At 50.1% G+C, this 115343-nt stretch carries 90 protein-coding genes and 2 pseudogenes (1 of these 92 running past the window's edge); 40 read left to right on the top strand and 52 right to left on the bottom strand.

Annotation, left to right across the window (positions count from 1 at the left end):
- A protein-coding gene (locus AC6I6S_RS19315) for a phosphotriesterase family protein (RefSeq protein ID WP_497952473.1) crosses the window boundary here: on the bottom strand, positions 1-364 show its 5' end (the start). It extends 734 nt beyond the left edge of the window; the window shows 364 of its 1098 coding nt (coding positions 1-364); the start codon lies at positions 362-364; the stop codon falls past the left edge of the window.
- A 144-nt stretch (positions 365-508) separates the two neighbouring features.
- Here AC6I6S_RS19315 and AC6I6S_RS19310 point away from each other — a divergent pair, with 144 nt between their 5' ends.
- The 3 genes from AC6I6S_RS19310 to AC6I6S_RS19300 all read left to right on the top strand — a co-directional run bounded on the left by AC6I6S_RS19310 (position 509) and on the right by AC6I6S_RS19300 (position 3010).
- Positions 509-1369 carry a VOC family protein gene (locus tag AC6I6S_RS19310; RefSeq protein ID WP_497952471.1) on the top strand — a complete coding sequence of 287 codons (861 nt, stop codon included), beginning with the start codon at positions 509-511 and terminating at the stop codon, positions 1367-1369.
- Positions 1370-1425: 56 nt separating this feature from the next.
- Complete coding sequence (locus tag AC6I6S_RS19305; protein ID WP_497952470.1) at positions 1426-2544, top strand: NAD(P)/FAD-dependent oxidoreductase; 1119 nt, start codon at positions 1426-1428, stop codon at positions 2542-2544.
- 286 nt (positions 2545-2830) lie between these two features.
- Positions 2831-3010: a hypothetical protein gene (locus AC6I6S_RS19300; protein ID WP_497952468.1), complete on the top strand. Its 180-nt coding sequence runs from the start codon at positions 2831-2833 to the stop codon at positions 3008-3010.
- A 90-nt stretch (positions 3011-3100) separates the two neighbouring features.
- Here AC6I6S_RS19300 and AC6I6S_RS19295 read toward each other — a convergent pair whose 3' ends face one another.
- On the bottom strand, positions 3101-5383 hold the full coding sequence (locus AC6I6S_RS19295) for an MEDS domain-containing protein (protein WP_497952466.1): 2283 nt from the start codon (positions 5381-5383) through the stop codon (positions 3101-3103).
- Positions 5384-6184: 801 nt separating this feature from the next.
- Here AC6I6S_RS19295 and AC6I6S_RS19290 point away from each other — a divergent pair.
- Complete coding sequence (locus AC6I6S_RS19290; RefSeq protein ID WP_497952464.1) at positions 6185-6976, top strand: DUF7344 domain-containing protein; 792 nt, start codon at positions 6185-6187, stop codon at positions 6974-6976.
- 1096 nt (positions 6977-8072) lie between these two features.
- On the opposite strand, the gene AC6I6S_RS19285 is transcribed toward AC6I6S_RS19290, so the two are convergent.
- Positions 8073-9197 (bottom strand): hypothetical protein, encoded by a 1125-nt coding sequence (locus AC6I6S_RS19285; RefSeq protein WP_497952462.1) that lies wholly within the window; start codon positions 9195-9197, stop codon positions 8073-8075.
- 1 nt (position 9198) lies between these two features.
- Positions 9199-10296 carry a hypothetical protein gene (locus AC6I6S_RS19280; protein ID WP_497952460.1) on the bottom strand — a complete coding sequence of 366 codons (1098 nt, stop codon included), beginning with the start codon at positions 10294-10296 and terminating at the stop codon, positions 9199-9201.
- A 416-nt stretch (positions 10297-10712) separates the two neighbouring features.
- Between AC6I6S_RS19280 and AC6I6S_RS19275 the strand changes: the two genes are divergently transcribed.
- Entirely contained in the window at positions 10713-11213 is a 501-nt protein-coding gene (locus AC6I6S_RS19275; protein WP_497952459.1) for a hypothetical protein, read from the top strand.
- 760 nt (positions 11214-11973) lie between these two features.
- On the opposite strand, the gene AC6I6S_RS19270 is transcribed toward AC6I6S_RS19275, so the two are convergent.
- Positions 11974-13353 (bottom strand): GIY-YIG nuclease family protein, encoded by a 1380-nt coding sequence (locus tag AC6I6S_RS19270; RefSeq protein ID WP_497952457.1) that lies wholly within the window; start codon positions 13351-13353, stop codon positions 11974-11976.
- Between the two features lie 632 nt (positions 13354-13985).
- On the opposite strand from AC6I6S_RS19270, the gene AC6I6S_RS19265 reads away from it, so the two are divergent.
- On the top strand, positions 13986-14744 hold the full coding sequence (locus AC6I6S_RS19265) for a hypothetical protein (RefSeq protein ID WP_497952456.1): 759 nt from the start codon (positions 13986-13988) through the stop codon (positions 14742-14744).
- Positions 14745-14813: 69 nt separating this feature from the next.
- Here the strand turns inward: AC6I6S_RS19265 and AC6I6S_RS19260 are convergent, their stop codons facing one another.
- The 7 genes from AC6I6S_RS19260 to AC6I6S_RS19230 all read right to left on the bottom strand — a co-directional run bounded on the left by AC6I6S_RS19260 (position 14814) and on the right by AC6I6S_RS19230 (position 31257).
- Positions 14814-15839 carry an HNH endonuclease gene (locus AC6I6S_RS19260; RefSeq protein WP_497952455.1) on the bottom strand — a complete coding sequence of 342 codons (1026 nt, stop codon included), beginning with the start codon at positions 15837-15839 and terminating at the stop codon, positions 14814-14816.
- Positions 15840-15923: 84 nt separating this feature from the next.
- Entirely contained in the window at positions 15924-19637 is a 3714-nt protein-coding gene (locus tag AC6I6S_RS19255) for an SNF2-related protein (protein WP_497952454.1), read from the bottom strand.
- A 565-nt stretch (positions 19638-20202) separates the two neighbouring features.
- A complete protein-coding gene (locus AC6I6S_RS19250) occupies positions 20203-21105 on the bottom strand; it encodes a hypothetical protein (RefSeq protein ID WP_497952452.1) in 903 nt (300 codons plus the stop codon).
- 79 nt (positions 21106-21184) lie between these two features.
- Positions 21185-24067 carry a DUF1156 domain-containing protein gene (locus tag AC6I6S_RS19245; RefSeq protein ID WP_497952451.1) on the bottom strand — a complete coding sequence of 961 codons (2883 nt, stop codon included), beginning with the start codon at positions 24065-24067 and terminating at the stop codon, positions 21185-21187.
- A gap of 466 nt (positions 24068-24533) precedes the next feature.
- Positions 24534-27386, bottom strand: a complete 2853-nt coding sequence (locus AC6I6S_RS19240; protein ID WP_497952450.1) for a DUF1156 domain-containing protein — start codon at positions 27384-27386, stop codon at positions 24534-24536.
- 2 nt (positions 27387-27388) lie between these two features.
- Positions 27389-28012: a DUF7680 family protein gene (locus AC6I6S_RS19235; protein WP_497952449.1), complete on the bottom strand. Its 624-nt coding sequence runs from the start codon at positions 28010-28012 to the stop codon at positions 27389-27391.
- Entirely contained in the window at positions 28009-31257 is a 3249-nt protein-coding gene (locus AC6I6S_RS19230; RefSeq protein WP_497952447.1) for an ATP-binding protein, read from the bottom strand. The genes AC6I6S_RS19235 and AC6I6S_RS19230 overlap by 4 nt, the downstream gene beginning before the upstream one ends.
- 316 nt (positions 31258-31573) lie before the next feature.
- Here AC6I6S_RS19230 and AC6I6S_RS19225 point away from each other — a divergent pair, with 316 nt between their 5' ends.
- The gene (locus tag AC6I6S_RS19225; RefSeq protein WP_497952446.1) at positions 31574-33097 is read left to right on the top strand and encodes an AlbA family DNA-binding domain-containing protein; all 1524 of its coding nucleotides are present in this window, start codon (positions 31574-31576) and stop codon (positions 33095-33097) included.
- A gap of 258 nt (positions 33098-33355) precedes the next feature.
- Here AC6I6S_RS19225 and AC6I6S_RS19220 read toward each other — a convergent pair whose 3' ends face one another.
- The 4 genes from AC6I6S_RS19220 to AC6I6S_RS19205 form a co-directional block, all read right to left on the bottom strand.
- Positions 33356-34222 carry a DUF8008 family protein gene (locus tag AC6I6S_RS19220; protein WP_497952445.1) on the bottom strand — a complete coding sequence of 289 codons (867 nt, stop codon included), beginning with the start codon at positions 34220-34222 and terminating at the stop codon, positions 33356-33358.
- A 181-nt stretch (positions 34223-34403) separates the two neighbouring features.
- Positions 34404-35135: a zinc ribbon domain-containing protein gene (locus tag AC6I6S_RS19215; protein ID WP_497952444.1), complete on the bottom strand. Its 732-nt coding sequence runs from the start codon at positions 35133-35135 to the stop codon at positions 34404-34406.
- Positions 35132-35974 carry an FmdB family zinc ribbon protein gene (locus AC6I6S_RS19210; RefSeq protein ID WP_497952442.1) on the bottom strand — a complete coding sequence of 281 codons (843 nt, stop codon included), beginning with the start codon at positions 35972-35974 and terminating at the stop codon, positions 35132-35134. Before AC6I6S_RS19210 ends, AC6I6S_RS19215 begins: the two co-directional genes overlap by 4 nt.
- Entirely contained in the window at positions 35974-36543 is a 570-nt protein-coding gene (locus AC6I6S_RS19205) for a PadR family transcriptional regulator (protein WP_497952441.1), read from the bottom strand. The genes AC6I6S_RS19210 and AC6I6S_RS19205 overlap by 1 nt, the downstream gene beginning before the upstream one ends.
- Positions 36544-36750: 207 nt before the next feature.
- Here AC6I6S_RS19205 and AC6I6S_RS19200 point away from each other — a divergent pair, with 207 nt between their 5' ends.
- From AC6I6S_RS19200 to AC6I6S_RS19180, 5 genes are all read left to right on the top strand, one after another.
- Entirely contained in the window at positions 36751-37056 is a 306-nt protein-coding gene (locus tag AC6I6S_RS19200) for a winged helix-turn-helix domain-containing protein (RefSeq protein WP_497952440.1), read from the top strand.
- Positions 37057-37151: 95 nt separating this feature from the next.
- Positions 37152-38258 (top strand): type I restriction enzyme HsdR N-terminal domain-containing protein, encoded by a 1107-nt coding sequence (locus AC6I6S_RS19195; RefSeq protein ID WP_497952438.1) that lies wholly within the window; start codon positions 37152-37154, stop codon positions 38256-38258.
- A 116-nt stretch (positions 38259-38374) separates the two neighbouring features.
- The gene (locus AC6I6S_RS19190) at positions 38375-38926 is read left to right on the top strand and encodes a hypothetical protein (RefSeq protein ID WP_497952437.1); all 552 of its coding nucleotides are present in this window, start codon (positions 38375-38377) and stop codon (positions 38924-38926) included.
- Entirely contained in the window at positions 38927-39244 is a 318-nt protein-coding gene (locus AC6I6S_RS19185) for a DUF2085 domain-containing protein (protein WP_497952436.1), read from the top strand.
- A 346-nt stretch (positions 39245-39590) separates the two neighbouring features.
- The gene (locus AC6I6S_RS19180) at positions 39591-39881 is read left to right on the top strand and encodes a winged helix-turn-helix domain-containing protein (RefSeq protein ID WP_497952579.1); all 291 of its coding nucleotides are present in this window, start codon (positions 39591-39593) and stop codon (positions 39879-39881) included.
- 445 nt (positions 39882-40326) lie between these two features.
- Here the strand turns inward: AC6I6S_RS19180 and AC6I6S_RS19175 are convergent, their stop codons facing one another.
- The 4 genes and pseudogenes from AC6I6S_RS19175 to AC6I6S_RS19160 form a co-directional block, all read right to left on the bottom strand.
- Positions 40327-41730 carry a hypothetical protein gene (locus AC6I6S_RS19175; RefSeq protein ID WP_497952435.1) on the bottom strand — a complete coding sequence of 468 codons (1404 nt, stop codon included), beginning with the start codon at positions 41728-41730 and terminating at the stop codon, positions 40327-40329.
- The gene (locus AC6I6S_RS19170; RefSeq protein WP_497952433.1) at positions 41730-42284 is read right to left on the bottom strand and encodes a winged helix-turn-helix domain-containing protein; all 555 of its coding nucleotides are present in this window, start codon (positions 42282-42284) and stop codon (positions 41730-41732) included. The genes AC6I6S_RS19175 and AC6I6S_RS19170 overlap by 1 nt, the downstream gene beginning before the upstream one ends.
- A gap of 634 nt (positions 42285-42918) precedes the next feature.
- On the bottom strand, positions 42919-43971 hold the full coding sequence (locus tag AC6I6S_RS19165) for an HNH endonuclease (protein ID WP_497952432.1): 1053 nt from the start codon (positions 43969-43971) through the stop codon (positions 42919-42921).
- A gap of 281 nt (positions 43972-44252) precedes the next feature.
- Positions 44253-44384: pseudogene (locus AC6I6S_RS19160) on the bottom strand (IS6 family transposase); the annotation flags it as partial.
- 133 nt (positions 44385-44517) lie between these two features.
- Between AC6I6S_RS19160 and AC6I6S_RS19155 the strand changes: the two are divergent.
- From AC6I6S_RS19155 to AC6I6S_RS19130, 6 genes are all read left to right on the top strand, one after another.
- Complete coding sequence (locus AC6I6S_RS19155; RefSeq protein ID WP_497952431.1) at positions 44518-47706, top strand: Eco57I restriction-modification methylase domain-containing protein; 3189 nt, start codon at positions 44518-44520, stop codon at positions 47704-47706.
- Positions 47684-49252, top strand: coding sequence for a hypothetical protein (locus tag AC6I6S_RS19150; RefSeq protein WP_497952430.1), 1569 nt, complete (start codon positions 47684-47686; stop codon positions 49250-49252). The genes AC6I6S_RS19155 and AC6I6S_RS19150 overlap by 23 nt, the downstream gene beginning before the upstream one ends.
- A 740-nt stretch (positions 49253-49992) precedes the next feature.
- Positions 49993-53277 carry an SRA domain-containing endonuclease gene (locus tag AC6I6S_RS19145; protein ID WP_497952429.1) on the top strand — a complete coding sequence of 1095 codons (3285 nt, stop codon included), beginning with the start codon at positions 49993-49995 and terminating at the stop codon, positions 53275-53277.
- Positions 53270-54625 carry a hypothetical protein gene (locus AC6I6S_RS19140; protein WP_497952427.1) on the top strand — a complete coding sequence of 452 codons (1356 nt, stop codon included), beginning with the start codon at positions 53270-53272 and terminating at the stop codon, positions 54623-54625. The genes AC6I6S_RS19145 and AC6I6S_RS19140 overlap by 8 nt, the downstream gene beginning before the upstream one ends.
- A 362-nt stretch (positions 54626-54987) precedes the next feature.
- Positions 54988-55530, top strand: a complete 543-nt coding sequence (locus AC6I6S_RS19135) for a helix-turn-helix transcriptional regulator (protein WP_497952425.1) — start codon at positions 54988-54990, stop codon at positions 55528-55530.
- A gap of 5 nt (positions 55531-55535) precedes the next feature.
- Positions 55536-56297: a hypothetical protein gene (locus tag AC6I6S_RS19130; RefSeq protein WP_497952424.1), complete on the top strand. Its 762-nt coding sequence runs from the start codon at positions 55536-55538 to the stop codon at positions 56295-56297.
- A gap of 759 nt (positions 56298-57056) precedes the next feature.
- Here AC6I6S_RS19130 and AC6I6S_RS19125 read toward each other — a convergent pair.
- From AC6I6S_RS19125 to AC6I6S_RS19075, 11 genes are all read right to left on the bottom strand, one after another.
- Entirely contained in the window at positions 57057-57446 is a 390-nt protein-coding gene (locus tag AC6I6S_RS19125) for a DUF7521 family protein (RefSeq protein ID WP_497952422.1), read from the bottom strand.
- A complete protein-coding gene (locus AC6I6S_RS19120; protein WP_497952421.1) occupies positions 57439-58197 on the bottom strand; it encodes a DUF7344 domain-containing protein in 759 nt (252 codons plus the stop codon). The genes AC6I6S_RS19125 and AC6I6S_RS19120 overlap by 8 nt, the downstream gene beginning before the upstream one ends.
- A gap of 1257 nt (positions 58198-59454) precedes the next feature.
- Positions 59455-60246, bottom strand: a complete 792-nt coding sequence (locus AC6I6S_RS19115; protein WP_497952420.1) for an ABC transporter ATP-binding protein — start codon at positions 60244-60246, stop codon at positions 59455-59457.
- 151 nt (positions 60247-60397) lie between these two features.
- A complete protein-coding gene (locus tag AC6I6S_RS19110; RefSeq protein WP_497952419.1) occupies positions 60398-61441 on the bottom strand; it encodes a zinc-binding dehydrogenase in 1044 nt (347 codons plus the stop codon).
- 58 nt (positions 61442-61499) lie between these two features.
- Complete coding sequence (locus AC6I6S_RS19105) at positions 61500-62330, bottom strand: ABC transporter permease (protein ID WP_497952417.1); 831 nt, start codon at positions 62328-62330, stop codon at positions 61500-61502.
- Complete coding sequence (locus tag AC6I6S_RS19100) at positions 62318-62938, bottom strand: ABC transporter permease (RefSeq protein ID WP_497952416.1); 621 nt, start codon at positions 62936-62938, stop codon at positions 62318-62320. The genes AC6I6S_RS19105 and AC6I6S_RS19100 overlap by 13 nt, the downstream gene beginning before the upstream one ends.
- Before the next feature lie 151 nt (positions 62939-63089).
- Entirely contained in the window at positions 63090-64073 is a 984-nt protein-coding gene (locus AC6I6S_RS19095) for an ABC transporter substrate-binding protein (RefSeq protein WP_497952414.1), read from the bottom strand.
- Between the two features lie 152 nt (positions 64074-64225).
- Positions 64226-66214 (bottom strand): AMP-binding protein, encoded by a 1989-nt coding sequence (locus AC6I6S_RS19090; RefSeq protein ID WP_497952413.1) that lies wholly within the window; start codon positions 66212-66214, stop codon positions 64226-64228.
- 160 nt (positions 66215-66374) lie between these two features.
- On the bottom strand, positions 66375-67244 hold the full coding sequence (locus AC6I6S_RS19085) for an amidohydrolase family protein (RefSeq protein WP_497952412.1): 870 nt from the start codon (positions 67242-67244) through the stop codon (positions 66375-66377).
- A 64-nt stretch (positions 67245-67308) separates the two neighbouring features.
- On the bottom strand, positions 67309-68205 hold the full coding sequence (locus AC6I6S_RS19080; RefSeq protein WP_497952410.1) for an EamA family transporter: 897 nt from the start codon (positions 68203-68205) through the stop codon (positions 67309-67311).
- Positions 68206-68288: 83 nt separating this feature from the next.
- The gene (locus AC6I6S_RS19075; RefSeq protein ID WP_497952409.1) at positions 68289-69041 is read right to left on the bottom strand and encodes an IclR family transcriptional regulator; all 753 of its coding nucleotides are present in this window, start codon (positions 69039-69041) and stop codon (positions 68289-68291) included.
- Positions 69042-69464: 423 nt separating this feature from the next.
- Here AC6I6S_RS19075 and AC6I6S_RS19070 point away from each other — a divergent pair, with 423 nt between their 5' ends.
- Together AC6I6S_RS19070 and AC6I6S_RS19065 are read left to right on the top strand one after the other, a co-directional pair.
- The gene (locus tag AC6I6S_RS19070) at positions 69465-70355 is read left to right on the top strand and encodes a 3-hydroxyacyl-CoA dehydrogenase family protein (RefSeq protein WP_497952408.1); all 891 of its coding nucleotides are present in this window, start codon (positions 69465-69467) and stop codon (positions 70353-70355) included.
- Between the two features lie 23 nt (positions 70356-70378).
- The gene (locus AC6I6S_RS19065; RefSeq protein WP_497952578.1) at positions 70379-71197 is read left to right on the top strand and encodes an enoyl-CoA hydratase/isomerase family protein; all 819 of its coding nucleotides are present in this window, start codon (positions 70379-70381) and stop codon (positions 71195-71197) included.
- 95 nt (positions 71198-71292) lie between these two features.
- Here the strand turns inward: AC6I6S_RS19065 and AC6I6S_RS19060 are convergent, their stop codons facing one another.
- Both AC6I6S_RS19060 and AC6I6S_RS19055 read right to left on the bottom strand, forming a co-directional pair.
- Positions 71293-71730, bottom strand: coding sequence for a DUF7970 domain-containing protein (locus AC6I6S_RS19060; protein ID WP_497952407.1), 438 nt, complete (start codon positions 71728-71730; stop codon positions 71293-71295).
- Positions 71727-72596, bottom strand: coding sequence for a ParA family protein (locus AC6I6S_RS19055; protein WP_497952405.1), 870 nt, complete (start codon positions 72594-72596; stop codon positions 71727-71729). The genes AC6I6S_RS19060 and AC6I6S_RS19055 overlap by 4 nt, the downstream gene beginning before the upstream one ends.
- Positions 72597-72861: 265 nt before the next feature.
- On the opposite strand from AC6I6S_RS19055, the gene AC6I6S_RS19050 reads away from it, so the two are divergent.
- Positions 72862-73374 (top strand): nitroreductase family protein, encoded by a 513-nt coding sequence (locus tag AC6I6S_RS19050; RefSeq protein WP_497952404.1) that lies wholly within the window; start codon positions 72862-72864, stop codon positions 73372-73374.
- Positions 73375-73621: 247 nt separating this feature from the next.
- Here AC6I6S_RS19050 and AC6I6S_RS19045 read toward each other — a convergent pair whose 3' ends face one another.
- Positions 73622-73900, bottom strand: a complete 279-nt coding sequence (locus AC6I6S_RS19045) for a HalOD1 output domain-containing protein (protein ID WP_497952403.1) — start codon at positions 73898-73900, stop codon at positions 73622-73624.
- A gap of 34 nt (positions 73901-73934) precedes the next feature.
- The gene (locus AC6I6S_RS19040) at positions 73935-74792 is read right to left on the bottom strand and encodes a DUF7344 domain-containing protein (RefSeq protein ID WP_497952401.1); all 858 of its coding nucleotides are present in this window, start codon (positions 74790-74792) and stop codon (positions 73935-73937) included.
- A gap of 502 nt (positions 74793-75294) precedes the next feature.
- On the opposite strand from AC6I6S_RS19040, the gene AC6I6S_RS19035 reads away from it, so the two are divergent.
- Entirely contained in the window at positions 75295-75756 is a 462-nt protein-coding gene (locus AC6I6S_RS19035; RefSeq protein ID WP_497952399.1) for an SPW repeat domain-containing protein, read from the top strand.
- Between the two features lie 320 nt (positions 75757-76076).
- Positions 76077-76343 (top strand): hypothetical protein, encoded by a 267-nt coding sequence (locus tag AC6I6S_RS19030; protein WP_497952397.1) that lies wholly within the window; start codon positions 76077-76079, stop codon positions 76341-76343.
- A 585-nt stretch (positions 76344-76928) separates the two neighbouring features.
- On the opposite strand, the gene AC6I6S_RS19025 is transcribed toward AC6I6S_RS19030, so the two are convergent.
- The 4 genes from AC6I6S_RS19025 to AC6I6S_RS19010 all read right to left on the bottom strand — a co-directional run bounded on the left by AC6I6S_RS19025 (position 76929) and on the right by AC6I6S_RS19010 (position 81158).
- Complete coding sequence (locus tag AC6I6S_RS19025; RefSeq protein ID WP_497952395.1) at positions 76929-77144, bottom strand: DUF7563 family protein; 216 nt, start codon at positions 77142-77144, stop codon at positions 76929-76931.
- A 1083-nt stretch (positions 77145-78227) separates the two neighbouring features.
- On the bottom strand, positions 78228-79373 hold the full coding sequence (locus tag AC6I6S_RS19020; RefSeq protein WP_497952393.1) for a pentapeptide repeat-containing protein: 1146 nt from the start codon (positions 79371-79373) through the stop codon (positions 78228-78230).
- A 269-nt stretch (positions 79374-79642) separates the two neighbouring features.
- The gene (locus tag AC6I6S_RS19015) at positions 79643-80524 is read right to left on the bottom strand and encodes a hypothetical protein (RefSeq protein ID WP_497952392.1); all 882 of its coding nucleotides are present in this window, start codon (positions 80522-80524) and stop codon (positions 79643-79645) included.
- 331 nt (positions 80525-80855) lie between these two features.
- Positions 80856-81158 carry a hypothetical protein gene (locus tag AC6I6S_RS19010; RefSeq protein ID WP_497952391.1) on the bottom strand — a complete coding sequence of 101 codons (303 nt, stop codon included), beginning with the start codon at positions 81156-81158 and terminating at the stop codon, positions 80856-80858.
- A 338-nt stretch (positions 81159-81496) separates the two neighbouring features.
- Between AC6I6S_RS19010 and AC6I6S_RS19005 the strand changes: the two genes are divergently transcribed.
- Positions 81497-81781 (top strand): winged helix-turn-helix domain-containing protein, encoded by a 285-nt coding sequence (locus AC6I6S_RS19005; protein WP_497952389.1) that lies wholly within the window; start codon positions 81497-81499, stop codon positions 81779-81781.
- Between the two features lie 826 nt (positions 81782-82607).
- A complete protein-coding gene (locus AC6I6S_RS19000; RefSeq protein ID WP_497952388.1) occupies positions 82608-83690 on the top strand; it encodes a hypothetical protein in 1083 nt (360 codons plus the stop codon).
- Between the two features lie 965 nt (positions 83691-84655).
- On the opposite strand, the gene AC6I6S_RS18995 is transcribed toward AC6I6S_RS19000, so the two are convergent.
- Positions 84656-85228 carry a hypothetical protein gene (locus AC6I6S_RS18995; protein ID WP_497952387.1) on the bottom strand — a complete coding sequence of 191 codons (573 nt, stop codon included), beginning with the start codon at positions 85226-85228 and terminating at the stop codon, positions 84656-84658.
- A 481-nt stretch (positions 85229-85709) separates the two neighbouring features.
- On the opposite strand from AC6I6S_RS18995, the gene AC6I6S_RS18990 reads away from it, so the two are divergent.
- From AC6I6S_RS18990 to AC6I6S_RS18975, 4 genes are all read left to right on the top strand, one after another.
- Positions 85710-86096 carry a hypothetical protein gene (locus tag AC6I6S_RS18990; protein WP_497952581.1) on the top strand — a complete coding sequence of 129 codons (387 nt, stop codon included), beginning with the start codon at positions 85710-85712 and terminating at the stop codon, positions 86094-86096.
- Complete coding sequence (locus AC6I6S_RS18985; protein ID WP_497952576.1) at positions 86011-86511, top strand: DUF8112 family protein; 501 nt, start codon at positions 86011-86013, stop codon at positions 86509-86511. Before AC6I6S_RS18990 ends, AC6I6S_RS18985 begins: the two co-directional genes overlap by 86 nt.
- A 232-nt stretch (positions 86512-86743) precedes the next feature.
- Entirely contained in the window at positions 86744-87514 is a 771-nt protein-coding gene (locus tag AC6I6S_RS18980; protein ID WP_497952386.1) for a DUF7342 family protein, read from the top strand.
- Positions 87515-87627: 113 nt separating this feature from the next.
- A complete protein-coding gene (locus AC6I6S_RS18975; protein WP_497952384.1) occupies positions 87628-88062 on the top strand; it encodes a toxin-antitoxin system TumE family protein in 435 nt (144 codons plus the stop codon).
- A 150-nt stretch (positions 88063-88212) separates the two neighbouring features.
- On the opposite strand, the gene AC6I6S_RS18970 is transcribed toward AC6I6S_RS18975, so the two are convergent.
- A complete protein-coding gene (locus tag AC6I6S_RS18970) occupies positions 88213-88794 on the bottom strand; it encodes a VOC family protein (RefSeq protein ID WP_497952383.1) in 582 nt (193 codons plus the stop codon).
- A gap of 245 nt (positions 88795-89039) precedes the next feature.
- Here AC6I6S_RS18970 and AC6I6S_RS18965 point away from each other — a divergent pair, with 245 nt between their 5' ends.
- The 3 genes from AC6I6S_RS18965 (at position 89040) to AC6I6S_RS18955 (ending at position 95193) form a co-directional block, all read left to right on the top strand.
- A complete protein-coding gene (locus tag AC6I6S_RS18965) occupies positions 89040-89480 on the top strand; it encodes a DUF6653 family protein (protein WP_497952382.1) in 441 nt (146 codons plus the stop codon).
- 212 nt (positions 89481-89692) lie between these two features.
- Entirely contained in the window at positions 89693-92272 is a 2580-nt protein-coding gene (locus tag AC6I6S_RS18960; RefSeq protein WP_497952380.1) for a PD-(D/E)XK nuclease family protein, read from the top strand.
- Positions 92269-95193, top strand: a complete 2925-nt coding sequence (locus tag AC6I6S_RS18955) for a UvrD-helicase domain-containing protein (RefSeq protein WP_497952379.1) — start codon at positions 92269-92271, stop codon at positions 95191-95193. Before AC6I6S_RS18960 ends, AC6I6S_RS18955 begins: the two co-directional genes overlap by 4 nt.
- Positions 95194-95352: 159 nt before the next feature.
- Here AC6I6S_RS18955 and AC6I6S_RS18950 read toward each other — a convergent pair whose 3' ends face one another.
- From AC6I6S_RS18950 to AC6I6S_RS18930, 5 genes are all read right to left on the bottom strand, one after another.
- Positions 95353-96225, bottom strand: a complete 873-nt coding sequence (locus AC6I6S_RS18950; protein ID WP_497952378.1) for a hypothetical protein — start codon at positions 96223-96225, stop codon at positions 95353-95355.
- Between the two features lie 323 nt (positions 96226-96548).
- Positions 96549-96854, bottom strand: a complete 306-nt coding sequence (locus AC6I6S_RS18945; protein WP_497952377.1) for a hypothetical protein — start codon at positions 96852-96854, stop codon at positions 96549-96551.
- A 42-nt stretch (positions 96855-96896) separates the two neighbouring features.
- Positions 96897-97082, bottom strand: a complete 186-nt coding sequence (locus AC6I6S_RS18940; RefSeq protein ID WP_497952376.1) for a hypothetical protein — start codon at positions 97080-97082, stop codon at positions 96897-96899.
- Complete coding sequence (locus tag AC6I6S_RS18935) at positions 97079-97432, bottom strand: HalOD1 output domain-containing protein (protein WP_497952375.1); 354 nt, start codon at positions 97430-97432, stop codon at positions 97079-97081. Before AC6I6S_RS18935 ends, AC6I6S_RS18940 begins: the two co-directional genes overlap by 4 nt.
- Before the next feature lie 81 nt (positions 97433-97513).
- Positions 97514-98158, bottom strand: coding sequence for a helix-turn-helix domain-containing protein (locus AC6I6S_RS18930; RefSeq protein ID WP_497952373.1), 645 nt, complete (start codon positions 98156-98158; stop codon positions 97514-97516).
- A gap of 194 nt (positions 98159-98352) precedes the next feature.
- On the opposite strand from AC6I6S_RS18930, the gene AC6I6S_RS18925 reads away from it, so the two are divergent.
- From AC6I6S_RS18925 to AC6I6S_RS18915, 3 genes are all read left to right on the top strand, one after another.
- Positions 98353-99009, top strand: coding sequence for a helix-turn-helix domain-containing protein (locus tag AC6I6S_RS18925; RefSeq protein WP_497952372.1), 657 nt, complete (start codon positions 98353-98355; stop codon positions 99007-99009).
- 67 nt (positions 99010-99076) lie between these two features.
- Positions 99077-99484 carry a DUF7344 domain-containing protein gene (locus tag AC6I6S_RS18920; RefSeq protein ID WP_497952371.1) on the top strand — a complete coding sequence of 136 codons (408 nt, stop codon included), beginning with the start codon at positions 99077-99079 and terminating at the stop codon, positions 99482-99484.
- A gap of 682 nt (positions 99485-100166) precedes the next feature.
- Entirely contained in the window at positions 100167-100325 is a 159-nt protein-coding gene (locus AC6I6S_RS18915) for a hypothetical protein (protein ID WP_497952369.1), read from the top strand.
- A 216-nt stretch (positions 100326-100541) separates the two neighbouring features.
- On the opposite strand, the gene AC6I6S_RS18910 is transcribed toward AC6I6S_RS18915, so the two are convergent.
- On the bottom strand, positions 100542-100973 hold the full coding sequence (locus tag AC6I6S_RS18910) for an ester cyclase (protein WP_497952367.1): 432 nt from the start codon (positions 100971-100973) through the stop codon (positions 100542-100544).
- A 345-nt stretch (positions 100974-101318) separates the two neighbouring features.
- Between AC6I6S_RS18910 and AC6I6S_RS18905 the strand changes: the two genes are divergently transcribed.
- The 3 genes from AC6I6S_RS18905 (at position 101319) to AC6I6S_RS18895 (ending at position 103279) form a co-directional block, all read left to right on the top strand.
- On the top strand, positions 101319-101765 hold the full coding sequence (locus AC6I6S_RS18905) for an iron chaperone (RefSeq protein WP_497952366.1): 447 nt from the start codon (positions 101319-101321) through the stop codon (positions 101763-101765).
- Positions 101766-101831: 66 nt separating this feature from the next.
- Positions 101832-102788 carry a transcription initiation factor IIB gene (locus AC6I6S_RS18900; RefSeq protein ID WP_497952365.1) on the top strand — a complete coding sequence of 319 codons (957 nt, stop codon included), beginning with the start codon at positions 101832-101834 and terminating at the stop codon, positions 102786-102788.
- 215 nt (positions 102789-103003) lie between these two features.
- Complete coding sequence (locus AC6I6S_RS18895) at positions 103004-103279, top strand: PadR family transcriptional regulator (RefSeq protein WP_497952574.1); 276 nt, start codon at positions 103004-103006, stop codon at positions 103277-103279.
- Positions 103280-103342: 63 nt separating this feature from the next.
- Here the strand turns inward: AC6I6S_RS18895 and AC6I6S_RS18890 are convergent, their stop codons facing one another.
- The 3 genes from AC6I6S_RS18890 to AC6I6S_RS18880 all read right to left on the bottom strand — a co-directional run bounded on the left by AC6I6S_RS18890 (position 103343) and on the right by AC6I6S_RS18880 (position 106708).
- Positions 103343-104545, bottom strand: a complete 1203-nt coding sequence (locus AC6I6S_RS18890; protein WP_497952364.1) for an orc1/cdc6 family replication initiation protein — start codon at positions 104543-104545, stop codon at positions 103343-103345.
- A 728-nt stretch (positions 104546-105273) separates the two neighbouring features.
- Positions 105274-106293, bottom strand: a complete 1020-nt coding sequence (locus AC6I6S_RS18885; protein ID WP_497952362.1) for a Cdc6/Cdc18 family protein — start codon at positions 106291-106293, stop codon at positions 105274-105276.
- Between the two features lie 118 nt (positions 106294-106411).
- A complete protein-coding gene (locus AC6I6S_RS18880) occupies positions 106412-106708 on the bottom strand; it encodes a PadR family transcriptional regulator (protein WP_497952361.1) in 297 nt (98 codons plus the stop codon).
- A 188-nt stretch (positions 106709-106896) separates the two neighbouring features.
- On the opposite strand from AC6I6S_RS18880, the gene AC6I6S_RS18875 reads away from it, so the two are divergent.
- Complete coding sequence (locus AC6I6S_RS18875; RefSeq protein ID WP_497952360.1) at positions 106897-108117, top strand: RNA-guided endonuclease InsQ/TnpB family protein; 1221 nt, start codon at positions 106897-106899, stop codon at positions 108115-108117.
- A gap of 110 nt (positions 108118-108227) precedes the next feature.
- Here the strand turns inward: AC6I6S_RS18875 and AC6I6S_RS18870 are convergent, their stop codons facing one another.
- Positions 108228-110129 carry a ComEC/Rec2 family competence protein gene (locus AC6I6S_RS18870; protein WP_497952358.1) on the bottom strand — a complete coding sequence of 634 codons (1902 nt, stop codon included), beginning with the start codon at positions 110127-110129 and terminating at the stop codon, positions 108228-108230.
- Positions 110130-111332: 1203 nt separating this feature from the next.
- Positions 111333-111911, bottom strand: a pseudogene (locus AC6I6S_RS18865) (transposase domain-containing protein); the annotation flags it as partial.
- 1249 nt (positions 111912-113160) lie between these two features.
- On the opposite strand from AC6I6S_RS18865, the gene AC6I6S_RS18860 reads away from it, so the two are divergent.
- A partial coding sequence (locus tag AC6I6S_RS18860; protein ID WP_497952357.1) for a hypothetical protein occupies positions 113161-115343 on the top strand: 2183 nt, incomplete at its 3' end.

The following is a 115343-nucleotide window of genomic DNA, read 5'->3' as shown; positions in this document are numbered from 1 at the left end:
TGAGGCCGGTTTCACGAGCAACTCCTCGAACGCGTTCAGGATCTTCGCCTACGTTTTTCGGTGTGACATCGACAACCGTATCGCCACCAGCACGAGCGAACTCGCGCAACTCACTGACTGCTTCCTCGACAGAGTCTGCTCGCATGTTGTCTTTGTGCATAAACGGGTTCTGGCGAATCCAGGCCAGGTTCTCCATTGATACAGGTTCTCGAGCAATTGCGCGTTCATAAGCAGACGTGGGCTGGCTAAACAGTGCCTCAGTGCCATCAAAGAATACGTGCTCATGTGGAAGTGTAACTCCGAGAGTACTCGGGTCGGTCGTACCAGTGACTGTGACGACACTTCCTTCGTCTTGTGTTGACATACCGCCTACCACGTTCTAAGTCAATGTATACGTACGGTTACCGGAGATGGCGTTGTCAGTCGGGTGGTGCTGCTTTCGTTTTTAGATCCAGGCATTCGCTGCACAAATAGCGCAACTTAACGTGTGCTGTGATAATGTGTCTATATGAGCCGTGGATTCGGCAACTATTCTCTTGACCACGTTATCGTTACAGACCGGACCCTCGAGGCGATGACCGATCAGTTCTCCAAATTGGGGCTGGAACCAGTCCCCGGTGGCGTCCACGATAATGGGATCACTCACAACTCCATTCTTGGATTCGATGATGGGTCCTATATCGAGTTGCTTTCGACTGTTCAGCCAGGCCAGCACCCACCTCGGCGTAAAGACCTCATCTGGGGCTCTGCTGGCCCTGCTGGGTGGGCTATCTCACCCACAGACTTCGATCGTACCATGCAGACGCTCACTGAACGGGAGGTCCAAGTCAACGAACCCATGGCGATGAGTAGACAAACAGGTGATGGTGATCTACTCGAGTGGGATGTTGCGTTCCTCGGTGACTGTGTTCCAGGTACGCGGTATCCATTCTTGATCGCTGATCGCACCCCGCGGAAACTCCGGGTTCAACCCGCAGACAGCGTAACCGGAACGGAACTCGTTGGTGTTCAATATGTTCTACTTGGGGTGGCTGACCTTGAGAAGGCCGTGACCGATTATCAGCATGTGTTTGACCTCTCAGACCCTGTTCGTTGGACAGACCCTGAGCAGGGTCTCGATATTGCTGTCTTTGAGGACACTCCTGTAATACTAACGGCACCACAGAGTATGGATAGCTGGCTCGCAGATAGAATTGAGGACTTCGGAGAACTTCCCTGGGGATTTCTATTGGGAACGACGGATTTTGCTCGTTCTGAGAAGCGGTTCTCTCTCTGTAACTGGGACCAACCACTCACGCAGCGAATCGGATGGCTCGCAGAGGAGTTTGGAAACAGCGGAAAACTAGGTGTTGTCGAGGTTTCTGGTTAGAGTCAGACAATCAAGTGCCTCCATGAGTTTATTACTACTTACGAAAATACCCTCGTATGAGTGGCCAGGGCTATGACGTAATCATCGTTGGAGGGGGAGCAATCGGTGTCTGTACCGCTTATCATCTTTCTCGTAGTACAGACCTGACCATTGCGCTCTTTGAGGCAAATCAAATCGGAGAGGGGTCAACTGGACTATCTGCCGGAGGAATCAGACAACAGCTGTTCCATGAACGCGAAGTGGAACTTGCGATGGATTCAGTCGAGCAGTTTCAGCGGTTCAGCCAGGAGACTGATCGGTTTACTTTTGAGCAAAACGGCTATCTTGTACTTGCACGCACTGCTCGAGAAGCAGATCAGCTGCAAGAAACCGCTCGCATGCAACGCAGGGTTGGTCTCGAAGTTGAAGCCGTGTCACCGACCGCAGTTCAGAGTAAAGTACCCTATCTTACGTCTGATGATATTACTGCAGCAAACTATTGTTCAACAGGTGGAGTTGTTGACCCCGAATTGTTTATCGATTGGATGGCCGAACGGGCGAGAGAAAAAGGAGTCGAGATCTACGAGCATTCACCTGTTACTGACATCAATACACAGAGTGGGCGTGTGCAAGGGGTCCGTGTTGGAGAAAAACGATACGATGGGAATACTACCCTCATCGCTGGAGGCGTGTGGTCAAATGAATTGGTCACTCATGTGGGGGGTTCTCTCCCTCTCGAACCGGTTCGCATTCAAATTGTGGTAACAAGGGAGAATACTGCTGTTTCAGGGACGGAACCATTTGTGATGGACCTCTCAGAGAGTCTATTGTATCGGCCCGAAAAGGGTGGAAAGCTCTTGGTGTGTGGCCAGGGTACACAATCTGCAGTCATTGATCCTTCCAACTATAATAGGGATTATGATCGGTCGTTCGAAATGCAGGTGCGAGATTACCTTGACCGATGTTGTACTGGGCTCAACGATTCCACCATTACGCATGGATGGGCCGGGCTCAAAGCTATCACTCCTAATTCACTTCCACTTATTGGCCAATGTCAGAATAGTGTTGGCTTGTATGTTGCAGCGGGGTTCAATGGCCATGGATTCATGCTTGCGCCTGCGGTTGGGCGAGCACTCAGTACAAAAATTTCAACCGGAAATTGGGGGGCTATTGACCTCGACTTATTCTCGCCATGAGGCTCCTTCTCAAATCGGTCAAAGAGGGTCTTTCCACTCTGAGTGGATTATGATACGTAAGATGCGGACCCCAATCGTGTGGTATTCTAATCCAGATCAATCTCTGGCACGGTGATGGACTTGAGTCTGAGAGCCCCACTTACACATTTCGTCCCAACATCTCCCGTACGGCACTTGAATTCTATCTCGAGTGACTTGGTGGGTATCCGCGGGAACCGATTCAGTTCTTAGGGGGAGGACTACGAGACAACAGTGTTAGAGGCTCCTCAAGTTGGGCCTCAAGGACGTGGCTCGGTCAGATTTAGAATTTTACGTCGACACGGTCGCGGTCGAGGAAGTGCTGCTCGGCCCGGCACGCTGGCGCCAGAATCACAACGGAACGGAATCGATCACCCTCAGCTATCGTGGACACGACATCACCGTCAGAAATGACGGCTGGGTGTTCGTCAATACCGACGAGACGTGAGCAGGTCCTCTTTCGAGTAGTTCAGAAATGAATAGAAAGTGAGTTTTCCTGGCCAAAACAGGGTTCCGCAACTCGTCAAGTGCTGGTCGGTTATTCTTTCGACACAAAATCGACGTCCTGAAATTCGAACTGAGCTCCACCGGCAGCACTCTCTGACACCGCACACGCCCACCCGTAGAGGTCGGCCAACTCCCGGACGAACGCCAGTCCCAGCCCAGTCCCGCCTTCTTTAGCTGCCGTCGTGAACCCGGCTTCAAACACTGTATCTCGTTCCTCTGCCGGAATTCCGGACCCATCGTCCGCTACATAAAACCCGTCCGATCCTTCTCCAACCTCAATGGTGACGCCCGCGCCACCATGTAGGACTGCATTTTCGAAGAGGTTTCTGAACAGGTGCTGGAGGTACGTCTCGTCCGCTTGTATCTCGCCGTCGACCTCAATGTGAAGTGTTGCATCGGGTGCGTCTACTTCCTCCCAAGCGTTCCGTACCACGTCTGCAAGCGATACCGGAGTTCGCTCACCAACGGTCTCTCGTCCATGCGTTAAGACCAGCAGGACGTCAATTATATTCTCGATGCGGTCAAACGCCTCGATGATGTAGTCGACGGCATCCGGGGCCGCCTCAGTCGGCAACTTCTGGCTGTAAATCTGGCCGATTGCAACCGGATTACGCAGTTCGTGGGCGATCATGCTCGCCAGACTCTCGAGACGTTTGTTCGACTCCTCGAGTTGGTCGATCGTCTCCTCGAGTTTTTGTTCGCGCTCAATTTGTTCGCTGATGTCACGCGTCACCGCAATGTGAGAGATCGTTTCATTGGGGAGGTGTAGTGGTGCTGCGTGCGTTTCCATATTCCGGCGCGTTCCCTCAAGCCCGATAATATCAAACTGCAAGGTCCCATTTTCACCCCGACAAATTCGCTCGTTGAACTCACGGAACCGTGCACGGTCCTCGGGGGCAATCAGGTCGTAGACGGATTCGCCGATTACGCTCTGCGCCGAGTCGGCCTCTGCCATTTCGAGGCCGGCAGTGTTCATCTGGAGGAGGGTACCGTCGCCGGCGACCGTCTTGATGCATTCGGGCGTGGCCTCAATAAGCGCACTCAGATGTTCTGTGCGCTCACGCAGGTCCTGTTCTCGCTGTTGGCGTTCGAGTTCGTATCTTACCCACTGCCCCATCGACTCGAGAAACGCGTATTCGTCATCTGAGAAGCCTTCGTCCCTCGGCTGAGAGGTGATGAAAAAGAACGTCCGATCAGTATCGCCGGAGATCTCGATATGGGTTCCGAGGTATGCTTGGATCCCGAACTTCTGATACACATGGATGTCGTCGTATCCTTCCTCGTGGGGGTCTGAAACGCTTCCAGCCGCCTTGATCTCGGTGGCAGCAGTGCAATAGGTTTCTGAGAGCGGTAGTTCAACACCCGGTTCGAAATGCTCGTGATCGTCGCTGACGTACTCAATCTCGAACCAGTCCTCTTCTGTATCGACTCGAGCTTGTGCTCCTAATTCGAGGTTGAACCGGTCGCATCCCAACTCAAACAGTGCCTGAAGCTTCTCCTCGAACGGTTGGTCTGTGCTGGCGATGATTTCAGTTTGCCTGCGTGTGAATCGTTGGCGTTCCTCGAGTTCCGCTTTCGCGTCAGTTTGCTCACGGAGCGTTCCTATCATTCGCTCAACTTCGCGAGTAGGGCGGTCAGGGCCGAGGAATTCAGAGGGTGGCGTATAGTAGGAGTTGTGACTCACGCGGTTGTCATGAATCAGGTGCGGGTGGGTATTGATGACATCGCGGATGACCTCCGGCGGGAATCGCTCGCGATTGTACTGACAGAGCGCCATTCCGTCTACGTCCTGAAAGAGATAGTTAGCCTTGCTCTCGCATTTCAGAAGGTCATCGACACGGGCGTCATCGTCTAAAATAAAGGACATCTCACCAGTAACGCGGAGTGCTTCGTATTCCTCAGCCGCCTCCCTGGTAGCATCGTTGAGAAACGACAGTGTATCCTCCGGATCGAATGATCCAGTCCGAAGATAGGTTTCCTGTTCCTCGTGAATCGAGAAGGCTCCTGACTCCAAAGCGCCATCTACGTCGATTCCCCCGTCTTGCATCGCCTCTATCACTTCTTCTCGAGAGGTTTCGTGAGTGATGTAGACACAGCGTTCACCCTGCTCGAGGCCTTGGCGGATATAGGGGACGACTGCCGCGAACTGCTCGTTGCGGGTCTCGTAGATAAGCGCAAGATGGTCGTTAGTGTGTTCATGGTCGTCAAGGTGTTCGGCAGGCCCAGTAAACGCCGGGCTTTGGCGCAGTGCGTCGAGGCCGTGCTCCCTGCCCGGCGTGTTGCGTTGGTGGTCCTTTTTGACCGGTTGACTCATTGAATGTGATACTTTTGGCGCACAGTTAAAAGTGATGTTGCCAATGGTCACTTCCAACAAGTGGTATGCCCTATATCTATAGTATCTGGGCCATTAAGCGGGTTGATCGAAGTCCCCCGAGCCCATCAGGAACCGTATTCGATTAGCGCCACTCTGCTATTAGTAACCTGGCTTATAGTTCTCCACAAAATGGTTTTGTGGAAATTGGATGAAGAATATCACTGTAGGCAAGCGGTTGCTCTTTGTCATCGGTATTGGTCATGTTGTGTCACTGTTCGTCCTCGTCTCTCACCCGCGGACAGAGAATTGAACTCTCTTCAGCGAGTCCGAACAGGTCGTTAAGGTTGACGCCCGCACGCCGGCCGTCGGCACGAACCGCGTACCATAGATTCGGTCACTGTTTTGTTTATGCTGGAGTGTGCGACTCCAGGATACGGTATTCTTCTGACAGGGAATCCCAGAGGTGATCGATCTCGTCGAGTGACTGCGTCTGTGCGATTTGAGCCTGGAGCTCAATACAGTCTTCAATTGGGAGTACTCCCTGCAGGGTCGCCTCTCTGACGACCTCTGCGAGCACGGATTGTTGGTATGTGAGGGGGGAATCTGTCACAGTCTGTGCCCCCATAGATGCCAGCCTATCTGTTTGGAAACCGGTAACACTTAACGGTGATTATTGTACGATCTACGCGAAGGGCCAAACGCTCACTACGGGGACGACGTTCATACTACCCATTTCCTGACTTTGTACATCTTACTGAGAAAGTCTTTTTACGTTGGCTGTGAATATCGATGCGAGCGTCCATGGGAGTTAATAACACTCATAGCGGCCTGAATGTCCAGTACGATTCGGCATCATGGCTCGTCACAGCTGTCGGTATAGTACTCGGAGTAGCTGGTGTTGCATTTCTCGTTACTCATCCAGAACCGCTCACCGCCTGGGCTGTCGAGCTCGCACTCGTCAGCGCTCCGGCTGCAGCAATCATCTACGGTGGCTACTGGATCGCAGCCCACGATGTGCCTCATAAGGATGGCTGGCACATTGCAAAGTGGTGTCTCGCGGGGACGATCACCGCAGCAGTACTGCTGTTTGGATACGTAAGCGCCGAACAGATAGCGGGGGCAACCGTAATCAACCCTGAGCTGCTGATCTTGCTGGGTGCTCTCGGTGGGGGAGTCGTATCGCTGTTCACGGCGATCTCGAATGAGCGACGGTATCTGGATGTCGCTCTCGATACCGATGAATATCGATTGGTTGCCGCAGGTGCTGCGCCGTTCTCCGCTGACGCACAAAAGTTCGCCGAACTCGCAGCAGATACACGGTCGTGGTACGCTATCTGCGCGCTCAGACTGGCGGACGATCCACTCGATGTTGGATCGCTTGCCGCCCAGATCGCGACAGTCGAAGAGACGGAGCCCCAGGAGGTACAGCTCGAGTTAGTCCACAACCGACTCCCAAAACTGGCTGATGACGGGCTAATTCATTACGAGCCTGACGTGAACGTTGTGTGGACCGACGACCGAATTTCATCAGTAATACAGGCGAGTGAGGAGTTGGCTACGGTCAGTGAATCCATTACCTCGACTGAGCACTAATCGATTTATTCCCCTCCTGATCGATTCACGTGCTGCACTCATGCTCTCTATTCAGAGTATGGATTCGCCAAACGCCACTGTGTGAGGCCTTCAACAGAGCCTCGCGGGTCTCTAACGAGAAATCGTTCGACCTACATGTCGATCTCGAGGCGGCATTTGAGTCCGAGAGGCCCATTAGTTGGGATTTCGAAATCGAAGATTCGATGGTATAGACGTTATCGGGCAAGTGTGCGCTCGAAACGATTTTCGACTCCAACCCGGAGAATGATGACTACCTCCCGGACCAACCCGGCTATTTCTGTACACTCCTCGCCACCGCTCGATGGGACACGACGTAGCGATTGTCTTTCTCTCTGCTCATCGACGAGGCAAAAAATGCGTCTACTGTTCTTATCGATAGCGCGACTTCTGATCACGGTACAATCTAGTTAAGAATTTCTAACGTCGAACAGTGTGTCATCGGTTGTAGCGGCTGTTGCCGTGATGTCTCCAGACGTCCGTGAGTTTTTATGTGAACACGCGGCCAGCCTGGATATGCTTCCAACAGAGCATCCACAAGACGATCTGTTGATCGTTGAAGCGCTCGTGTCGTTTAGTCACCGGCTCGAGACAGTCGAACCAAGACGGGCCGAGCGGGCAGTACAGCTCGCGACAGCCATAGCAAACAGTCACGGATTGACAGTAGTCGATGCACTCGAGCAGGTCAATAGCAGAACCGAGCTGTGAGTAAACTGCTCTGTAGGATCACTAGAAGGCACTGTAATTGGCACAATATCGTCGGAGAACAGTCAACATTGAATCAGTAACGAGAATCCACCGTAGACCCTTGCTTTTGCAGGAATTGGTATATCTAGCAGCGATATGAGTAAAATACGTCTGAATCGAACCGCAACTACCTCTCTCCAACTGGTCCAAAACCGCCGCAGCCTAGTGGTCCCACAGAGCACTCAATTCAGCAGGCATCTCTTGACAGGTCCCTGGGAGAATTATTGCATCACCGTTACCCGCTTCACCTATCCTGAGCATTCAGTGACCTAGCAAAAGGCCAGTTTTGGCTTCCTTGGTTAGATGTAAGCAAACACCCTCTATCGGAAAGCTACTCCCGACCACTGCCTGCTTCCGTCGGCATATTCATCCCGTAGTCGTCAAGCTGAGTCTGCTTGTCAATTTCGGCAAGCACACGCTCTTCGCACTCGTCTCTCAGCTCGTCCTTCAACCCCTCAATTTTCCAATCAACCCATTTGTCCTCTAACACTTGCTCAAGATCGTCTTTAGCAGTGTAGTTCGACACAATCTTGAAATCTGCTCGAGCATTTTCCCAGTCGGATAGGAAGTTGATTCGTTTTCCAGATTCGATCAAGTTGTCAACAATCTCTGAAATACGCTCTTCTGTGTAATTCAACGCATTGTTAGAAACGTACTCCTCAACGTCCCTACGGTTCACACAGGGATGTCGCCCCTTGACCCTCCGTGATTGTACCACGACGCGTAGGCGATCAACAATAATCGATGTTGGCAAGACATCTGCTTGCCCAAAACTCGTCGTCACCCGGTCCAACTCACCGTTTAGCGACGAGATATCGTGTGTATGCCGTCGATCGAGTTCCTCGAGCATCGCATCTGGGTCTTCGGCCTCCAGATTATCAGGGAAGGATGTGGGTCTTGCCTGCCGAATCCACAGAGTGTCAGAGTGTGCATCAACCACCCATGTGATGAAATTAACACCTGTCTCGATAATCTCCTTTGCGATCTTATCACCATGATTGACATACGTCGCCACTACAAATTCCATGTGATTGATTTCGCTCCCGAGGTACTCCTCTTCGATATACTCCTTATGCGCTTCAGCTACCTTTTTGCGCTCCTCAAGTTGGTTCACAACGGTTGGTGCACTAGCCGGTATCGACGATTTCGCCTCACCAAAGATTACGCTCCCATCGAGGTTCCAGAGTAGAAAATCGAAATTCGGGACATTGAGTTCCTCAAGCGGCTCAGCGGTGATGAATTTGTAGCCGGCGGGTTCTCCTTGCGCGAACGGGAAGATTGAATAACTGATCAGCTTGCGGTGCTGCTGTTGAACGTTGATCTCCTCACGGAGGTTTTCACGCTTGGATTGCTCAGGGAACGTTTGGAGCTTATACTGAATGCACTTGCCATACAGTCCCCGATATTTCGTTTTTTGACCCTCTGGCACCGAACTAGGAGGATCAACGTTTGTCATATTACGCCGCAGTCTGTGATTCGTAGAGTTTCATCTTCGCGCCTCCGTCTAACATCTGGATCACAGCCAGATAGAACTCGAGGATCGACGGGAACGAACAGTTGTGTTTCGGAACGATCCGCATTGATTCCTCAGTCGCACTGACATTGAATAGTGACCCTCGATTTTCATCAGTTACCTGAGCAGAGAAATCAAGTGACCCGGCTTGCTTTGTAACGTCGGTGAAACTGAAGTTCAGTCCCTCACTGTTTTTGGTGCCTTTGATGAAACTTTCGGCCTGCATTAGTGTCACTGGGTGACCAAAATCTATCTCACCAGAACTCACTTCTGGCACTTGGATTTTCAAGTTTCCCGGCTCCACCTCGCGCTTTTCGAATTTGATATTGTTCGCAACATCAAGCAAGTCGAGAACGTTAACGACAACCTCGTTCAGCAGGTCGAACAGGATCGTGAAGCTCTCGCGATTGACGGTTTCTAAGGTGAACTTGCCAGAGGTATCGATTCTTATAGAGACATTCTCATGCTCATACTGAATACGAGTTGGGACAACACCGTACTCAGCACGAAATTCATCAAGGCGATCGCGCCCGTCAATACCCTTATATTCGATCTCTCGACTGACATCTGGACGGGTGCGTGCATCAGCTAAGCTCGGAACTCGCTTTGATTTGAACTCGGAAATCCGCATATCGTCATAGGTATTGAGGACAATCTCATTCATTGTCTGGAAGTCCTCAGTCATAATCGGCATCGGCGAGAGGCAGTCACTGTGCTCCGAAACCGGGGGTAGCGCCTGCCGAATGGCTTCCTCGGTTTCAGCTGTGACGACCATTTGGAGTTCGTCTTCGTATTCTCCGACGTAGAATTTAGCCGGCCTCTCGGTACCTTTTCGATCTCTATATTCCCCAACGAACTTCGTAATGTCTCCAAGCTCCTCGGTTTTGTAGTGGCTGTCAAGGTAGTCCCGCCATCCGTCATCAGAAAGGTAAAGGAACGATTTGACACGCTGCCCGTGGTACCCCTCTAAAACGGACTCTGGTGAGTCAAAGATGACTCGGCAAAATTTTTCGAGGGTGTATTGTCCATCGGGTATGTGCATTGGGAGACCTCTGACACCGCTGTTTGGTGAATATGTTACACCGACACGTATATTAGTTCCCCATTTGGGGCGAAAGTGAAAATACGGCTTGAGGGGCTCGAGTGGCGGAATTGTGAGTTTATGTGCGAAGACGAGCCGAAGTGGAGTGATGTCCACGCGACACCCATAGGACGACCTATTGATCGTCGATGCACTCGTCAACTAGGCGTACTTATTCGAGGAGAACGATCCTGGCCGTGCCGATCGCACACTTGAGTTCGCGGACGATCTCGCCGCCAACCATGGTCTAGCAACGACAGAGGCGATCCTCCAGATTGACGACGAACACTATCGGTGAGATCGCGTAGTGGCTCTTAGATCTCAGAAAGGTACCTATCAACGATACTATTTTACCAGATGGATGTATGATGTCGGGTATGCCCATAGATCTCGATTCTAGTGCGTGGGAAAACGCGCAAACCAGTGATGCCATCCTGGCCGAGATAAATAATCTCTTCTGGGACCATAAGGAAAAGGCGTTCAGTGTGAGGGAAATTGATGAATATCTGCTTGAAGAGCATCCGGGTCTGTACCCCGCTGATTTAGTTGGGTCCGAAGCTATTGGCGGGGCAAAAGCAGCCCGTCAGTCAATTGTGACGAACGTCCTCTTCAACCGATACTGGAACTCAGAGTTCACCTTTCGGTATATCACGCCTGAAGACGGTGCAGAACCTGGACTCTATTTCGCAGACGATGGTGTTGGAATCAACCCCGTCGCAGAGATTGACGAGGTGAAGGACCCTGATCCGGATTCAACTCTCGGAACACTCGAAAGTCGGTTCCGTAAGATAGAGAGGAATGCCAATAACCAATCTGAGTTAGAGGATCGGATTTCTCGTTTAGAGTACCGAGTTCGAGAAGAGCATGGGATGTGGTGATTTCAGCAACCACTGGTCAAGGAGACCACGATCCGTGAAACGTGGCGTTCATCGTAGTCTTAGCGAAAGTCCACTAATTGAGGGTGATGGAGATTGAATTACCTCATTTCTGATATAAGCTACTGAGCTACACGCGATCGGGGGTTCCTGCTACCCGTATCGGCTACCGAGAGCGTATTGATACACTCAAATATGCCAATCACCCGGACCTATTTGGGTATCGTCAACTTGGTTCAGCGTTCTGCTAATCCCAGATTCGAGGGATTCGATATTGTACAACCAAAATTATTCCGGTGTAAAAGATCCCTTGAAACGCTGGTAATCGGCGAGAGAACGGACAGGATATAGGTTTAGAGAAGGCGACCCTATAGTTGTAGATCAGGACTTGGAGATCTGACTGATCAAAAACATTGTGGATGGCCACGGAATATTTTAAGAGGAGTGCGATACGGCCACTGCTTATATACTCTCTTGGCTTTGTGGAAGTCATCGAACAGTGATAGATTATTGTGGCTGTACTGAATACAGAGCGCGGGCCGTGTTTTGATGCGGCAACAATCGTCTCCTACGCGTTGTTCTCTACATCCGAAACTGGTCTGTGATGTGGTCACACCGTATTCTGGTTAGACGAAAGGACTCCTGACTCGTCCGTTCAAGGGCGTCTAAACAAGGCTCAGAGCGCGTATTCAGCAGCCAGAACCCATCATTTGTTATGGATATAAACAATGCCAAATTGGCTTCTTTGTCTCTCTGAAATCGATCAATCAACTCTCCGAGCAGACTCGAAATCAAATTCAGCTGTCTTAATTGGCGCATCGTCTGGGACATCGCTCTTATTCAATAATCTATTCGGAAATGCGGCCTGGGCAACGCCGATTAGCTGAGGTTCAGCTTCTGCGAGATACGCATGATAGCCGTATGGTCCGAAATGTGTCTCTGGGTGCCATGCCTTCACCCAAAGATACACCTGATCCTTGAGTCGGTGAGTGCCCTGTTCAAAGAGTTCGCTTGCCCATGGTACCTTTCGTGTATCCTCTTCGAACAATGCCATTGAAAGCTCTCCAATGTGCCAGTAGTTTCCGTCACCCCAACGGGCGAAACTCCGTGTACTTGTCCGTTCAGCTGCAATTTCCTTGAAGTTAGCACTCAATTCGTTTTTCTTCCCGTATGATTCTGCCTTCCCAATGTACCGCGGAACGATAATCGGCTGCTCGCGACTATCGGAGTCGGCAAGCTGGTACATGAGATAAATTAGTCCTTCATACCCGTCGTTCTTCACTCCGCTCGAGTGAACGCATTTTCGTCCTTCTGCACGGATCCGCTCGTCAATAGCGTCTGAGCGCTTGAGTCTCCCAGAGTCGGTGAGTTCCACGTGGAGCTGATCATCCGTTGCGAACAGCGGAACTGGGTCAGCAGTTGATTCATTATCGAAGTCTGGGTAGACGTACTTCTCGAGCCAGTTGGCCCATAGGTCTGCTTTCGTACCCTGTGAAGCACTAATCTCGTTCTGAGGGTGTTGGCTCGTTGTCTCTGCTATCGTAGAATCTATGGTAAGCCAGTCGCTTCCAGCCTTCCCGATTTCATGAAGGACACGGTTCGGTACGAACTCGCGATTCGTCATCGTCCGTCGGTACTCCGGATGTGCGTAAATGAGTCCGATCAATTTGGCTTCGAGTTCTTGCCGATAGGTCGCCAGACCATATGGACACGAGTCGATAGTCTCTACATCCAGAATCCACACGTAGAGCGGTGAATCAGCTGCATCACGAACTGCTGCAATATGGTCATATTTTGAGAAACTCCCCCACGAGCCGTCATCTTCCCAGTCCTGGATTGGGAGTGACTCCGTAATTTTCTTGTAGTGCTGGTAGATTCGAGATCCAATGTTCCGGGATTCACCCACATACACTGGGGTGATGTCGGAGGCCTCGGTAATCGGGTCGTCCGCTAAGTAGATGAGGTACAGGTATTCGCCATCGTTCTTTCCGTATCGATAGCGGTCGAGCGCGTCAGTAGTGGTAAGTTCTCCATTGGCCGTCGACAGGAATGGAACCGGATCAGGCCGATTCGGTTCGCGAATATCATTGAGAAGAGTGTCGTCAACCCATGATCTCCAGAGGTCTGTCTTCGAGACAGTCATGTGAGTGAGATTTGTTCCTTTACTGACTTACCGGTTTCGTCCCTTCAGTGAGTGGGGAAATTCGACTACCGCTTGGGGAATGGCTCCTCGAGGTTCTATCGACAAATCTATAATCAATTACGATTGATGTGATTCCAATACAGTCTTCTGAGATAAAGCAATCTCAGCTAACTATGCCTCGATATCCTCCAACTACCAGACAAAAACGGTTTGCAACTAAGTTCTCATTAGTACTAACGTTTGGCTTCGCCTTTTCCTTTTCATTTGTAAATGTTTATGGTACGTACAGGGCGTTCGAAATCCCAACGGTAGCCGAGGCAGTGGGATTTGTGCTACTGTTCGTTCTTTGGCATCTTGTTGCATTTGCGATACTAATACGCCCAAACATTGACGAATTCACTTTTGAGGACCCACTTCAGGATCTACCCATTACACTCCGCTATCTTGGATTGGCTGTCCTATTATTCTTAATTGACGTATTTCTGTTTTCGTCTTGGACACTCACGCAGACGATGGCTTTTGCAAGTTCCAACCAAGCGGTCATATCACTCGTCTTTTCGGGGTTACTGGTCTTACTATACTACGATCAGCACCGTACCCAACGTCAACAAGTGAGGTTGATGGACCGACAAATGGCACTAGAAGAACGTCGGGCATCATGGCGAGAAGCACAGGAACGACCACGATTGGAGATCAATCACTGGAAATTCATAGAGGATCTTGACTCCATTGCGGATATTCCCGAGAATGAAAACTCGGAAGATCAAGCTGCATCCTTCCTAACTGGCGGACTTCCAGGAAATCAAGCGGGTACCTTTCTGGCACAGCTCTCAAACCGTGGTGGTACAGCGGCTCGATCACTTCGCCTACGCATCGAAGTATTACTCCAAAGTGAAGAACTTCCAAACGGATACTACCATTTGAACGGTTCTTTTCTATTCTTTTCAACAGACCTATACCATATGGATCATAATGCCGTTGACCAATATTTTAAGCGAGATGACGTTTTAATCCCGAAAGAAGAGACCTGTGAGGTCTTCGGCACTATTACAATGGTTTTGATGAGTGAGGTTGATGGATCGAAGGATACGCTTGGAGAGTACTTGCGCCAACTTCCCTTCTCAATTGAGACTGTCGTACTTCGATCCTCCCTCATATACGAAGGTCCAACCGGGACTGAACACACGGAGCCAATAGCTGCTGCCAAAGTCCCTGTTGAGGAGATTGATTCCCTTTCAAATGCCTTTGAGGACAAACGGTTAATTGGTTTTGAAGATGTGCCGACTGTCGGGCCTCAGGCAAGCCGTAGGTTCTTCGAAAGGGAGTTTGCGAACATCACCTGGGACAGTGGAGATATTGTGAAGATCACATACGATATAACCGAACAGTGATCTGGGTGGGTTCCAGATACTGGATGTTTCCGTATTGGCTGAATTAACACTCATACAGCCCAGAGGAGATTAAACCCGCTCAAAGCCATGTATCCGCCGATGTTCTCGCAGAAATTTCGGATGGGGTTGGTGTAGCTTCTTTTCTGGTAGCCGAATCGTTTCAACCTCGAGGCTACTCAATCTCTCATACGTTTCGCAACCTGGCTGATCTCTAACAATCACTCGGTGATCGTCACTGATTCCAATCCAGCCAGAGTCAAACGTCCAATGGTGAAACCTACAGAGAGCAACGCCATTCCGGATATCATCACTGCCATTTTCACTTTTTGGATAAATGTGAGCCGCTTCAACCTCTGGATTGCCTGCGGGAGTCTGCCGCTGTGAACCGCATACAGCGCAGGTGGCATCGTAGACTTCCGTAACTGCACGGCGAAAGGCAGTGGATCGATTACGACGTTGAGTCGTCGTGTACGTTGTCTCAGACTCTGTCAGCTCTGGTTCAACCTGAGATTCCTCGAGAAGCGCCTCTGTTTCTTTTTCGAGTTCTGCTGGTGCATCTCCGAGGTCTCTTTGTGCGTGTTCACGGAGAGCCGCGGTGAGACTACCGTATTTGTCGACCAACCGCTTTTTCCGTTCTTCTATGACGCGTGTGAAGCTCTGTGGATAATAGGTGTTCCAGCCGATATCGTAGTGAAATTCTTGAGAGAAGATATCTACCTCTTTGACATCAGATAGGTAGAATATGTATGGCCATCCATCATTGATATCAGCGACTCGTCGACCTTCATCGAACGATGTCCAAATTTTGCGTGCCAAACGCTGATTCTCCTGTGTTTTGACGACCGTGGCGATATGCGTATACGTCTTTTTCTTCGTGTAGAACAGGACCTTATCGCCCGGTTGCATAGCTTGCCACGCCGATTGGTTCCCGCTAACGACCCCCCACACAGAGATTGAATCGGTATCGAAATTTGGGGCCTCTGGGTAGTTGCTTGGATCAATACCATCCAAAATCGTGTCACGGAAGTGTCTATACGTCCCCTCCTTCTGTTCTCGACTACAAGGTGCAAGAAAGATGTTGTTTGGCTGCGTCATTGACTGAACATGAGCTCCTTGGGTAATAGTCTTGGTTGCTTACCATAATTTCGCTCAGGCGTTACTCAGGCCGTTCGAGGCCAGCTATGATGACGGGAGGGTATCGGCCCTATCGCGGTTCGATGTGAAACTCTCGAACCAGCTCGAAAAGACATCATGGCTGAGACTTTCATCAGTGTCCCCATCATGATCGAGGGTCGCAAGGTATCCATTTCGGCCCCAACCACAGATAACTGGTGAGCCAGCGTGTTCTGTCCGCATCATTCTGTGTTTCGTCAATCGCTCTGGTTCATCGCTTTCCGTGCTAACTCTCGCTAGTAGTTGGCTGAGGATGGGGTTTCCAGGCGCGAGAAAATGTATCGAAGGGAACTCATCCGCACACTCTGCAGAGAACGTAACGGCAATTGTGCTTTCATCTGGTGCGATTGTCTGGGCGATTGTTTGCTCTTGGTGAGGCTTGTCGATCTCGAGGTCGGCACAGTCAAGTCGATACGTCGAGCGCTCGTATCCGAAATCAGCAGCAGATTCGTTACGACTCATCTCAACGTCTAACTCGCTGACCGCTGTGAACGTTATTCCCAACTCCGCAAGTGGCTCATTGCCGACGAGAACTGCCTCGAGACTATCAGTCGTATATGGGGCAGAATATGCGTATTCGGTATCCCCGACATCGATGATGTCTGGGTGTACGTACGACTGCCAGGCCTCGAGTTTCGCTTCATCAATAATATCCTGGGCTACCGGTTTGTCGAGGGAATCAAGCGACTCTCCAACATCAACCCGATCGATTTGTTCCTGGTTACGGATTTGTTTCTCGAACTCCTCTTCTGCTTGTTGTACGGCTTGTGTATCGTCATCAGCTTCGAGGGCAGCAGCTCGGATCTGCTGATTGACGCTCGAGAGGATGGGTTGCATCTCACCGACAACGCTTTCGAACAGGTTGATTCGCGAATCTGCCCGATCATAGATCTCTGTCTCAATTGTGTCCTTGTATCGGTAGTTGAGGATTTTTATTTCTGGGTATTCTTGCCCAATACGGTCGATACGACCGATTCTCTGTTCTACACGCATTGGGTTCCACGGTAGCTCGTAATTGATGAGCGCCCCACATTCCTGAAGGTTCAGCCCTTCACTCGCAGAATCTGTGCATACGAGTACTTCGATCGTTCCATCATCAGCAGCGAACTCCCGTTTCACATGTTCTTTGCCGACGCTGATCCACTCCTTGGTATCAGAGTCGAACACCTCCCCGCCCCGTCCAGAATAAGAGGCCACTGTCTCGCTATGGATTGACGTCAGCCTGTCGCGGATGAAATCCATCGTGTCTGCGTATTGTGTGAAAATAATGACCCGATTGTGACCATCACGCTCTAACTGATCGATATCAGTGAGGAGTTGGTTGATCTTCGGGTCCGAATCAAGGTGTAGCAAGTCGTTCACGAAGGATTCCAATTCATTGATTTCCCGTTCGATCAAGTGAAGCCCCTCATCAGTCATATTCGGAATCAGCTCCGATAGATCAGTGTCTTCGAGATTCGCTTCCAAATCATCGAGCGCTTCAGCATCGCCTAGCCCTTGTTTGGATACTGTCTCCAAAATCAGCTGCTCGCTGTGGTGGTGTGAGCGCTCTTTTGCGCGTTGCTTCCCCTCCACGACAGCCTTCTGCGTACGCAACGTACTGAGGCGGTTCTGAAGGCTTTGAGAGATTGCATAGATGCTACTGGTGAGTCGTTGTCGGTAGGTAGACATCACAAATCCGATTGCTTGTGTCTGGGTGTCATCGGACTGTTGTGCGAGTTTGTAGAACTCTCGTGTGTACTCCCGAATCCGGTCGTAGACTTCCCGAGCGTCATCGGTCAACTCAATCTCTCGAGTTTCCGGTTTCCGCCGTGGGACACGTTCGTCAAGTATGCCCGCCTCTCGGTATTTTCTCAGTGTGTCACGCGTGTTGCGATGAATCAATGCATCAACGGGGGTCGATGCGCTAAAGACCTCTTCAACCACCCGCCACCCAGCATCGCTGAGTTCGTCTAACGCATCCAGCTGATCTCTTCTCGAGTACATCAGCCATTCTTCTTCAGCTTTCCACTCCGGGTAGAAGAGGTACTTCAGTTTCTCGTCTTCGCGAGCCTCGTACGGATCGATATCATACGTATTGAGTGCTTCCTCGAGTGTCTCAATGTAGCCGTCGTAGTGCTCACCATAGTCCGCAGCTAACTCACAGGCGTTCAGCACTCGTTGTTTGGCGATGCTCCGTGCCTGATTCTCATCGAGCTCGAGTTCTGCAGCGACAGCATCGAACACACGGTCCGACAATCGATTCGACGGTAAGCGGTCTTGGTATCGTTGTTCGTCAAGCGTCGCCTGGGCGGACCAAGGCTCTCCTGATGAGGTTCCGTCTCCGTCGAGGACCTCCTGTAGCCCCGTTCGAAGTGCCTGGCGCGTTTGGAAGAAATCGACGAAAGATTCCTTATTCTCCCATCGGCCAGGGAGGTCCAAGAGTGCCATCAGATCATACAGCTCGTCAGTATTAAGCTGCATAGGGGTTGCGGTGAGGAGGTAATATGCTTGCGTATGATTTCGAAGCCGCTCCAGCATTGAGTAGAAATTACTCCCTTTTCGTCCGTTGTGAGCCTCGTCAACGATCACGGCATCCCAGACTCCTTCTCGATTTTCTGTAGGCCGCCCACGGCAGCTTGCAGGGACGTCGTCTCGAGTTCGGACCCGGCCACTGTCTTCTGGTGCCACCTGATTCCAGCGGTCGGTCAGGCGGGCTGTGTGCCAGGACATGATGATGATGCTGGGGGTGTCTGTATCTTGCTGCGTGTGAAGGAAGCGCCAGATAGGACTTTCTACCCATGCTTGGCTGGCTTCATCGTCACTAAGAGAGAGTTCAGATTCCGCTGGTGGTGAGTGTTCGCGTCCGAATGAGTCGATGAAAGCGTATGAATAGTCGCTCCCCCGGTCGTAGCGATAGGTATTCAGATTGAATTTCTCCCACATCTCCTCTTGCCACTGGATTGTGAGGCTTGCTGGGACGAGCAGTAGCCCGGTTTGAAGTTCATCCGTGAGGCTCAGCCGTGAGAGGGTTAGGCCAGTCTCAATGGTTTTCCCGAGGCCGACCTCGTCACAAAGCAGGAAGCTGTTTGGATAGGTGTTGACGAGTGTGTCAGAGACAACCCGTTGGTGAGGCCATGGTGAGATCGTACTGGCGTCTTCAGCCAGTGCAAGTCCACCTGGAGAGAGGTGGCCGTCTGCGATGATATTCGCTTTATCCCGTTCGGTTACAGGTGCCTCCCCACGAGCGATTTGGACCGCCTCCGTGAGTTCTGCTTGGGAGTCTGGATCCTTCCAGTCTATGAGTTCTCTTTTGATTGCCTCAGGAAGATCATAGACTTCGACGTAGGGGTGTTCGTCTTTCCATAGTCGGTTGAACGTGTCTACGTCGCTATCGACGTACGTTGATTGTTGGTCCTTCCACGATCGGTGAACCTTGAATCGCTCATAGTTGTTTTTCCATCCGCCGATAGTCTCGTTGACGCTGCCTTCGAACGACAGTGCATTTCCTTCGTCATCATGGAAGACACCCATCTTGGGGTGGAAGATACGCCACGACCCTTTTCGTGGAATTGCGACTTTGATATGGAGACGGTCGTCTCGAAGAAGGCGAGCGAGAAGTTGGAGTTGTGCGTTTAATTGCTCGTCTTCGAGTTCTTCGAGTGAATCACCGAGTTCGTTGAGGGCTTCGAAGATTGGCCGGTCTGTGGTGTAGAGTTCAGTGCCGACGATCAATCGCATCTCGCCATCGTTCTCGAGGAGTGCATCGATGCCTTTTGATGCGATAGCGAGTGCGCTACTAGAAAAATACCCTGCGATACGATCGTATCGAACGCATCGCTTCAGCGCTGGTACGTAGAATTCATCTATGAGATATGAGCCAGTATCAGAGGGTCGACTCTCGTAAATGGACTCCCAGTTGCGATCTGTGAGGGTAACCATCAGTCAGGATATCTTCAATAACGAGTGGGGGGACTTAACAATACACTGTTTGGAGAGGTGCCGCAGTCTTCGAATTGGGATCTTTGCGGGTGATAGTCGTAGGTCAAATCCGTTTCAGAATGGTTGTGTATTGAGGCCCATCACAAGTCATATTATGTGTGATTTTACAAGTATGGCGGAATATGGGAGAGGGTGTGATGAAGATGTGCATGTATGGTGGGAGTATGTGGAGTTCATAACCAAAAATATGGATGTTTGTTGCTGAGAGAGAACCTCAATACAGTCACGAATGCCGTTCTATATTGAACGGTAGGGTCGTGAAGAGATTCTGACGGGCAATATCAAAGGCGGTGGGCTCCTTTGGTCAATTAGAGCGAGCTGTACACATCGGATAGCAAATAACGAGTGGGTGGCCCCACATGGTGATTTCTTCAGGGCAGAAGGCAGTCATACTATCAGGTACAAACTCGGCTTCTTCCTCGAATCCGACGGTCCCTCCCTTGATTCGGAAGGTTAGATCGTTAGTTCGTTCGACGGCTTCAGTGATACCTTCATGAGGTGTGCTAATGTTATTCCCTGAATACGGGTTGCGAGCAGCGATGATATCGGCGTCTCCAGTTTCTGATTGCTCTAACGGGTATACGCCTTGGAGCATCTGTTCATCAACACGAAGTGAAGCAGAGTTCACTTCTGTTGTTTGCTGTGTGATTGGACCGCCATCATTCTCGAGCAAATTCTCAAGGTCTGGCCATGCTAAGACTGGCTGATCCATGAGAACGCCACATCTCGTATAATATAATACTTCCCACTCAGAGCGGTCTTCGTCTATGTATCGTTTGCCACCACGCAGAAGTAGGTAGAAAAAGCCATATTCGGTTGCTGTGAGGATAGTAAAGCAAGGGCGGTGCATATTGAGTTCACACCCATACTGGGACTCGAGGGTCTGTTTGAGTTCTTCTCCGAGGGAAAACGGATTGTGGAGGTCTTCTCTCAGCTGTTGAAGGCCACTACCGTTGAATCCAAAATCTGAGCAGTGGTAGCTGTAGTATAGCCTTCCTTGTCCAGTGTCGGCTTTGAGGTGGGTCTCTACTTTCTCGATCTGATTTATTACGTCCTCTGGGGTGGCTTGGCCCATTGGCAATGGAACATAACTCGAACTCCCTGGGGTAGCGTTGTCGTAGGTGAGAAGTCCATGGAATGGGACTAGGCTTCCATATCCGCCTAATGAGACCGCTCTTTTATCGTATAGCTTGGTGTCTGCTGACATCTACTGCAATCCTCCCACCAAGGTATAATATACATTTTGGCTATAATTCTAATAAAATAGAAGTACCAGAAATAGCTAATTAGAAGTCGTTGATACTTCGCTGCACAGTCCTCTCATTTTCTTCTGTGAATACATTTGGACTAAAGTCAAGATCGAGCACGTCTCGGGTTCTTCCAGCTGCGAGGTCTCGTACGAGTTCCCAGTCCTTGTGATCGTGGGGCAATACCTGAAGTAAGGATTTGAGGGTCGCCTTGAAGGTGGAGTCGGTGTCGAAGTTCCGTTCACGAAGCCAGTCACAACAGGCACTCTCTCCTTGTACCTCATAGACATGCATTGCCGCGTGGATCTTATCCAGAGCGAGGCTGAAGGAGAGATCGTCTGGGTTCACAGGGAGACGGCTTGAGCGGTCCTCTGGCTTCTCATTAATATTCTGGACGCGATCCTTGTAACTGCGAAGTTTAATGTCACCGCGACTCTTTCGCCAAGTCTTCGTGCTGCGTTTGATTTCGTCAATATTGACACCAATTCCAAGCCCGAGCTGGTGACCCTCGTCGTAGGAGAACGTCTGGGACTCATGGACGAGCCAGCTGAGGATGTACCACTCAGTGATGTTGTCGAGGTCTTCAATTCCTTCCGCTTCGAGATATTCCTCAACGAGGACCTGAGTGACGGCTTCGCGTGCTTCTTCGAGGGCGCGTCGTGGTGGGACCTCGTTGTCTTCGTCATCAACGACCGGATACGCATCAGCAAAAACTCGAAGCGTGGGACCGAACGCACTGATGATGACGTCGGTTTTAGTGAGACTCTGTCTAGAGTCAATAAGATCACGAGCAGCTTCCTTTGCAGCCGATCGTGTGTCTGATTTGACATCACTCCAAAGCGAAGGAGTAGTGTTCTCAACGTCACGCTCTTTGTGAGGTTTTCTTCCTGTAAGTAACAGTGTGGAGTCGGCAGAAGCACTACCTTGCATACCCGCCCTTTGTGGCATTTCACTCGTAATCGGGTGGGTGGATGTAATAACAAAGCCGGATTTTATAAGCGACATGGTCAGAGTATCCCATGCGTCTGTCTCCTTATGAGTGAACATTACAGTCATAACTCCCCCGTTATCTGTTACTCTAAATAACTCGGAGAAGATATCGCTCATCTTCCTTTCGTAGTGATTTTTAGCCAATTCTCTAGTAGAGGTATCGCTTCCTGCGATATCTCGGAATTGGTCGGGATTAGCAACAGCCTCCTCACCCTTTTCTGTCAGATCGCTCTCGAAGATGTTTGGAAAGACATTGTTTAGACACTCTCTCATCCAAACATAAAAGAAGTCAGATAGCTCTGAATACATGATACTACTGTAGTATGGTGGATCCACTATGACCGCGTCCATGGAATTGTTATCATAGGGGAGGTGAGCGGCGTCACCCACAGTTAATGAAGCAGATCGAGTATCCTCTGGAAGATAGTCCGTGAGCTCCCTATACGACCCATATATCTTTTCAAAGTAGGACATATACCCAATTCCACCGACTGTCAGATTATTCTCCACGAAAACCCGCTTGAACGCTAAGTTTTTGTCTTTGAAGGTTGGGTTTGGATATCCTTGTCTCGTATTCCAGTCAGATAATCTACTGTTCAAATCAACCAATTTACTGAGTGTGAGTGTTAGAAGCGTAAGGATAGCTTCTGCCTCCCTTTCAGAGTGTTGCTCATAAATACGTGGCTCTAGGTCCTGAATTGTCTTTACATAGGCATGATTAGTAATTAGTTGGCGTGGCGAAAATAGACCCCTCCATTCATTAATTCCAAATTCTTGGGGCTCAGATGTTTTGTTGCCGTCAGGGATCTGTGTAGAAAGGAATGTAGAGAGCGATAGATCTGATTCGATTATTTCCTTCGCTTTAGCTATTGCTTGCTCATCTTGTTTATTGGGGGCACGAAGGCCATAACCACCATTTTTGTCACTATACCTGACGCAATACGTCTCGTATTCGTAGTCCCTCTCCTGGAATTTCTGCTTTATTTCGTCGTTTTCTGTCACTACTTGGCAATGCATACACTCTGCATTACCACCTCGAGATACAGGCCCATCACTAGGATCGAAATCATCCAGCTCACTTTCAGTTGGTGAGACTAGCAATTCATAGGCATAACTGCCGTTCGCCTCCCGGTGAGGCTTAATTATTGCTCTGTTCCCATTTGCTTCACTTCGAATTCGCCATCGGGTTACTAATGGGATATCCGTTCCACATGACTTACATTCTATTGTATATGTTGTAATATAGTTCGACGGTGTCTGAAACTCCGTGGTACTCGGATAAATATCAGAGACCTCTTCCTCAACAAGGGAATTTACCTTGTTAGCCCAGTTCATCGCATCGTCTTCAATGTCGCCAACATCTGGTGCATATTCTAATAGGACCTTCAGAATTAGAGAGGGAACAGGATTGAGCTCATTCGCATAAGTGGGTAGACCGTAACGAAGAGACTCGTATGGAATTACTCCACCTCCAGCAGTAGGATCTAGCACAGATGGCAATCCACCACCCCAAAATTCACGTAATTTGCCATGAAAATCTTCTAGTTCAGAGGGATCCATAGACCGTGTAAATGGCCTTGGATATCCGTAGTGATCTTCTAAGGTCCCATCACGCTTTTCTTCGCTTGCTTTTTTCCGTTCTATGAACTCCTCGATGCTTCCTTCAATCCCTTCTTTGGGCCCAAACTGCATGAGCTGAAGTAAATCATCAGAATCAGTGTCGTCTGGCAAGATAGACGCAAGAATAGCTAATCGAGCAGCAGGAGTGGGGCGGCGTGCAAACCATGGATGAAGATATCGGTGCGGAGGTAAATACTGAGGGTTGGCCTCTTTGAGGTTCTCAATACCAACCGGCTTGAGTGGCAATTTTCCCTCTATAGCAAGCGGTTTTAGTGGCTCTTCATCTATATCCTGGATTGGCCGTTCACTCATGATTAAATATGGTTTGTTGGTAGGGTTCTAAGTGCTTTCTCTCCGTTCGGATTCGAAGAGCCAACACTTCGCCCACCCATTATTGCATTCCTTGTCACTCATCCCTATGATCCCCGGCAAATATCCGCATCCGACCGATCTGTTTGACACCGAGAAAGCCGGGCCCAGCTGTCTCTCGGAGAAACTATTCACTCCCTCAGTGTCCGTTACGCTCGAGCCAGCGATCCCAGCACTATCGAGTATTTTGCGAATTTGCGGGATAATCGATCGTGGCCGATTCCCGGACTGCTGTCTAATTTTCACTGCTATCCACTCGTCCCAGTCCCAGCGTTTTGCTTCAATTCCCGTTCTGCTGTGCAATCCCAATAGAGGGAGCGAACAAGCTCCTGCAAAAACGCCGTATCTGCGTAGCGCCAGTCGCTCAAAGATTCTTCCATGAGCTACGATGGATTTGGAGTATCGCCTCTTAGTGATCAGTCAGTTTGGTCTGTGCTGTTTCATCACCGTCGTCAGCGAAGACGTTCGGGCTATAATCGAGGTCAAGCACGTCTCGAGTCCGTCCGGCAGCGAGATCCCGGGCGAGTTCCCAGTCCTCGTGATCGTGGGGAAGCACTTGGAGTAGCGCCTTGAGAGTGGCATTGAACGTGGAGTCAGTGTCGAAGTTCCGCTCACGGAGCCAGTCACAGCAAGCGCTCTCGCCTTGGACGTCGTATACGTGCATTGCAGCATGGACTTTGTCTAGTGCAAGGCTGAAGGAGAGATCATCAGGGTTTACGGGGAGACGGCTCGAGCGGTTCTCTGGCTTCTCATTGATGTTCTGGACGCGATCTGAGTGGGCGCGGAGGGAGATATCACCACGGCTTTTGCGCCAGGTTTTCGTGGACCGTTTGATTTCGTCAATGTTGACGCCGATACCGAGCCCGAGCTGGTGGCCTTCGTCGTAGGAGAACGTTTGGGACTCGTGCACGAGCCAGCTGAGGATGTACCACTCAGTGATGTCATCCAGGTCTTCGATTCCTTCAGCCTCGAGATATTCCTCGACTAAGACTCGAGTGACTGCTTCACGAGCTTCCTCAAGGGCGCGTCGTGGTGGGATATCATTGTCTTCACTATCAACAACGGGGTATGCGTTGGCGAATACACGTAGTGTTGGGCCGAAGGCACTTATTATAACGTCTGTTTTTGTGAGGCTTAGTCCAGAGGTAAGTAAATCACGAGCAGCGTCCTTCGCAGCTGTTCGGGTATCAGATCTGACGTCGCTCCAAAGAGTGGGAATCGTATTTTCAGATTTGGGATTTTTGTAGGGTTTTCTTCCGGTGAGTAGTAACGTACTGTCGGCAGATGCGCTGCTGCGCATATTTGCACGCTGTGGCATTTCACTTGTAACGGGATGAGTAGAAGTGATAATAAAGCCAGAGTTGATGAGTGACTTTGCAAGAGTATCCCATGCATCAGTTTCCTTGTGTGTAAACATCACCGTCATCACACCCCCGGGATCGAGCTGCCCATAGATATTAGAGAAGATATCGCTCATTTTCTCCTCGTAGAATTCATTGGCTAGTTTTTTCTTCGACTGAGATTCACTGGCTACCCCTTCGAATCTTTCTGGGTTTGCTACAGCTTCATCCTCTTTATTTGTCAGCCGATCTTGGAATTGGTCAGGATAGATATCGTATAGATACTCCTTCAACCACCCGTAAAACACATCAGCTAGTTCAGAATACATGATACTACTATAGTAAGGCGGGTCAACGATTGCAGCTTGAATTCCATCACCGTAGGATAATTTAGCCGCATCCATCGTGGTGATGTCAGCAGGTTGAGCGCCATCTGGAAGGTAATTGACTATCTCTTCATAGGAGTCTATAACTTTGGAAAGAACCGACTGGAAATCCATAGTTCCTGTCGTCAGGTTGTTATCTGTGAACACACGTGTGAACACCAGAATTTTGCCTTTGAAGACCCGACTTGGGTAACCCTTACTTGTATCCCAGTCCGCTAGTCGGGAATTCCGGTCAATTAGTTTACTACACGCGAGAGAAATTATACAAAGAATAGCTTCTGCTTTCTTATCATCATACCTTTCCCGTATTTGTGGTTTGTAGTGATTAAAAGCCTGAAGGTACTCATATTGAGTAACGAGTTGTCGAGGAGAGAAAAAGTCTCGAAGTTCCGTTACTCCATAGGCTATAGATCGATCTGCGTAGCCTGCAAATCGTTCTGTAGACAAAATTGTAGCGAGGTCATAGTCGGTTTCGACTCGGTCCTCGGCCAATTCAAGTGCTTCATAATCTTCTTCGACAGGCGATCGAAACCCAGAACCACCGTTCTTCTCCTGATACTTCACGCAGTAAATCTCATATTCATAATCTCCGGTATTAAACCTCTCTCTGACGACTTCTCCTTCGGTGACAACATTGCAATGTGGGCAGTCTGCTTCTCCACCTCGGTCTACATATCCATCATTAGGATCAAAATCGTCGAGATCGCTATCGTCTATATTGGTGATACATTCATAATTGACAGATCCGTTTTCTTTCGGATGAGGTTTAACAAATACGTCGCCAGATTTAATGGTCCATTTGGGTATTAGAGGAATTTCACCACTGCATTCAGGACATTTAATCTTATATGTTGAAACATAAACATCGGGTTCCTGGCCTAGTTCATTACTTGGGAAGTATTCCTCTAAATTGTCTGAAGCTCGGTGATTGATTTTGTTAGCCCAATGATGCACTTCCGGTTCTATTGAGCCGATCGTAGGCGCATAGTCTAATAATGCTTTTAGGATAATTGATGGAACCGGGTTGAGCTCATTCGCCTTAGTTGGGAGCATATATCGGAGCGACTCATACGGTATTATCCCTCCACCCGCTGTGGGATCTAGTATTGTTGGCAATTCGCCGTCCCATTGCTCTTTAAGAATTGTGTGGAGTTCGTTGAGTTCTTTCTCGTTAGGAGATTGTGTAAATGGGCGCGGATAACCATAATGCTCACCGAGAGTTCCACTCCGTTCTGATTCAGTAGCTTTCTTTTCCTCCACATATTCCGCCAATCCGTCCTCAAGTTCTTTTGGGCCAATTTGTAGTAGCTGGAGCAGTGTATCTGATGATATATCTTTTGGAAGGACTGACGCTAAAATCGCTAATCGTGATACTGGAGTGGGCCGACGAGCAAACCAAGGATGAATATATCGATTGGGCGGCATATGCTTCGGGTTTGCTTCTTTGAGATTTTCGATACCAACTGCTTTCAAGGGAAGTTTCCCCTCAATAGCTAGTGGTTTCAACTCCTCTTTGGGTTCAATAGACTCTTCCATATTTACTTAATGTGGTCCGTCAGCATTGTTCGGAGTGCTTTCTCTCCATTCAAATTGGAGGGGGATCGACACTTCGCGTGCCAGTAGTAACACTCCTCGTCGCTCATCCGCGCGATACCTTGACAAAGCGCTCGCATCCGGTCGACACGCTGGAATGGTTTGATACCGAGAAAGCCCAGTGTAAGCCGTATTCCAGCCGTCTCCGGTAGGAATTCCTCCCCCGGTCCAGACCCCGTCACACTCGAATCATCGATCTCGACAGCATCAAGCGTCTCGCGGATCAGCGGCAGGATCGACCGCAGCCGACTCCCAGAGAGCCGTCTGACCTTCACTGCCGTCCACTCCTCCCAGTCCCAGTGGTCGACCTCGAGGCAGTCCAACTCACCGAACACTTCCTCGAAAGTATCGACTACGAGTTGATGGTTAGGAGTCAAGCGCTCAAGGCGCTCATTTCGGACATTCGCTTGATCTGCAGGCAGTAGTTCGAACAGTGTTACTGTGCCCCCATCCGGGCCGCTGCGACGAACGAGCGCGAAATTTGGACGTCCGCCGTAAACACTGCTACCGACTCCAGTCTGTCGCTGTGACGGTGGCAACGGGGCCTCTGGTGTCAACTGCGACGTCATTGCTCGACCTCTATAGCCGTCTCGGTCGGCCCTTGAGCCTGCACCTTCACGTCTATATTTGTCTGTCCGAGAGTATTCTCGAGTTCTGCAAGCAGATCGTTCTCGTCGCCCGTGATTGGCTCCGGCTCTGCTAGGTTAACACGGAATTTCAGATCGATCCGAACCGTATCACCAAACGGATCGGGCTGGTTCGTTACCCGAGAAAATTCTTCGAGGCCGCCTGTAAACGTCGCCTCATACTTCGCGTTTGAAGATGACGCTGTTTCGTAGTGCAGTCGGACTGAGATGTGGTCAGCTCGGTCCTTGAAGGCACTTTGCTGGGCGATGAACGATCCTTTCGAGAGTTGGTCCTCGCCCCCGACTTCAACTGTTATCTGAGATAGGCCGGGATCACTTTCCGATGTTGCTGCTGAAATCCCTTTATCCCGAGTTTCTTTGAATGCACGGGAAGCGGCCATCAGACTTGTTGCATGATCCCAGTCGGATGGCTTTGCTGGTTCGTCCTCAGTTCCAATCCCCTTTTGAACTGAACCCGTCCCCTTCGAGCCACCTTCACTGGTAGTCTTGAGTTCATTCTTCGATCCGTCATCATTGTTATCTTGCTCTGCCTGTTCGGGTACCTCGAGCGAATCACTGTGTACCTCGAGGAACGCTTCGATGCCCGTGTAGACGACGTACTCATCGCCGATCCTCACGTTCGAGTCCTGGATCGACGTTTGGACGTCGGGTGACTCGACCAGTGGTATGTCTTTGTCCCAGTTGACTGCCTGTGCATCTTCGTCTCCGTTCCAGTAGCCGCTCTCGCTCTCGCCGTCCCAGTAGACATACCCGGAGTCGTCGACCATTCGTGCGACCGTTTTCCGTAGCGGCTTTGTGCTTAAGAGATAGGGGAGACCAGGCTTCTTTGCGAATTGAGTAACAAGCTGCTGGGTCGTCATGCTGTCCTGAGTCCTCTGCCAGAGCTTCTGCTTGAAGAAGGCCGTCCCCTTCGCACTTGCATCTGCCCGGATCAGCCGGTCCTCGAGAGTCTCCTCAACTGCACTGACGAGCGACGTCCCACCGTTGGCTTCGGTCGCGTTGATCGTAATGTGGGTCAGTCCATCCCGATCGACATAGTATAGATGTCGGTAGACACCGCGAACGAGTTCCCCAAGTAATCCGCGTTTCTCGTCGCGACGTATGTCGAGTTCCTCAGTTTGTTCTGGCGATAGATCTGCAGTTTGTAGAGAGTCTTCGAGTAGAGCATCGATGGCCTCGAGTTGCCGTGCTTCCTGGATGCCTGTCTTAATTCGTTGTTCGTCTGGTGCGAGAAAGAGTACGTAATTTTTGTAGACCCTGCTCTGGACCTGGCCACCATGCTTTGTAGCAGCTTTCTCATACAGCGTCTGGATCTTAGATGGGATGGTTGCTCCACCATCAGATACCGGCGCTGTATCCATATGCATTATACCGATCTGTGGTTTGGCCACCTTGTCAGGCAGATCTGCCGGTGACTCGGGGAAAAGAATTGGTTCGAAAGCACCAGTACCATCTATATCTGCTAGTTTATCTTCAAAGCGCGATCTGGCTTGAGCATCAGGTGTGTTGTCTACACGTTGATCGATTATTCGAATAAGGTTCGGATCAGACTTGAACCGAACTCGCTCTTCGTCGTAGAGATAGTAACAGGCGACAGTCATATCACCCCCGGCAAGCGCCCCCAATGCAGAGTCATAGTTATCAAACCGGATTCCCGGATGTCCGAGTGCAGCGTTCATCTCTGCTCGAGTGAGTCCTGTTGCCTGTTCCCCATAGGCAAGACTGTGCCAGAGGACAGTCGTTGTGAGGTGGCTTCCAAGCTGAGGGATACCCTTCTCTGTCCATTTGCGATCCTCAAGCTGGGCGTGTGCAGTATTCTCTTCGCTATAGATATCCGCTGATACAGCGGCACTCAGATCAACGAATTCAAACAGCGTCTCGTGGAGTGTGGCATCAATACTGCCATCAGGCGCGTTATCCGCAGGGGTGAGATCGTACAATCGAATCCAGTGCCGATCATAATGTTCCGGGCGGTGATTCCAGAGGTAGTAGACGGCACGAGCAAGAAGCTTCAGGGCACCGCGTGTTCGCTGGAATTTCGGGATCGTATCGATCTTTTCCGTGAGGGTATTGATGATCGTGGGATGGAACGGGTACTCACGCTCGAGGCGATCAACGAAACTGGCATCAGTAGCCTCCTGAGGGAACTGCCGATCGCTACCAGAGTAATACTGGAAGTACGATTTCGCGATTACCTCGGCTTCCTCTCTCTTGATATCTTCGAACAACCGGTGCTGAAGCACCTTACCAACCTCACTTTCGGACGTTGGTGTGACCGTCTTATGCTGCCGACGGCCGATTTGGTTGAGTTCATTGATGAGCGAGCGGACGTCCTCTGCCTCCTCTTCGAAGGCTGTGTCAGCGATGCTGTATACAATGGTGACTTCGTCGACTTCCGAAGCCGTTTCGAGCAGTGAGAGGACGAACGTTAGCGTCTGGCTCGCGAGTGTCGCATCACCAACTTCAATAGCGGATGCAGCCTCGAGATACGCTGCGATCTCGTCTATGAGAATCAGTGCAGGCCCATCACCGAGGTCGAATAGTCCCTTCAGCGTATTTCCCCCTGGAGCGTTTCGCTCTTGGTCGTATTCCTTGAGATACTCGTATCCTTCCAGCCCGTAGAGCTGATAGGCGATTTCACCCCACATCGTTCGGCTATTCGGAGCGTCAGGGTCCGAACGATCGCTTCGGGCATTACGGGCATCGACGTTCCCACCGACGAAAACCGCCGTATCTGTGTGGAGACCATCGTCAGCTGCCTCGCGATACGAATCTGCTAAATCTGTGTCCTCCTCGAGAAGATGTCGATCGAGGCCCTCAATAGCTGTGGGATCCGTCGCGAGGTGATATGACGCAATAAGGTCGTGTGTTTTCCCACCACCAAATCGAGTGTCGAGGCACAAGATGCTACTGTTGTACTTCCCCTCATGCTCTGTCCCTGCGAGGAATCGCCCTGTTAGGTTACTGAGTAACGTTCGGAGCCCATCCGTGGGATAGGTCATCTCAAAGAATTTGTCGGGGTCGCTGTACACAGGAGCTGCATCCTCCGGTGAATGAGCGACCGTGGCGAGGCTTGCTGCAAATTGGTCCTCTTGGAGAGTCCCCTCTAGGACATCTTCCCGAGGCTGGCACGCATCAAACAGAGTTGGATAATCGCTTGAACTCATTTTTGCTTCGTGGCATAGTCAGGTTGATGACCTGGTTCCAGCCCTCGAGTGTTAGAAAGGGATTGGACGTCATTTACAACCTTAGAATCAGTGGTGAACTCGATTCCAGGTGAGCCATCCTTCCCAACATGGCTTTTCCTCTTCCCGGCTTGTTTTCGAGTCATTAGATGTACTCATCACTAAGCCAGGATGTTATAATCTTTGCTTAGTCGAATTTGGGTTCACTTTGCTGCTCGAGAGCAGTGACGCGAGTAGTCACATCAGACAATCAGAAAACAAATATAATACAAATTTCAATTCAAACATAGACTCGAAGATGGGGTTGAACATTGACGATATAATTGATGCGGAGCAGCCAGAGTCACGCGAATTAGATTATAAACATCCCGGGGCAAAACCAAAGGATCTCGTAAAGGAGCTCGTTGCGATAGCAAATTCAGGGGGAGGGTCAGTCATTGTTGGAGTAGAAGAGAGTGGTGGAGAGATTGTCAGGTTGCATGAAGTACCCAATGGATCAGAGACTGAGGAGGGTATCCAACAGAATATTATAGAGAGGGTTGATCCAAAATTGGGTGTGGATCACAGTATAAATCCGTATACTGGGAAGAATTCGGACTACCATGGCTATGAGTTGTTGGTTTTGAACACAGATCCGGGGAATAGGCTGTATAGTTATAGGAGATCGAAGGGCAAAATCGTATTTCCGTATCGACTTGGCTCTACAACGGGTTATATGACCGGGAGCCAGGTGAATCAGTTCTATCAAAACGGAATTCGGCCAGGACGATCAGGAACACCGTCGCCTCAAGAGCAGTTAGATCCCCAAGGCGATGAAAGAGCAGATGATTCAAAGCGTGATGAAGGAGATAGCCTTTGGGAAGATATGGTGACAGCAATAGATGACATAGCTAGCAAGACAACCCATAACGGGCATAATCGTGGAGGTTCCAATGGTACCCCCTCTACTGATCATGCATTCTCTGAAATTGATCTTGAGCCATCTCAGACACCGTATTACTTTACTCCAGCAGAAGGGTACGAGACGATCACGTTCCATCATGTGCCATATTACCCTCAAGCCTATGGAATTGAAGGACACAACATCTATATTGAAAAATCAGATCTTGGACTGGTTTTCTCAGCTCTGAAAAAGGAGTTCAACGCTGAAATTGAAAGGGGACACTTCGCTATCTCACAACGAAATGCAGCGTGGTTTGGCCAGGGCGCGCGCGACTTTATCGCTGCTGTTGATTTGGATAAACGCTATGGTAGTGTTCCTGACTCATTTGCTATTGATAAACATCACTCTGAAGGCATGGTTTTTGTCACCGACTCCAACATTGGAACGATCATAGTCAGATCGCGTCGAGGAATCAATGGTGATCAGAAATATTTGGACGAGTTCGCAGTTAGCTTCTGTACCGACGGTATTCCAATCGATACGACCCCGTTAGACAACTTCCTTAATCTGTTGGATTATGGTATCCACTACGCCCAACCATTTGAAATGGAAACAGAAACTTTTCACTTTGGAGGAGAAAATATAGTGGTAGAGCCAGTCAAGCTTCTACAGTCGCGACGCAATGATGATTTTGCAGGATGGGCCATTTGTCAAAATCCGTTCTACGAACAACCAGAGCTTCTTTTAGACGATATAGGCTATAGAAATGATGGTCTCGAAGCTCTCACAACATTCGAACGAATCCCGTGTCGTATCAAAGATCATCATCCAATCGATGACCGCTATGAGTATGAATTGATCAGAGCATCAATCACATCTCTGACTGCGGTTCAGGGTTCAGTCCCACACACAAATGCAATGATCTGGATTAATTGGTAGGCGTTCGTCCGATAGACGTTATAGGGCTTTCTACCCATTCCAGAGTTGAGATTGCCGCGTCCGGAGACACCTGGCGTCCTTGGTGAATGCCCCTGAACAGTCACTCGAGTAGGACCGACGAGGACCGATCGAGTGACGTACTCGATAGTAACCGTAGAGAGCGAACAGCCGTTATCGCATTGGAGTTTCGTTGTGCGGGTAGAGTGAACCCCTTCTCAGGGAGTGAATGTACTCGAGAGACAGCCCCGTCCGATGACGTCAGGTGTCTCCGGAACTCCCTCTCTCACCAGGGATATCAGCATCGTCCATTAGTAAGATACGGCGCTCAGTGTACTCGAGCCCGTTCTTTCGCTGTGACTTCCGTTGTACTGCAAGTCTGCTCTTCGAGAGATTGAGTTTGGCATCGATCGTTCTCGAGACGAGCTTCTTGGCATAGTCGTCGCTTACGCCCTTCTCTTGACGGCGAATCCAGTGTTTCATATCACCAGCGGTTACGTACTCGCGAACACCTCCACTGCCCTTCTCCCATGGGTTGTCACCGACGGTAGAATCGATACGAGCTTTCCAGAGCTTCGCAGCAAGCCGTGAAGGAAGCGATGACGTCGTTGCACGGAGCATATCATCGTCCATCCGCGCAAGTTGCTGGATCGGGAGGAGATCACCGTGAGCCAACGCAACATCGCCTCCGCGCTCGAGCGGGTCTTCACTCTCGGGTAAGCGATAGTACCGCTTGCTATCCTCCTTGCGGATGCGCTCGAGGCGGCCTTCTTGAACATCGATCTGGCTTTCGTCGATATTTACCTCGAGTAAGTGTGCTCCTTTCTCAAGCTCGCGAGCTTGGATCTCGCTAACGCGGTCTTTGTTCGCGTTGAGTTTCTTTTCGTGAGCGTCTAACCGGGCTTCGATTGGTGTCCGTGTAGTCTCGAGTTCTTCGAGTCGCTTGCGTAGCTGCTCGTTTTCTCTACGAGTGGTCTCACAGGCGACCTCAAGACGCAGAATGCGTTCGTCTTTCTCTTCGAGTGCGGCCTCCAATTCCGTCAGCCGGTCATGGAGTCCCTCGAGTTCGGTGGCGAGTGTTTGAATCGTCGATGCATTGGAATCGGTTGGGGTTGGATTTGCGCTCATGTCTTCAGTCGATAGGGGTGTTCAGCGGACGATGCAGTCGCTACTCGAGACAGTCAGCACGAGCTGGGGGCGGGGACATTCAGAAGGTACCTCGAAACTCGGGCCGGTTTCACTGGCGACCTCGAGAAACTGAGGCTGGTGTTCCCGCTGGGTACGTAGCAAGAAGGAAATCGACAGGCCGTCATGGAGATATCCTACTGTCTGCAACGGGTGTTGGACGATCCTCTAAGGAAGTCAGTGGATACGCGCAGCACTGACCAGGATAGTAGCGCTGTGCAAGAACCGTCGCAGCATTGTAATCGGCATAGACGCCGTCAACGTGACATGCGGGGTTTGTACAGCGGAACGTTTTGTTCAGTTCGCGCTTTCCGATAACCCCACAGGCGTGGCACTCCTGAGAAGAGTGGGACTCAGGGACTGTCGAAACTTCAATAGCGTATTCTGCAGCGATGGTTCGCAGTCGCAAGTGAGCCATCGCCAACAGCCAGGCTGTGCCACGGTGGGCATCTGGATCGACCAACCAGGACCAGAGATCTGGATCGAAATGGCTGTTTTCGGTGATCAGAACTGGGTGTTCGTACGCCAGTGCGTACGAACAGATCTCGGCGGCGGCCTCGTCGATCTTGACGACGATGCCGTTTCGGTGTTCGCGAACAGCAGCAGCGATTGTGTCTCGGTCGGACCCACTCGAGAGCAAGTGGATTACATGTTCTCGGAAGTGTTCGAGGAGTGTGCAAATCTCCTGGCCGCTGACCCTGTACGCACCCTTCCAATCAGGCATGGCCGTTGGGCAGGCAGTGTACAGATTATACTCACCGAGATCAACGCCGATAGCAGTCGCCTCGAGGGAACTGCTGGTTGAGGTGGCTGAGGGGCCGTCACTGATCGCGTAATCGCGTACACCAAGACTCACGATTCCTCACCCTCGTTCAGGACCGCAGACGGGCAGGGGCCACGTACGCTCGATACAGCACCATCGGAATCGACGACTGCTGGAACAGCGGCACGTTCGAGATCTGCCTCGAGACAATCAGCAGCGTCGCGTAGCTGGGCGGCCCACGCAGTCGCATCCGTGTTGGCGAATCCAGGTATCTGATCCCAATCGAGTTGTTCGTGGGCGTGTGCGAGTGCTTCGAGGCGAGCGATCGTCCGGTGTATCTCGAGTTGCTCCTCAAGCGATATGCGTGCCCGTCTACAACCGTGGTCTCGAGAGGGTGAGACTCGACCATTGAAGCATACGTCCAGATTTGAGACAGGCTCGCGACCAGTTTCTCGCCACTCCTCGTTTCGACGTTCGTGCTCTATCCGCCAGGCCTCTCCACCGGTATCTGGAACGAAGGTTACGCGTCTGCGGCGCCCGTTGATCGTTGTGTACTCAATACTGAGATCAAGATCGGTAGCGTTCGTTGCTCCGGCTTTTGTGGGTTCAGTTTCTTGTGGGCGGTCGTGACCACCGTCTGTGAGCAGCGGGGTCTCTGCTTCGGAGCGTTTGCTGGTTTTAGTCTCGGAGTTCTGTTCTCCGGAGAGTGGACCGATATACCGGCGGCGTCGTGCGCCACACTCCGGGCAGGCGTCCGAACCGTCGGTCATAAACTCGTGACTGCAGGCCGTACACTCGTATTCGAGTGTCTTCGGGTTCGCTGTGGTAGTCTCGGTCGAGAAAAAGCCGCGATCGGAGAGTTGCTTGCAGGTTTTACACAGGCGGTTGTTGGTAGTCTGCTGCCCGCAGTGTTTGCAGCCACCACAGACCATCAGTTCTCACCCCCATCGGTGACTGGCTGGGATGGTTTGATTCCTGCTACGGCCAGTGTTTGGACGTGATCTTCAAGGAGGGTATGGCCGGGGTCGGTGAGTCGATACTCGTTGGTTCGTCCATCGAGTTCGCTCTTTTCGACGAGTCTGTAGGTAACGAGATGATCGAGGTTTGGATAAAGAAGGCCGTGACCGATTGTATCGTACTGGGACTCGAGGGTAGTTTTGATACCGAGGCCGTAGGACGTTTTGTCCGCATGCTCGAGGCGTGCGATCGCTGTGAGAAGGTCACGCTGGAACCCAGTGAGGTCGTTCCAGGTTATTCCGCCGTCAGCGATGATGATTCCATCGTGCTCGAGGAGTTCGACGTCCGCATCGTCGGGGTGGGCACCGGTATTGTTAGGTGACTCTTTGTTGGGTGAATCTACTGGACGGGGGGAAGTGGATGAACTCGTCCGTGCACCTGCGTTGTCGCGCAGGTTTTTGTAGTCGGTTGAGTGGGTGATGTCGGACGATGCGTCTGGGTCGTGAACCCTACAGTTATGGGTTCGGGGGCGTTTGTTTCGCATGGCTTCTGAAATCCCGTGGTTGGGAGTTGGAAGCCGCGTCCGGCGTGTTCTAGCACGCTGGGCATTTTGAATACCCAGAGGATTCGGCTTCCAATCTGACTGTATAACTGGACCCACTTATAGTTTGTCACCCAACGGCAGTTGGGAGATGCCATTGGGTAACTATTAATACCCAATAGGTATTCATGACTTCGTATCGGTGTTACTATGAGTGAGACTCACCCAGTTGATAATCAGATGCGGAAAACTGCCGATTGGATGTCCCCTGCTGACGATCGTATCCTTGAGGTAATCCGAGACGAGGGGAACATGACTCCACTTGCGCTCTCGCGTGAAGGTGAAACCTCACGTATTGATATCGGCCGTAAGTATGCTGGAGAGCGTTGTCGGGAACTCTCACGCTACGGGCTTCTCGATAAAATTGAAAAGGGACTTTTTGGAATGACTGAGCATGGATTAGCTTATCTCGCCGAAGAGTTAGATGCCAATGATCTCGAGCCACTTGACGATTGAGTAATTGTATCCAATCTTGTCTATTCCACCTGATTCTTGGAAGTCCGGACGATATTCATCAGGTTATAAATAGGTGCATTGTAGACAATTTATTAATGGACTGTGAGAAGATTGATGAGTACATTGATCGAAGTCAGCAGCTCATCGAGTCTTCACCACAAATGGACGAGGAAAATACAAAAGTCAAACTCGTTCAGCCCTTTTTAGAATTACTTGGATGGAATCTCTACTCAACGGAAGTTGCCCTCGAGTATACCGTTCCGATGGCTTCAGGTAGTACTCATGTAGATTATGCACTTCTCGTAGGGGATTCACCCATTGTCTTCGTAGAGGTGAAGCCCGTTCGCTCCACACTCTCCGATGCGAACATCACGCAGTTGCGGAGTTATATGCGGCAGGAACTTGATGTAGATTGGGGGATCCTTACAAACGGAAAATCGTTCGAGGTTCTTACTAAAGACCGCCAGCAGAAGGATAGAGAAGAGGTTTCTGTTGTCCAATTCTGCCTTGACGATCTCGCCAAAAACCCCGGAGTACTTGAACTACTCTCAAAGGAGTCTATCCGTTCGGGGAAATCCGACGAAATAGCAGAGCAGGTTGCGCGAACGAACCGAGCAATTCGAAGCTTGCAAGAAAACGAGGACTATATTACAGAATCTGTCGCTGAGACGGTCGAGAACGAAGTTGGTGAATTGACGATCGATCTCGAAGAACAGGCCCGAGATTTCGTACAAAGTCTTGTTACAGTTCTCGGTGAACAACGACAGTTTGTCAGCGAAGAGGTGACGTCAGAACTTGATGAGACATCGGGGGAATGCGATTCCGAGAAGCCAACTAACAATGGCAAACAAGACGATCGGGGCTACATTATATGTTTTTCTGATGGGAGGGTAATTCCTAACAATAGAGATGAAATGCACACACATCAGAAACAGAACATGGGTGCCGCAGTTGACTACCTGATAGAGAAACATGACCTTATGGACAAGATCGAAGTTCCGCATCTTACCTCTCATGCGAGAAAGAACTGCTCTATCAACTCCGAACCGATTCATCCTAATGGGGCTGAAATGAGGTCCCCCTATGAGTTAGTAAACAAACACTATCTCGACACCTCACTCAATACGCAGAATAAAAAGGATCGTATTCGCGGCCTTGCAGAGAAAGTAGATCTCTCTGTGGAGTTTTTATCGGAGTGGTAGTCACCGCAAAGTGCTTGTCCAACTCATGCGAAACTGGTTATAGTCTTGACCCCCTCATTCTTATTAGGTTACTTCTCGGTAGGTTTATGAAGGGGAATTAGATAATAAGCGATAAAATGGATTCAGGTATTCTTAGGGAATATCTTGCTAGTGATGAGGAACTATTGCTCTCATTTAGAGCAATGGAAGTAATTCAAGGTAGTAATGATACTGATGATAACCCAAGCTTCTCCGAATTAATTGAAAACCAATCTTCTGACCCCAGCTATACCTTTGGAGCAACGGATCGACGGATAGTCTATCTAAAAGATTCTGGAGGGTTCAAAGATATTGATTACCAACATATAAGTTCAATTGAGACGGGTATTGAAGAAGAAGAGAATGCTGATCCCAGATTGGTATTAGGCTGTTGCGGGGGTTTCTTGGCGCTTGGAGGTCTCGGGAGCATTTCTGATGACCCCGGAATTGCTATTATTGCGTTACTTATTGGAGTGGGGCTAATTGCGGTCGCACTACATTGGGACCATAAGAGCAAAAAACAAGAAAAGCAGAAAATGAAGTTTATTACGGGGGATGAAGCACATCAACAGCTTGAGGTTACACTCTCATTGGATGCAAATCAGAATATTGGTGCTGAATTAAGTCAAATTCTACGTGAACGACGATAGATGAGTATTCCATTTTTATGCCATGGGGAACCTGAAAGGTGTTTTAGGGTTCATGGGTATCGATCTCCGATCTGCTCTCGATGTGTCGGAATTTACGTTGGGTTCTTTGCAGCTTTAATAGCTGAGTATCTTTTTGGTTTACCATCATTGGTTTTCGTCCCGATCTGGATACTGATAATAATTCCAACTGCAATTGATGGAACTACACAGTTGATTGGGAAGAGAGAAAGTTCGAACAAACTTAGATTTTTAACCGGGTTTCCGGCAGGCCTAGGTATGATGTTTCTCATTAGAATTGCGCGAAATATATTCGTATGAAAGATTCCTACCTCCGTCGAAAATTATGGGTTTGAAAATATATGATACGACATTATTATTGATATAGATAAGATGGGCTGATATTTAAAACAGATTCTAATAACTTTCGAACAATAGTTGTCATAGACAAGCCGGATTTCCAGACTCTATCGAGCTGAGCGACCAACAGGAGTTCTTGTCATTCTTAGAGTCGGTGATCATCCAGTTGCTCACGGTGTGCAATCACGATGAGGATGTCACGCTGGAACCCAGTGGGGTCGCACCAGGTTATGCCGCAGTTATCGTTGATGATCCTATTGTACACGAGAAGCCCGACTCCCTCATTCAGACATGTACAAATCCAATTATGAGTTCTACAGTATCATCCACCTATGTGGTAAGACAGCGCGCAGATTGGATGTGTCCAGTTGACGAAAAAATCCTAGAAACGATGCGTGATGAGGGGAACATGACTCCTGGCGCACTCGAGCAACTGGATGTCACTGTGGCCAATTATGCGAGCAATCGGCTATCTCTAATGTCTGATTACGGTCTTGTCGAACGGGTTACTCAGGGACTCTACCGGATCACGGATGACGGGGAAGCTTTTCTCAGTGAAGAACTCGGTGCTAATGATCTCGAGGCATTAGTGGATTGATTAATTATATCCAGCTGAATGAGTAAGCTCGACACTTACATCACGTTTTATTTTCAAAGTGCCGTTGTCTAAGAGCCCGTGATTTTCGGAAATCAACGTGTTTTTATGTGAACACAAGGCCAGCCTGCTTATGCTCTCAACTGTATATCCGCAAGACGACTTGTCGATTATCGAATCACTCGTGTCGTTTAACCACCGAGTCGAGACAGTTGAACCAGCCGGCTGAGAAGGCGGCACAACTTGCAACGGCCATCCCAAAAATTACGGGCTGACCGTAATCGATGCGCTTGAACAGGTCAATACAAGACCGAACTGTAATTGAACGGCTTGATCGAAGGTAGCCGATCGATGCGATCGGCAGGCCCATGACCAAATTATGAACACAGCAAAGTGAAGTTCGTGTTCCTATTTCGGAAACGCTTTATTCGGCCGTACAACCCCCGGGTTACGATAGGTGAGGATGCTGACCCCGCTCTAAGTACCGTCTTGCTGGGTTAGCAGTGCCACGACGGAGGCCATCACGGAGTTCTTGGGCTTCTTTCACATGCACCAATCGCCTGGGTTTCCCAAATCGAATCCGGAATTCGTTTGCGTTTCCGTATTTACCCTTGTACGAGTTGGCAGACTGGTTATAAGTGGGTGGTGAACTCGGTAGGTCGGAAATATCGTGAACGGATCCTCCGTTGCGACTCAGCAAACGGTCAAGCTCTTCGGCGTTCACGTCACGAGCAGCGCCGTATATGGGTAGCGTTCCGTAGCGCGCTCGTTCATCTGGTGCACCTCCACGTCGATTGTAAGCGAGGTTTCCGTTCATTAGACACGAGAAAGCCTGAATACCATTATCAGTCAGGTGCATCCCGTAATAGCCAGATCGGGGCATAATGACAGGCAAATGTTCCTGACGTGCGAAGTTCGTAACTTCAGTGACGAACTGTTCGAGGGTTTTGTCGTTCCCTTTTTTCCAGACGTTTTCAGGTTTCGAAATTGTAAGTGCCACACCCGCATATGAGGCATTCGCGATTTCCGACCGGATAGCTTCGAGAACTCGAAGACGGTTCTCTCTCCCACTCGGCTCGAATAAGCCCTGATCAATGTAGAAGTGGAGGTATGACGTAACCGCACCGCTAGATGGCTCATTCCACTTCGTGTCACAGAGTTCTCGCATGTAACCGTTGAACCCAATCGACCGGCTGATCGCGTCTTTGCCGGAGGACTTTAATACCGGTGGAACTGGCGGAATAACTGCAGTATTAGGCGCCTTGGCGGCGTCGTTAGCTAGACGTTCGAAGTATCCGGTGAACCCAGAATCAGCACGCGAATCCCGCCAAGCTTCGTGTACCTTCCCACTGCTCTGAGACTGGTACATCATTGGTACCTTTAGGTTTTTGCTCTTCAGTAGCGGCTTCATCTGCGCCTCAACGAAGGGCTGGAAGAACGTTGGGAGTTTGTTTATTGCCTGTTTATACTTTTTATCACGAAGCTTACTATAGAAGTCTCGTGATCGGGTTTGGTCTCCCTGGAACGCATACGTCACGAGATTTTGTGGGCGCGTATATCGGAAGAGTTCGACCGGCTCATAGTAATAGACTGGATGATTCCTCACCAGATCATAGATGTCGTTTCTGACCTTTTTGAACCGAGGCTTAGATCGAATGTCCTGCCATCGGTGACCGGGGACCATGATTGGGTTCTGGGGCTCTAATCCGTCTTTTGCCTCTATAAGTGCTTGAAGTCCCTCTGGACCACTCACTTCTGGTGTATAGAACGGTGCTTCGATGCTTTCGACGTCACTGATTCTAATCTCTTCAAGTCCCTGTGCGTTTTTCTCGATGAATTGTAGTTTTTGCATTATCTTTCAACCTCCTCTGCGAACTCCTGCATGTTTTGGAAGACTTCGTCGAGTGCTGATAGTGGGAATATTACTGCCCCTTCGGTCGTCTCGCCTTCCATGAGCGAGTACCGCTTTTCGGTCAGATGGAAGTACAAGTCCTCGTTCTTACCTTTAGCAAGCTGAATATCTAAGATTGTGTCACCACCTTCTATCCGCTTCTTGCCAAAGGAATGTAACGGCTTTCCATTAGGGTAGTAGAAGTAGGTCTGTTTGTCGCGTTTTTGGCGATAAACTTCCCGCAACTGCTGAAGCCGTGTAAGATGCTTATCAACAGTATTACGTGCAAGACCGGTAACCTCCATGATTTCGCTGACAGTGATCCCGTCTTCACCGAACTTACGGACAGCGCGTCGCACTTTGTCTTGTGCGAGTGTTTCGCTTTTTTCGTCACCGAATCCATCGACTTCGAAATCATCGTCTGCAAAATCATCGAGGGGGTCCTGGAAGTCTGAACCCAACTCCAACGCAGAAATCTTGGTCTCTTCACCTTCATCACGGCCTGGATCAGACATCTATAGTCACCGTATCAGACGGTTAAGGGTAGGTGATAAATAAAATTACCGGTCAAAACGTTCGCGGTTCAATGAATCACTGCGTAAACTGGGAGTGCTGTGTGAACCAATCTTTCTTTGTTAATTTTGAGTTGTCTTTCTGACTGATGGTTTGGCCTTAGCCAGCGATGCCACAATCAAACCCGATCTTACGGTTTCTGCTGCACTAAGCAAACCGGCAAGAACTCGTGTCACTCCAGAAGGTTGTACGAAACCGGTTGCTCGAGGTCATCGCGATCGCGAAAAACCATGAGAACCTCGGGTACTCATACTCACAAATTCGGACCCCAATAACGATCGTTCTCTAAGTGGATGCAAGCGGCCGATATGGCTTCGAGCGGATGTTCTTCGGCCACAAAGATGGATGGGATAACATTCCCCGTACAGTAGCCGTCGATCCTGATGATGACGTGCCGGAACTCCCAACAATTCGAAGCCACGCTGCCCGGGCCCATCTCGAGAATGTCGCTTACGCCTTTGGAGAATAGTACCGATGGGACCCCGACAAGCGGACATCGATGAGTGGCCAGTAGACCATCCCACAGCGCATCTCAAGATTCAGAACCCGTGCACGAGGTTCAACCAACCCGACAACTTACAATTTAGAGAGCTCAGAATTGTGGTATTCAAGATACTCTTTTGAAAGGTCGTGGTCCGCATCTACAAATAGGGTTCCTCCATCGACAGCAGTATCATACGCATGTGTGATAGCAAAAGAATCCGGATCGACTTCGATCATTCCATAGTCAAAGTCTGAGTGGTGATTAGGACAAAGAACAAGAATGTTCTCTTCAGAGTCGGGCCCTGGTTCAGCATTACCGAGTGGTTTGATATGATGTGCTTCCGCATAGCGGCTAGAGTTCGTTCGTTTTCGGTGATCGCCACAGATCTGGCATCGATGCGCATATCGCTCTTTGAGCTCCTTCGCAAGTGTTGTATTACGAATGATCCTGCTGATAGAGGTCTCAGTTCGCTCAGGTGGGCGCAGATCGTTGGCCCTCTCTTCGCGATCTACTCGGTTCGTTTTTTCGGGCTTAGGTGAATCATCGGATTCTGGTACAGAATTACGAGGCTCCTCCGTCGTTTCGGAGGTGTCTTCTCGCGATTGTGATGACGTGTCTGGGAGATAGCTGCTGAGAAACGAGGTGACACTGCCAGACTCAGTTCGAAGTCGATTATGTGCAGTATCTGATGGGCGCATAAATCCTAATGGATATTCCATATCATACCCAAAGGCATCGTGAAGAATCTTTGCAGGAATATCTACCTGAGTGATATCCCGGAGAAAGAACAGATGTAACCAAGGTTTCTTGATATCGTCTACCGTTCTTCCTTCATCATATGGTGCCCAAATATCGCGGGCAAGAGCTTCATCTGTGTGGGTTTTGTCGACCCTCGCACAGTGCGTATAGATGCCCGATTTTGTATAAAACAAGACGATATCACCGCCATCCATTTTGTCCCAAGTCGATTCCTTCGACTCCATTACGCCCCAAACAGGAACCGAACCTTCGTATCCGAGATCTTGAATTTTTGGATACTCAGTGGAAGAAATACCGTCGAGCACAGTGTCCTTGAAATATTTGATGGTTGTCTCTTTATGCTCGCGACTACATGGTGCAATGAAAATATCGGGATCTGAATTCATAGCTATAGAACACTACGAGTTCACTGACATAAATACCACTGGAGGCGACCCCAAAACGATGATGATTTCTGGCCATAAACTGTTCCGGAGTACCGCTTCAGCGTCATGTGAATAACGTCCTTCCAGATATAGTATGCCCAGAAGTTACCTGAGACACTAAGTGTTCTGATGGACCGTACGAGAGCTCCATCCTTGGAACAATGGCGGGCCAGAACAGTGTCAGCAACCCGTTGCACTTAACATCAAACCGCACCATATGAGCGTTCAAATCCTTATTTGGGGAGATTCGCTGTTGTCTCTCGAAGGGAACATTCAATTGCATGGAGCCGGACTGCAAACGAACTAACAGGCGTTTCCGTCCGCTCGTTTTCCCGAACTTATTCTAAATCCGCGTCGTAGCTCTCGCTGATCAGGTCTTTGAGTTATAGTCCAAACCAACTCAACGATCTGCTCGTTCCTCAAAGCGGTTCCACTAAAGAGTGCCGTAAATGTGATTAGTTATTTATTCCTCTCTGTCTGTTAGTTGAGTATGGAGTTTGAGGGATCGTGAATCAGGAACTTACACCTTCCGATATTAGAGGATGGAATACCCCCAGTGCAGTTAGACAGACCTTTTCCGAGCTTGGTCTGGATCCAAATAGGATTTCTTGGTTCGATATCGAAACGGCAACCCCAGATAACGCTTCTGAAATTGACATTGATATTACAGAAGAACGGCGCTGTGTGCTTGTTCTTCACGAGAATCTCAGTGCTGCATGGTTAGTTGGGTTTGTTCGACGACCAATTGGAACCCCATCAGTGCGATATCATCGGTTTGAACCAACCAAGCTCATTGACTCCAAAACAGAACTCAGAAAAACACTTGATCGAGTTAATGCACTTGACCCGGAATCACCACGATCAACAGCCGATGCCTTATCTAAATCAGACCTCAATGACCGATTCTCGAAAACAGTGTTAGATTTGTATAGGGAGATCGATAGGGGAGTTAACTCTACGTACAGCTTTTCCAATGAACAGACTAAGTATCTCTCAGCCTCATTGCTGCTTACTGCACTACGATCAAAAATACTAGCAGAACATGTAGTGTCTGATACTGAGTCATTTCAACAATTGTTTTTAAAACAATTGGATAGTCTCTTCTCAAGCAAAAAATCAAGAGACGTACCAGAGACACTCCAACCTATCTACGAGGCCACAGCTCTAAATGATCAACGCCCATTAAAAGACGTACCCGGCATTTCCGCCCAGAGGGAACTTCTAAGCTCACTCTTAAAAAAGTTTGAGAAGAGACTTGATAAATTTGATTGGCTTCTCTCGGATACCGACTGGACTCGTCTTGATCAAGTCACAGCACATACTATTGGAATTGCTCTAGAACGCCATCTAACTCTGACTCACGATGAAGGATACAGCACGCCACCTGAGTTGACATGTCCAGTCGCTGATGAAGCTATTGAAGATGCAATTATCAACCAACTTCACACCTCTGTTGATGAGACCTATACGGATCTATCCGAGATTCTTGGCACACCTATCAGTTCGATCACTAGTAAGCAGTCAGTTGAAACCGATCATAGCAATTTAAACCATGATGTTATTGAAACTATACATACAGACATCCTTCCTAAACTCCGCATAGGTGACCCAGCAATGGGGAGTGGAGCGTTCATAGTATCCGCTCTTGACACGGTTGTGAGGCTACGAAAGTACATTGAATCGGTTCATACTGCAACTAATCCACAATATGAATGTCCTGAGCGATTAAATAACCAAACTCGTCAAGGACATTTGGTCTGGACCTCGATCTCTCAAAATCTCTTTGGTGCCGATGTTGATCCTGAGGCAGTCTCTCTCGCACGCTTTCGTTTAGAGTTGGCATATATTTGTACACTTAACCATGGAGATGAGTTTCTTCCTCCTAGAGTTGGCCATAATCTTAAGGTCGGTAATAGTATTATCGGAAAACCGTTTAGTTCAGACCCACCGTATTGGTCGGGCCAGCTACCCCTCACAGCATTTCAAGGTACAGAAGAATCACATACAGATTTGCCACAAGGAGTCGATTCGTGTGAAACGTTGGCAAATAAGGTCAGACCAATTCTAACTAGCTACCGGACTGCACCACCAACTGAGAGACAAACAAGGCTCAATTCAATAATAGAGGCAATATCAGATCAAGCTAAGGAGATCGATCTCAGACTGAAGTTTGAGCTGTATGGAGGAGTTGAGGAGGATAGCGAGTCAGGAACAAATGTGGAAGAGGAACTCACAAAAAAAGAGGCTTTCCACTGGCCACTTGAATTTCCCTGTGTCATGGACGAAGGTGGATTTGACGTCATCTTATTTCACTCTCCGTGGTCTGAGTCCAGCATACAAGAGTCAATCGATAAATCAATACTTGATTACCTCTATTCTGGCAGCCAGTTTCAACTTCCACCTGCAAGAGGTTGGAGACGTTCTAGTGATATCATAGATGCGTTCTTTCTCCACCGTGCCCATGATATCGTTTCAAATGGGGGAACAATCGCAGCACTAGTTGACGAGTCCGTACTGACTAATTCAGCCTCTCACCATGTGCGTGACCGATATCTCACTACTACGGATATCGATCGTATTGCTACTTTCACTAATCAAAATACATTCAACCAAATTGATCGCAGATTCAAATATGCAACTATTCTTTCCCAGGCAAGGCAGAGCACTGGAAATATTGATGTTGGATCTGGGTTTGTCACCCCAGAAGATTATACCGATATGGGGAAATATTATAAAGTTGATACAGGATTCATTGCTAGTTTTTCTCCCAAAACGCTTGCGTTCCCGCAGATTGAACGTGACATTCAACTTGAAGCCTTGGAGCGGATTCTCAACGCACCAGTTCTTAGTGAGGACGAAGGGAGTGATGGTTGGACCATTTTTCCAACCGGAGAATTTAATCAGACATCTGATAGCAGGTATATTTCAGAATTTCGTTTTGAGAATAGTAGCCCCATATATAGAGGGTCGAACATCTATCAGTACGCCTACCAGGCTGTCCCAGAGGCTGCTGTAGACGAGCCAGAACTATGGACTATTCCACGTGATGCAGAACAGGGGATCTCGACACAAGAGTATCTACGTGAGCGAAAACGAACATCAGATTCTGGATTACTTCCAGCCGATTCTTCACGGATTGTCTATCGTCGAATCACAAACTCATCAAATGAGCGAAGTATGATTGCATCTCTTCTTCCTCAGAATTACTTTCACATAAACACGCTGAATAGCATTGATCCCCACCGAGGAGACCAAACAAATATCAGGCGACGCTTAGTTCTCTTGGGTCTTTTAAACAGTGTTCCATATGACTATTTGCTCCGACAGAAAGTTACAAACTCCATTCCAAAATATACTTTGTTTGAAACTAGGGTACCCTTCATAACGGAAGATCACCCATTGTTTGAACCAATTTTGAGGCGTGTTGCCCGCCTAAATCTGACCGGGGCTCCCTTTGAGCCACAACGGGAGACATTAAACATTCAGCCAGTTATTGAGTCAGAGGAGCACAGACGGAAATTACGGGCAGAGATTGATGCAGCTGCCTTTGACCTTTATGGTTTTGAGGATCACAAAATTATCAAAGAAGTTCTTAATGACTTTGGATTTGTACGAAGTCCGCGTGTGATGGATTCGGGATATCATGATCTTATTTTGGAATCTCTTCAAAGAGGTGAGTATCAAGATGTCTCGTGAAGAGTATATAGTTCGGGCTTGCGACGAATTAAAAGGCATCATTCGCGATCAGGATAATGAGGTAGTCGAAATTACAAAGGGAGAAGATAGACTTGGGAAGATCTCCGCGAAAGGAACTGAGGCTTACCCAATTCTGGTCGGAGCAATTGCCGCGATATATATCGATCCCAATGACCGTCCAGAGTATATTAATATTGAAGATGGATATTCTGGGGATCGGTGGGAGCGGATGGTCCATCGAGCATTGATGAACGTGATACAGCGTTTGCAACAACAAAAACCGGATGCAAGTACGCCAAACGGGGGAGAAAAACAATCCGAGGTGATTGATGTGTCACCTCTTCTATCCGAACTTGCGGACGCAACTGATGAGGCAGAGACTGACCCACAATGTGATTTCGATCAGCCATTTGTTGATGTTTCTGATGAAGCAACAGTACAAATGTTTGATGATTGTTTAGAAGAGATATTAGAACAAATTGATGAGACAGAGTACAGAATATATTTCCCTCTAAACATCCAAGAATCTGAACAAGAGAGTTTTCTTGTAAATGGTAACAAAATTTTTCGGGCGTGTAATTCCACAATTGACCAAATATTTGAGTCGAACGACATAGGTGACATTTCTATTGGAAGCGTGCCGCTCGAGGAGTTTTTAAGCGAGTCTAAACTTCACCCCACTTCATACAATAGTGATTGGTACTGGTCATGTAGTATTGAGGCCCCATCTTCTAAAGAAGCGGCTTCTAGTGCTATCGATGTTATCGAGATTATGATTGGGAAAATTAACTACACTATTTACTATGATTCTAACCTATTGAGTGAGCTAACCCTCGATCAGTTGCTTTCCTCCAATGTTCTCGATGAGGAACTAATTGTCGAGCGACCTCCGTTTATATTGGTGTGCAAAGATAGCGAGCTCGTAACTAGTGTTTCCAGATCGGACCGTTTTGGTAATCCGATTGATTTAGATCGGAGATTTCAAACTACATATTCAGACTTAGGCTTCCGTAAATTTCCACCATCATACGCTCGTTTATCTGAGAGGTCGCTTGCTTCTGGTCTGCAAGGGTTCTTTTCAGCGGTGTCTGCAACTAATCCACGTGATTCTTTTCTTGCCTACTGGCGCGGACTCGAGGATATTTCTTATACTGAACCCAGTGAAGATGAAAGTGCAGATGTTCTCAAACGTACGGGACATTTTTGTTCTATTGAAAATGTGGACGATATATATTATCGCTTGAAACAAACACGAAACAAACTTGTCCATTCTGGCAGGAGTGGGAATATTACCGCCAGAGATACGATTATTCTTCGTGAAATTTTTCTTGATTCTTTTCCCGAAATTTGGGAGATCGAAGATAATACTGACGAAATTGATACAAACATGAGGCATGTGTTGAGATATATTGTTAATAATTCCAACATTGAACACACACGTGATACACTTGATCAGGAAATTGAGAAAAATCGTAATGAAATTGAGGAGTATGAGCGTAAAAAATCTGCACTAAGTGCTATTGAGAATTGGCAGGATCTAGATTAATATTATTATTTATGAGATATAAAAATGCTAAATTCATTATTTTACGAAAGTTGTCAGAGGTGAAACTGAACGTGATTTCGTTGGCGCAACGAGAAGAGAGCTAATATTCCAAACAGAGGCACCTCACATCTGGTTAGTCGGCAAAGTGATGAAACATTAAACGGTGATCAAGGAATAGTTGGTCATTTATCTTCAAACTACCACTTCGAATTTGAACTCGCAGAATGGTTTGGGGGCTTGCTGGCTTATCTTTACGAACGTGGAGAACCAGATCTAGCAAGACTGATTTTGCGAAAAGTTGCCTTTTTCTACTAGCCAACCCTCAACCAGAAGTAGCTCTTAACAGGATTTATAATGATGCTGTTACCTCTTTCAATGTAATGTCAAGTAGACGGCGGATGTCGACTGTCCGATTCTATGGTGGAATCGAGGGTCGCTTAGAAATCCTCTCTAACTTTCTACGCTTCCTCGAGGACTCAGACACCCAAAGAGGTGTCCCAAAAAGTAAAGCAGTTGATTGGGTCCTCTCCCATACGAACGGCCAAGAGGAAAACGCTGTCAAAACCCATCTAAACTTCATCGAGACAATTGGCCTTATTCAAAGCGTAGGCAACAAATACGCTCTCACGCGCGCTGGTCGCTGCTATCTTCGGGATTCTGACCCACTTGTTCTGTATAGCGCACTTCGGTCAGGAGTCAAAGGGTTCGATACGATCCTCTGTGCGCTTTATTCTGAGTCTATGACTGACGAGGAGATCATGGACCTGTTGGTCAGTACCTTCGAAGAGTGTAATATGCAAACCGTTGGTGTCGCTAAACGGCACCTCGAGTGGATAGAATCAATCGGGTACCTCGGAAGCGAGAACGGTCAAAATCGACTTACTGCCGACGGAAAAGCAGTTGCAGAGCAACTCCTTGGAAAAAGCTCGGTAGAATTAGAGCCAGGATCGGTCTATAACAGACAACAACTTCACGCGAAATACGGTGGCAGTTACCGGGGCGGGATATCACCCTCTAACGACGAATCGGTTGTGTTCCTGTTCACTGGCGGATCTGGAGAAGACCACGGCTACGAAGACGAATTCCAATCTGATGGGTCGATAATCTATACCGGTGAAGGCCAGGAAGGCGATATGGAGATGCTTCATGGGAATCGGGTAATAAGAGACCACGTCGAAGAAGGCCGAGAACTTCACTTCTTCACTATAGAGGACGTGGGCGTTCGCTATGTTGGCCAATTCTTGTATGCTGGCCACTTTTTTGAGGACCTTCCCGACAGCAACGGTGACATCCGAAGAGCAATTCGATTCAAGCTATCGCCAATCGGTGAGGTAGCATTCCCAGACGAGGCTGAAAACCCAGGAGAACAAACCACGATCAACTACCACGATCCACATTCCGATATCCCAGACCCTGAGAACCCAACTGTCTATCAAGTTCCCGTAAAGGGCGGTGATGGACCGATTCGCACGAATTTCGAACGGACAGTCATTGAGGGGGTCCATCGAAATCGCATAGACGACGTATACGATCCCGCAGTTGAACACGAGACCCTTCGGGTCTGGGGGAACCAGACAGATACGCCTGCCAAGAAAGGCGACTACCTCCTATTCGCCGATCGCGATGGCCGTCGTGGTGGAAAGTACACCATCTTAGCGCAAGTCCGAGATGCAACTGTCTTGGACCAAGAGGACGCTGCAGCGTTCACCAAAGCCGTTGGCTGGGGGGATGTGACCGATCGGACCTTCCCTCACGTGATGTTCCTTGAGCCGGTCTACGAAGCCACTCTCGAGCAAGCAGACTTCTGGGATACGCTCGGCTTCAAAGGGTGGCCCAACGACACGTATAGCGCAATCAACTTCGACCGGGATGGCTCGAGCTTCCACGACGAGTACGCATCAATCAGTGAATTCATCGAGCAGATCAAGGGCCGCCAACTGTATCCAATGACACCAACCGACGAATATGACTCAATCGAGGTAATGATCACAGATGTTCGGGAGCGACTCTCTCAAACAGATATGGGGGCGGCTTGGCTCACAAGTCGTGTTGGGAGGGAGATCATCAAAGACTGGACGAAGGCTCTCAGTGGGTTCAGGCCATCCGATGCTGTGAGCGCAAGTACTGCAGCGAAGTACGATCAGCTTCGTGCGGTGTACGAATCAATAGAACCAGAGCTCGAGACAAAAGCGGAAGCGCTCGGTGTTGGCTCGCTTGGCTCGTTTGCTCCTGCGAAGACACTCTTTCTCGGGGGAGTGCGTATTGTCCAAGACGAGTTGGATCTCTCCGGAGGAGCACTCAGTCAACCGCGTCTAAATAGCATTCTCGAAGATAGCTACTCCATAGTAGAGCCAGAACATGGGGCGAACATCACAGAATTAGATCACCCTCTAACGACGCATATCCAAGAGACGGAACCAACTGTTCGAAAATTCACTGCCCCACCCGAATATTGGCTCACCGCAATTCAGTACCGGTCAGTCTCGTTCGAAGATGAGCACGCAGACCAATGGAACCAACTCACCGAAGGAGATGTTGCAGTGCTCCATTCTCGAGCAGATCCCTCAAGCGACGAATTCGAACAACAGGAGGGAGGGATCATTGGAATAGGAATCATCGGACAAACCTACAAAAAGGAAGAGGACTGGTGGTGGGACGAACATACCGGAGAGAAAGCGTTCCCGCTCGTTGCGAATTTCGAGCGGCTGTTCCTCGCTGGTGAGGTCGAGAAAATGAACCTCGAGCAGGACATTACAGAGAGGGATCCCACGGACATCAACCGCGATTTGAGTGCGCTGACGGCGAACTGTATACAGATCGAACAAGCCAATGAGATCTGTGTCGGGGTATCTGGCGTTCAATTCCCTGTTCAATCGATGTTTGGGACGTTCCGGACAGAAGACAACCAGATCGACTACGAGCGACCGCTGGCACTCCTCGAGACCATGGCGGAGGATCTGACAGAGATCGGTTCGATCAACCCATACACCCCCTACGCTGGTGATCTACCAGCGAGCATCCTCAACGGACTCCACTTCCGAGACAATCTTGGAGAACAAATCCTGGAACAGATCGCGACCGCTCTTCGGTCTGGAAAACACATCCTCCTTACGGGCCCACCAGGAACTGGGAAGACAGAAATCGCAGAGCGCGTCTGTGAGCACTTGGCGACCCACTATCCGTACCTGTATGCGGACTTCGAGATGACTACTGCTACTGCGGATTGGTCGACGTTCGACACCGTTGGCGGGTATATGCCGAGTGAGTCAGCAGAAGACGGAGAGAACCTCTCGTTCAAGCCGGGAATTGTCCTCAACCGTCTCAAAGATACTCAGACGGGCACTCAGTCGAACGAGCTGATCGTCATTGACGAACTTAACCGGGCAGATATCGACAAAGCGTTCGGCCAGCTGTTTACACTGCTTTCGGGCCAATCCGTCCAACTACCATACACCCTTGATGGACGTGAGATCGAGCTCAACACGTATGAGGACGTCACAGGGATCCCAGCTTCGAACCAATACGTCGTCCCCAACTCCTGGAGAATCTTCGCTACGATGAACGCCTACGACAAGACGTCGCTTTACGAGATGAGTTACGCCTTCATGCGCCGGTTCGCGTTCGTGCGAGTGCCGGCACCAGAACTCCCGGAAGATTCCACCGATGGGATTCGAATGGGGGAGATCATCTACGAGTATGCAGATGCTTGGGAGCTGAACATCTCTCAGAGGGAAGCGATAGCAGTTGGTCGGGTATGGCGAGAGACGAATCAGGCTGTCGAAGAACGAGCAATTGGGCCAGCGATCATAAAGGACATATTGCAATACGTAAATCAGCATCCTGAGAGCGAGATCGAATTCCACCTCACACAGGCAATTATCAGCTACATCTTCCCACAGCTCGAGGGCGTCCCAAAACGCAAGGTAATCGTCCAAAGAATCGCTGGCCTCTCTGAAATCAACAACTCTCTGCTCGCGAGTGCAGCTCGAGAGATGCTACAGGTGACGATCTCAGACGATGAATAAGGGCGAGCTCCTCGAACAGCTGACTGAGGATATCCTGGCCTATGCGATGAATGGGTCTTTCCCAGAGCAAGAGCTGGCTCGCTCGCTCAAGCCGGAGCAACTCGATGAACGATTTGAGGATTATGAGCTCCTTCTCGACCTCCACTTCGTCCTCCAGGATGACGTCGTGGAGTTCATCAGAGAACTCCCCAGCCAACTTCGAAGTATTCGTACTGAAACTCGTACAACATCGCGAACACGGCGTGGGACTGTCGATGGGCGGATAAACTGGGGGGACACAATTAAGAAACGTTACTCGGAGCATCCACGGGATTCGTCCCTATTCGTCTGTGACAACCGGTCGGAGAACTATGACATCCCGGAGAACCTCGTTCTCAAACGCCTCATCTCTGTAATCCACCGAACGATTCGAGAGTCAGAGGAGTACCTCAAGTCCAATTATGGGTGGGTATCAGAGACCTGGCAAGGAGACGACGATCTGATCGATGAACTACAGCAGATCGTCGACCGGAACGTCCACGTCCGCAGAATTCGCGAGCCTGAGGCGTACGAGCCGACCGAGCGGATGTTGACCACCGCAGCGGAGTCACGCCAGTATGTATACCGGGAGGCAGCCTCCCTCCTTCGCTCACGACAGCGTCTATTCGATGGGGAGCCTGAGGAGATTCGACGGTTACTCGAAAAGACAGCAATCACTCCCGATGATACCGACTCGCTCTTTGAGCTCTTCGTTCTGTTTCGCATCATCGCGACACTCGAGCGAATGCGCCAGACCCAGCCAGTGTTCCAAACCATCGCGACAGGTCGGGATGAAGTCGCTCGCTTCAGCGATCAAAAAGAAATCGCACTGTACCACGATACCTCGGCGTCAGATCGTGGCTTGTCATTTGTTGCTGTTCCTGAGGATGACAAAGAGAACCCATCACGGACTGAGCAAGTCCAACTCACTGCCCAAGACGTGGCCGGCGACTATTTCGGTAAAGAGTATCAGAACCACACTGGCCGGCCTGACGTCCTTGTACTCGAGGTCGCCTCAGAAGCAGAGTCAGAGTATGAGTACCTGATTGTGGAAGTTAAGAACAGCACCAGAGAAGACACGATTCGCCAGGGAATCAAAGAGACACTCGAGTATCTTGCCTTCCTTAGAGTGAACGAGGACTTTGTGTTTGATGATGACGAGATGTTTGGACCAGGATGGAATGGCCTCTTGGTGGTCCAAGATCTCGAAAGAGAAACAGCCTCGGTTGAAGAGCAGTCTGAGGAGGAAATCGCTGTTCTTCAAGCAGGAGAGTTAGAATCAGAGTTGGAGACCGTACTCAGGACGGTTTTGGATGAACCCGGAATCTGAAATTCAGTCTGTGTTCCGTTATAGAAGTGATTTTTTCTATTGAGATCTCTTCTCGGAACATATATCAGAAATTCTGCTGAACACAGGGCGCGAATGATGCACAACATCTGAATCTGTCTGCGAAAGGGGTGATCACTCAATACAGGGAGACGATGTATCGCACAACTGGTGTTCTTTTCAGTTCCTGTGACAAGTAGCGTGCAAGACTTAGAGAGTGTAGTCCGGGGAGAAAGATGTAGCCGTTAATTCCGTTGAGATACTTTTCCACCGAGCGGGTCATAGCAAGAGCTTCGCTTGTGGATACGAAAGTCGGGGAAATGTTTAAGTACCTATTGCTACTATCTAGCAGCAAGGTGAAGCCAATGTCCGAATACGAGGGGGTTGAGTTCCCAGTGTACATCCAGGACCAGCAGGCTGTCTTCATAGGGCGGGTAACTGACGAGGAGTCCGAAATGGAGGGGATGCCCGCGTACTATATCCATTGGCGAGGTGGACTATTCGTGGGTACGTACAACGAAAAGGACGAACGATTTAGTCCACGGTACTCACCTAATATCGAGGGAGGAGCGATGTCTGAGCAAGTCCATGAATTTAAGACCTCTACTCCCGAGGTAGAACTCTCTCGTGTTGGACGTGCACTTCACAACGCATGGTCATTACATGAGTCCGGCATGATTGGGGTGAAACAGGCCCACGTATTAGCGTTACATAGAGCTGGATTCAGTCGAAGTGAAATCGCCCAGATATTGAATATTGAGCCAAGTACAGTTGATTCACACCGATACGATGCGACAGGGAAAGCCAATGCGGCGAAGACTTTCGTCGCACGTGTGAGGGAGATTGAGGAGAAGGGTGATACTGACATTACACAAAGAGAAGACGAGACTGCCCCGAACACTCATTAATTTAGATGTATATTTTTCAGAAACTGCCATCATCACTCGACACTGTACGCGGTTTTGAGCAATTAGGGGATAATCCATCGCCGTTCACACTACGAGGGGGTGGAGAAAGTAAGGCAAAAGCAAAAGCAATCCATGAGAACAGACCAAAGGTCGACCAACAGGAGGACGAGAACTCAAACGAGCCGATTACTCTTGAGGTAGATACGTGGGAAGCTAATATATGGGAGATGGACTTTCCCCATGTAGATACAATCCCACATGCAAAGTTGTTTGACCGAGCAATCCGGGTGCTTGAGTTCGCAGAACGAAGTGGGTATGTAAATAATTCTAATCTAGATGGTGACATAGATGAGAATGACGTATTGGGGTATTTCGATCCGGTACCGAAACGTATCGTTGTAGATACTGACCCAGATGACTTTCTGGGTGCGAGAAAAGGGCCGACAGTAGCACACGAGCTTGGACACGCCTTTGATCTCGAAATTGGGCAAAAAAGTGAGAGGGCAGGATTTGACGAGAACAAGGAGAATGTGTTTGACACAGATGGTGCCCGAGAAGATGCAATTCGCCTCTCTGAACGGCTCAGAGGGTCGATACCAGAGGGAGAAGGAGAGTATTCATCATATCGGCTAAGTGAAGAGGAGCTACTTGCAGACACGTTTGCCTTGATGATATTAGAGCCCAAGGCAGCCGAACGAGTGGGTCCAAGAGCAATAGATTGCCTCAAAGACTACCTAAACGCAGTAGCTGAAGAAATATTTGAGTGACCAACAGAAGTTGGACATTGCCTTTAACCCCATTTGGGATATATCTTCAACCTCTGTTGTGGAGGTCTAAGTCGCTGGAACAACGGGGCAGGAGGGCTATTCGTTGAACCGCCCGCCTCTGAGCCAATTGATGTACAAAGCGTAGGTTCATTAACAGCGTCAAGTGGGCTGTTATAAGAACGTTCTCAGACTTCGGATTGATATGAGAAGCGTTGAGCATCTCAACCGAACTCCTGCGCAAGTTCGTAATACCAGTCTTTTCGGTCAAGAATACGGGACAGTGTAGTCGTAGAGGAAATCGTAGTTTGCTCAACTATCGAACGAAGCGATCCCCCAATCTCACGCAATTCTATTGTGGTCAGCACAGAGGACCTATTCAGCAGACCTCTCAGAACATCATACGTTGCTGATAGAATTCGCAGTGGTCAGTTCGCAGCCGCATGTGTCGGTTGACCCCGAACTAAGTGGATGAATTAAACAGTGCCACCGTGCAGCATCCACCCTCTGTATCTCGCACGCCGATTCTAATAGAAGATTGGTAGTTCATTGTACCTTTGCTGAATAGGAAGCGCGAATGTCCCATGGCTCGAAGGGCGGTCCAGGAAGGGTAGTGAACGGTCAGTGCAGAGAATTAGATCAGCACGACGGCTGTGTTTGTATCACGTTAGAGTCGGCGAATCAGTTAGTTCAGTGGACCCGGGAATGCAACACCAATCAGCGGCCACTCAGACGGAAGAGTGATTGCTTAGCGCAGAGTCTTTATTCATCGTTCTGCGAGTGATGGTTCCAAACTAATTCATCTTCTGGCGGGACATGGTCACCTGCCGTTGGAGCAGTTGAAGTGTCGTGCCGGATAATTGCCCAGAAGAGAAACCCCAGCCCAGCGGCGAACAAGAGATCTTCACTGGCCTGAAAGAGCAAGATTCTGGTGAATGTCAGGCGATAGTCACCCAAAATCCAGAGGAAGTAGATTGGGTCGACGAGTGTCCCTAGAACGATCAGGCCGAACCCAACAGTCGCAAATCGATACGAAGACTGATCGCTGTTTCGCCGATACGCGAGGAAACTAAGCGCGGTCAAGAGGCTTCCGACCGCAACTGCCCCGATGTTGCTGAAGACGTACGCCCACAATTCTAACGTGCTATCCATAGTATGGATCGTTCCAGAAGTGCGGCCAGTCTGCTCGGCTATTCGTCCCTCGCCTCGCTTCTTGGTAGGAGTCGGAAAGCCCGCCTAAGAATCCGTCAAATTTCTCGATGGCAGAGTCATCACGTTCGAAAATAATCGTGAAGACTTGTTCGAGAACGGAATGGTCGACATAAGAGACGTGCCCAGTGGTGGGGTCAAATTCGATCACATCGATCTCGTTGAGCTTCGGGAGATGCGTATGGTGTAACGAGAGGCTGATTTCCTCGATTGAGAGCGAATCATGTCGCACCCTCTCTGACAGACGACGACGAATTTCGTGTGCTAGTTCATTTCGTGACTTCATCCGTTCGGCTTCGAGAACGGTTAGAACGATCCGGCGATACTCGTGAGACAGTCCCGAGAGAATCGTATCTAAATCGTTGGCTTTGAACTCAAGTAGCTGTTTGAACCGTGGGTCATCGAGCGCTGGATGTGCCGTCGTTTGGATGGCCCCCTTTTCTCGGTCCCAAGAAACGAGGTCTACAGCTTCGAGTGCTGGCAGATGAACGTGAGTGAGTTGAGTATGCATCGCCTCTATCTCTAGGGCACTGGGTGATGACGTCCCATGAGACGCGGCAGCAAGATAGTCTGCGAGTTCCCTCGTAGCCAACGTCGGTCCCCACCTCTTCAGGGCAAGAAGCCCCTCACGTCGATGACGGGATGCAATACACTCGAGCGTTGGGTTCCGCGGATAGATTTTGCTCTCGGTCATTACTCCGCTACTCAGTTCCACTGGGTAAATAATGTTATCACAGGATCATCATACCTTCAGGGTGAATTGCTCGTCGTTTTTGCCGGCTTGAGCAATTACTAATTCCCCAGATTAAGAAGAATGTTATGCTACATTCGCAGGTTCTTTTTCGGCTATTTCAAGTGAATGTAGGTAAAATGAATTGATTCATCATACTGTACTAACCCCCAGTATTCCATAGTCAGCACTTGTTATCTGCTGGGGGTTCAATAGAGCCATGTTTTCAACTACCTTCGTTAGATGTTTGTATACTGGGCTTATCTCCTTGTATTCAGTATAACCTAACTACCGTTACCCAAGGCAGTAACACTGTTAAGTAACACTGGCCAGTATTACTGTTCAGAAAATATCGTCAAAGATAGGTCAGGGATAACAAACTATTGCCCATGTAGATTTTGTCGTAATGGACATCGTTAGATCTCACAACCTCGAGTAAAATTGTCTGTTGAGTGACTAATGCGGCCGTCTCGTCCATAATAATGGGTCCTCATACAATATTGTCGTTCATACTTTCCCAACGACCTACACACAGGTTATGGTGGTTATCGATGTACATTTTGAACGTGTGAAACTACTTTCCGATCAGGGCTTGTTCTACAGAGTCGAGTGGCTGCTCAACGAAAATCGGTAGACTGTAATCAGAAAGCAAGGCTGCCGATGAAAACACCTTCTCAGAGAGATCATGGTTCTCGGTCATTCAGTGCAGGAGTGCGGTGACTGGATCGGTACCTGTTCTCCGGACATTTCAACATTGACTATCAGCTGTGAGTCGAATTATACTGTGTAGTATTCCCAAGAGTGAACACTCTTTATCCTGACATCATCCTGTTGGTTCCCGACCCCACAAGGGTCTCACCATCAGTGGACCGGAAGAGCAATCGCTAAACCGACATTTTCTCAGTGGCAGATTGTTTAATAAAAGCGCTCACCGCCGATCAAGCACAGAATCGCTTGTGTCTCCCGGAGAACACTCGACCGCGTGGAAGCGGGCGAAATATACGGTGATAGGCGTTGCCGTCCACTCACGCTGCCACGATCAGCAAATTCAGACGCGTAACACTCGCTGAGCAGGTCTACAAGCGAAATTCCAAACAATCTCTACGGCCCGCTCGCTTCTCAGACCACGCTAACTAAACACTGCTCCTACAGGTACTGAACACCTCTTATCAAAGTAGATGGCCACGGGCCAGGTGTGCCGTGGGACTATCACCGCCCCCTTTAGATTATATCCCACAAATGGTTGCGGAGTTGTCCGTACCGTTCGTTCTCGAGGGTTTGGTCTCCTCGAGGGCGAGGAAGATCAACGGTAACAATTTCTTCAAGTTCACCATCCTTTAGTACTATCACTTTGTCTGATAGGTAGACGGCCTCAGAGAGATCGTGAGTAACAAAGACGATGGTCTGTTCCGTTTCTCGCCAAATACGAAGGATTTCGTTCCCCATTTTCGTCCGGGTTTGCTCGTCAAGTGCGCCAAAGGGTTCGTCCATTAGCAACAAACGTGGCTCCTGGATTAGAGCACGAGCAATCGCGACACGTTGGCGCATTCCGCCCGAAAGTTCGTCCGGATGGTGATCTTCGAATCCTTCCAAACCAACCATCTCGATCAACTCACGAGCCTTCTGTTGGCGAGTTTCCTTATCCACCCCTCGGAGAGACAGTGGGAACGCTACGTTCTGTAGCGTTGTTTTCCAAGGCATTAGTGTATATTCTTGAAAAACGACACTGATATCATCAGGTCTAGGTCCATCGATTGGAGTACCATCGAGGTATAGCTGACCAGAAGTGGCCGGTCTCAGACCGGACATTGTGATCAACATCGTTGTCTTCCCACACCCGCTTGGGCCAACGATAGCTACGAATTCTCCCTCCTCGATCTCAAAGTTAATATCATCAAGTGCGTATAATGTATTCCCGTTATCATCATACGTCTTGGTGATGTTTTCTACGACAACTAATGGATCGCTCTCCTGACTCAGATCGTCTGATGGTTGACCCGCAGCATCACTCATACCTTGTCTACTGTGGAGAACCGAGTTATAGGTTTTGCTAGCGCTTCGCACGTTTGGGTGCCAATAGATTCATTCAACGAGAATACTTCTTTAGCAGCCGGTCCATTAGTCTGCAGCAAATAGATTCGCTCCCGCTACTGATAGTGTGAACTCATTCCATTTCGGAATCAGGCCGTACGACGATTTTCCCGAACCCCTTTCCGTCACCCATCAGTTCATGGGCTTGCCCAATCTGGCTCATCGGAAGCTCGGCTCGGATCGTGGGTTCCATTGCGCCGTCCCAGACAAGATCCAGCACATCATCTGCCTCGCCGGGTGTAGCCATTGTCGATCCAATGATCTCGAGTTGATTGTAGAACACGCGGTTTATATTCAATTCAGTCTTTGCGCCGGTAGTCACGCCGCAAGTGAGGAGACGGCCACCTTTTGCAAGGGAACGGAGCGAAGATTCCCACGTCGCGGCACCGATATGATCAACAACGGCATCAACGCCTCGTCCACCGGTGAGTTCACGAATGCGACTATCCACCTGCTCTTCGGTATAATCTATCGTATAGTCCGCACCCAATTCACGCGTATGCTCGCGTTTTTCTTCTGTACTAGCAGTCGCATACACAGTTGCACCAGCAAGCGAAGCGATTTGCACGGCTGCATGGCCAACACCACCACTTGCTCCGAGTATCAGTACGTCTTCTCCGGCACGAACCCGTCCACGGGTCATGACTAATCGCCATGCCGTAAGAAACACCATTGGTGCAGCAGCTGCGATACCCCACGGGACGTCTTTTGGAACAGGAACGAGGTTGTCTTTGTGGACTGCTGCCAGCTCTGCATGGACTCCGGTTGTATGGGCACCGACAACGTGGTAGTTTACGCACATCGTAGGATCCCCATCGCGACAGAACTCACAAGCCCCACACCGCTTTACTGCGTACACCGCAACGTGGTCGCCTGGCTCGAAGCGATCGACGTTCTCACCCACTTCGAGAACCCGACCGGCAGCATCGCTCCCAGGGATGTGTGGAGTCGGTAGCTCAATCCCATGAGCACCTTGTCTCGTCCAGAGGTCCAAGTAGTTCACTGCGCCTGCTTTGATATCTATCAGAACCTCGTTTGCTGTCGGCTCAGGATCTGGAGCTTCTGAATATTCGAGTACATCTACACTACCGTGTTCGGTAAACTGGACTGCATGCATACAACTCGATCTTTCGCGAACAGCGATAAATCTTTAGAGGGAATGAACGCTGGGACTATCAGGCCGCCATCCACTCCGTATCGCCCTCATCGCCTCCACCAACCCGGTTTTCAACCAGGGTGAGGCCGCGATCGACAATAACGACGAGGAGGACGGTCAGTAAGATTGCAAAGTAGACATGCTCAGTGTTGTATATGGTTTGATTCGACCGAATGACAAAACCAAGCCCCTTGGTTGAGGCAATCATTTGGGTGAAGACAACGCCGACGACTACAAGCGCAGTCCCGATTCGAAGTGCTGAGACAATTGCAGGGATTGCTAATGGGATCTGAATTCGCGTGATCAGCTGCGTCTTCGAAGCTCCAATACTCCGTCCGACGAGCAGGTACTTCCGATCGATCTCTCCGACACCCGTCATGATATTCAGAACAATAGGAAACATGCCATAGGTCGCTCCAAAAACGATTTTTGAGGTCGAACCGATACCGAACCAAGCCAGGAATATCGGATACAATAGAATAAAGGGAACAGCGAATAACGACGAAAAGATCGGCTGGAACACTGCCAGAAGGTATCGGCTCGAGCCGAAAGCTAATCCGATAGTGATGCCGATCGACCAAGCGATCGCAATCCCGATACCGATTTCGTATGCTGTAACCGTCAACGCATCAATGAAGGTCTCTCGGTCAGTTAGGCCGACTGAGAGTACGTCTATCAATGAAGGGAAGACCATGGTGCTGAATAGCTGAAGATAATACACTGCCTCCCAAATAACTGCGACTAGGAGAAGCGCGAAAATGGTTCGGGTAATGCTATTCACTCTTCCGTACCGTTGATAGACTGACGAGGCCCCGTTCTGAGCTGATTCGACGAAATTCATGCGTTCCATTGGCTCACTCTTTGCTCGAGGTATCGAATCGATTCATTAGCTATGATCGTTGCAGCTGCCACGAGAAGGATTCCTGCAAACAATTCCGTGATTTGGAAATTACGACCCCAGCTAACCAGCAGTTGTCCGACACCCTGCTGGGAGACATACATCTCCGCGATGATCACACCGAGGACGGTGAATATCAATCCCAATCGCAACCCCGTCACGATAGACGGAATTGTAGAGGGGATGTAGATATATCGGAATATCTCTCGGCTATTCGCCCCCATCGACCTTGCCGACATGACTAGTTTTTCATCGACGGTTCGAACACCCGCCATTGTGATAAGCACAATAATCGGGTAGCTATACGGGATCGCGAAGGCTACCTTCTGTGTCATCCCAGTACCTATAGTGAAGACAAATATTGGCAGGAATATCGATTTTGGGAGGCCAATTGACGTCGTAAGCATCGACGAGAAAAGCCCGTCTGCCTTACCACGAGTTCCTAGGTAGAGGCCCGTAAGGATACCTAGTGGGACAGCTATTGCGAAGGCGATTGCGATCTGAAGCGCGGTGGCAGCCAAATCATCGATAATTGCTCCATCGACGAGGAGGTCGACCATCGTTATAACGACATCTGAAAAGCGTGGGAGATACGTTTCATCGACAAGTCCTGCGCTTGGTAAGATCTCCCAGCAACCGAGAATCGTGCCGATAACGACGAGGCGGCCAGCCCATATCTTGAGAGAGTAACTATCCATAATTGGATAGAGATTACAGTTCAATCGGCGTGAACCGATCGTCGAATACGTCCTCAGGATCTGGGACTTCGTTGATACCGGCCGTTTCGGCCATCTCGTAGACGTTATCGATCGCTTCGTCGCTAATCTCACCGTCGATCGAAAGCGTGTTTATGATCTGATCGTGCTCCCATTCCGTGATCTCTTCATCACTGCCTGTGTACTCTGCGAGGTACTCCTTTGACTCTGATTCATTCTCTTGCATGTACTCGGCTGCGCGATAGATCGCATCTAACGCACCCTCAATTGCTTCTTCTTTTTCATCGATAGCGGACTGGCTCGCCATCCATGGCGCGGGAAGTGTTTCGCCAAGTTCCTCGAATTGGAATAACGTTCGTCCCCATCCTTCTACGTTGGCGATCTGTGGCAGAGATGGGTACATCGAGGACGCTACTACCTGTCCTTCACGCAGGCCCGTGATCAGACCCTCTCCACCAATTGGAACGACCTCACCATACTCGATTTCATGGATCGCCTCCGCATACAATGCGTTGTGATCGGTTGTCGAGCCTCGTGCTGAAACGGCAATGTTCTCACCATCTAGGTCCTCAACCGATTCGATATCAGAATCATCCGCGACAACCATCTCCCACCCATATGGTCGAAGCTGGAAGCCGCTGATAATTCGAATATCTGCACCTTCCTGGTTTGCCAGAAGGACACTAATTGAGTTTGAATTTACTAACTCCTCTTCACCACCAGCCAATGAAGATGTTACCTCACCTCCGCCCCCGTATGCTTTGATGTTAGGGTTAACTCCGTTTTCTTCATAGTATCCCAATTCTTCTGCCATCTCCGCTGGCGCGTATGGGGAGAAATTTGGAACCGCCAGGCCGATCTCGAGTGACGTGAGATCGCCATCATCATCGCTAAGACACCCAGCAAGCCCTGTAAGTCCCGCTAAAGTTGCAGCACCAGCCCCACGAAGGTAGTTACGCCTTTCGCTATCAATATCCATGGCAACTCCACTATCGTAATCTATAATAGATCTTTTCCATCTCAACGATTATTACATACTGATATTACCAATAACCTCACAAACATTTGTAGTATTGGCCAGTAATCAAACACTATCACGGAATACGCGTGATGGGGTCTCGGGAAACCGAGTTACCGAGCGTTTCGCAAACTTTCGAGCGCTTCAGGATTCTCGAGGCTGCTGAGGTCACCTGCATCGCCATCCGTGTAAATCGCTTCAATTGCTCGACGGACTACTTTCCCACTCTGTGTGCGCGGGAAGGCATCGACGAACAAGAGCTCACGCGGCCTGAACGGCTTTCCGAGTCGATCTTGGACGCGAGTGAGTAGCGTCTCCCGAAGCTCGTCGGTGTCGTCAGTCCCCTCATTGGGAATAACGTATGCTACGATAGCCGCCCCCTTATCATCGTCCGGGACACCAATTGCGATCGTTTCATTGACGTCTGGATGGTCGAGAACTGCACTCTCGACTTCCGATGGACTTACGCGTTTACCAGCGACGTTGATTACGTCGTCAGCTCGGCCAAGAAGGTACCAGAAGCCGTCTTCGTCTTCGATTGCCCAATCACCGTGATCCCACACGTCATCCCACGTACTCCAGTACTCCTCGAGATAGCGCTCATCGTTATTCCATAGCCCTTTGGTCATAGATGGACACGAGTCTCGAGCAACGAGGTACCCACGCTCGTTTTTCTCGACTACACTTTCACCATCTGAATCGACGATATCGACGTCCATTCCCAATCCGGGGCCGCCAACAGTACACGGCTTAAGTGGCATGATCGGTAGCGTATTCACGAACGAACCGCAGATCTCGGTACCACCACTTACGTTCATGATTGGTAGTTCTCCATCACCGATCTCCTCGTAACACCACATCCAGGAGTCTGGATCCCATGGTCCGCCAGCCGAAACAATCGCCTCGAGAGTCGAGAGATCTTTATCTTCAACCCACTCGAGGCCGAATTTCCGAACACCTCTGACGGCTGTCGGGCTCATTCCAAAAATCGTGATTCCGTGTCGATCGATGATATCCCAGAACCTTCCTGGATCAGGGTAGTCGGGCGCGCCTTCATACAATAAGAGGGTGCCACCAAACGTGTGCGTGCCGAGCGACATCCATGGTCCCGACATCCAGCCCATATCGGTATTCCAAAAGACTCGATCATAATCATCGATATCAAATATATAGTAGATTTCCTTTGCACACTGGAGAAGTTGGCCAGCATGAGTATGTACCGTGCCCTTCGGCTTGCCGGTGGTCCCACTAGTGTAGATGATCATTGACTCATCGTTGGAGTCCAATGAGACCGTATCAAAGGAGTCATCTTGGGATTCTATCGCCTCATGCCACCACTCGTCGCGGTCATCGTTCCAAGAAATATCGGCTCCAAGATGCTCGAGTACAATGACGTGTTCGACGTATTCCCGATCCTCCACTGCTTCGTCGACATTATCTTTGAGGGGGACCTCCGAGCCTCGCCGCGGGAAACCATCCATCGTAAATAACACAGAACACTCTGCGTCATCGATGCGAGTTTTCACTGCATCAGCTGCGAACCCTGAGAACAGTGGGACGACAATTGCTCCAACTTTGAACGCCCCATAGAGTACAGACAGGATCTCGGGACACATCTGCATATAGACCGCAACGGTATCCCCCTTCTCGATGCCGCGCTCCTGTAACGCATTCGCAACCCTGTTCGCCTCTTGGTGCAGTTGATGGAACGTAACCTGACGCTCCTCACCATCTTCTCCCTCCCAGATACAGGCGATCTTATTCCGCTTCGGTGAGTTCGGCTGTGCATGGCGATCAAGAACGTTGTGAGCAATATTTATCTCACCACCCGGGTACCACTCCGAAAACTGTGGTCCCTCCGAATCATCACGCACAGCATCATATTCTTCATAGAACTCGATTCCGAGATCGTCGACAACGACATCCCAGAACCACTCAAGTCCGGACTCCGGAACGCCCTCAATATCGGTGGTTGTTCGTTCGATTAGATCATCATACCCGTCAATGCCATGCTGTTGCATAAACTGGTAGATATTCGTATCCTCCACATCTGCAGTGGTAGGTTCATGCACGATTGGTGCACTGTCATCAAAGTACTCCATGGTCTATCGACCGCAAGTGACTCTACTCATTTAATGGTTGCTCTAGGGGATTGTTTCGAAGAAGAACGTATTCAAAACTACCTGTATGCACGTCAAGGCAAAGGACAAGTGGAAGTGGGGTAGACGAGACTACTCAAACAATGCAGAAGGTCAAGTACTGCTATAGTCCGAGGAAGCGTTCAGCATTTTCCCAAAGGATCTTACGCTGGACTTCCTCGTCGAACTCGAGTTGAGCGAACTGCTTGAGCCACGGTTCCGGTTCCAACATAGGGTAATCAGTACCGAACATAACCTTGTCCTTGAGGAGGGTCTTCGCGTAGTGGAGCACTTGTTCGTCGATATATTTTGGCATCCACCCAGAAAGGTCCATGTAGACGTTCCCTTTCTGCTGGCAGATCGCGAGCTGTTCTTTCTCCCAAGGGTACGCCGGATGGGCAATGAGAATTTGAAGATCTGGGAAATTCGCAGCGACGTCGTCAATAAGCATCGGATTGCCGTACTTGATCTTCAAACCGCGGCCACCAGGGGAACACGCCCCAAGCGTGGAGTTTCCGCCGTGAAAGACGACAGGAACCTCGAGTTCCTCGATGGTCTCCCATAGCTCCTCGTGCTCAGGGTCAGAAGGATCAAAGCCTTGTGCGATCTGCTGGAACTTGAACCCAGAAAGATCGAGGTCCTCAACACATCGTCTTGCTTCCTCAGCACAGTCATCTTTGAGCGGGTCCACAGAGCCAAAGCCGATGAAGAAGTCCGGATACTCGTCACGGACGTTTGCTACGTAGTCATTTGGAACGGGCGGATTCCCAGTATTGGTCTCAGCGTCCCATCCCAGCAAAACAGCTTGCCCGACACCAGCCTCATGGTACTCTTCAACCATGTTGTCGTACGTATCGGTCTCAAGGTCAGTCCCAAAACGATCGGCAGCGTCTTGCATCATTTGCCCACCAGCATCATGAAGGAATTCGCTGGTTGGCTGGTGTGCATGCGTATCTATGGCCCTTGGCTCATCGAGTAACTCGAGTGCACTCATGCTGATTGTCGATGTGATGGCCGCCTATATGTACTTTCCCGTTGACGAAGATACGTGCTGCTTGTTACTGAGCGGTCACCGAGATCAGAATAAGGCCGAGCACTATCACGATCGCTGCGGTAGTGAGTGCGGTAGTCACACGCTCAATGCGCTCAGGGAGAAAAGAGACTGAAAGGAGTAACACTAGCAGAATGCTTGCCGGAATAATTGGATAGACAACTACAACGGGTGCGTTGGATAACGCCATGTAATAGGCAAGAAGAAATGTAGTGTTTGCGGTACCTGCCAACAAATGCCATCGCAGGGTTACGGTGCGAGCAATTGGTTGAATGCCTCTGAACGCAACGTAGCCTAAAAGCAATCCGAACGCCCCTGTCGTTTTTACTGCTAAACCGACTAGAAATGGAGTCCCTTCTTCGAGCCCGATTTTGGCAAGGGTAGGCTCGAGACCGTAAAACGCAGCCCCAAGGATGGGAACTGCAAGCCAAATCAGGATTCGTTGACCACTATCATAGTGCTGATTCTGTGACGTCTCTAACGTAATCAATACAACGCCACCGAATACCAACAGTACACCAAGAAAATGAACAGCACTCGAAGACTCTCCCAATACGACGACAGCGATAACTGTCGCGAAGAGGATATCGGATGAAACGAGCGGTGCAGTTCGACTGGCACCAACTCGCTTTATGCTAATGAAATGACAAAGTCGTCCTGCGACCGTGCCTACTGCCCCCGCACCAGCAAAGGCGAGAAGTGAGGTCGTAGTGAGTGAAAATGAGGGATAGTACAGAAGAACAGTTAGTGGGACTAGTACGACAACATTGACAAAGATTACAACTGCGAGCGCATCGATAGGATTCTCGTCTCGAGTTCCCATCCGGAGGAATATCTGCTGGAACGCATAGGCAATAGCCGCTAAAATAGCGAGTAAGATCCCCAGTGCCGGCGTGCTTGCCATTGTGTAACGACAATCAAGATCATCTATATGATTATTTCGACTTTCGACAGGGCTGTTGATTTGTGCCGAGATCAAATTATGGGTTATTGGTACGAGATATTAATTCCCAGCTCGCTTGTTGTCCCAAGGAGTAATTCAGTGAGACTGCCGTCTTCCTGTTTTCGGGAGATCCGATCAGATGGGCCACTGATGCTGATTGCCCCGTACACCCGATTCTCTGTATCTACGATTGGGGCGCCAATTCCCTCAACAGACTTCATAAAATACTGGTCGTTGAACGCCACACCTCGCTCACGAATTGTCTCGAGATCCTTTTCGACAGTTTCTCGGTCAATTGTATGGTCGCCGATCTCCTGCGGGAAGTTGTACTGATCCAGAGTATTCGCTTGTTCTTCTGGAGGAAGGTGGGCAAGAATAGCTCGGCCCCCCGCGAGTCGCCAAATGTCGACGTGTTGTCCGATGTGCGTATTCGTTTTGATTGAATTCTCCCCTTGCGCTTCCGCTAGGAAAACCGCCTTCCCGCCTTCTTCAACAATACACCACATCTTTTCTCCAGTCTCCATAGCTAATTTTTCCAAGACTGGTTTGACGATGGAGTAGACTGAATTTGACTGACGGACACTGCTCCCAAGTTCGAGAAACCGAAGGCTGAGACGGTAAGTTTGGTCTGGTTTCTGGATCACGTATCCCTGTTCTTTGAGCGTCTTGAGATAAGCGTGGGTCGTACTGGGAGGGATATCCACCCTGTTTGAGATTTCAGTTACACTCGCACTCTCGGCTTCGTCGAGGGATTCGACAATTTCGAACAACCTTGCCCCAGATTTAATGCTTGTCATCCGTTTTCACGCCTCGTACCCAAGGCCGATGGATAAATAAGTATTTTCAATCATTCCGAATTGGCCGATTTCGAAACCATCGGATAGTGGAACCTTCTTCAATTCCAATGAAAGTCTGCTTACTAACATTCACCATTACACAGCTATGGCCGTCATGATAGGATCATTTCGGTCCAAAATACCCGTTAAATCGACTGCGCCATTCTATGCCAAGGTACGCAAAGTCATACTTAGCTCACATACATAATCCATTCTTTATGATCAAGGGGAATAATTGTGGGTGCGGTGAGATTCTACATTCGGTATTGTCGAACCAATCATCGGAATTGGATCCGGCTTGATTGAGTTGGGGAAGTGGTTATTTAGTTAGAATTTCCTATACATTACCGGAAGTATTTTCATTGCCTGCAGGAAGGAGGCTGTATGCAAGTTGCAGTGTTAGGCGCCGGTACCATGGGTCATGGAATCGCCCAAGTGTCAGCGATGGCCAATCACTCGGTAGTAATTCGTGATATCGATCAGTCCTTGATAGAGGATGCTATTGGACAGATTGAGACGAACCTGGAAGAAGGCATCCGACGAGACAAGGTATCTGAGTCTACCGCAAACCAGGCGAAAGACGGTCTCTCAGGAACAACTAATCTGGAAGTGGCAGTATCGGATGCGGACCTCGTCATTGAGGCCGTACCCGAACGACTTGATTTGAAGCAAGACGTGCTGTCCGAGGCTGAAACATATGCGCCTCAAGACGCAGTAATTGCAACGAATACCTCTTCACTACCAGTCACAGAAATTACGAACAAGCTTGACGAGCCAGATCGGGGAATCGGACTTCACTTCTTCAACCCAGTTCACATTATGAAGCTGGTTGAAATTGTGGTTGCTGAGCAGACATCAGATGATATCGTATCTGTTGCTCATGAGTTTGTGGAAGGAATAGATAAGGTTCCAATCGAGGTGATGGACACCCCAGGTTTCGCATCATCCCGACTCGGCGTTGCAATTGGTGTAGAGGCTATGAGGATGGTTGAAGAGGGGATTGCTTCACCCCGAGACATTGATCAGGCGATGACACTGGGATACAACTATCCAGTCGGTCCAATTGAACTCGGTGACATCGTGGGTTTGGATGTGCGTTTGGATATTCTCGAGTATCTCCATGCAGAGCTAGGAGAACGGTTCCGCCCCCCGCAGATTCTAAAGCGGAAGGTCCGTGCCGGGAATTACGGGAAAAAGACAGGAACCGGATTTTATCGTTGGGAAGACGATCAAGTAGTTGGTACTGAACCGACAGGGAGAGTGATGGACCGATGAGCACGCAGTCAAAGGATCATGACATGAGCACTGTCAAATCAATTGCAGATGACTGCGATACAATTTCAGTCTCCGTTGGAGAGCCGGCTGAGAATATTGTGACCGTGGTACTCGAACGCCCAGATGCCAGGAACGCGCTCAATAGCCTCCTTCGATCTGAGTTTAAACAGGTATTTGATGCGATTGAGTCGAGCTCAGCCCGGGTTGTAATCCTAACTGGTTCAGCAAACTCAAATGCGTTTGTTGCAGGCGCTGATATTACGGAGCTTCGTGACCGGGACCCGCTAGCACAACGCGAAGCTAGCAAACGACCGCGAGTATACGAGCTCGTAGACAACCTTAGACAGCCAGTTATCGCTCGTATCAACGGTCATGCGCTTGGTGGGGGTTGTGAACTCGCAATGGGTTGTGACGTCCGAATTGCCCATGAACGCGCAAAAATAGGCCAGCCTGAGATCAACCTCGGTCTTATTCCCGGAGGTGGGGCTACCCAACGTTTGCCTCGTCTTGTTGGGGAAGGTAACGCAATGCGCCTCGTGCTTTCCGGTAAGCCAATCAGTGCTTCAGAAGCTGAAGATATTGGTCTCGTCGATATTGTTTGTGATGGAGAAACATTTGAGGATACTGTGAACGAACTGGCAGTATCAATGTCAGAAAAGAGCCCAATAGCACTCGAATTGGGAAAGAAAGCTGTACAAGCCAGTGCTCGAATGGATCTCGAGGCAGGAATTGAGTACGAGGCAGAACTATTTGCGCAGTTATTTGCAACCGGAGAGAAGAACGAAGGTATTGATGCCTTCTTAGAAGACAGAGAACCAACCTGGAGAGAGACCCACAATTGATTAGGATGGATTTCAGCGTGGGTCCCGATCGAACTTAGAAAATAAATATCTCATAGCTCTCTGAGATTCACCGAGTTCTCCAACCTCGAGATTTTTTAAAGGTCGTACCCCCAGTTCCGAAGGACCGCAGCTGCGTCATCAAGATTTTGCATGCCCGCAAGGTAGATTGCTTCTCGAGCATCGAGCCGATATACATCTCCAAACTCATCCTCTAGTTCGCGCTCTGCATCTCGAGACTTCGTATCTGTCTCATCAAGTACAAACAGCTGATGGACGCTATTGCGTTCATCCTTAACAGACTCACGACGCAGCGTGTATGGTAAGTCTGACCGGTTAATCTGACCAGTATTACCGCCAGACTCGGACGAGTTTTCAGTGTCCGAATTGTCTTCAGTATCGCCAGTGTTGCCAGTATTACTGCCTGGTGTTACTGACTCGGCAGTATCCTCAGAATGTGTTTCTCCATCGGCTGACTCTTCAGCCAAATCGTCCGCTTCGTCATCTGCGAACGGATCAGTGGCACCGGATTTCATGCTGTAGCCTCGGGAGCAGTGAACTGCTCAGTAATGTATGCCGCCAATTCGTCGAAGGTCTCGAGCGTCGGTTCTTCGTAATCCCGGAGGTCGCGGTACTCATCGTTTTCAGCGAGCTCGTAGACGGTTACCTGGTTATCCCAAGCGTCACCGAGCATAGATCCACGTTCACCGATGGAAACCGGCGCAATAGGGAGGTCTTCGTTCTCCAGGACCTCGAGATACTTGTCGTTGATATTCGTCCCCTTGAGCTTGTTCGGTACTGCGCCCAAGACACCTACATCGATATCACCGAGCTCGTTCTCGAGTCCGTTCACGACATCACGAAGCCCTTTGATACTCCGTTCGCCCTTGGGGGAGGGTTCGAATGGAATAAGCAGGTTTGCTGTTGCGTACACAGCATTGTAGAGATGCTGACCCTCTGATGCAGGTGGGTCAATGATCAGTACGTCGTACTTGGAAGGAACATCTGCATCGACGAGAACCCGACGGAGTTGTTTTTCCTTACTAAATTCGAAGTCCGGGTCAGGGTTCGTATCCTCTTCGAGCTCAGCAGCTTTCCCAAGGAGGTCGGCCAGGTTTCCAAGCATATTGTGGCTCGGAATAACGTCGATGCCCTCACTCGAGCGAACCATTTTGTCAAATGAGCCACGCGGACGGCCGATCATGTGCAACGCGAGATTGTCTACATCCGCTTCTGCCTTGCTGTCATCGAGACCCAAATGGTGGGTAAGCCCTCCGTCTTGAGGATCCATATCGATCACGAGAACGTCTTGACCGCGGTTGACGTGTGCTCGAGCGAGATTCGTCGCGAGGGTTGTCTTGCCGACCCCACCTGCCTCCGACCAGACCGTGTATGGTATCATGAACAGAGATAGTGAGCTCCTACTACTAAAATACTAGTCAGACACGACAGTGAACATTGTCAGTAATACTCGCCAGTGTTACTGTTCAGTATGGATGGTCAGACTGCCGGAAGAGGCAGTACAGCCACCCTGACGCGGTAATCCGGATTGCGACTACGTCTTTGGCCACACGCCGTAATTGACCTACGAAGCGATGTGTTCGGCCCCAACTGAATCAAACGAACCGCACCATATTGTCATGAAGACTGGAGGCGTGCAACTGGATATGGATGTTACAGAAGCGATCGAAACACGAATCGAACTTAGAGAGTATGCTGAGGAAACAGTTGACGAAAAGACAAAACGAGCGATACTCGAGGCCGGTCGTCTCGCTCCCAGTGGCAAGAACGTTCAACATTGGCGTTTCATTTTGCTGGATGATGACGCTAATCTCGAAGAACTAGCCGAGAACTCACCAACTGGAGGATGGGTGCAGAACGCAGATTTTGCTATTGTGATCTGTACTGATCCCCAGTACTCTTTCAACGAGATTGACGCGGGTCGGACAGCCACACATATGCAGCTAGTTGCCTGGGAATACAATGTCGGTTCGTGTATGTTCACCGTCGACCAACCGGCTGTTCGAGAGTTTCTCGAGATTCCTGCTGAGTACGACCTCACAGCGATCCTTGGCTTTGGCAATCCGCAGCACGAGATTCAAGGTCGGAAAGACCGCAGGCCACTTGCAGAGCTCACATTTCATGGGTCGTTCGGTCACAGCCTCGAGCTTGAGGAGTAGCTAGACCGTTAGAAAACGGGCTTGTGAGTATTTATCAGAGGGGGATCGTTTGAGTTGGAGTGGGATCTGTCGCTGTGTGGTTCAGTGTCGTTATCGAGGAAGCTCTGTTGAAACGCACAGTAGCTGAAAAGAGTCGCTTGCTGAATACACAGCGCTAATTCAGTACGTCCAAACTCTCGATTTGGCGAGATTACTGTCCGGTCGATATTGAGGCAGGATTGATCGAATTGGTACTTGGTAGCTGTATTCAATCGGGGTTGATATCTGTCTCTCGGACGTAAATCCTCTCTTGGGTTACAGTGACTTGACATCCGTTGAAGTTGAGTGTAATTGAACACTCCTCAATCCCTCGCCTTTCTTCAGGAGTTTCGAATATCCCGTTTAAGTGATCAGGGTCGATCACATCGTATAATGGATCAATGTCGAGTATCGAGGTGTTCGTGAACGACGCGACGGCCCGAACGATGGCCTCGCTGGGTAATTCATTCGCGTCGATCTCGTATGTGAGGTCTGTATCTCGTTTCATGAGGTCACTGCGTCATCGCTGGGGGTGTCATCGGTCATTCTGAGTAAGGAAGACCGCTTCTAAAATCATCGCTCTGGTAGTCGAGATGGTCGATTCGCGGACCTAGAAGTTCGCGGACAAGCACTATGAGGGGATGGTCCTCGCCCTCGCCAACCAGCGCTGTTTCCTCGGGATGTGTTCCATCTGCGCCCGGTTCATCGAGACTGCCGAGCAGTACCTTCCGCCGGTCGATCAGCACGAGTCGGCCGATCCGTGGGTACGACGGTGTGTTTAGCATGTCAAGTTGTGGCTCCCAGATGGTGGCCTCAGGAAGATGCTTTCGGGTGAGGTCGCGGACCTGCAAGTTCTGCGACCCCATGTACATTTGGATGCCACGATCGAGTGCTTGCTTTCCGTGATGGATACATGCCTCTTCGAGGAGATCTGGATTGATATACATACAGAAGATTTCTTCCTCAGCTTCGTCGGCGAGTTGCCGCCCATACTGGATGACCGACTCACGCCCCGTAATCACCCCTACTTGGTTTTCGGGTGTCTCAGGGCTCGTTTGGAGGTGTTCGGCTATAGCGGTGATTATCGACTCATTTTGCACCCCATCAGTAGATACTACAGACGCTCGAGATGTAACGAGATTCGTCTCGTGATCGTATGCAACCAAGCCGACTTCGGCCAGTTTCGGGAGCCGATTATGATGAAGTGAGATGAGCACCCGTTCGAGTTGGTCCTCGTATGTGGATGAATCGACGATCATCACATCGTCAGAAACGAGTCGATCCGACAACTCCTCTACGTATAGGGATCCCCCTGCATCGTCGAGCAAGTCCAATATGGTCCGATTGCGGGAATCGACGAGGTGTCGGATCTGTTCTTCGGTAGGCGAATCCAGATCCATACTATTTAATGATTGCAAACACACTTATAAAAGTCCTATGCAAGCACGTGATGACTCCTCTTTACGTCCATAGATCTCCCCTACACACCCCAGTTGGAAGATTGGTGTAATCAGTATACGATGTATTAGGCGGTTGGTTCAGTACATAATTCGTGATACAAACGTACCCCTGCGCTGGACTCATCCTCTATAGTCAGTAGGCTACTTCTGACAGGGTTCGAGTATTTCGTTCAGCATCTGCTGAATACACGGTGCGAATGTGGCACGAGACAGAGCGGGGTCAGCGCGGAAGGCTGAACGCTCAGTACAGGGAGCTCAGGTATCGTTTCGCACCCCGCTTCGACGGGCCGAGTAGACGGTGACCAGCGAGTTGTCCACTTGGTTCGATTTTGGGTATAGAGAGGGCTGACAGACAGTGCAGAGGCGGTGATCAATGAGCGACCCTGCAGCCGCCTGCACTCTCGTTATTCCCCGGCACAGGCTATGCCGCTTGGAGTCCATTATGAGTGATACACCATCGAACAGACGATCAGAGCGAGATACCGAATCCAATGTGGGCACTGGAACCGAGACCAATCGTGATACGTTGAACACGGACGTAATGCAGTGGCTGAGCGCGCTCGTCGCGCTGGTCGGGCTGTGGCTCGTCGCCTCGCCGTTCGTCCTCGAGGCGACGGAGACGGCCATATGGAACAATACTATGGTCGGGACGGCGGTCTTCCTGCTCGCCGGGTACAACTTCTACCGCCTCTCGAAAGATCAGCTGGCAAGCGTCGGTATCGCGTCGCTCGCCGTCCTGCTCGGGCTGTGGGCGGTCATCTCACCGTACGTCATCGAGATGGGCAGCGACCAACTGGCGACGAGTACCCTCGTTGCCGGGCTGGTTATTGCGGCGATCTCCGCCTATAACGCCTACGCGAACGGGAAGGCCGACGCGCCAGCCCACGCCCGTGCTCGTGCCTAACTCAGTCAGTGATTCCCTTTTGGGTTTTTCGAACACATCGTCGTCCGAACGGGTTACGGAATAAGTAGCCCGCCCCGTGGCGGAGATGCGTAACCGTTCCATCCGCACGTATAGTGAGCGGATGGTTCACCCCATTTGGCGTGAAACAAACAGTGCCGTTGGTTGCACTCATCCTCTGTATTCAGCACGGTCATTGAAACCCATCGCTGTATAGGGGTTTCAACAAGGCATCTGTGGTCAGTATACCAATTATCAGAGGACGTAACCCCCCGGGATATCCTTAAGTCGGTGGATAAGGAGAATCTCACTACGAGCTTGAAATGGACAAATTGACTGATCCACGACCACCGCTTCCAGAATGGATCATACAAGTCTACGAGGTTCTCTCCACTCATCAGAATTCGGATGAACCAGGCGGTTCACAATCAATTCCTCGAGAGCAAGCACTCCAACTGCTTGTCGAAGACGATGAACTGTCCCTTGACTCGAGAGATGCGGACTACGCGCTTGTTCGACTTCTGAAACGAGGGTACATCTATGAGGTAGGAGAGGAACTACGTGTGACTACCCCTGACTCCAGTTCGTAGGTGCAGTCAGTGATACCCGTTTTGCTCACACCAATTCTGAAGATCTGAATAGATCACCTCCTCCTCTGAACTGCTTCCTCTGCTTAGCAACCGATACCCATCTCGAGAATTCGTCTCCACGATAGCACACGCGTTGTTTTCAGTCAGCAAGAAAAACGCAGGGATGACTGAGCCTGTCGACATTCGCGAGGCAAGGACTTCAGGGTGGAGTTCGCGTACCTTTGAAGATCGCTCGAGTTTCTCTGCCAGCGTGGGTGTCAGTGGATGTGGGATTGATTCTATCATTGGTCAGTGTCCTTGTTCTGGGTAGTGGTTGTGTTCTCCTCGAGGCTGGGTGAGAGGCCAAGGTCCTCTGGGTTCAGACTCCGTAACCTCGCGACTCGAGTTGGTTCAATAAGACCGTGATCGTGAAGTCGGATTCGAACGGTTTCACGACATACTGCCCCGTCGAAGATATCCTCCGAGATTTCCCGGATTGTGAGATCACGGTCGCAGTACAACTGTTCGAGAAGGGCCGGATCCTCCCAAGGCTCTGGACCGCAGTCGGGTAGATCCTCAGGTGGCTTCGACTTCTCATAGGTGAGCTCACACACCGCTAGCCACCTCCCTCGAGTATTCAGGATCAGCTCCAGCGGTCTGTTTGAGGTCGCGGCTCGAGATACACTTTGGACACCGAAAGAGCCGGTTCTGATTGTCGCCAAAGACACGGGCGGTCTGCCCAAGGACATGCGCGCCACAGTTCCGGCACTCTGTGTCGACCGACTGTCCTTCGCTGGTTGTGGAGAGAGTGAGGGAACTCATTGGGTGCCCTCCAATGGGAGATATCCTTTTCGCGGACCCTGCGGCCCAAATCCCCAGACCAACCGGAGTTCGTTATTATCTACGAGGGCATTACCTCGTCGCGAAGCCATCTTCTGAGTGATCTCGAGCTCTTCAGCGAGAAACGTCGTTGGGACTCCTCCACCGCCGTTGTCGGTCCGGCCAGCCTCAGTGAGGCGTGTGACGGCCTCTATGAACTCTTGGTGGGTAAGAAGGAGAGATCCTCCATCCGTGCACGCAACAGGCTTGTGTCGCCATACGCATTCGTTGTCGTGCCCTCGAGAGCGGCGGATCCGATCTTCGTCAAGCAACTCGTAGAGATGGCTCTGGACGGTAGCCTCGTCAAGTGAGGTCTTGCGTGCTAATTCATTGGTGCTTGGGGGAGTCTCGCTATCGAAGATTGCTCGGTAGAGATCGAGCTTCTGTCGATCTGAGAGGCGAGCTTGAGGAGAGTTCATTTCTGGCCCCCGTGTCGCTCTGTTTCCCTCGTGGTTGGACGTGTATCAACAGAAGCTGAGGTCGTAGGGGGGCTAAGTCGAGTTTCGACGATGCTCGAGATGCGAGGAGTGATCACCGCTTCTGCAACTGTCAGCAGGTCGTTTGTGTAGCCAGGAGTTGCTGAGAACGCTATACCGGGGTAGCCACTCTGCGGTCGGTTGTTGGACGATTCACTGCGAGCGGTCTGTCCACCTGATTTATGGTGGTGCGTGCGAAATTGCTGCATTGCTATCTTTGCCTCCAAGCGGGATAGCATCGAACACCGTGCCCAAACACGGTGTTTTCTGAGACTCAGTTTGGTGAGCCACAGGTTCGATGCTTGTATAGCCATTATATTCAAATTACTTAGTATTTTCTACTTCGAATTTGAGAGAGGTTGATTAGATCATCGCGTATTCTAATTGATTAGATAGGATTAAAGGCAGTCAATCTGAGTGGAATGCCATACCGAGTAATTCAGAACCAGTGGGGTGAAATAAATTGAGTTGTCGTAGTACATACATCCTCAGTATCCTAACGCCGGCCCTATCAATATTAAAGAATTTCAATAGGACCTCTTGCCTTATATTATGATCTGTCGTTCTCGCCACCCTCGTTAGGTTGGTAGTCTTCTTTTAGTTCCTGAAGGTCCGATAGCCCCTCTCCTATCGTCCCTCCCATCTCTGCAGAAATCTCAACCACAGGCGTATCGATGTCAATCTTACCTCCAGTTATAATTATAGCCAGAGTTAGTGCAATACCACAGGCGATACCTGCTGAGGCAAAAGCGATAACTAAAGGACTTTCCTTTTTGATGCGCACGATCATCAAATTTTGAGTGGATGGTTGGGGGTTCGTTTCACCCAATAGCCCACGTGGGTTATCTATAGCATCAAGGATGTCTTTCTTCAGGTTATTTAGTGAAAATGACCCTTTAAAATTTTGGATGGAGTTGATATTCTGGATTGTTTCAAAGGGGTATTCTTCAGACAATATTGGATTGGTTTCATCAACAGTTAGTAGATGGCCATATATGTTCTCAAAGCTTGATAAGAACTGGTTGAGGTCTGATACACTAATCTGGTCTTCTTCATCAAACGTGATTTGGACCGAGCCTTGAGCATTAATCGTTTTAGCGATTGTAAGGTACGATATTTTACCAGAAGGGAGTGTCCCACACGGATCCCTCACATTAGCCAGGTTTGTACCGTGGATTGTTGCATCAGTTAAATCGACCTCGCGTAAATGTGTATTCTCTAATTCTGCGTGTGAGAGATCTGCACCCTGTAGATTAGCATGCGCTAAGTCAGCGTTTGTAAGGTTCGCCTCACTGAGATCTGCATTGATGAAATTCGCCCTTCTCATATTTGAACCTGTGAAATCCGCATTGACAAATTCTCCCGAGGAAAAATTAGCGTCCGAGAGGATCGCCTTTGAAAAGTCGGCATCGGAAGCTTGGATATCAGGATGGTTCCCTCCGCTTAATACTGACCCACTGAGATTTGAGTTCGAAAGGTCAACCCCTTCAAAACTCAATTTATCTTTTATCGAGAGTTCCGCAAGATATGAACCTGACAGGTCCTCTGTTATCGTCTTTTTTAATTCTGCTATCTCCTTGTCATTGGTTTTTGTATGCCAGACGCAGTACTGAGATTCCTCTTCATCCCAGACTGACTGGGCGCAACCTTCACGACTGCAAGATTCAAATTCGAGATCCTGTCCCCCCTGTTCCATTCGTGTGCGACACTTTCACACCAGCTGATAATAGTTGTTGCCACTCTCAAAACTGTAGCCAGGTTGGCGAGTGACTGTTGTGATTACGGTGTCGTAATCACCTTCAGAGGCCTACCGTAAACAGCAGCTACGCTATCTTTCACGACTCCAAATAGAGTAGTAAAAGAGTAGTGATTACACCCCACAGTAGCCGACACAAAATAACAGCATCAGACTCGAGGCAATTTACCTCGAGTCCTCATCTGGGTGCGTGGTTCGGGTGTAGGTGGCTAGTCCGAGTTTACGTCCGTTCCCCCATCGGTGATTACGACACCGTAATCAGCATTGTCAGTCAACACATCCAACTCCGCATCAGCACTGCCAGCATCCGTATCGGTGGTATTCTCCGTAGAGTGGGTCTGATTCGCGGTTCTTACACCTGCGTAATCTTCTGTACTCGAGTTGAGCGTAGCATCGGCCACGTTGTTCGTATACTCAATCCAGCGGTCGCGATCGATGAGGATCCGATTGGTCTTCTGGGACTTATCGAACTCGAGAATCTCACCACCGAACTGACCGACGAAGCGCATCACTCGTCGAACCGTGTTCCCATTCGGATCTTCGACGTCGAGACGGCGTGCCAACGTGGGGGTTGCAATCTCGCGTTCGAGTATGTCTGCAACCTTCGTCGAAGGGAGCACCATCGTGTCGCCATTCGTATGAGCATACTGCCCGATGTAGGGGAATAGCCTCGCGGCAAGCTCCTGATTCTCCGAGAGGTCGTGTTCGTGTGGCTCGAGCATCGTTGCTGAGAAGTACTTGTTATGCAGCGGGAGTAACTCCGCAGGACCCACGCTGGAATTCGAGCTCGCGACTACCTCGTTGGGATCAACCTCAGCACGTTCGATCGCGTGTACGCGAGAGTCGAGCTCTTTCACTCGCTCTTTGCGGTTGACGAGCATCTTTCCAATCGGAAGATCGCTCACCCATAGGTCTTCGATCTCATCGGTTTCACCGCGGATCTCGATTCGTGATTCGAGCTCTGCGATTCGGTCGCCTTTCTGTTCGACTTCCTCCTCGAGGGAATCGACTCGCTCTTCGAGCTGATTGACGGTCTCGAGTAGCTGTGCAACTGACGGGTGTGTAGTGTGTTCGTTGTCACTAACGCTCATGTCTGTCTTCGCGCGGTTCGGCAGCGCCCGAAGACGCTACAGCCAGGCACAACCCTTGAGAGTCGTCGATGGGTTTTTGCCTTCGCTGCGAATACAGGTGAATGGTCACCTCACCTTTCTTCGCCGCAGTTGAGTTCTTCAGCGCTGAGCTTCTGAGTTCGAGCCAGCGGCTCGAGTCGAAAGCGCAGGCACTAGGAAAACCCGTCGTGCTAGCCTGCTTGATGCAGTCTATACACATGATTGCCTCCAAGCGGGTTTCGATCTATTCGCACTGGCAGTACACTCGTCTCGCGGATAGCCTGCCCAAACAGGCTTCGCGAGACGGACATTGCTATATCGAGACCTCCTCGACACCGAAGCGCTCGAGGACGAACTCTAACCACCGTGGCACCGTTCCTGGTGTTGAGTGGTAGATCATCTCGTCATCGTAGACTGCGGTCACTTCGGCTTTCCTGAGGCGGCCTTCAACAATCCACGTATGTTCGCGCTCAACGATGAGTTCGAAGTTCTGGCGGTTGCCGTGGACTGTGACGCGTGCGGGCGTTGCTTGCTTTGGTAACGGGAGCTCAGGGATCGCTCCGAGCTCGACCGTCTGTGTGATAGCAGGTGATGTGTCGCGTTGTGTGACTGCCATAGTTTCCAGCACGTATCGCCAACACTTGAGTGCCGCGCGCGAGTGTCCGAAGTGTCCGATGTTGTGTGCGTGATCGGTACGGTTTTGCGTGTGCGCGACGTGTGTCATGGTGTTGGCTTGGGGGTTTAGAGCCAGCAGCGGTCGTTTCCCGTGGGATTGCACGGGAACGGTCTTTTTGTGATGACCCTCACTGTGAGCGACAGCTTCTAGCTCTGACACCCACTGTGGACCACTACCTCATAAAGTTTGTCTCTATATGGAGACAAAGTATCTCTTTATGGGGACAGAGATATTAGTATCATACACAACTAAGAAATGGCCGTTAGAATTGGGGGTAGATGCGCCCGCGTGTTTCGTGGATGACGGGGAATGACGACTCCATCCTTGAGCTCCTCGAGGAGAAGGAAGTCGCGCTTGCTCCCCGCGGGCTGGAGATAAACCTCGAGCGAGAAGGTGTGACCGTTTCGAAGCGAACAATCCAGCGTCGTATCACGAAATTACATCAAATGGGATTAGTCGAGAAAGTTCACGAGGACGCTGGCTACTATGCGATTACCGACAAGGGCCTCGCCTATCTTGCAGGTGAGCTCGATGCCAATGAGCTCAAGGGGATCGAAGAATAGCCGCAGCGAGAAGGGAGCTACCATCCTAGGTTGCTTTCACGAGTTCGTCTCAGACACGCCATAATATATTAACAATATTACTTTCGGCAATGCTATGTCTGAGAACCCGTGATTCTCGGACACGATTCGGTAGTCCTTTTCAAGGAACAACAGTCGCGGTTGGGTCATTGTAACTAGCAGAGTTCAGATATACAGATTGATAATACTCAGAGATATGTTCGATTGGATCGATGGTTCCCGGAACTTTATCTTACTTTGTTTCTTCATACTCAACAGTGTCTGGGCATATTCCAATCCAACAGGAAAGTCATATCTCCGGTACTATGCTATCCGGGCAACAATCATTTCTGGACTAATTGTAATGGTCGGTCTCCTGAAGGCCGGAACGATCACGTTCCCCTTTTGGAGTGGTTGGATTGGAATTCCACTGCTATTCATTGGAGTGTTGTTGATTATTGTTGCCGCCGGGAGCTGGTTCAGACGACTCTAATCTGTTTATCTAGGCTGTCGTGAACACGAACGAAAAATGCCGGCACAGGCGTCTCTCAAAAGAAGTACGTAGAAATAAATGGGGTTACAAGATGTGATCCAATCAGGATGCGAGAGCTGCTGGTTCACGGGTTAACAGTCGAAATATGAACACAAGAGATCTGGGCTCGTGTTCGTACCGCGGAAATTAATTCTTCGAATGCACAGACCTCTGAGTGCGTGGGGAAACATCAACATCACCGTCTTCTATAACCCTTCCAGATGAGACTAATTTTACAATATACTAGCTGAGGTTGACAAGGTTTATCTAATAAATGTCCGATAGGTCTTGCAAGCGATGACAACTCATAAACTAATCCCATATTGGATTAAGTTACGAGAAAGTAATAATCCAGGTAGATGGTGGGACCTAGAAGATATCATCTACAGTCCTGCTAGATTTAGCAATGACAGCATTTTAGATATCTTTGATCGGTTTTCGCAACGGTATCTTGGCAATGATCCCGGGAGTACGGAGGTCCTTAGGGATGATCAGAAAACATTCACTATTGAAGAGATTAGACGTGATGATAACACAGTACAAGGTATAGTCACTGTTGGGCGATGGGGGGAAGGAGCAGACCACTTCAATGTGAACGAAGAGGATCGAACTGAAGGAGCACGTGGACCTGATGATTCCGTTGAAATCCCATATTATTTCCTACTTCATTTACCAGATAACAACACCCGGCATGCACTCTTTATAATTCATAAACCAGGAAATTCAGGCGCAAAAGGGCCATTTAGCACGGTCTTCGAGAACTGGTTACACGATTCTTTATATCTTGGCTTTGAATCGATAGTCACATATGATCTTATGGAACAAGTCGAAGAGGCAGACAGACTATTGAAATTAAAGCTAAGTAAGAAAAGGGTATCTGAGGCACCACACCAGCGTTTAGGAGAACTGTTTGAGGATGAGAGAGATGTTAAACAAGTTGTAGAATTTTCAGCAAGGCAAGGACAGAATTTACCAATCAACACAGAAAACATTCGTGAAAGAGTAGAGGGATTAATAAGAGGAAATAATAATACATCACAATCTACAGTCGGGATTCTTGAGCAAGAGTACAATGAAGCAAAACTATCGATCGAACAAGATGGTTCAACGCGCACTTTTTCACTCACTGATGATGAAATAAACATGCAACAGATATTGAATCCCGATGATGGTGATAATGATTTGGCTCTTGATGATCAGGGGCATCCAACTCCGGAGAGTATGTCCGAGATTGCTATAGATTTTGCAAATGATATTTTAAGAAGGCACCAGGAGCCACTGATACCTGAAAACAGGTCTTGGGAACCTCAAGAACCAGGAGATTCTGCAAGTGAGACTTTGGAATTCCAAGCCACTTCAAACGCAGAAGATACAAATTAAGGACAATGGGACTATACAGTATTTGGCCTATTGTGAGAGCGCATTTTCGGACAGTCAGCGATGAATCTAATTCTGACTTAAAGATATGGGGGATTTTTGCTATCTTTCCATTAGTCCTTGCACTGATTATTGGATTATATATGAGAATAGAGCTGACTAGCAGTATTGTAGTAACGATAATCTCAATACTTGCGATCCTAATCGGGTTTTCTATAAATGCGGTATTCCTTTTAATAGAGCACGCGAAAGATAATCCATCAAATGAAGAGCAGAAGTTACTGGAAAATACCCGCAATATTACACTCTATGCAATTATATTCGGTATCTTCACTCTATCAATCTCAGGGCTTGTCTTACTAGCAATCGATAATGCTATATTTTCAGGAGGGAGTGTTTTATTGCTCGTTTCAGGGATATTATATGCAAGTGTCACTCACTACATTCTAACGTTACTTTTGCTACCTGCACGACTGTATGTGATTGTGGAAACTAGTGTGTAAAACCTGGATTTCTACGTTTGGAGCGTAGGCGGAGCGGTATAATTTCGTGCGTTGTCCTTATGGAGAAGCAGAAGTGGGGCGGTTAGTTTGGATCTTTGGCCTTAGCCACAGACGTCACAGACAAACCGGATTTCCCGACTAATTAGACTAAGCGAACCGGTGGTGGTTCGTGTCATCCAGAAGTCGCACGCAGTCAGTTGCTCGAGGTCGTCGCGATCGCGTCGGCACCCATTGCCCACGGCTCACGTAATGCTAACGCCAGCGGCACGGTTCCCTGTCAGTCCTGTACGGCTATACTGCAACAACAGTAGTGCGAATCGCCCAAATTTTTGCGCGTTGCCCCCGACAGGGGGCAAATCACGGCGCAGGGGGCGCTATGCCTCCTGCGCTTTACCTGCCGCCTTAGCGGCATGGTTGTTTGAGAATCGGAGCTCTCGGATGTGCAATTGTATTCCGTTTAGTCACTCAATCATCGTCGGTATCTAAATTCACATTTCTAAAACATCGCCAGTAGATGGCGCGTCGGATCAAAGATTCCTGAGTATAGCTCTCAATATCAGTTATACTACTCTTAGATAATTCTTCGACCTCAGACATGATTCCGTTCACAAAACCCTTCATACCGCCATATTCTTCTTTTAATTTCTCATACTCCTTTTCTTCATTCAAGTTATATTTCTTATATGGCAAAAGGCCATCTTTTTCAACGTACTCTAGTGCAGTGAGGTTTCCGTATGACTTTGATAAATCAGAAGAATACCGGGTGATATTGACGTACAAGGCTGGGTCATTTGTCTTAACCAATTGAAAGGCTGAACGATCAAATTCAGTTGTTGGTGCTCTTACCAGTGCATTTTCTAATGGATGCCCATCGCCATCCGTAAACAGACGACATTTAACGTGCATAAGGAATAATTCTTCATGAAGTGCTGCCATTAGTCGTCTCCTCTTTAGGAGAATTCTAAGCAACATCAGTGCTGCTGCTCCAGAAAATGCAGAAATTATAATTGTTCCAACTGTACCAATTGCTGGTGTCATAGATTACTCAAGAGGGGTATTTGGAATGATGGTGAAGCCAACCAGATAAGTATTATGGAGTATGATATATTTTAAAACTAACCCTTATTTCATGTGGTTCACCTGGAGGTTTGCTGTACGGAGGTGGATCAGGGGCGATGTGATTTTTGGCTCTTCCCCTGGGGAACACCTAATCTCTCGGGCTTCTCCATCGGTCAAAACAAACTATTTCGCTCACAGAGTCATTCATACTCCTTCAGAATTCTCTGCAACTCTTACAGCTCTGCGACAGTAACCTCACCACACCTCATTAATAGTAATTCATCAGGTAGAAATTTAAATAAATGGCATACTCAGGGCACGTCAAGCATAGTTATTTCTCATATACTATACCATAAGTTTATATCAATGGGAGATGGACTATAGAGTAGAAAGTTCAGAATTGCCGTCTCAAAACGGCCGGTGCTAGAACACCGACCTGAGCTTTCGGACCAACGAAAGCATGTCTACGAAAACGACGACTAGCCAAAAACCTGTCGACCCCCGCGCAGCCTGGGGGTCCGACGTCGAACTGATTGACGAAGACACCATCCGCTCGCTCGAGGACGAACCTGGCGAGGGATGCAGATTCGGTGCGATCGCGAAAACCCACGACAATCTCGGATACTCGTACTCACAGATCCGGTGTCCGATAACGATGGTACTCTTTGTAGACGCAAGCGGCCGCTATGGGTTTGAGCGATTCTTCTTCGGCCACAAAGACGACTGGACAGAGATTCCACGCACAGTCGCCGTCGATCCTAATGACGATGTGCCGGAGCTTCCACACTCCCGAGTCCGGGCTATACAAGCACATCTCGACACTGTTGGCGACGTCTTTGGGGAGTAACTCAAATGCAATCTCCCCAGACTGCCACCGGCGGGCCAGTACAGCGTATCGAAGCGCTGTATCCCAAGACACAACCAACAACGGTGGCACAATGAATCTCGAGAAGGCGCTCCTCTCAGGACTCCCCATCAGCGACGGACAAGCCTGTGAGTGCACGTGGTGTCGCGACACACTCTATCCGAACTCGAAGATCGAAGTAACCGTCTCCCATGTGGATGGGGACATTACCATCCTGAGCGTGAAATGCGATCGCTGTGCTCGAGGCGAGCTAAGACATCCTACGCTGGGTGCTACAGAGTGGGTTGCTCGAGGCGAGCTGGCACCAACACTCACTGCAAGTGATCGCTCTGAACTTCGTCTCAGTGGTGCTGCGGTAGTCGCGAAAAGCGGACCTGACGAAGGTAGCAATCCATAGCACCAGTAGAAGAGTTCAGCTATTTCAGTAACACTGCCCAGTTATACTGACCAGCATTACCAATTATTCTGTGAAGGAGGTACATCTCTTTGTGGCTGTGCCAACGCCCAACGCCGTCGCAAGAACCAGGAGAGTCCAATATAGTACGTGGCCAACGAAATAATTCGTTGAGGCAAGAAATATATCTATTCATGCGGTAGGTATTTGTGTTCTCGAGGTATACAAGAGCATAATGACCGAGAACGGGGAGCAGTCTAAAGACCGGAATTCCGGATTTCCCAAGATGGACAGGGACGTCGATTCAGATCCCGACTGGGAAGCGATTCTGGAAGACCGTCCGGTGTACCGTCGGGTATATCAGACAGCTCTGCAACTCGGATCGCCTGCCAGACCTAATGAGGTAGCCGAACGAGCAGATGTTTCCCCAGATACTGCTCGGAAGTATCTCTCGTTCTATGCAGAACTCGGACTGCTACGAGAAGTTTCCGACGATCCACTCCAATACACGCGCAACGAGTCGTATTTCGATTGGCGTGCCGTGGACCGATTGGAGTCTGAATATACTGTCGAGGAGCTCAAGCAGCGGCTATCGAAGTTGCAAGAGACGATACGCGAATTGCAGGAAAAGTACTCCGTTCAAGAACCCGCGGCAGTAGACCCACGCAGTAACGGATACAGTAACGTCGAACAAGTGATCGATGACATAGATCGTTGGAAGAGTGTGCGAGCGGAAATCGATCAGATCGTGGAAGCACTCGGATATGACGAATCGGTACCAGCATCAGATTCGACTACCTGCCTACAATCGGCCAGCGACGGTTCAGGAAAACCATCGATCTATGGTTCAGACTCCGATTGGTTAGCTCCGATGATGGCACGTCATCTTCTTAAGATGAAAGAAGAGACTAATCCCTACCAAACATTGTTCAAGAGCCGCGAAAATCTCATGGGTGTCCCTCCAGAGTTTCTGATTGAACCGTATATAGAAGAGTACGACCCCTGAAGCGATATCCCACTTGATACATCGTTGCCGATAATTTAATATATGTTTTAGAGCTAGTTAGTAACAAGTACTACGATCGAAATGTATCACCTCCAGTCCGGGGCTGCGGTATAATGGGAGAGGACAATGTGAGCCGATCGCTTCTCCGATCGCTAAACAAGGATATCTCTGCGCATCCCCTTTACGAGAAATCAAAATTGTTTCCTCAGGGCCACGAAGACTCGCTTGTGGTTCATCTCGACTGTGACCGGTTTGTCGATGATATAACAGACCCGGAGTTGTTTGTCAAGCACAAGACGTACGAGGAGAAACACAGAAAGGAAAAGTTCAGCGTAACGTTCCAGATGAAATACATTGGAGAGGAGGTGAAGTGTCGCTGGGGAAGACACGATAATCCACATGTGGATGGAAGAGACCACTTTCATCCATTTCCTGATGCCTCTAGCAAGGATGAGGAGGTAGAATCAGAGAACTATCCAGATGATTTTACTGCGGTGCTTAGTTTAGTGTTCGCTCAAATACGGAACCATCCATACTGCATCGATTGATGCAGACAGCGTACTACCAGCTGTGATTTTGTAGTAAATTTATTGCCGCCATTGCAGCTTGGGACTGAATCTCGATCAAGCCATTATACAAATCTACGACTCTATTGAAACCCTTGAAATTGATAGAAGGAGGCTGCTGAATACAGAGGATTATTCTTCAATTTCGAATTGTGGGTTCCAGACTACTTCCCACAGGTGGCCGTCCGGGTCTAAAAAGTGGCCCGAATATCCGCCCCATTCGCGCTCACGCGGTGAGTCAGTTATCTTCGCACCTGCTTCGTTTGCAGTCTTCATTACCTCATCAACTTCTTCTTTCGACGTGACATTGTGGCCGAGAGTGAACTCCGCAGAACTCGTCACGGTTTCATCAACGTTCGCATCTCTTGCAATCTGTTGCTTTGGATAAAGTGCAAGCTGTACCTCGTTGTTTAATGGGAAGAACGCAACGGCCCCACCTTCAAATTCGGTGCCGACAATACCCTCTGTTTGCCACCCTAACCCATCGCGATAAAAGCTAACCGCTGTTTCGAGGTCGGTAACTCCCAACGTGATTACTGTGATTCGTGGTTTCATAAGCAAATAACCTTGTCCTGATTTGAGGGGGCCTTGTCCTGTGGTATTGGTTAGCCAGGCAGCGAGAAAAAACCGACCCTCAGGGGTGACAAAGTCGATTACAGCACCAAGACCTCCCCCAGTGATCCCCTGCCGGAACGACACCTGGTTGACCTGCATTGCCTTCCGCAATGATTGTCTCCTCAGTTCGTGTTACATTCGCGCCATCTAATCAGCAGATCGTGATTGAACTGCCGAGCCACTGTCAAAAGGTGCCTGCTGAATATAGAGGATGAGTGCAGCACAACGGCTTCGTTTGGTTTACGTTGGAATCGATGAACCATCCGCTCACTACACCTACTTACTGAACGCTATGGCGGAATGTTAATGGGACGGTGGAACCTCTCACTTTAGAGATAGTCGATATGGTCAAAGAGTGGCTGCAGATGGAGAATATGTGGGGTAGACACTCCAATCCGAAGAGCGGGTGGAGTCGAATGGCAGCAGGGTTCGTGGCCGTGGGCGCACTCTACCATCGGAAATGGAAGTTGTTGGGGCTCACTCTTCTGTTCTTGATCATCAATCCGGTGCTATTCCCCGAACCGAGTGAAGAGTTGGATGACTGGATGTACAAAGTCGTACGAGCTGAAGAACGCTGGAGTAACGACGGTCACCGCTTCATCGGTCTCGGCTACCCGCAGATCCTAAACACCGTGAGTATCCCAATCGGGCTCTATGGCCTCTACGCGGCGTACAAACGCAAGCCTGTCTCAACTGTGGTTTTCACGCTCGCATCACAAGGACTCAACCAGTGGTGTTTGAAGGAGATTATCGAGTACTACGAAGAAGTCGATTCGAAGGAATAATTGATCCCACATTGATCCTTCGTCCAGAACGATACGTGAATCACCAATACTGACCAGTCATTACCGTCGCAGACCGAGTCAAATTTCGTGGCACATTCGCGCTCTGTATCCAGCACGGGTGCTGAAACCCATCACCAGTCAAGGGGTTCAACAGAGCCCAATCTACACATTCACAGCAAAAGATTCATCATAGTTCTCTTGACTGTTCAACTGTGTCACTCAAAGAGGCCTGGTCAATTAACCAACTTTACGATCAAGTCAAAGGATCTGACCTCGTACTCACGGCTGAAGCACCTCTTGCCCTCGCCTTAGACAATCGCATACGTACACCCAGACTTGGGCGTCTCGCTGCAACACCACGCAGCTATGCTGCAGGAGAGATGTTTCCGAACGATGCGCGATCACTCTTTTTTGATCTCATCGAAGATACAGAGCACTCGTGGAAGGAAATCAATCGGGCCCTCGAGGTGAGTATCAACTGCTGGGAGAACACCGGTGAACTCGAGCACGTCCTCGATTATCCTGAATTCGATACCCCGGCAACCGAGTGTGTCATCACAGCACTCCAAGAAACAGATAGCAGTTATCTGGCAATCGAAGAAACCGAACTCGCTGAAGACCTCGAAATAAGTGTAATAGACGAACACCAACTCACAACACTTGATCACCAGCTCCTTCCCTCAAACTACACCACCGTCTCATCGGTCACAACCGAACCAACCTCACTTCCGGTACTCCATATCTACCCAACCGCAACAGCAATTGTAGACGCAATACTCGAGCAGATATCTTCAGAAACGGCCACTCGAGTCGGCATCGTTCTCGAAGAAGGGAGTGTGTATAGCTCACTTGTCGAGGGCGCTTTAGAGGCTCGTGGAATACCGTATCGGGGCGGCCCCGGGTTCATCGATAACAAAGATACTCGCACTTTCCTCCGGTTACTCGAAGCGACGTTCGATGGATCCGGACAACGCGTTGCTGAGCTTCGGCCAATCGCAGCAGCAGCTGGAATCGAGCTTCCTTCCGAGTTCGATGAACACCGTGTCGATAGCCTTAGTGACGAGCAACTCCGCTCGTTTGCAGAGTTCAATCGCACTGTGAAAGAAGGCAGCTACGAAGACGCAATTCGGGTTTTTGAAGCGATTACAGACTCTCACCTATCTGAACTTCGAGATGAGGTAGCTGCCCTCAACCTACTCAAGGGACCGATAACTGCTACAAACTTCGCACAACTCCGCTACTACTTTGATGGGTTTTCGATCCCAGATAAAAATGCAAGCAATGATGGCGTGCTATTGGCCGATGCGACGTCGACTGCTTACGTTGATCGACCGGTAGTGTTCTACGTTGGACTTGGTCCATCGTGGGCTCGAACACCGCCTCAGTATCCATGGATCGATAGTCAAGACTACCTCGAGAACGACCTCTCCAGATTCCATCGACTGGTTCAAAACGGACAACAGCGCTACTTCATGGTCCAAGAATCCCACGCAGGAAGTGAGGTCCCACCATGTGTCTACCTGAGGCGACTTCTCGACGAGTCCTTTGAGACGTTCAGTGATCTCGAACACGTACGACACACCAAACACGAGCAAACGGAAATCGACTCACCGTTTTCTGCGCCCCCTTCAACAGAAGTACCGGAAGTCAAGACGCTCAGTCAGTCCCGACTAAAGACACTCGCAAACTCACCTCGAAATGCGTACTTCAACCGACTACTCGAGTCAGCTGAAACCGTGCCGATGGTTCGGGGGCAACTGCTCCATGAAGCCGCTGAGATCCATGCCACAGATCCGACTGTGCTAACGACACAGCGAGAACGGGTTCTGGATCACATGTGCGAGCGTCTGGATCCACTCTTGGATTCCGCAAAACGAGACGTTCAACGAACCACCCTCGAAATCGGCCTTGAAACGATAATCTCGTATCTCGAGACGAATCCACCGGTTCCACACGACTGCAAAACGTATACTGATCGCGACCACGACAATCGCCTTGCAGACGCACTTGGGATTGATTGCTCTACAGCACAGACTGAACGCTGGTTCGAGTCCGAATCGCTGGGGATCCGTGGATATGTGGATCTCTTAGCTGACCATACGACCGTTGTCGATTACAAAACCGGGGCGAAGAAAGCCCCTTCAAAAGTATTAGAGAAGGCAACGATCGACCCTGTCGATGAATACCCTGATTTCCAGGTCTTACTATATCTCGCAAAACACCGAGAGGAGCACCCGAACGAAGGACTACAGCTCAACTTCGTCCACCTCCTCGAGGGCACGGACGAAGCAATTGCCGATGAGCCGCTCGAAATCGACGAACTCGTAACCACAATCACGTACGTACCATCGACCTTCGGAGAGTTTGTTGCGAGCCGCGATACGTACGAAGCGGTGACTGATTACGCAGAGTCAAACGACCGCTGTAAAGCGCTACAACCCATGGGCTACGAAGCTTATCGTGAGTTTTTCGAGACCCACGAGCTGCCACGCGCAGGAGAAGATCCAGAACAACGGGAAGCCATTACTGAGGCGTTCGTCGAATACACCCAAGAGCGAGTTGGCACGTACAACTACGTTACAGATGGCTGCAAGCAGGTTATCGACGACCTGGAAGACGTACCTGCGGGCTACATTCTCAAATCGGACCTCGATGTGTTCGAGGAATTCGTCGACAACCAGCTCGAGGCAGTAAACGAATATCAATCAGACCGCTTTCCCGTTGCCTTTCGAGACGATGGGCCAACCTGGGAGCGTGTCTCGCACCGTGATTGCATCCTTGTAGACCGATGAGTGAGATTAAACCAAACAAGAACCAGCAGCGATTGATCAATGGTACTGAGGGGCTCTATCTTGTCGATGCCGGTGCCGGCACCGGCAAGACGTTTACGATCACCCGTCGGTACGCCAATATCCTTGAGACAGCTGATGCAAGTCCTGAGGACATACTGTTAGTCACATTTACCCGAAATGCTGCTGCAGAGATGCGGGATCGGATTGCACGAACCTCGCCGTACGACCCGGTCCAACTCCAAGAGGCACCAATTGGGACGTTCCACAGCTACTGCTACCAACTTCTCTGTCGGTACGGCCATACTGCACCTGAGATTCTGGGAATTAGCGAGCGGCTCCCATCCTCATTAGAACTGATCGAAGACTCAGTTCGGGAGGCGACACTGTTCCGAACGTTCATCCGACGGTTCGAAGATCAGCATCCAGAGTACTCGGAATACTTCGCAGCCATCAATCAACCCGTTACACTACGGACGGTTATCACAGAGCTGGCTGCAAAAGGCGTAATTCCAACACAGACGGGCTGGTATCGAAACACGGACGAACCGCTACGGGGAGATCGTGAGGCGTTCTTCGAACTCTTTGAAAAAGAAAACGAGCCAAACGAAGGTGCAAATGGGCCCACCCAATCGAACGCCCGGAGTTCACTGAGTGACTGGGATGCAATCGGATATGTCCCGAGTGCACCGACAGCAGACACCGTCGTAGGGTATCCGCAAATCGCTCGAGAGCCAGTCGAGGAAGCGTTCGATGAAGATCGCGATCAGCTCTTCGAATTCATCCATGATGTCTACATCGAATATCTCGAGTGGGCACTCGAACGGAATTACCTTACACAGGGTCTGATGCTGGTGCTGGCTTTCGTTATGCTGTGTGATGATCCAACAGTCCGCGAACAAGTCCGCCACGAGTACGTGATGGTCGACGAGTTCCAGGATACGAACGAACTCCAATTCAAACTCACCCTGTTGCTCGCAGGATCCAACAACATCTGCGTTGTTGGTGACTGGAAACAGAGTATCTATGGGTTCCAGTACACGGCTATCGAGAACATTCAACGATTCGCAGACCGACTCGAGCAATATCGCGACGAATTGAATCAGGACGGGATGCGGGTCCCCTATTCAATCACAGACCTCGAAGAGATACCCCTCACACAGAACTACCGTTCAACACAATCGTTGCTCGAATTCGCCGAAGAGTCGCTCACAGTCCCCGCAACAAGGGGCGAAGAGATCGATACAGGCGCTATCAACGATCAAATCACGTCGCTGGAAGCGACAAATGATGTCGATAATACTCAGGTAGAGGCCGTTAGCCACGAAGATGAACTTGGAGCAGTACTGGATCGAATCCAACACGTAGTCGGCAACGAGGACTATAGTGTTGAAACGAGCTCCGAGCCTCGAACAACGGATGAAATGACGCAGGCGGAACGTATAGCGGCTGAGCGAGAGCGTCTTGGAGCCCCGTCGTGCGGTGATATTGCTGTCTTTACGCGAACTCGATCATTTGCTCGCGATCTCCTTGAACGAGCGGAAGAAATCGGCGTTCCAGTTGCGTACGAAGGCGGTGTTGAGCTATTCGATACTGATCAGGCCAAGCTGCTGCTGGCTTGGCTTCGTATCTGTGAGTTCGATGGCCGTCGTGGCTGGGCAGTAGTTCTCGAAGAGGCGGGCTATACGCTCTCACAAACAACGGAGATTCTCGATGAAGGATTGTACCCTGAATCGATGCTCGCGTTCTGTGAGCGACTGCAGAACACCGAGACGATTGGTGGATTTGCTCGAGTGGTCTTTGACCACTATGGCTACGACGGAGCCTACGCGGATTCACTGCTCGATCAACTCACAACACTTCACGACACAACGATCTCAACACGTAGCGAGGCAGTCACATTCATCGAGGCAAACCTCGAGGCTGGGTCAACAGTTGATATCGATACTAGCCCTGGCCAGGATTCTGTGACGCTACAGACCATTCACGGAGCCAAGGGTCTCGAGTATCCGATCGTCATCTTGGCGAATATGAATCAGCGAGTTTTCCCGAACTTCAATCGCGGTTCTTCGTGTGAGATCCAGTACCGAGAGCCAATCGGACTCCGCCAGCGATCAATCTATAGCGAAGCATCTGAACGTCCATACGTCTATGATCACTGGCCGTACGACCTACTATCAGGCAGTCTTCCATCGGAGTATGACGAAGAGCGTCGTTTGCTCTATGTCGCACTGACTCGAGCGAAGCGCCATCTATTACTGACTGCCGGGGAGTCTCCAAGTCAATTCTTTACTGGTCTTCCTGTAGAGCCGATAGAAGTTGACCCCGCTCTTGACTCGGTGGTCGTAGAATATGATGAGACACCACCGATATCGGTGTCAATTCCAGACGATCCACACCCACATCGAATGAGTGCACATGATCTCATGGATGATAGCGTCTATGACGAAGTTAGTGATGGGCGTGGAATGGAATTCGGAAGCGACGTTCATGACCTTGCGGAGGCGTTTGCTCTCGGAAAGGATGTCGCGCCAACGAACCCTGATGAAGAAAATGTTGTCAGGTTTCTCGAGTCCCTTTCTGGAGAGCTGAGACCAGAGCTCCCAGCGATTTTACCGCTCGAGATGGAGCCGCGAGTAACGATAGTGGGGATTATCGATCTTCTCGAGGTTGCACCAGACCTGGTGAGGATCATTGACTACAAGACGGATCGTGGCCGCCATGCACACTCCGAGTATCGGAAACAATTGAGCGTGTACTATCACGTAGTGGCCGCAGTATATCCAGATCGTGACCTCGAGATTGGAACGTTCTATACGGACGAAGACGCGTTCGTTACCATCGAGCCATTATCACTAACAGAGTTGCGCGAAATCACAGAGAAGGCAATCTTAGATCAGCCTGTGACGGATGCGAATGACTGATCTCGTTTGCATCGATGAGCCTCACTCGGGATAGAACACCGCACAACAAATCACTTCCAGGAAAGTCAGGAAGGTAAATAGCCTCAAGTGAGTAGCTACCGCCCAAATCACTCGAAGATAGTTTTGGTGCTATATAGAGAAGGGGGCGCCGTGGAGGACTTAGTGTCTCAATTCAACAAAATCATTAACAGAAAGCCCTTCGGCAAGTTCCGCTATATCCCCAGTAAGTTGGTAGAGGCCGGCCTCAACGCGATCCATTTGGTCCATCAACACACCCTCAGAAAGGTTTCGAGCCTCCCACTCAGTGTGTGAAACAGCGACTCGAAAACAGTCGATCTTAGGTGGAACAGCGGGAAGCCCTGATACGTTCGTTGGATATTCATCAAAGAATGGTGCATAGCGAAATGGAAGTCGCAAATGATGACTCTGTGTGGTCTTCCCAGAGTAAAAACATCGATTAGCATGTCCACTCAGCTTGTCCTCAAGACGCTCCTCATCAGTGGGGTAGTCAATACCATGATGGTCTGGGTCTATCCCATCGTGCGCTTGAAGAGCGAGTTGAATCGCCTGTCCTGCACCCATTGGGTCGGTTACGTGTGATAGCCAGCAAGCAATAGCGAGAGCATCGTCCGCATCCGATGCATACGCGAACGTAGCAAGGTCAGGTGAGCTAAATGGGATATAACGCAGTCGTACGGCGAACAAACACGGCTCAAAGAGATGGCCACCAGCTGCGTTTGCTTCAGCGGCTGCCTCATCGCTGACTGTCTTGGATATGAAGTCGCTCTCAATTCCCTGCACGTGTCGTTCTCGTCCAGAAACAGTGTATTCTACAGGAGCCACCTGAATATTGGCCTCACGTCCAGCACTGAATTGTGCTTTCAGGCCCTCCGTATCATCTGATCCGAATGTCCCACGTTCGAAGGAGACTTCTTCCCAATTATCCGCAAGTCTTAGTCGATAGTGTTCGTCTACCAGGCGACTCTCGAGGGGTGAGAATGAAGGTTCGGGTGGTGTTTTGTATTCATCCATATCATCGATCCCGCGCGAAGGTGACTTAAAGCAACCGCGCGAGAAAAGTATCGCGAGCGTCCACTACTATCTCGAGAGCTAGTTCGTCAAATCCAGTTGAGTAATTCTATGGAGATCCTCAGTATGTGATAAGTGCTGACTGCTGGATACAGAGAATTGGTGCAGCACGACGACTCCGTTTGTTTCACGCAAAAATATCTGAACTATCCGCTCATTGCACGTGCGGACTGACCGCTAGGATTCCTACCAGCTATTGATGGGGTTCGTAGCTTCGTGCAAGGTACAGGGCGCATATTCAGCAACGAAGCGATTACAGGTCCCGGTTACTCGCCATGATCGTCATCGATCTGTTCGAGTAACGGACGCCCCTCGTCGAATCTCAGTCCTCGCCGTATCTCGTCTTCGAACCTGTCGAACTCGACAAGCCCCATATCCGCTAATTCGGGGAGTAGAACGTGATGGAGTTCGTAACAGATCGTGAGGTACTCCCCGGCGTCAAGAGCCTCTCCCTTACAAAGTATCGGATCTGCAGAGATCGCACTCTCCTCCAGTAGCGCACGTAATACTCGCCACTGTTGCGCCGAGAGCACACGTTCGATGCAATCATCTTTACAGCGTTTCTCTCTCACGGACCTATCATCTGCTACCGATCCGATCACCCTCGTAGACGGTCACTCCGCACGGTCGTTCTTTTCGACTTCCGTGACGATCACGTCCCAGTCAGGATGTTCGACCCCATTCCGACATTCAAATCCACCTTCCACATCGATTCCACTCTCGTAGGCCCTGCGAAGGAGGGCTTTCAGCTCCGCGTTCAATTCCTCCTTCGACGTAAGCAAACTCTCCTCAGCAGTCATCTTCCCGCTCCCCTTTCGTGTTTCTCCGCTGTGAGTTCGTGTTCTGGTGTGATGGTGATCACACCGTAGCTGTGTACAGTTATCGCGTGTCTCTCGTGTGTGAATGTAACGTGTATATCACCGCTCGTCCCGTTTCGAACGCGGACGAGCGCATCTAATTCGTCGGGGTCAACAGTGGAATAGAGCGGTTCCAGTTCTACCGGATCAGTCCCCATTACATCCGCCAGCGTTGCGATAGCAGCCATGCTCGCGGGTGTCTTCTCCTGATCAAATTGAGTGCGAATAGTCCCTGATTCCTGAGAGTACTCGATCGCCTCAACTTCAACCCCAGATACCGTTGTGTCCATCATGCCTGATTCTAACCGTCTGAGTCGGTTCAATAGGGATACTGATTATACAGAGGATTTAAAATAGGGTGTCTCTCCGAACGATCACAACGAACTGCTGAGCGTCGCTCCAATGAGGCGTCGATGCCCGCGTCGAAGGCGTGACGATAGTGACTGCTGGGTGATGCCGAGTTCGTCAGCGATCTCTTCGAGCGACGCCTCGCGCGGAGTGTTGAAATACCCTCGCTGGTATGCTAATACCAACGCCTCGCGCTGCGTCTCGGTTAACTCGTAGCCCTCTCCTTGAATCGGAAGCATTGCGTGGACGGCGGTGATCGCTATCGAAATGTCGTTGCCCTGGCAGTAATCTCGAAACTCGGCGATTGCCTCCTGACCCTCGCCGCGCACCTCGAATCGCCAATCGTCTTTCGTTCCGATTCCAGAGAGTACGACGACGTTGGCCTCGGCAAGCGCACTCAAGATACCAAAGTACTCTTGCTCCCACTCGGCACGCATGAGATACTCGTCTTCGACGCTATCGACCAGTCGAATGTTGCTCACGCCAGCGTGTTGTTCGAACGAGGTTTCGATGTCCTCCGTTTCTGCACCACGCACCCAGAAATACGGGATAATTAGCGTCTCGTGTGGGATAAGTCGCTCCAGTTCGACGGTCACACCCGGCAAATTCTCGAACACACTCCCCAGTGGAAACTCCGCTACCGGACTCGTAAACTCCATCACAGTCGCCATGCTGAAGGCTTCGTCTAGCAGACGAATAACCGGCATGCGTGGTGTATCATGGCATCGAGAAGAGACAGCACACAGTTGTTGGCCGGGATAGTGTGCTCTGTGAGTTGGGGAGTCCGTATGGCATCCGACCAGCCATGGTGCACCATGTCATCTCCTTTTGTACGCCCCTGCACAATCAGTTCTCACAAACGAGCATGAGTGTGATAACGGAGATTCGCATCCCATCCGACGACTTCGAACTCGGACAAATTCTCAGTCTAGAGCAAGCGTCGGCAATCGAACTCGAAACACTCGTCCCGAGCGGGGACGTCACCGTGCCGCTCTTCTGGGTCTACGACCCGGTCGAAAACGACTTTCTTGATACTGTCGAACGCTATCCAACTGTTAACAGCGTCACGGAGGTAGACGTGTTCGAAGACCGGACACTATTCAGGCTCGACTGGGATGCGAGCCAGGACCACCTTTTTCAGTGCATCCTGGAACATGAAGGGCAAATATTGGGCGCTACTGGAACATCTGAAGGGTGGAATTTCGAGATGCGATTCTCAGGCCGCGAGGCATTGAGTCAGTGTCAGAGCTGTTGTGAGAACGCGCACATCTCCCTGGAGCTAACCCGTATATACAATCCGACGGACCCCGAGGCTGTCCCGTGGTACGGCTTGAGTGAGCCACAACGAGAAGCGCTTATTCTTGCGATTCGAATGGGATACTACGACATTCCACGAGGCTGTACGACCGAGGAACTCGCTAACGAACTCGGGATTTCCGATCAGGCAGTGACGGAGCGACTGCGTCGTGCCATTGGTACGTTCGGGAGGCACGCACTTCTCACTCCCGAGTCAGGGTCGTAAGTGGACTGACTGATCCCATTATACACCATGGGATAGAGCCAGGCCGTTTGGCCTACGCTATGAGTGTATGGATGAGAGTCGAGAGCTGGGGACACGTGACATCCAGTCAATTGAGGAGGGGTCCGGTTCTTCGGGGCGTGAGAGGGCGATCACCCCCGATACGGTTCTGTCGGCAGTAGCGAACGAACACCGACGCGCCATCCTCAACGCGCTGGACAACGCATCCGAGAATACACTGGAATACGATGTGCTCGTAGATCGCGTTGCAGACCGGGTTCGAGACGAAGACGCGACACTGGTATCCGACGAACACCGACAACGCGTCCGAATCGCACTTCACCATACCCATCTTCCAAAACTGGACGAGGCTCGGATAATCGACTATGAGGCTGAAACGGGCCATATCCGGTTTGTTGGCGGTGAACTGGAACAGAAGATCCTGACGCTGGTCGAACCGTACGACGTCCACGAGTAAGAGGCGTAGTTGAGGATGGGTAGATCCAGTTTCAAATACACCTCACTCTCCCAACGTGGTGATGTTACTACCACATGAAGCGGAGTGGGTCCATTCAGCAAATCGCTGCGACTCAAGACGGGTGGAAATTGGGAGGTCGTGTTTCCTAATTTTGCAACAACACGCGAACCTTTGATGTTTTCTCGGACCAGCCCATCGGTTTCGGTGTTTTTTGGGTGGTATGCGGTCGAAATGATCCCAATATGCTACTAAATTATTCAAAGATCGGTCAAAATAGCTTGAAACAATCGAAGCCAAAACGCAGGACCCCATGCTCTGTATGCAATTTCTACTATAGGTCTGTCAGATCATGATCTGTCGCGTTACATGCATCACCTACACTGAGCGTTCGACCTTTCGCGCAGATCGCCTTCAGCCCGTGCCACATTCGCGCTCTATATTTAGCACAGTCACTGGAATCTATCTCCGTTGGAGGATTTCAATAAGTCCCACAACGGCTACATTACATTCTTCGGTTCTCTCGACTGACCCGACAGCGATAGTGAGTCTTTGATGACCATGTTTGGTGAGAATCCAGGGCGGAGAATGAACCCATCAAGAATCAATTTACCTTCCAGATAGACCGTATATTTCGAATATATAGATAAACTATTAACTCAGTGTGAATCTAGAATGTACGGGTATGGGGGGAGAGATGTTCAGTTACGACGAAGATGAGATTCCTAGAGAAATGGAACAACGGGTAGAGTACCATTTAATCCAGGCTCTTGAAGAGGCAACCAGCGACGAAGTTAAATATCATCTTCGTGAGGCGATTGGGATCTATCGAGTAAGACCCTAACGATAGTTCAAATCACTCATTATTGCTCCTGGGGACGCTGCCCGGATCCGATGTGACTTCCTGACCTCTCGGTCACCACCGCGTTGAATCGCTAAAGCTCTTCAACGGTGAACAGAGACCGCTCTGTTCAACGAGTTCGACTGAAGTGCCGGAGCTGGATGTGAAGATGGTTCGTTGGGTCGATGATCGAGTGGGTTGAAGGCAAATAGGGATCTTTCAGCCAGCCGTCGGCTCCATCACGCCAAGTTGCTCGAAGAAGTCGAGATTGTCCCAGTAGTTGATGTCCTCAATGGCCTTCCCGTCCTCAAACCGATTAATGGTTACTCCGGAACTCTCGACGGTGTTACCGGTCGCTTCGATCCCTTCAATCTCTCCTTCGTGCGTAGCGCGCATCGTAAAGTGAGTGATGACGGCGTCATCATCAACGAACATGTCGTGCATCTCGAATTTCGTATCAGGAAACGCCTCCTTGTATGACCGGATGTATTCTTTGTAATCGTCTACCCCTCGAGTCTCCTCTTCTCCAGGGACGCGCAAGAGGACATCCTCGGCCAGCACTTCGTCAAGTGCGTCAAGATCGTCGCCTTCAATGAGTTCCCAGATGCGCTGCGTTGTCTCTCTATTGGTTTTTTCGAGATCTGATGTCATGTTTCTCCTCTTCGTTTGCTGCTCCGGCCGACGCGTAAGACCGCTTGCGTTGCGATCTGGCGCGCTGTTCACCTACTACGGCAAATTGCTTAGTACGCAGAGGTAGGATTTTATAGCGGGTAGGGTGAATTTCCACTGGTGAATCTTGTTGTTCACCCTTACACACTACACTGACGACTACATCCTATGCAGGCTAGGCCAAATTTCACCCCATATTCGCGCTCTATATTCAACATTGTCTGAATGTCGCCCCAGACTAGGTTAGTAGTGCCGTGCTGCATACAGAAAACCATCATGACACATTATTAATATGAATCTCAGCGTTGATGGTCTGTTCGAGCTGATATGCTGGAGGATGACTGCGGGCTCTATAACTCGCCGGTTTCAATAAGAAAGAGTGGTTCGTATAGGGACCACGGTGACCGTGGGATGTCAAAGCCAACAGACGTCGATTCATACATAGCCAATGCGGATACAGAAGCCCGTCCAACACTGGAAGAACTCCGCGAGATAATCAAATCAACTGTTCCAGAAGCTGAGGAAGGAATCAGCTACAACGTGCCGTTCTATACGTTCCACGACACTCACGTTGGAATTAGTGCAGCCAAGAACCACGCGACTTTCGGAATCGGTGCCGACGCACTTCAGAGTGAAGATCGAAAAATGCTCGAAGCAAAGGGGTACAAAACCGGAAAAGAAACCATACAAATCAGATACGATCAAGCGGTACCGGCCACAGAGATAACGCAGCTTCTGGCAGAGAAAGTGAAAGAAGCCAAAAAATCGCAGTAACCGGGACAATGTTATTCAAACGAACGAGGCGAGGTCTTAAGTCGATAGATTCTTACTTTGAACAACATGGATCGTTTGACCCGCCAGGATGAACACGAGACATCATCGGAAACGCAAACGGCGGAGTCAGCTACCGAAAAAACCTGCGATGAGTGCGGTTCAACCAATCTCGTCCAAAGTGAGGGTGAACTCGTCTGTGAAGACTGTGGCTTAGTTGCCGAGGTCAACAACATTGATCGGGGACCTGAGTGGCGGGCCTTTAACCAATCCGAACGAGACAGTAAATCTCGAGTCGGGGCTCCAACAACCCAAACGATGCATGATAAGGGGCTCACGACAACGATCGACTGGAAGGACCGAGACGCGTACGGCCGCTCACTGTCCTCAGAAAAACGAAGCCAGATGAATCGCCTTCGGAAATGGCAAGAGCGGATCCGAACAAAGGACGCCGGAGAACGAAACCTCCAGTTTGCATTAAGCGAAATCGATCGGATGGCAAGTGCGCTTGGCGTTCCACGATCAGCTCGCGAGATTTCCTCTGTAATATATAGACGAGCACTCTCTGAGGACCTCATTCGCGGCCGGTCCATCGAAGGTGTCGCGACGGGTTGCCTGTATGCTGCTTGTCGGCAAGATGGGATACCACGCAGCTTAGAAGAGGTTAGTGAAGTCTCTCGAGTCGACCAGAAAGAGATCGGCCGTACGTATCGATATATTGCGCAGGAACTCGGCCTCGAGATGCAGCCTGTCGATCCGAAGGAGTACGTACCACGGTTTTGCTCTGAGCTAGAAGTTAGTGAGGAGGTCCAAGCGAAAGCTCGAGAGATAATCGATGTTACTGCTGAACAGGGCTTGCTGTCGGGGAAATCACCAACTGGATTCGCAGCCGCTGCGATCTACGCATCCTCACTGCTGTGCAATGAAAAGAAAACCCAAAGAGAAGTAGCAGACGTCGCTCAGGTTACCGAAGTCACAATCCGGAATAGATATCAAGAGCAGATCGAGGTAATGGGTATCCACTAACCCCGATTGAGTTGCAAAGTAATCAAGATGAACCTCACAGGTAGTTGAGTTCGTGAGATAGTAAATGGAATACGAGCCACATATCAAAATTAACTGAATTCTCTGTCACTCAGATCTGATGGTACCATCTCAGTATAGTATGGTACCTAAATTTCTGATTCAGCAATTGTATGCTGGACATTACAATTAGCGGATGTGTGGGCTTAAATAGTGTCATGCATAATCTCACAGGATTCCAGCGCGATCTGCTGTATGTGATCGCAGGATTCGATCAACCCTCTGGTCAAGAAGTAAAAGAAGAGGTTGAGCAGTATTATACAGTTGAGATCAACCACGGGCGATTGTATCCCAATCTCGACACACTAGTCAACAACGAGTTAGTCGAAAAAGGCCAACTTGATCGGCGAACAAATTACTATGCAATCACGGATTCAGGCGAAGGGTGGATTCAAGATCGCCGTGAATGGGAGTCCCAATACATCGACTTCTAACCCGTTCTGTTCGCCAATGGACACAAAACGATTCCGGCCGCTCAAATCAGAACCAGTGTCAAACTACCGACTGGACTCTTCACATGCTGCAATGATTACGTCTGGGTCGTCTACAAGACGGTTTTCCATGTAATTTCCTTTTCCTTTGCCAGCCCACTTGCGTTCTTGCTCGATAATCGAAAGGAATTCTAACTCTGATAGGATATCGCGCACTCGACGGAGTTTGAGATGTGACGAGTCATCTCGATCGCAAAGTCGCTTATACAGATCGTATACTTCCGTTGTTTGGACGGCGTCGTCAGTTCGGTCAGGTTGCTTCGCCAACAGGGCCATAGCCTCGAGCACCAACTTTGCATGACTTGGCGACTTCGAGATCAGCTCCGCTAATCGACTGGTCTCCTCACGCTCATGTGCCTGATTGACACAGGATTCAGTGACCTGCTCAAGGTTTTTCTCTTCTGCAATTTCACCAGCAAACCGGAGGATATCGATCGCTTTTCGAGCGTCACCGTGTTCTCGAGCAGCTAGTGCTGCGACTCGGGGAATGACGCTGTCTTCGATGACTCCATCGTGAAAGGCATCTGACCGCGAGTGAAGAATCTCTTGAATCTGTGTCGCATCATATGGGGGAAAGACGTACTCGCGCTCACAGAGACTGGACTTGATTCGCTCATCCAGAGACTCCTTGTATCGGATTTTGTTAGAGATGCCGATCGTCCCGATTGTGCTCGAAGAGAGTTTACCGGATTCAACGGCTCGAGAGAGCTGCATGAGGATATCATCAGACTCCATTTTGTCTACCTCGTCAAGGATGACTAGCGCAGCATCAAAGCGCTCATCGACGATCCGCCATAACCGACGATAGTACTCCGAGGTGCTCAGACCAGAGTGTGGAATCGAGATTCCAGTTTCCTCCTTGTGATTGAGTTGGTGGGCCAATGACTGAACAGCCTGAGTTTCTGTAGATTCCTGGAGGCAGTCGACGTACGCAACTCCAATCGTGATATCGTTATCTGCCGCTCGAGAGATTGCCTGGTTGGTGATAAACTTCGAACATAGCGATTTCCCAGTGCCAGTCTTTCCGTAGACGAGAACGTTGTTTGGTGTACTACCGGTGAGTGCCGGCTGTATCGCACCTGCAAGATTGGTGAGTTCCTGTTCACGTCCAATGATTCGATCACCATCAGGGAGGTGTGAAACCTGCAGTAGATCCTTGTTGCGGAAGATCTCGTTTTCTCGAGCAAAATAGTCGTTAGAGTCCCCCATCGTCTTTGACAGACAGTCACGGGAAGACAACTTAACTCTTTCCACCACAGTGCCGCTGTATGGATGGCAAAATGAGGATAGGGAGGGTCTGTGGAAACATCCAAGGTCCACAATTCCGCTGTATGAATCACAACGCACCCCTCAGTGCCGCTGTAATAGAGTCCATTTTTCTTCTAAGGCACCCCTCGGTGCCGCTGTAACAACAACCCAGCAAAAGTAGCATAGACCCCACGTTGCCGCTGTATACCAGCCGGTAGATAATGATCGGTCGGTGAAACACACCCGAGTTCCTCTGTATGGTTGGAAACTGACCGTAGGAGACGGTGAAAAGACAGATACAGACCCCTTGGTGCCGCTGTAACGGAAGACACACACCCCTCGATGCCGCTGTATAGGAGCGAACCAGTACGTAGGTGGAATCCGAGCGGAAGGGGATATCAGACTACACAAAACAGAAAGAGCGAGATTAGATGTGATTGCGGTGCGATCAATACCGATTGATCGCTAGTGCGGTCAATACACTTAGTGGGCTTTTCGTCCTAGCCATATTTAAAGTTACCCTTCTGGAGATTAATCTAAGGGATTAACTACCGACAGTATTCACCTGACCTATCCAGATCAGGGGAAACAGCCCCTTCTCTCTTGCTATACAGCGGCACCGAGGGGTGTGTCTGATCACTCCTTCACAACATTGGATCAACCCATGTTCAAAACAACCAGTTAGGTCCCTAATTGGCTGGATCAGGGTACAGTGCTTCGGTCGCTGCTGTATACGTCCGTCCAGAATTCTCCCCCTCGTACTCAACCAAGTCGTACTGGACCATCTTCCGTAAATGCCGTCTGAGTGTTTTTCTCGAAGGCGAATCAGAAACTCGGTTGCTGTACTCCGTCTCGATGGTACCCATCCGACAGGCTCCTTCCTCGACCAAGATTTCGTACAGCACACGTTGTGTTTTCGTTAGCTTGGAGAAGGTTTTACGGAGGATTTCTTGCTTTGCACCAGGAGCTGCTTCAATCACTGTCTCTGAATCTACTTTCGGTACTCCTCGTCGGTCTGCCTCTCGTAATGCCTGATACAGTGTTCCGATTGCGACGCGCGCATCCCCATCTGCGACGTCAGCGATTTCATACAGTCGTTCTTGGGAGACCACCCCAGGCCGCGCTCCAGCTTCGATGCGTCCCTCGAGTATTGCGACAATCTCATCAGCAGTATACCGTCGGAACTCGATATCGCTATAACTGACTAATCGCGAATGTACCCGTTGACTTAGATGTGGATAAAAATCTTCGCGACGATTCGAGATTAATAGCATCGTCACCGATGGGTGTTTGTGTAGCTCATAGAAGATTTTCTCATTATCTAGTTGATCAGCTTCGTCGAGAACAACAACGTAAGGCTTGTCCAGTTGATCTCGAAATAATTCTGTGAGCTCATCGCTGGGGGTATTTCGAGGCACAGTTGTTCCCAACCCCTCGAGTAGTCGATGGCAGACTGCGGTGTAGGTATGATTCGCCCAGCAGTCGACGATATTGGTGTAGACATCTGTGTGGGTATGCAATTGCTCAAGAAGAAATTCAGCTGTACAGGATTTCCCAGCTCCTGTTGGGCCGAAAACAAATGCCCCATCGACACTGTGGCCGTCTTGTACCGGTTCGAGAATCGACTCGAGATGGTCTATCTGACCCTCGCGATGTACAATCTCTTGTGGAGGCGTATCATCGCGAAAGATATCCGGATTGGTTATCATACCATTTTACTCGAGAGTCATCCTACATAGCCTCTCTGAACAGTAATTCAAGACCTGAGATACTGCTTCGAATAGGCTCGACTGTTTTCAATCCCGTCTAAGCGGTTACTGACCAGTATCAGAGTCCATCTTTGAGCTTATACAGATCGGCGTACCGGTCTTCCCACTCGCGGCGAGCCTCGAGTTCGCCACGACCACGACGAGTGAGGGTGTAGATATTTGTCCGGCGGTCCTTGGTCCCTTTTTCGACGAGCCCCTTATCAACGAGTGTATCCAGATTCGGATACAACCGACCATGATTGATTTTCGTCCCGTAGTACTCCTCGAGTTCGCTTTTGATCGCGAGGCCATGTGGTTCGTCGAATCCTGCGATCACGTACAGTAGATCGCGTTGGAAGCCAGTGAGGTCGTGCATTGTCTCCTTCATTCCTCCCAGAGTTCATCAGCGGTCGAGGCGGATACCCCGACCCTTGAGGTCGGGGAGGAAGCCGACACTTGGGGAGACAACCGCGTACTACAGCACGGCTAACTCCCCACGCTGCCAAACACCAATAATTAAATCAAACACCAATCATTAAATAGTTCTATCTTGTCTAATGAAGTATGGCGGCGGTGGTCAGGAACATTCAGGTCAAACTCAACATCCCTGAGTCACGACACTCGGCTGTTGACCAGACTTTCGAGGAGTTCCGACAAGCCGCCCAACACGTCTCGGACTATGGGTGGAGCGACGACCCAGACCACCTCGTCAAAGCCAAGAACAAACTCCACGACGCTACGTACACCGAAGTCCGCGGGAAAACCACTCTCCAAGCAAGCCTCGTCCAATCCGCGAGAAACCTCGCCGCTGACGCTCTCGGGAACTGCCACGACTTGCTCGAAGACGACAAGAACACGAGCAAGCCAGAGTTCCGAGGAAGCGTTATCGTGTACAACGGACGCACCATCACGTACAACGACGACCACGTGACACTCGCTACCGTTGACGACCGCGTGACAGCCGAATACGTCCTGCCACACGACGACGAAGGCACACCGTTCGAGGAGTACTGGAACGAGGATGACTGGGAGAAGCGAGAAGCAACGCTCCACAAGCGCGATGGTGAGTACTACCTCCACGTCGCAGTCGAGAAAGACGTTGACCCTGTTTCTACAGATGATTCGACCGAGAACGGAGTGGTTCTCGGCGTTGATTTGAACGTGGACGGTTACCTCGCCGTCACCAGCACGGGAGCGTTCCTCGGCAACGCGGACGAACTCAACCATGCACGCGACGAGTACGAACGCCGTCGCGGGAGTTTGCAACAGACAGGGACTCGCTCGGCACACCTCACCATCCAGTCAATCGGTGACCGGTTTGCCGAGTGGAGCCGCCACCGCCTGCACGACGTGTCGAACGCCATCGTCTGCGAAGCCGTGGAGAACGACTGTACGCATATCGCGTTCGAGCGGTTGACGTGGATTTGGACGCGCATCTCGAACGCCTCGAAATTCCAGCAATGGGCGTTCCGCGAGATTCAGCGACAGGTTGAGTACAAGGCTGAAGAACACGGCATCGAAGTCGAAACCGTTGCGCCCCAATACACGTCACAGCGATGCAGTCACGGTGAGTGTGGATTCACTCACGAGGATAACCGTGATGGCGACGAGTTTGAGTGTCTGAAATGTGGAATGGAACTGCACGCAGATTACAACGCTGCGCGGAACGTTGCGTGGCGTCTTGTCCAGAACTGGCTCAAGTCTGGGTCTGGACGGGCCACCAGTCAACTGGCCCTGAAGTCAGGAACCGTGAACGCGAACGGCGATTTCAACGCCTCCGCCTAAGTGCGGCAGAGTGGGAGTTCACTGACAAGCCCCGACCCTTGAGGTCGGGGTTGTTGACAAAATGGAATGGTAATATCAACATTCCGTATCGATTTCAATCGTCAAATCAGCTACGTCACAGTGTATTCTGTGGTTTCAGCATGGGTATCATCACCGTCAAGTGTTATTTCTACAGTGTAGGTCCCCTCAGATGGATTCTCTGGGCCGTCGATCTCAACAGTCAGCTCGCCTTCAGCCGAGGTATTGAAGGCCCCGGAGAGATCGAATGTCGCCTCGTTTCCATCGTATTCTCCGGAGTTGACGGATATTTCGTCGGTAGTACGATCGCCATCGCGGTCCATCTCGACTGTCACATCATCATTATCAAGGCCATCGAGATTCACCTCCTCGGGATATTCGACGGTAACTGTATCAATTTCCCCGTCGAAGTCATCCGATGAATCTGTGAGCGTCCACGTGTGCTCAGACTCCGTTTCAGCAGTCGCTGGCTCAGCATCAAGCGTCACCGGCTCTGTGGGGAAGAAATTGATCGCTGTGGTGTAGGTATCGTCGCCGTCGAGCGTGATTGACGGGGCGTATTCTCCTTCAGGTGGGTTTTCAATGTCGTCGATCTCGACAATCACCTCACCTTCTACGTGCGTGTTGAACCGGCCATCGAGAACAAACGTCGCCTCATTTCCATCGTATGTATCGGAATTGACCCCGATCTCTTCTACGGTGCCGTCATCAGTGCGATCGAGATAGATTGCGACGTCATCGTTGTCGAGGCCGTCGAAACTTGTCCCCTCGGGATATTCGACGGTGATCGTCGCTACTTCACCGTCGAAGTCGCTTGCTGCGTTCGTGAGGGTCCAGGTGTGTTCGGACTCCGTTTCTGGTGTGTCCGGATGAGTTTCGAGTGTTTCATCGTGGGTTGTTCCGCTGCACTCATCTGGAGAGACAGTCCCGACCTGTTTCACCGACGTTTGTGGATCAGCGGGGGTTTCGTCATCCGTTCGTAGAGTGGTCGGATCAGTGGTTGCATCGTCTTGTGCGTAGACCGTAAACTCGTCACCATCACTTATGTACGCGGTCGTTCCATGAGTACCAGTCCAATATGCGCACGTTCCATGGGCTGAGAGCCGGTCAAGCGCCTCTTCATCTGGATGCCCGAACTGGGAATCGTACCCGCTCGAGATCACAGTCGCTTGCGGATTGGCTGCCTCGAGGAAGACGTCGTGCGAGCTCGTTGAACTCCCATGGTGTCCAGCATGGTAGATCGTCGCCTCGAGTTCTTCCCCGTACGTATCTGCCATTCGTTCCTCGGCGGCTTGCTCTGCATCACCCGTGAATAGGAACGACGTGTCTCCGTGCTCGAGGAGAACCGTGACGCTGTTGTAGTGAAGATCGTCACCAGAGTCTCCCGCTGACGGGTTGTAAACATCTGCTCGCAGTCCGTCGAACGGGATCTCGTCGCCCTCTTGAACCTCGTACAGCGTTACGTCGTGGTCTTCAATCGCATCGAGGTAGTCGTCGTAGGTCCCGCTGGTGGTCGCGACACCGCTGTCGTATGCTGCTCCGATCCCATTTCGATTCTCTTCAAAGTGCTCGATGATATCTGCGTGTCCACCGATATGATCGGCGTGGGCGTGTGTCGCGACAAGATGATCGATACGGTCAACGTTGCGGTCCTCAAGGAAATCGATGACCGTCCCGCCGTTGTCATTCCAGTGGCCCGAATCAATGACCATTACTTCACCGTCAGGACTGAATATGACCGCTGCATCCGCTTGTCCAACGTTGAGGATGTGGACCTCGAATTCCCCAGACTGGTGCGTCTCTGTACTTTGAGTCTGGCTGGTCGAGGGGTTTGTCAGCTCGGCTTCCACTGGTATCGTGGCATCATAGGCCGAGTAGTCACCTTCAGTGGGTGTTTCTGGACCTATATCGAACGAATCTGCTGTGACCAACCCAAGCCCGCCGCTTACGACTACGACGAACAGTATTGCTAATAGCCAATAATTTCTACCCATGATGGTTCACGTTTCTGGTTATGAATAATAAAACCTGATAAACCGGAAGGGGTAAGTTCTGCACAACGACAAAGAAGTGCTGAGTCTGCTCTCACTCGGGGCTATTCACCGCCCTCTCCTAGTATCGATAGTGAAAGACAACCCCTGATGTCAATTTCTGGTTATGAATAATACTTTTATGGCTCTTTGTGGACGAGTGATTATGGAAGAAGAAACCCACCCCGATGAAGACGAAGCGGCGCTAGATTCTGAGCCTAAAGGGGCTACACAGGGGGACGTCGAGGAGGCGGTTAAAGCAGCCGAAACCAATTGATTGGGCCCCCAGGCGAAGTTATCCATCGTCGGTTCGAACTCGCTGGCACTTTTGATGACTTTAATCAGATAGATGTGCCGGTTGATGGGGGATGGTGACGACTGTGACCCGGACGATACAGACGACAACCTCTCACGCGAGTTCGAGGGAGCAACACAGGCAGCGGTGGATGCGGCCCTCGAGGAGATTGATGAGGAATAGCATAAGGAACGACTCCTCGGGTTCCGAGCTCGCTTCTTAGATAGGGTGGTCTTTGTCGTGATCCGGTAGAGTGGTTCGAAGTTTTCGAATCCGACTAATCCACGCAGCGCGAGTTTAAGCAGTACGTGGATAATTGTCGGATGGGTGCCCGAGCTCGTAGTCTAAAAACCCACCAGGATAGACTACATTCTTCGAGAAGCTCGAAGACTGGTTGCTGTCTACATTCACATTTGCGAGGCTACTTCTCAAACAACAGATGGCGATTCGATCCTGTGGAGTAGAGATTTCTGAACTCAGGTCTGAGCCCGAATACTTACAATGGCTACTGTAGTACTACAGTTAGATGCCTGCAATCTCGATCACTTGCCACAACTGCGGTCATTCGTGGCAATACACCGGCTCCAAGCCCAGGGGTGCGTATACGAACTGCTCGAATCCGGATTGTCGATACAAAACCAAAATTCCAGAAGAAGAGTGACAACCCTAAGAGTTTACTATATGACCGAAAAGTTATGAGCGACACGCAACGTTCACGAGCTCAATACACACCGGCTATGGCTGCAACGAATTCTGAAAAAGTATCATACTGTTGGAGAATACTGACGTAGGAGCTCCTGTCGAACCAGCCGGTGATTAGGGACTGAGACGACTGAATTGATCTGATAGTAGTGCTCGAACTGTTCAAGTCAGCCTCCGACTCTCACCCTACTTCCCACTCACAAATGTGGAAGCGGCCAACTTGCATCGTCAGCGTGTGAGACCACTTCTCGATTAGGTTTCTTTTGACGTAACCAAACCGATCGCTTAAGTCTAATCGAAAGGCGGCAGCTATATCTCCGTCGCTATCGACGAAAAAAATTTCGTGTCATCGAGATCGTGATTCTTGGTTAAGTTCAGCGGTTGGATCGGTACCTCGCCGTCCGGACACTACGACATCAAGAATTAGCCGTGAGTCGATGAATGTTGCAGCCCATTCCCAATGCCACACCCTGTTAATCTTAACAGCGAGTTTATCAACCAACCCGCGAGGCCTTCTCGCTCGGCACGTTTGGTACACTGTCAGCCAGCCGATGTGCCCAGTACCAGATCACTTGATGAGAGCGTTCAACGCCGGCTAAGCGAAGAATCGCTCGTATCTCTCGAAGCGAACAACTGGTCGCGTGGAGGCGGACGCCTAATACCCTGTCGGGCGTTGCCGTCCGCTCACGTTCACAAGATTCCTCTAAATCCGCCGTGTAGGGCTCGGTGAGCAGATATGAGAGCTGCACGTCCAAACCAACTCCACGACCTACTCGTTCCTCGAACCGCGCTAACTATAGTAGCCACTGAAAGTCAATGCGCACCCGATTGCACGACAGCTCTGCGATCGGTGTGCAAATCGTTTCAGTTGTTACTATAGACGGTGCCTCAGAAGGTCATCTCCCATCTCTCCTATACAAATAATCGTCCAAGCGGCCTACAGGCACCGCTCTCGAGTCGTATACGAACGGTGGCGGCAGACGGTCGGTGGGAGAGGTGATCAGCGTGCCTGAAGCGGGTGCAGCCTCCAAGACACGGGGTGCGATCACCTTGTCACGGGTGCCTCTGGCAACGAGGGCGTTTTCCAGGTTCATCATGGAGGATTATGACTACCAAGTATCGAGGGTATATTTGCCGCTCACTTGTTCAGGTCTTCGCTCGCGAACCGAGCGCGGGTATCCTCATTCCCCATCGCCTAACCCATCCACCATAATACGGAAGTCTGGATCTCCGCAGGTGCACGTCGGTGCCCCGATCGGCTCTATCCCATCGTCGTCTCTGACTCGAGCAACCCCGATCCACCCACAGTTCTCGCAGCGAATTGCTGCTCTTGGTTTATCGCCGGCGTCGGTCATCGGAATCGGCTCACCAAACGGAATACACCCTACCGCTTACGCTCTCAAAAAAGGCTCTCACTGGGGTGTTGAATGATCAACACTCATCACTCAGATTGGTCCCGACAGAAATCCGATGTCTGAGGCGTTCGAGATGCCAACAGCCAGAAAGATGTCTACTAATCTATCGAGGGTGGGATCACTACTTCGGCCTCGAGTACGACGACACCACCTCTTACACGACCTAGTCGAGGTCGCCCGTTGGACCAATGAAGATGACGGATGCGATCTCTATGCACTGATCGGCCATACGCTAGAATAGTTGAGACTGGTCATCTCAATCTATGCGCTTCTATCCTCCGGCATATCGTCCAAATCTCTGCATTACAAGCCCGCTAAATTCGCTATAGCTCCAACTTCCAGTACAATAGAACGAACACTTTCGTTTAGACAATATGGACATTCCGGTCAGTTAACTTTGAAAATGATCTCTTCTCAGATCCGGACGGACCGAAAATCAAACGCTGCTCTCCACGCTTACCGTCCGTGGTCAGCTGGAGTGCAATACCATCCCGACCAATCTTCTGAGTGGTGAATTCTATCATTTGCTGTGATATTTTTCTTAAGAAACTATTATATTGGCAATACCCAATGGTTATTATGAATGTCTGGAAATAGAAACGACAGTGACGAAACAGAGGAACAGAACGCTAATTGGGACCCCAAGAAGTTCGGACGGCGTGATTATTTGAAGGCCAGTGGAGCCAGTATTGGTGCATCAATGCTGGGCCTCGCACACGGGTCGAGATCGGCCAGCGCATCTACGACTAGCGAGTCCGGCGACGACATCAACTTAGCTCCGGAAGTCCCTCAGAAGGCGATGGATATGTGGGACCGTCAACCCGACGACGCTCGAAACGAATGGTCTAGCGAGGACGTCACGGACTATGCGGGTCGAAATGGCGATCTCGCGAACGCGGTCAACGCGACCGCGAGCGATGCAATCGCCGACCTCGGGACCGGGAACACCTACGAGATATCGTCTTCGATCGACTCGGACAGTATCGTCGGGCTCGCAGGCGAGGACTGCACGATCGTCGTCAACATGGAGGGAATCGTCCTCCCAATGGGCGGCTCCGGAAACGACGTCGTCGCCTTACAGGGTGTCACGTTCGACCTCTCGGAGACAGTCGACGCGTCAATTCTGACGACCTACGGGGCCGTTCAAGACCACCTGTTCGTCAAGGACGTCACAATTGAGGGCAAGCGGGGCCGGCAGGTAAACGACGGCGGGCAGTCACACACGTTTTTGGTCCAAGCCGGGCCGGACGGCGAAGCCTTTGTCGAGAACTTCACCGCCACCGACGGCTCCACGGAAGTGTCGGGCGAGGGCCGGAGTTACGCCATCGGGGCTGGGGCCGATCCGGGTCACAAAGGGTACGCCGTCTGGAAAGATTGCGACGTCCGGCAGTTCATGGGCAACGGGTACTATATGCAAAACGCTCCGGGGACAAACGTTCTGTGGAACTGTAAGGCAGTCAACAACGCCCTCACGAACATGCGCCTTGGAGCCGACGATGTCGTCGTCGGTGGGCGAGCCGAGGTCAATTCCGACTATCCCTATACCGAGCAGGTCGGGACACTGCTCGGCGGGAACGGCGACCAGTGGGACGACGTCGTCGGGTTGAGGTTAGTCGCCGAGGGTGACATGTGGGGCTCCGCCGGCGTCCGGACCTGGACCGGGGACACCGCAGGCGGTGAGGGTGGCCCGATCCGTAACTCGACGTATCACATCCGGTCGGGAGGCGAACCCGCGTTCCGAATCCACTCGGAACGGAACCCGAACCTAGAGCTCGAGGACGTGATGATCCTCGATGAGTCGGGGTCGAATAATACGTTCGACGTTGCCTACTGGGTCGAGACCCAAGGGTCGGACGCGCCCGGGACGGTGACACTCAACGACGGGGTGCAAATTGACGCAAACACAGGATCGACGTTCCAAATCGGGAGTAACGGGACCCTCACCGCGCCCGACGGGACAGACTACACGGATACCGATCTCGACGCCGCCGATATCGGCGTCAACGCCACGCTCACGGAGAGTGACTTCCCGAATTACTACTTCGACTACGACAACGGCGATGACGGCGATAACGGCGGTGGCGGCGACCCCGACGAGTGGCTAGACCTCGGTTCAGACAATGATCAGAGCAGCGTGAACAATGAGAGTGGGGTTCTGTTCTGGTTGAAAGAGGATGTTGGCAGTATCGAGGCACGAATCTCCCAGAACACGGAGGGGCACCGAACCGCGTATCTTCGAGATAGTGACGCGAACGTCGTCACCCAAACGGACATCTCCGGCCTAAGTGCCGGCGATACCTTCGTGTTATCGTCTTCTGGCGGTATTGAAGGCTCGAACACGTATTCGATTACGATCGATGCCGACGGTGAGTACTGGGACCGAGGCGAGGATGGTAGTCCGCAGTACAGCTATGAAGATAGTTCCTTCGAGGTAACCTACGGTGTCTACACCTCCGGGCAGTCGACGACCGAAAACGTTCGCTACGCTGTAAGTGAAATCGCTGCTCGAGACGAGGTTGTAGACCCTGGCTGGTTGGACCTCGGGTCAGATGACGATCAGAGCAACCCAAACAATGAGAGCGGGGTTCTCTTCTGGTTAAAAGAGGATGTTGGCAGTATCGAGGCGCGAATCTCCCAGAACACCGAAGGGCACCGAACCGCGTATCTTCGAGATAGCGGCGCAAACGTCGTCACCCAGACGGATATCTCTAACCTGAACGCCGGAGATACCTTCGTATTATCGCCTTCTGGCGGTATTGAAGGCTC

Source organism: Natrononativus sp. DTA114 (assembly GCF_059736515.1).
This window is presented reverse-complemented; position numbering and strand designations above follow the sequence as displayed.

Excerpts from the sequence above, each read along its gene's own strand:
- AC6I6S_RS19310 (WP_497952471.1), top strand. The coding sequence starts at position 509 with ATGAGCCGTGGATTCGGCAACTATTCTCTTGACCACGTTATCGTTACA.
- AC6I6S_RS19305 (WP_497952470.1), top strand. The coding sequence starts at position 1,426 with ATGAGTGGCCAGGGCTATGACGTAATCATCGTTGGAGGGGGAGCAATC.
- AC6I6S_RS19295 (WP_497952466.1), bottom strand. The coding sequence starts at position 5,383 with ATGAGTCAACCGGTCAAAAAGGACCACCAACGCAACACGCCGGGCAGG.
- AC6I6S_RS19290 (WP_497952464.1), top strand. The coding sequence starts at position 6,185 with ATGGGAGTTAATAACACTCATAGCGGCCTGAATGTCCAGTACGATTCG.
- AC6I6S_RS19285 (WP_497952462.1), bottom strand. The coding sequence starts at position 9,197 with ATGACAAACGTTGATCCTCCTAGTTCGGTGCCAGAGGGTCAAAAAACG.
- AC6I6S_RS19280 (WP_497952460.1), bottom strand. The coding sequence starts at position 10,296 with ATGCACATACCCGATGGACAATACACCCTCGAAAAATTTTGCCGAGTC.
- AC6I6S_RS19275 (WP_497952459.1), top strand. The coding sequence starts at position 10,713 with ATGCCCATAGATCTCGATTCTAGTGCGTGGGAAAACGCGCAAACCAGT.
- AC6I6S_RS19270 (WP_497952457.1), bottom strand. The coding sequence starts at position 13,353 with ATGACTGTCTCGAAGACAGACCTCTGGAGATCATGGGTTGACGACACT.
- AC6I6S_RS19265 (WP_497952456.1), top strand. The coding sequence starts at position 13,986 with ATGGCACTAGAAGAACGTCGGGCATCATGGCGAGAAGCACAGGAACGA.
- AC6I6S_RS19260 (WP_497952455.1), bottom strand. The coding sequence starts at position 15,839 with ATGACGCAGCCAAACAACATCTTTCTTGCACCTTGTAGTCGAGAACAG.
- AC6I6S_RS19255 (WP_497952454.1), bottom strand. The coding sequence starts at position 19,637 with ATGCGATTGATCGTCGGCACTGAACTCTACACCACAGACCGGCCAATC.
- AC6I6S_RS19250 (WP_497952452.1), bottom strand. The coding sequence starts at position 21,105 with ATGTCAGCAGACACCAAGCTATACGATAAAAGAGCGGTCTCATTAGGC.
- AC6I6S_RS19245 (WP_497952451.1), bottom strand. The coding sequence starts at position 24,067 with ATGAGTGAACGGCCAATCCAGGATATAGATGAAGAGCCACTAAAACCG.
- AC6I6S_RS19240 (WP_497952450.1), bottom strand. The coding sequence starts at position 27,386 with ATGGAAGAGTCTATTGAACCCAAAGAGGAGTTGAAACCACTAGCTATT.
- AC6I6S_RS19235 (WP_497952449.1), bottom strand. The coding sequence starts at position 28,012 with ATGACGTCGCAGTTGACACCAGAGGCCCCGTTGCCACCGTCACAGCGA.
- AC6I6S_RS19230 (WP_497952447.1), bottom strand. The coding sequence starts at position 31,257 with ATGAGTTCAAGCGATTATCCAACTCTGTTTGATGCGTGCCAGCCTCGG.
- AC6I6S_RS19225 (WP_497952446.1), top strand. The coding sequence starts at position 31,574 with ATGGGGTTGAACATTGACGATATAATTGATGCGGAGCAGCCAGAGTCA.
- AC6I6S_RS19220 (WP_497952445.1), bottom strand. The coding sequence starts at position 34,222 with ATGAGCGCAAATCCAACCCCAACCGATTCCAATGCATCGACGATTCAA.
- AC6I6S_RS19210 (WP_497952442.1), bottom strand. The coding sequence starts at position 35,974 with ATGGTCTGTGGTGGCTGCAAACACTGCGGGCAGCAGACTACCAACAAC.
- AC6I6S_RS19205 (WP_497952441.1), bottom strand. The coding sequence starts at position 36,543 with ATGCGAAACAAACGCCCCCGAACCCATAACTGTAGGGTTCACGACCCA.
- AC6I6S_RS19200 (WP_497952440.1), top strand. The coding sequence starts at position 36,751 with ATGAGTGAGACTCACCCAGTTGATAATCAGATGCGGAAAACTGCCGAT.
- AC6I6S_RS19195 (WP_497952438.1), top strand. The coding sequence starts at position 37,152 with ATGGACTGTGAGAAGATTGATGAGTACATTGATCGAAGTCAGCAGCTC.
- AC6I6S_RS19190 (WP_497952437.1), top strand. The coding sequence starts at position 38,375 with ATGGATTCAGGTATTCTTAGGGAATATCTTGCTAGTGATGAGGAACTA.
- AC6I6S_RS19185 (WP_497952436.1), top strand. The coding sequence starts at position 38,927 with ATGAGTATTCCATTTTTATGCCATGGGGAACCTGAAAGGTGTTTTAGG.
- AC6I6S_RS19180 (WP_497952579.1), top strand. The coding sequence starts at position 39,591 with ATGAGTTCTACAGTATCATCCACCTATGTGGTAAGACAGCGCGCAGAT.
- AC6I6S_RS19175 (WP_497952435.1), bottom strand. The coding sequence starts at position 41,730 with ATGCAAAAACTACAATTCATCGAGAAAAACGCACAGGGACTTGAAGAG.
- AC6I6S_RS19170 (WP_497952433.1), bottom strand. The coding sequence starts at position 42,284 with ATGTCTGATCCAGGCCGTGATGAAGGTGAAGAGACCAAGATTTCTGCG.
- AC6I6S_RS19165 (WP_497952432.1), bottom strand. The coding sequence starts at position 43,971 with ATGAATTCAGATCCCGATATTTTCATTGCACCATGTAGTCGCGAGCAT.
- AC6I6S_RS19145 (WP_497952429.1), top strand. The coding sequence starts at position 49,993 with ATGACTGACGAGGAGATCATGGACCTGTTGGTCAGTACCTTCGAAGAG.
- AC6I6S_RS19140 (WP_497952427.1), top strand. The coding sequence starts at position 53,270 with ATGAATAAGGGCGAGCTCCTCGAACAGCTGACTGAGGATATCCTGGCC.
- AC6I6S_RS19135 (WP_497952425.1), top strand. The coding sequence starts at position 54,988 with ATGTCCGAATACGAGGGGGTTGAGTTCCCAGTGTACATCCAGGACCAG.
- AC6I6S_RS19130 (WP_497952424.1), top strand. The coding sequence starts at position 55,536 with ATGTATATTTTTCAGAAACTGCCATCATCACTCGACACTGTACGCGGT.
- AC6I6S_RS19125 (WP_497952422.1), bottom strand. The coding sequence starts at position 57,446 with ATGGATAGCACGTTAGAATTGTGGGCGTACGTCTTCAGCAACATCGGG.
- AC6I6S_RS19120 (WP_497952421.1), bottom strand. The coding sequence starts at position 58,197 with ATGACCGAGAGCAAAATCTATCCGCGGAACCCAACGCTCGAGTGTATT.
- AC6I6S_RS19115 (WP_497952420.1), bottom strand. The coding sequence starts at position 60,246 with ATGAGTGATGCTGCGGGTCAACCATCAGACGATCTGAGTCAGGAGAGC.
- AC6I6S_RS19110 (WP_497952419.1), bottom strand. The coding sequence starts at position 61,441 with ATGCATGCAGTCCAGTTTACCGAACACGGTAGTGTAGATGTACTCGAA.
- AC6I6S_RS19105 (WP_497952417.1), bottom strand. The coding sequence starts at position 62,330 with ATGGAACGCATGAATTTCGTCGAATCAGCTCAGAACGGGGCCTCGTCA.
- AC6I6S_RS19100 (WP_497952416.1), bottom strand. The coding sequence starts at position 62,938 with ATGGTCGACCTCCTCGTCGATGGAGCAATTATCGATGATTTGGCTGCC.
- AC6I6S_RS19095 (WP_497952414.1), bottom strand. The coding sequence starts at position 64,073 with ATGGATATTGATAGCGAAAGGCGTAACTACCTTCGTGGGGCTGGTGCT.
- AC6I6S_RS19090 (WP_497952413.1), bottom strand. The coding sequence starts at position 66,214 with ATGGAGTACTTTGATGACAGTGCACCAATCGTGCATGAACCTACCACT.
- AC6I6S_RS19085 (WP_497952412.1), bottom strand. The coding sequence starts at position 67,244 with ATGAGTGCACTCGAGTTACTCGATGAGCCAAGGGCCATAGATACGCAT.
- AC6I6S_RS19080 (WP_497952410.1), bottom strand. The coding sequence starts at position 68,205 with ATGGCAAGCACGCCGGCACTGGGGATCTTACTCGCTATTTTAGCGGCT.
- AC6I6S_RS19075 (WP_497952409.1), bottom strand. The coding sequence starts at position 69,041 with ATGACAAGCATTAAATCTGGGGCAAGGTTGTTCGAAATTGTCGAATCC.
- AC6I6S_RS19070 (WP_497952408.1), top strand. The coding sequence starts at position 69,465 with ATGCAAGTTGCAGTGTTAGGCGCCGGTACCATGGGTCATGGAATCGCC.
- AC6I6S_RS19065 (WP_497952578.1), top strand. The coding sequence starts at position 70,379 with ATGAGCACTGTCAAATCAATTGCAGATGACTGCGATACAATTTCAGTC.
- AC6I6S_RS19060 (WP_497952407.1), bottom strand. The coding sequence starts at position 71,730 with ATGAAATCCGGTGCCACTGATCCGTTCGCAGATGACGAAGCGGACGAT.
- AC6I6S_RS19055 (WP_497952405.1), bottom strand. The coding sequence starts at position 72,596 with ATGATACCATACACGGTCTGGTCGGAGGCAGGTGGGGTCGGCAAGACA.
- AC6I6S_RS19050 (WP_497952404.1), top strand. The coding sequence starts at position 72,862 with ATGGATGTTACAGAAGCGATCGAAACACGAATCGAACTTAGAGAGTAT.
- AC6I6S_RS19045 (WP_497952403.1), bottom strand. The coding sequence starts at position 73,900 with ATGAAACGAGATACAGACCTCACATACGAGATCGACGCGAATGAATTA.
- AC6I6S_RS19040 (WP_497952401.1), bottom strand. The coding sequence starts at position 74,792 with ATGGATCTGGATTCGCCTACCGAAGAACAGATCCGACACCTCGTCGAT.
- AC6I6S_RS19035 (WP_497952399.1), top strand. The coding sequence starts at position 75,295 with ATGAGTGATACACCATCGAACAGACGATCAGAGCGAGATACCGAATCC.
- AC6I6S_RS19030 (WP_497952397.1), top strand. The coding sequence starts at position 76,077 with ATGGACAAATTGACTGATCCACGACCACCGCTTCCAGAATGGATCATA.
- AC6I6S_RS19025 (WP_497952395.1), bottom strand. The coding sequence starts at position 77,144 with ATGAGTTCCCTCACTCTCTCCACAACCAGCGAAGGACAGTCGGTCGAC.
- AC6I6S_RS19020 (WP_497952393.1), bottom strand. The coding sequence starts at position 79,373 with ATGGAACAGGGGGGACAGGATCTCGAATTTGAATCTTGCAGTCGTGAA.
- AC6I6S_RS19015 (WP_497952392.1), bottom strand. The coding sequence starts at position 80,524 with ATGAGCGTTAGTGACAACGAACACACTACACACCCGTCAGTTGCACAG.
- AC6I6S_RS19010 (WP_497952391.1), bottom strand. The coding sequence starts at position 81,158 with ATGGCAGTCACACAACGCGACACATCACCTGCTATCACACAGACGGTC.
- AC6I6S_RS19005 (WP_497952389.1), top strand. The coding sequence starts at position 81,497 with ATGCGCCCGCGTGTTTCGTGGATGACGGGGAATGACGACTCCATCCTT.
- AC6I6S_RS19000 (WP_497952388.1), top strand. The coding sequence starts at position 82,608 with ATGACAACTCATAAACTAATCCCATATTGGATTAAGTTACGAGAAAGT.
- AC6I6S_RS18995 (WP_497952387.1), bottom strand. The coding sequence starts at position 85,228 with ATGACACCAGCAATTGGTACAGTTGGAACAATTATAATTTCTGCATTT.
- AC6I6S_RS18990 (WP_497952581.1), top strand. The coding sequence starts at position 85,710 with ATGTCTACGAAAACGACGACTAGCCAAAAACCTGTCGACCCCCGCGCA.
- AC6I6S_RS18985 (WP_497952576.1), top strand. The coding sequence starts at position 86,011 with ATGACGATGTGCCGGAGCTTCCACACTCCCGAGTCCGGGCTATACAAG.
- AC6I6S_RS18980 (WP_497952386.1), top strand. The coding sequence starts at position 86,744 with ATGACCGAGAACGGGGAGCAGTCTAAAGACCGGAATTCCGGATTTCCC.
- AC6I6S_RS18975 (WP_497952384.1), top strand. The coding sequence starts at position 87,628 with ATGGGAGAGGACAATGTGAGCCGATCGCTTCTCCGATCGCTAAACAAG.
- AC6I6S_RS18970 (WP_497952383.1), bottom strand. The coding sequence starts at position 88,794 with ATGCAGGTCAACCAGGTGTCGTTCCGGCAGGGGATCACTGGGGGAGGT.
- AC6I6S_RS18965 (WP_497952382.1), top strand. The coding sequence starts at position 89,040 with ATGGTCAAAGAGTGGCTGCAGATGGAGAATATGTGGGGTAGACACTCC.
- AC6I6S_RS18955 (WP_497952379.1), top strand. The coding sequence starts at position 92,269 with ATGAGTGAGATTAAACCAAACAAGAACCAGCAGCGATTGATCAATGGT.
- AC6I6S_RS18950 (WP_497952378.1), bottom strand. The coding sequence starts at position 96,225 with ATGGATGAATACAAAACACCACCCGAACCTTCATTCTCACCCCTCGAG.
- AC6I6S_RS18940 (WP_497952376.1), bottom strand. The coding sequence starts at position 97,082 with ATGACTGCTGAGGAGAGTTTGCTTACGTCGAAGGAGGAATTGAACGCG.
- AC6I6S_RS18935 (WP_497952375.1), bottom strand. The coding sequence starts at position 97,432 with ATGATGGACACAACGGTATCTGGGGTTGAAGTTGAGGCGATCGAGTAC.
- AC6I6S_RS18930 (WP_497952373.1), bottom strand. The coding sequence starts at position 98,158 with ATGGCGACTGTGATGGAGTTTACGAGTCCGGTAGCGGAGTTTCCACTG.
- AC6I6S_RS18925 (WP_497952372.1), top strand. The coding sequence starts at position 98,353 with ATGAGTGTGATAACGGAGATTCGCATCCCATCCGACGACTTCGAACTC.
- AC6I6S_RS18920 (WP_497952371.1), top strand. The coding sequence starts at position 99,077 with ATGGATGAGAGTCGAGAGCTGGGGACACGTGACATCCAGTCAATTGAG.
- AC6I6S_RS18915 (WP_497952369.1), top strand. The coding sequence starts at position 100,167 with ATGGGGGGAGAGATGTTCAGTTACGACGAAGATGAGATTCCTAGAGAA.
- AC6I6S_RS18910 (WP_497952367.1), bottom strand. The coding sequence starts at position 100,973 with ATGACATCAGATCTCGAAAAAACCAATAGAGAGACAACGCAGCGCATC.
- AC6I6S_RS18905 (WP_497952366.1), top strand. The coding sequence starts at position 101,319 with ATGCTGGAGGATGACTGCGGGCTCTATAACTCGCCGGTTTCAATAAGA.
- AC6I6S_RS18900 (WP_497952365.1), top strand. The coding sequence starts at position 101,832 with ATGGATCGTTTGACCCGCCAGGATGAACACGAGACATCATCGGAAACG.
- AC6I6S_RS18895 (WP_497952574.1), top strand. The coding sequence starts at position 103,004 with ATGCATAATCTCACAGGATTCCAGCGCGATCTGCTGTATGTGATCGCA.
- AC6I6S_RS18890 (WP_497952364.1), bottom strand. The coding sequence starts at position 104,545 with ATGGGGGACTCTAACGACTATTTTGCTCGAGAAAACGAGATCTTCCGC.
- AC6I6S_RS18885 (WP_497952362.1), bottom strand. The coding sequence starts at position 106,293 with ATGATAACCAATCCGGATATCTTTCGCGATGATACGCCTCCACAAGAG.
- AC6I6S_RS18880 (WP_497952361.1), bottom strand. The coding sequence starts at position 106,708 with ATGCACGACCTCACTGGCTTCCAACGCGATCTACTGTACGTGATCGCA.
- AC6I6S_RS18875 (WP_497952360.1), top strand. The coding sequence starts at position 106,897 with ATGGCGGCGGTGGTCAGGAACATTCAGGTCAAACTCAACATCCCTGAG.
- AC6I6S_RS18870 (WP_497952358.1), bottom strand. The coding sequence starts at position 110,129 with ATGGGTAGAAATTATTGGCTATTAGCAATACTGTTCGTCGTAGTCGTA.